This is a genomic window from Rhodococcus sp. IEGM 1305 (assembly GCF_030058635.1).
Lineage (GTDB): Bacteria > Actinomycetota > Actinomycetes > Mycobacteriales > Mycobacteriaceae > Rhodococcus_F > Rhodococcus_F opacus_D.
Map to the genome: position 1 here is coordinate 1 of NZ_JASHKX010000008.1, position 115,343 is coordinate 115,343.

Here is a 115,343-nt window from a genome sequence, read left to right on the forward strand (position 1 = left end):
TCGGGGATGAGGATGCGCCAGGAGACGCCGTCGGTGGCGAGGTGGTGGATGGTGAGGAGGAGGTGTCCGGGTTGGGTGCGGGGGTCGAGCCAGACGAGTTGGAGCATGATCCCGTTTTCGGGATCCAAACGTGCGGCGGCAGCAAGGGACTCGACCTCGGCCCGGCCCTTCAGGTCGGCCGGATCATCGAGTGCGACCCGGCGGATCAGCGACGCGACCCGTGGAGCCTGGTCGGCGGCCAGGACCTCCAACACCGTGTCTTCGTCCGTTGTTCCGCGCCGGAGTCGGGCTCGGAGCATGTCGTGGTGGTCGAGGACTGTCTGCACGGTGGCGGTGAGGGTGTCGGTGTCCAGGTCGGGTGGCGCGGTGAGCAGGACCGATTGGCAGTACGTGTCGAGGTTGCCGCCGCGCTCGAGCAACCACCGCGCTGCCGGTGGCAGCGGGAACGACCCGATCCCTCCGCCCGGAAGCTCGGAGAGGACCGCGCTCGGCTCCGGCCGTGTGGAGATCGCGCGCGCGAGCCGGGCGATCGTCCTGTACTCGAACACATCCCGCGGAGTGAGTGCCAGCCCGGCGGTCTTCGCGCGTGCCACCAACTGGATGGCCATGATGCTGTCGCCACCGAGCGCGAAGAACGAGTCGTCGACGCCTACGGACTCGAGGCCGAGCACGTCGCCGACGAGGGCGACCAACGACTCTTCGACAGCTGTTCCAGCCGAGCGGAATTCCGCGGCGCGGGTCGTGAAGTCGAGGGCTGGGAGTGCGTTCCGGTCTACCTTCCCGTGGGGCGTCAACGGCAGCGTGGACAGTGAGATCACCGCGGACGGAACCATGTGCGAGGGAAGAAGTGACCTCGTGTGGTCGAGCAGTTCCTCCTCTGCAACGTCGATGCCGGGGACGGGGACGACGTATCCGACGAGATGGTGTGCGCCGTTGCGATCGGCTCGCGGCACTACCACGGCCTGCGAGATCCCGGGGTGACGCAGGAGGGCGGATTCGACCTCGCCGGGCTCGACGCGGTAGCCGTGCAGCTGAACCTGGAAGTCGGTGCGGCCGTGGTAGTCCAGCTGTCCATCGGGGTTCCAGCGGGCAAGGTCTCCGGTTCGGTACATGCGGGAGCCGGGGACGCCGAACGGATTCGCGACGAACCGACCGGCCGTGATCCCGGGCCTGCCGAGATACCCCCGCGCCAACTGAGCTCCGCCGAGATACATTTCGCCGGTCACCCCGGGGACGACGGGGTGCAGCCGGCCGTCGACGACGTACACCTGTGTATTCCACACCGGCGACCCGATGGGCACAGCGGGGGCAGGTTGGTCGGCTGCGACGTCGTGGTACGTCGCTGTCACGGCCGCCTCCGCGGGACCATACATGTTGCCGAGGCGGACACCCTGCGCAAGCACGCTGCTCGCCGTCCGTGCACTGATCGCCTCACCCCCGGTCAGGACCCGGCGCAGGGACGTGGGGAAGGAGTGCCGATGATCGTTGACGAACACGTCGAGTAGGGAGGGCACGAACTCCACCACTGTGATCTGCGTGTCGTCGAGGAGGCCGGACAGATAGTCGAGGTCGAGCTGCCGATCCGGGCGCAGGAGGACCAGGATGCTTCCTGAACAGAGAGCCGCGAAACACTCCCAGAGGGCGACGTCGAAGGCGATCGGCGCCTTCTGCACGGTGCGGTCACGCTCGTGTAGCGGCAGATGAGCCTGCGACCAGGCCAGCTGGTTCGCGATTGCCGCGTGGGATACCGCCACCCCTTTGGGTGTGCCGGTCGAGCCGGATGTGTAGACCACGTAGGCCAGGTTGTCGGGGTGTAGTGGTGCGCCCCGGTCCGCGTCGGTCACCGGTGCGGCGTCTCGGGCCTCGCGGTCGATGTCGTCGAACCGCGCCACCGGAACCCCGGCCGGAGCGGGTAGGTCGGCGTCGGCGGTGGTGACGACGAGAGCCGCCGACGCGGTGTCGATCAGTGATTCGAGGCGGTCGGTGGGGTGGCCGGGATCGAGGGCGAGCACCGCAGCACCGGACTTGACCACCGCGTACATCGCGGCGAGCATCTCGAAGGATCGCGGGAGCATGAGGGCCACAATGGATTCGGCGCCGATCCCGCGGACGAGGAAGGAGCGCGCCAGGCGGGTCGACCAGGTGTCGAGTTCGGCGTAAGTGAGGATTCGATCCTCACAGCGAACGGCCGGTGCATCGGGTGCCGCCGCGACCCGTGCCTCGAACAGGTCCACTATCGTCGCGGCCGGAAGGTCGTGGGCCGTGGCGTTCCACCGGTCGAGGACGAGCCCGCGCTCGGCGTCGTCGAGGATGTCGATGTCACCTACCACCGCCTCGGGATCTGTCACTGCTGCGGTGATCACCCGAAGGAGCCGGCCGGAGAATGCACTGATCGTGCCGGCGTCGAACAGGTCGGTGGCATAGACGATCTGCCCGCTGATACCTGTCACCGAACCTTCCTCGGCCGGTTGTTCACGCAACACCACATTCAGGTCGAACGGCGACACTCGGGGGTCGAGGTCCGCGACATGCACTTCGAGGCCGGGCAGCGCGAGGCGTGGCGGCTCGATGTTCTGGAACGACAGCATTACCTGGAACAACGGATGACTGGCCGCCGAACGTGGTGGGTGAAGTTCGTCCACGAGGGTTTCGAACGGAATGTCGGCGTGCGCGAAAGCCGCCAGATCGGCATCGCGCACCGCCGCCACGACGGCACCGAACGGTGACGCCGGATCGACGGTCGTGCGCAGAACGAGAGTGCCGACGAACATACCGACCAGGGGATCGATCGCCTGTTCGCCGCGGCCGGCGGTCGGCGACCCGACGACGACGTCCGTGGTGGCGGCGAGCCGGGACAGCAACACGGCCAGGGCCGCGTGGATCACGACGAACGTCGTCGTGTGGTGGGAACCGGCGAAGTCGACGAGCCGGCGATACGTCGTCTCGGGCATCACGAACGGCACCGCTGCGGCCCGGTACGACGCGGTGGCGGGACGCGGCCGATCCAGCGGCAACTCCAACCGTTCGGGAAGATCCGCGAGCGCCGTGCGCCAGAAGTCGAGTTGCCGTGCCACCGGCGACGCCGGGTTGGTCACGGACCCGAGGACCTCCCGCTGCCACACCGAGAAGTCCGAGAACTGCACGGGCAACGGCTCCCACACGGGAGCGCGGCCGGCGCGGCGCGCGGTGTAGGCGGTGGAGAGGTCGCGCGCCAGGGGGACCAGCGATGCCCCGTCGGCGACGATGTGGTGCAGGACGACAGCCAGGACGTGGTCGCGGTCGTCGAGTTGCCACAGTCGGACGCGAACCGGCGGACGGACCGTGACGTCGAACCCCTCGGCGACAACTTCGTCGATGGGGCCGGATACCTGCGCTGCATCGGCCACGGGAATCGGCGCCAGATCGACCGACACGCTCTCGGCGGGGACGACGACCTGCACCGGTCCGGTGTCGGTCAAGGGATAGAGGGTCCGCAACGGTTCGTGCCGAACGAGGACGTCGAGGAGGGCAGCGCGCAGCGCGGCGACGTCGAGGCGACCCGTCAGCCGGACCACCATCGGAACGTTGTAGACGGCCGACGTCACGTCGAACTGGTTGACGAACCACATCCGCCGCTGCGCGAACGACACCGGTGCAGGTTCGGTATGGACCCGGGGGCCCAGAGCGGGTCGATCCGGGTGCACCTCGCTCGCGTCGAGCACGGCGGCGAGTCCGCGCACCGTGGGCGCCTCGAACAGGGAACGGATCCCGAGTCGGGTCCCGCACGCCGAGTCGATTCGGGCGACGACTCTTGCCGCGTCGAGGGACGTGCCACCCAGTTCGAAGAAGTTGTCGTCGACACCGACGCCACCGATGCCGAGAACCTGGGCGATCACCTTCGACACCGTCCTCTCGGTCGGGGTGGCCGGGGCGTGGTAGACGGGGGAGTGCCGGAGTTCCTCGGGAACGGGAAGGGCGTCGAGGTCGACGTCCCCGGTCTCGGTGACGGGCAGTCGGTCGAGGACGACGACCGTGCCCGGCACCCAGGGCGGGGGCAGGATCATCGCGGCGTGGGCGCGGATATCGGAGATGGCCGGCGCGGATCCGGGTGCCGGCACGACATACGTCACAAGGGCGGGTTGTCCGGCGCGCGGGGTGTGGTCGACGGTGACCGCGTTCGCGACCTGCGGATGCGCGGTGAGGACGGTGTCGATGTCACCGAGCGGGATTCGGTATCCGCGCAGTTCCGTCTGGAAATCGCGGCGCCACAGAATGTTCAGGCTTCCGTTCGGCGTGATGCGAGCGGCATCGCCGGTGCGGAACATGCGTTCGCCGGTCGGGCCGAAGGGGCTCGCCACGAAGTGGGTGCTCGTCGCACTGGCCCGGCAGTGGTAGCCCCGAGCCAGTGCGGGTCCACCGATGTACAACGCGCCGACGACGCCGGGCGGGACAGGCTGAAGGCGGTCGTCGAGAACCGCGAATCTCCGGCCCGGCCCGGGCAGGTACCCCATCCGGTCGGCACCGGATTCCGGTGCGAGATCCGTGGCTGCGGCGAACCACACGGTCTCGACGGACGCGTAGACGGCGACGACTTCGGGGGCAGCCACGACCGCGGCGCCGACGGGGTCACCGGTGAGCAGGACCGAGCGAAGCTCGTCTGCCCCGGGTGCGGATTCCCTTGCCCGGGACAGGTGCTCGTACGCGGCCGGGGTCTGGGCGAGCATGGTGACGCCGCGGCGGTGCACCAGGTCGGCCAGCGCGGACGGTGAGGAGGCAGTAGCGTCGTCGACCACCTCCAGCCGACCTCCGTGGAGGAATGCGCTCCACGGGGTCAGGACGGTGACGCCCGGTGCGAAGGTCGGGACCATTGCCCAGACCTCGCCGGCCGTGACGGCGGGACGTGCCAGTGCCGACAGTACTGCACGGTGAGTCACTGATACCGGTTTCGGTAGCGCGGTCGACCCGCGTGTGAGCAGGACGTAGGCGGCTGAGTCCGGGCAGGGACCGGCGCCGACGTCGACGGCGGCGAGGGGGTGCCCCGACCTGCGCGCGAGGTCGGCGACGGTGCCGGGCGCGTCGAGGACGAGGGTGGGAACGTGACCGTGGGGAACATGTTCTTCCACAGCGGATGTCGTCACAAGTATCGCGGCGTCGACGTCGGGGATCGTCCGGGAGAGTTGCGTGGGCGACGCCCATCCGGGATCGAGTGGTAGACACACGCCCCCTGCCGCGAGCACGCCCAGTGTGACGGCGACGTAGTCCATCGAATGGGGAATCGCCACGGCGACGAGGCGTTCCGGTTCCGCTCCGTGGTCGTGGAGCAGCCGGGCGATTCGGTTCACCCGGTCGGCGAGTTCGCCGTACGACAGTGTGTCACCCGCGAACGACAGCGCGACGGCGTCTGGTTGCCGTGCCGCCGTCCGGGCAAATTCCTCGGGCAGAGTCGTCGCGGGGCCCGATTCGTCCGGCGCGGTCCACGAACGGAGGGCGACGTCACGTTCCCGGTCGGTGAGCAGGTCGATGTTCCCGACCACGGTGTCCGGCTCCGTGGTCACGATCTTCAGGACGCGGACGAGTCGGTCGGCGAGCCCACGCACCGTCTCTTCGTCGAACAGGTCGGTGGCGTATACGATTCCGCCGTCGATTCCCTGCGGCGCCCCGCCGTCATCGCGGCGTTCACTGAGCCACACCTGCAGGTCGAACTTACAGATCTTCGGGTCGTAGCCGACGGCCGCGACGCGCAGCCCGGGCAGGTCGAGCTCCCGCGCCTCGTGTCCGGCCGGCAGGACGTTCTGGAACTCGAGGAGAACCTGGAACAACGGTGAACGACTGTCCGTGCGTTCGGGTTCGAGGGCGTCCACCAATTTCTCGAACGGATAGTCGGCGTGAGCGAACGCCCCCAGGTCCACATCCCGCACGGTGCGTATGGTGTCCGCGAAGCCCGCCTCGGGATCAATGTGGGTGCGCAGCACGAGCGTGTTGACGAACATGCCCACCACGTCGTCGAGTGCGGGCTCCCCACGTCCCGCGACCGGGGTGCCGATGCTCACATCGTAGGTGCCGGCGAGCCGGGCGAGCACGACTGCCAGCGCTGCGTGACACGTCATGAAGAGTGTGGACGTGCAGGTTCGGGACAGTGCCCGCATGCCGGCATGCAGCTCCGGAGGCAGGTGGAAGTCCACTCGGTCGCCGTGCAGGGACCGCCGCTGTGGGCGGGGATGGTCGGTCGGCAGCGCGAGAGGGGGCGGCGATCCCCGGAGCGACTCACTCCAATAGTCGAGTTGCCGCGACGCGAGGCTGTCGGGATCGGTGGGCCGACCCAACACTGCGTGTTGCCACAAGGCGTAGTCCACGTACTGGACTGCCGGCGGTTCCCAGGCGGGGGCGCGTCCGTCGACCCGGGCACGATAGGCGGCGGAGAGGTCACGAGCGAGCGGACCAGCCGACGCACCGTCGGCCGCGATGTGATGGATCACCAGGGCCAGCACGTGGTCGGTGCCACCGATCGTGAACAGAGACGCTCGGAGCGGCGCATCGACGGTGACGTCGAACGGCGCGGCCGCGGCCCGGGCGACGTGTGCGTCGAGGTCGGTCGGATTGTCGACCCGCACGGTCTCGACCCGGGGCTGCGCCCGTTCGGCGGGCAGGATCACCTGATGTGGTCCGTCGTCCGAGGCCGGGTACACCGTGCGGAGCGACTCGTGCCGTTCCACGATATCTGCGATCGCTGCGACGAGGGCACCGACGTCGAGGTGCCCGGTGAGCCGGACGACCAGCGGAATGTCGTAGGCCGGGGAGTGCGGGTCGTACTGGTTGACGAACCACATCCGTTCCTGGGCCGGGGAGAGCGGAATCCTGGCGGGACGGGGGAACCGGCGGAGGGGAGGCCGCTCGGAGCCATCGCCGCGCCGGCTCTCGACGACATCGGCGAGTGCGGCGACCGTCGGGTGTTCGAAGAGGTCGCGGACATCCAGCGACGTTTCCAGCGCAGAACTCAGCCGTGCTACCACCCGGGTCGCCGCCAGGGAACCTCCGCCGAGATCGACGTAGTCGTCGTCTGCACCGACACCCGCGACACCGAGCACGGTCTCGAACACCGACGCGATCGTGTCTTCCGTCGGCGTGCGTGGCCGGCGGTGGCCGGCGCCGCTCCGCGGGGCGAACGTCGGCACCGGGAGTGCGGCACGGTCCAGCTTGCCGCTCGGGGTGCGCGGAATGACGTCGAGGGGGACGACCGCGGCAGGGAGCATGTGCGCGGGCAGTGTGCGCGCGAGCCGACGGTGCACCTCCCCGACATCGACGCGCCGCCCTTCGGTCGGGTGAACGTAGGCGATCACCGCGGCATCTCGCGTGCGCGGGTCGGTCGCGGCAGTTGCGACGGCGAACCCCACGCTCGGGTCGGCCCGCAGGACTGCCTCGATCTCACCGAGTTCGATGCGAAAACCGCGGACCTTCACCTGGAAGTCGCTGCGCCCGACGTAGGTGAGGTCGGGGGCGGTGGATGGATCCTCCTCGTCCCGGACGCACCATCGCACGAGATCGCCGGTCCGGTACATCCGCGTCCCCGGCGACCCGAAGGGCGCGGCCACGAAACGGGCGGCATCGAGTCCGGCACGGTTTCGGTAGCCGCGCGCGAGGCCGGGGCCCGCGAGGTACAGCTCGCCGACGGTTCCCGGCGGCACCGGGCGCAACCGGTCGTCGAGCACGACGACCTCGAACCCGCGCACCGGTGGTCCGAGGGTGACCGGCTCATCCGGCACCAAAGGTGCGCTGAGGGTCGCCATGATCGTCCCCTCGGTGGGCCCGTAGGCGTTGACGACGCGGCGACCCGCCGTCCATGTCGACGCGACTTCAGGCGGGCAGGCTTCGCCGGCGACGGTGAGATGCGACAGGGTTGGCACGCCAAGGGGATCGAGCGTGGCGAGGGTGGTCGGCGTGAGTACGGCGTGGGTGACCCGATGCTCGGTGAGTATGCGCTCCAGTTCCGCGCCCCCGACCACTTCGGGCGGGACGATCACCACGCGCGCACCGGATCCGACAGCCGCGAGCAGCTCGAACAGTGAGGCGTCGAAGCTCGGCGACGCGAACTGGGCCACCCGCCCGGTCGGCGGCACGTCGAGCCCTTCAATCTGTGCGGCAATCAGATTCGCGATCCCGCGGTGGGTCACGACCACCCCTTTGGGGACGCCGGTCGATCCCGACGTGTATATGAGATAGGCCGGATGGTCCGACCGCAGCGGTCGGGGGCGGTCGGCGTCGCCGACCGGTGTGTCGGTGCGCTCGGAGAGGGTGTCCTCGACGTGACGGTCGTGTAGTTCGATCCACTCGATGACACCGGGTAGGTCGTCCCGGTGACGACCGACCGTGACCCCGAGCGTCGCACCGGAATCGGTGAGCATGTGCGTGATGCGGGCTTCGGGGTATCCGGGATCGACGGGCAGGAAGGCGGCCCCCGACTTCGCGACCGCCCACACGGCGCGGACGAGATCAGCGGATCTCGGGAGCGCGAGGGCGACTACTGTTTCAGGGCCGGCACCCCGGGCGAGGAGAAGGCGAGCGAGCCGGGTGGAGTCGTCGTCCAGCTGGCGGTACGTGACGCCGATGCCGCCACCTGCAGCGTCGACGACGGCGATCGCGTCGGGGTCGCGGTGCGCCGCATCTACCAGGAGGTCGGGCAGCGTGCGCGGCGGAACTCCCGGATCGCCGCGCGCGGGCACGAGCCGGCGCCGTTCGGCGGAACTCAACAGGTCGAGATCCCTGACCGGGATGTCGGGGTGTGCCGTGACCTGGTCGAGCACGCGGACCAGACGGTCGGCGAATCCGCGGATCGTCGACGGCTCGAAGAACTCCCGCGCGAAGGTCAGTCGGAGGTCGAGCCCGGCCCGACCGGGGCGTTCGACGATGTGGATCCAGAGGTCGGCGGCTTCGTCGGACCGGCTATCGGGTTCGTGCGGGTGATTGCCGGCCTGCACGTCGAACGCGACGTGGAACGGCTGCCGGCCCGTGGAGGGTGCTGGAAACGTGAGCGCGGCGGCGACCTCGTCGAAGGTGACGTCGGCGTGCGTGAACGCACCGAGTTCGGTGGTGCGTGTGCGCTCGAGGAGTTCGATGAACGATTCCGTGCCGTCGACCCTCGTGCGCAGAAGGAGGGGCCATCCGCGTGCGCCCGCCGGTGTCCCGAGGACGACGTCGCGGACTCCGCCGAGACGAGCGAGCAGTGTCGTGAGGGACGCATGCGAAACGGTGTAGGCGGCGAACGGGCAGTCCCGTCCGAGGTTCTCGATCCGGTGATGCAGGTCCGCGGTCACGTGCGCCTCGACGTGCTCGCGGAGCCTGTCGACGGTACCTGCGCGGCGCGTGTAGTCGCGGGGAAGAGGCGTGTCGTGGGGCAGGTCGGCGAGCATCGTCCGCCAGTAGTCCAGATCTGCTGTGCGCCTGCGACTCCGCACACCTTCGTGTGCGGTCTCCGCGTGCACCCCTGCCACGGGATCGCCGGGATCTGCCGCGAGGAACTCCTCGAGGAGGCCCACGAACGACCGAAGGTGACGAGCCAATTCGTCCCGGGAGTAGCGGTGGGGGTTCCCGCGGAACTCGACGACCATCCGCCCGGCAGCGGCGGTGCGGTACACATTGACCAGCAGATCCGCCACCGGTCCTGAGGTGACCACGTGAAAGTCTCCGGTGAGCGGTCCGAACCGGATCCGGGGGCGGAAGAGCATGACGTTGACCATCGGCCCGGACAGCGAGTCCGTCGCGTCCGTCTCGCGCCGGATGTCCTCCAGCGTGAAGCGCTGATGACGAAGAGCACCCAGAATTTCGTGGTGTACCCGGCGGGTGAGAGTGGCCACCGTGTCGTCGGGTGCGGTGGAGACCTGCAATGGAGCGAGTCCGACGAGCATCCCGCCCGATCGCTGCAGCAGCACGGTCGTGCGGCCCGACACCGGGAGGTCGACGAGCACGTCGTCCCGTCCGGTCATCCGGGCCAGATACGTGCCGAAGGTGGCGATCACGACGGTCGCCGGCGGCACACCGAGCCGTTCGCCGGAACTGTCCAGTCGCTCCGTCGCGGACGCAGACAAGGTGGCCGTCTCGAGGCTGCTTTCCGCGACGGCGGGTGCCACCGTCGGGGACAGGCTCGAGTTGGTACGGCGGCCGGCGAGGTGCTCCCGCCAGTAGGCGCGATCGGACTCGTAGCGCGTCGACGGCCGGTACGCCTCGTCGAGGCGGTGAAGGGTGCGCAGATCTGCGGCACCGGCAGGTTCCGGCGTCCGGTCCTCCACGCGGGCGGTGTACAGCGCGGCGATCCGGTTCATGAGCGTCATCGCTCCGTACCCGTCCAGCGCGATATGGTGAATTCTGCTGTACCACAAGTAGTGATCGTTACCGACTCGTAACACCGTCGACGTCGCCAGCCGGTCCCGGGTGGGATCGAGCGGCGCCGTGTAATCCCGCGTCATCCACGCGTGAGCGGCTGCGATGGGATCGTCCGCACCACCGAGGTCGACAAATCCGGTCGACAGGTCAAGGGTCGGGTCGACGGTCTGGAACGGCTCCCCGTCGATCTCGAACACCCGGAGGAACGCCGACTGGAACTCGCGGCCCGCGGTCACCGAGGCTTCGTCGAGGACGGCGAGGTCCAGGGCGCCGCGCACCTCGACGTACTGTGCGATGCACCTCGGGACGTCAGGGGCAAGGCGCTGGGCCAGCCAGATTCCGCGCTGCGCGGGAGTCAGCGGGAAGACATTGGGACGACTGCGAGCGGTCGCGTCGCTCCTGTTCCTGGTATCCACTTACTAGAACCTCCCGACGGCAACCAACGGCGATTGCCTCTGGGGTCGGACGTTTTCGGCTTAGCTGATCTATATCGCGGGCACGACCAGGTCCGTTACTACCAGTATGTCCTGTACCTGCGGAAATGCCCCCGCCCGCCGTGGTTCGTGCCGCCCTCAGTCCCTGCCGAGGGTGCCCGCCCGATCAGTCGGTCGACGCGTGCGTCTGGCGAGGTCACGAAATGGTGACGCGGCGGGGTTGGGCCGTGAGGGGGTAGCGTGGTGGTTGTCGAGGGTTATTCGAATATGCGCGGTCATGCCATGTCGTCCTCGGCGCCCACACCGGCCTGCAGTCGAAAGGCCGAGAACTGGAGCGCCGCCATGGCGTCGAACCCGACTGATGTGTCCAATTTCCTCGTGTCCGAGTCTCCGAACTCCGCGCTGGTGGTGGAATCGGAGGCGTCGTGCACGGCATGCCCACACAGCGCGGATTCCCACGACGAGCTCGGGATTCGGTTCTGTGCCGTGACCTCGGCGCGAAGCCTCGAACGTAAGTGCATCTGCGCCGGTGACCAGGTGAGTGGACAGCACTACTCCCGGTACTGAAGCGGACGCTCACCACGGGCGCTCCGCTCGATTCGCCGACGACCTTGCATGACGGCACTATCCTGATGCCACGTCGTACGTTCGAGTCGAGAGGACGCCCATGGCTGGTGTGCCGTTCCGGTCCCCGTCGACGGGACGCAATGTTCGCGCCGTGTTGTTCGATACCTTTGGCACCGTTGTCGATTGGCGCACCGGTATCGCCACCGCTGTCGCGGACTACGCGGCGCGCCATCAGCTCGGGGTGGACGCAGTGGCATTCGCCGACCGGTGGCGCGCCCGCTACCAGCCGTCGATGGACCCGATCCTTTCCGGCACCCGCGAGTTCGTGACTCTCGATATCTTGCACCGCGAGAACCTCGACTTCGTGCTCCGCGAATCGGGCATCGACCCCACGAATCACGATGCCGGAGAGCTCGACGAGCTCGCGCGCGCCTGGCATGTGCTCACCCCCTGGCCCGACAGCGTGCCAGGTCTCACGGCACTCAAGGCGGAGTACATCATCGGCCCGCTCTCGAACGGCAACACCTCACTTCTGCTCGACATGGCCAAGAACGCCGGAATCCCGTGGGACGTGATCATCGGCTCCGACATCAACCGGAAATACAAGCCCGATCCCCAGGCTTACTTGCAGACAGCACAGTTCCTCGGTCTTGACCCGGGTGAAGTCATGCTCGCCGCCGCCCACAACGACGACCTCGAAGCCGCTCACGCCACAGGACTGGCTACAGCGTTCATTCTCCGGCCCGTCGAACACGGACCGCACCAGACCGATGACCTCGCGCCAACAGGCAGCTGGGATATTTCAGCCACCGACATCCCTCATCTCGCAGCGCTGCTCCGTGCGGGATCGACAGGGTTCAGGTGAGGCGGCGAACCTTCTCGACGGCCCGAGTGAACACTGTGTCGAACTCGGCCTCGAATTGCTTGCCCTCTGCGGGTCGTGTCGTCCACTCCCCGGCCGCTGCTCGGCGCGTCGGGTTTTATGCTGAGGACCATCTGTTCTTCGTCGTCGAGTCGATCGATCCGAGCACCCGGTGGCACGTCGGCTTGCTCCGCGTGCGCCACCCCGTGTCAGGTAATTCTTGACGCCACGTCCACTGCCTGTCAGGCTATACCTGACAGAAATGGGAGGTAGTCATGGAACTTGTCGAACGCGCCGTCAGTGCGGATATCGACGCCGCTGCTCGCGCGGTGATAACGGCTGCGGCCGCCGAAGCAAGCCGTCACGCCGACGAAATCATCGGCACCGGGCCGCTTCCCGGCACGGCGGATTGGGACGCCGAGCAAGGCACGGACATTCCCCACCAGCGAACCCTGGCCTGGCACCTACTGAGTCTTCGTATACAGCTCGCTGCCGGCCTGGACGGCATCGAAACCGTTCTCGGTCTGCGCTTTCAGGGGGCGACGTGGGCGACCATCGGCAAGGCCGCCGGGATGACCCGTCAATCCGCGCACGAGCGATGGGGTTCGCGCACCACCGCCCTGCTCGACCCGATGGGGACCGGCCTGCCCAAGACCGTTGCCGACGACGATCCGAGCTGAACCGGACGTGGTGGACCGCCGTCTGAGGGGTCGGTCAGTCCCGGTACTCCGGCGCCGGCGGTCCGGGTGCCGGGCCGAGCGACGACAGCCACCGGTCGTAGAGGGCCGTCCAGGTTCCGTCTGTGCGCAGTCGTTCCAGTGTGCCGTTGACGAACCGGACGAGGTCGTCGTTTCCGGGAGCGAGGCCGATGGCGTATCGGGCGGAATCTGTTTCGGGACCAACGATTTCGAGATTCGGATCCTGGGCGACGAGGCCGGCGAGGAAGGCGGCGCCTGCGACCGCGTCGACCTGCCGCTGCTGGACGGCCATGAGACAGTCGTCCCAGTCGGGGACCGCAAGGATCGTCGCTTTGGGGGCGATGCGCGTCAGCGCCGACACCGACGCCGGGTCGTGGTGCGTGCAGACCCGTCGCCGGGCAAGGTCGGCCGGACCGGCGATACCCGACCCGTCCCGCACCACGAGCCGGCGGGAGGCCTCGAGATACACCGTGGAGAACGTCAAGTCCTGGGGACCTTCACAGGAGAGGGCCACCGGACGCACGACCATGTCCGCGTCACGGTGGGCGAGCATCTCGGCACCGTCATCGGTTCCGAGCGGACGGAACTCGACCTTGGTGGGATCGCCGAGCAGATCACGTGCGACCTCCCGAGCGAGGTCGACGCCGAATCCGGTGAGGGTGCCGGTGGTCGGGTCGCGGAAGCTGAACAGGTTGGTGTTCTGATCGACCGCGACGACCACGGTGCCGCGGGCACGAATATCGCCGAGCGCGCCGCCGAGGCTCGGAGTCCCCGGGCGGAGACTGGCCGGGGCTGCGCATGCCGACGTCTCTGTGTCCTGCGGCGGCGTGTCGGACGGTGCGATGAGCTGGGCGCCGGCCGACAGGGGAAACTCCGTGAAGTCTCCGGAAAACCTCGGGGTGGGTGCATCGGGGGCGCCGCAGCCGGCAATCAGGACAGCTCCGAGCACGAGGCTCCCGAGCAGCCGGGTGAAGCGCGGTCGCCGTTCCGGGTGTGGTCGCACCATCAGTGGTACTCACTCACTCGGGGCTCGATCCCCGCGACGACGGCGAGCGCTGCGGCAACAGCGAGCACGATGCCGCCCACGGCGAGCGCGGCCATCGTTCGGTACGACTCCCGCATCGCGTCGAGTTCCTCGGTGCGCAGAGCGGTGATGGCGTCTTCGAGCGATTCGTCGAGGGCCCGGAACCGGGCGGTCGATGCCGTCGATCCCGGACCGACCGCGACGTCCGCCGCGCCCTGGTAGTCGCCGTCTGCGAGCTTCTGCTGCAGATCCCGGTGCGCGCTCCGCCATCCGTCGAACGCGGCGGACGCATCGGCGATCGTCGGTGCGACAACGGTGTTCCGCGACGCGTCCGAGTTCAGAATCGCGGAGAGCGCGTCCGTGTGCCGGGCGTAATCGCTCCCCGCCGGATCGAAACCCGGCCGGAGAAGTCCGAGGGTTTCGTCGGCGCGGGCCTGCTGGGCGAGGATCCTCGCCTTCGTGACCGCCGCGAGGGGTTCGGCGCCGTTGATCCGGGCGCGTTCGCTCGCCGACGTCGACAACAGCCCGGCGACCACGATCCACACGACGAGTGCAGCCAGCAGGACCGTCGCGCACGCCAGTCCGGGATTGATTCGGCGACGGCTTCGATGCGCCACGTACGCGTGCGCGACGGCGAGGACGACGACCCCGGCCGACGCGACCACGATGGCGGTGGCGGGCAGCCGGGCGGTGTGGGATTGCGTGTCGGCGACAGCTCGGGCCTGGTCGTTGTAGAGGCGTTCGGCCAAGGGCAGGATGGTGTCCTGCATGAGAGCCGAAGCGGTTCCGAGATACGCCACCCCGACCGGGTTTCCCGCGGCGTCGTTGGAGCGGGCGGTCGCCACCAGGTCCGTGTACACGGCGACGTGCCGCGACATCTCGGTGAGCAGTCTCAGCGATTCGACGTCGCCGGAGGTGACGCCGTACGACGCGGTGACGAGCGCGTTCGACGCGTCCCCGATCGCCTGGTTGTACCGATCGCGCACCGCCAGCGGCTCGATGGCACCCGCGATGAACGACGACGTCGCTGCCGCGTCGGCGATCGACAACGAGCTGAACAAGTTCTGCGCGGCGTCCGCCAGCGGTTCGGTGTGGGCGCGAAGGGTTTCCATGCGCTGCTGCCGTGCGGCGACCACGGCGGACGTCACCAGACCGGCCGTCAGCGCCACCGCGACGAGGACGACGGCGAGGAGGGACAGGCGTCCGGGAGTCGACGCGAGGAATTCGCGCCAGGGGCGCCGGCGGACCTCGGGTTCGACGAGAAGGGATTCGTTCAGGAGATGCTCGTCGGCAGGCGAAGTGTCACGATCTCCCTTGGATACGGTGCCGCTGTCCTGGTGGAACACCTTCTCCTCCTCATCCCTGCACTCAGTGTGCGCCGATCACGGTCGGAAAACACCGAAAGCATCGACGCGCGCGAGTAGCCTGCCTCGCCCGCGGGTACCTCCAGACTGGGCACGATCACGCTGGAGGTCACGGCTCGTGAAGACAAGCTCATGAAGCGAAGGGTGCGCGCGTTCTCCGTCGCGGCCGCGGTCGCAGCGGTGGCGCTCGGGTCCTGCGCGGCCCCTGCGCCGCAGGGCGACGAGGCACCGGAGAAGGTTTTCTTTCTCTTGCCGAACACGACGACCACCCGATTCGTGGAGCGAGACGAACCCCTGTTCACCGACTTCCTGGAGTTGTTCGCGCCGGAGGCGGCGGTCACGGTTCGCAACGCCGAGGGCGATCCCGCCCGTCAGCAGAGCCAGGTCGAGTCGGCGATCGCGGAGGGCGCTTCCGTGCTCGTGCTGATCTCCACGGACGCGAGGTTCTCGGGTGGAGCCTTGACCGCCGCCGGCGAGGCGAACGTTCCGGTGGTGCTCTACGACCATGACGCGGTCGGTGGACCGGCAGACGTTCAGGTGATCTTCGATCCACTCGAGGTCGGCCGACGGCAGGGGAGCCGCGCCGCGGATCTGATCGCCGCGATGCCCGGCGACGGGGTGAAGATCGCCCGGGTGGAGGGAAACTTCGGTGAATACGGAACCCGTCAATTTCGGCTCGGTCAGGACGAGTATCTGCAGCCGCTCGCCGACAGCGGCAAGATCCGCGTGGTCTGCGAGACCGCGATCGACGACTGGGACCCGGCCGGAGGTCAGGCATTCGCCGAGGAATGCCTGGCCCGTGAGAACAACGACATCGCGCTGTTCGTCACCATGAACGACGACCTGGCAGGCGGAATCGTCGCGGCACTGGCAGGCCGCGGGCTCGCCGGGCGGATCCCGGTCACCGGCGGACAGGACGCCAATCTCGCTGCGCTGCAACTGATCGCACAGGGAACCCTCGACAACACGATCTTCAAGAACCTGTCCGATCAGGCGAAGGTCGCGGCGCAGCTGACCACGTCGATCCTGCACGGTGACGGCATTTCGGAGGAGATGGTCAACGGCACGATCGACAACCAGTACATGGCCGTGCCAACGGTGTTCCTGCCCGTGCAGAACATCACGAAGGACAACCTCGACGTCGTGGTCAACTCCGGCTTCTACACCTGGCAGCAGATCTGCGCACCGGACCCGGCATCCGCGGTGTGCGGGGACCACAGCTGAGCCGTCGACGGGGTTCAGCTCAGGGGCGCGATGACACCGCGGTCGCCGATCTCGGCGCGGACGTCGATCACCCGCCCGGCCAGCAACCAGCCCGACGGTCCGCGTCGCCATTCGTCGCGGTACTCGCCGAGGCATTCGTACGTCGCGTCGGCGCGTTCGCCGAGGCCGACGTGAAACGCCCGGAAATAGGATCGAGTGCGCGCCCCGTCACCGTCGACGTCGACGCGGATGTTGCCGAGCAGGTGCTGGGTGGCGCCGCAGACGTCGAGGTGGGAGCGGACGCGCGCGACCACGTCCACCGGCCCCGCCCGCCCATAGGCCACGACATCGTCGGTGAGCGTCGCCGCGAGCCCCGGCCAGTCCTTCGTGTCGAGCAGGTCGGCCACGACGTGCAGGCGGTCGGTGATCTCGACGCGGTCGGGAACGGACTCGGGCATGGCTCGATCTTCCTCGGAGTACCGGCCGCGTCGGCCCCGGCATCCCGCTGATCGAGACTGTCGCGTCGGCGCAACACCCTTGGGCTGCGGGTGGGTGCCGAGGTGGTGTCGCATACGGTTGCAGTGGCTCGCCGAGCGGGCCGGATCGAGGAGGAATCGGTAATGAGTGCACGCACCCCCGAGGAGCGCATCCCCAGCCAGTGGGAGGAGATCACAGCAGCCGACCCGGGGCATTCGATGTGGTACGTCGAGCGGTTCCGTGCCATGGAGGCGCAGGGCAAGGACATCGTGGGGGAGGCGCGGCTGGTCGATGCGATGCTCGGCCGCGGCGGTCGGGTACTCGACGCGGGGTGCGGACTGGGCCGTCTCGGCGGCTACTTGCACGATGCCGGTCATGTCGTGGTGGGTGTCGATGTGGATCCGGTGCTCATCTCCGTGGCGGAGGAGGATCACCCCGGTCCGACGTGGCTGGTCGGTGATCTCGCGGAGTTGGATCTGCCGGCCCGTGGGGTGACCGCCGATTTCGAGGTCATCGTCTGTGCGGGCAACGTGATGACCTTCCTGGCGCCGTCGACCCGGGAGGCGGTGCTGACGGGATTCGCCGCTCATCTCGCCCCGACCGGCCGAGTGGTTGTGGGGTTCGGCGCCGACCGGGGCTACGAGTTCTCCCAATTCCTCGCGGATTCGCAGGCGAGCGGTCTCACGGCGGATCTGCTGTTCTCGACGTGGGATCTGCGCCCGTTCAGCGAGGATTCCGACTTTCTGGTGGCGGTGTTGTCGCGCGCGCACTGACCACCCCATCTCGGAGTGCGAGGAGCACGGTGAGGGCAGCGGTTGCGTCGAGCAAGGCTCGGGAGCGGGCCGTGGTGGCCTGGTCGCGGGCAGCGAGCGCGGCGCCGATGGCACCCGATCCGGGTGTGTGCCCGAGTTGTGACATGACCGCGTGGAGAGGTGTGATGCGGTAACCGGCCTTGCGTAGCTGATGCACGACGCGAGCGTCGCGGACCTGCGAAGGGGAGTATCGGCGCGCTCCTGTGGGTGTGTCCCGGTCCGGGACGACGAGTCCCTCTGCGTCCCAGTGCCGCAACGTGGAGGGGCGGAGACCGAGGGCGACGGCGAGTTCACTCACGCTCATCCAGTCGGATGTCTGCACGTCGTCGACAGGCTCGGTCGAGATCAGCTCGGCGGCCTGCTTCGCCAGCGCGAGTTCGGTTCGTTCCGTGTGGAGTCGGGCGTGTGCGGCATCGAGGAGGGCGACCGTTGTCGCGGCCGGGCACGTGTGCACGCTGCGCACGATCCGTTTGGCTTCCACCGGGCCGGCGCCGATGGCGAGTTCCCGATAGGCGAGCGCGGACTGCACATGCACGTCGGTGTAGATCCGGTATCCGGTGGCTGTGCGGGTTGCGGGAGGCAGCACCCCGTCGCGTTCGAGGTTGCGCACGTGCTGCACGGAGCACCCGGCGCGCCGGGCGACATCCACGGTCCGCAGATGACGCGATTGGAGACTTGGCACCGTATTCTCCTACGTTTGCTGGTCGAGGTCTCCACAATCGCTTTAATGAAACGCTGGAAGCTATGACCATGGACGACATCATCGACTTCGTCGAAGGCCTCGGCGACGTTCTGACGCTCAGGCCTGCCCCCGGCGACGGTTCGCCGGAGATCAGCTGGGGTGACGCCTTCTTCTACTACTCACCGGATCGGATCGTTCCCGACAGGACCCAGCCCTTCGCCACCATCGTCACCAAGAACTACCCCGGCGACGAAAGTTCGGGTCTGGACCGCGCGGGTGCGTTCCGGGTGAACATCCGTGCCGGGAAGGAGGCGTTCATCGAGGCAACCGGCCACACGCCGCGAGAGCAGGGCGTCGCCGACGTCGACGCCGGTGCGCCCGACACCGTCATCGCGCATCCCGTCTATGGCTCACTGGCCTGGCTGGCAGTCATCGACCCCGGCTCGCGCACAGGCGAAGTCACGCGGGCGTTGCTGTGCCGTGCGCACGCCCTGGCTCGCTCGCGCTACGAGCGACGATCGGAATCCACTCCACGCTGATGGGGGAAGGCATGCGGAACCGAGGACGACGAATCCTGGTGCCGTCCTCGGTCAAGCGTCATCACATCTGGTAGATCTGGCTGCTGTTCCATCCGACGAGGAGTTCGTCGAGCGTCATGCTCTGGTCTCGGCGTTCTTGCCGTTGGTCGCGTTGTCGGTCGTGGCGGGGGCCGTCACCGTGGTCACCACGATCGCCGGGGATGGTGGGTGCGGCGACTGTCGTCACGGGGTGTTCGGCCGCTGTCGCGATGGTGGTGGCGGCTCCGAGGGGGATGACGGCGATCGCGGCGGCGACGGCGGCCGTGGCGAACCGGTTTCGCAGGGGGATTCGAGGGAGACGGTTCACTGCGCCCGACGGATTCGCCGCGTGCGAAGTCTCGGAGTGGGGAAGTGAGATGTGCATTTCGTAGTGTCCTGTTCGAATGCGTGGGCCCAACGTCCACAGCTACTCGAATGGTGTCTGCGAGGGCCCGGAACGTTACACCCGACAGTCCAGGAATTTTGGTTCCACAGTGAAACCGTCCCGGGGTGGAGATGTTCTCCATGGATGGATTCCCGAGTCCGTACTACCGTCGCAGTGACCGCAGGCGGGCACCACGGCGCGTCAGCCGGGAACTGTTGGGGGATAGGAGAAGCAGTGCCTTCCATCGAATCTGGCGGGGCGCGGATCGACTACACCGTGCACGGTGACGCCGCTCCTCGTCGAGCGTGATGTTGCTGGCGGGTTTCAGAGCCCCCGCCACGTCGTGGCGGTATCAGATCCCGTCGCTGATCGAGGCCGGCCACCGCGTCATCGCTGTGGATCTGCCGGGTCACGGGACGACTCCGGCCACGCCGCACGGAACGACGATGCAGACACGCGCCGGATTCGTGCACGCGCTCATCGAGGAACTCGACCTGCAGCGAGTGGCAATAATCGGAGGCTCGATGGGCGCAAACACGATCTGGTCGTACGTCGACTCGTACGGCACGGGGCGGCTTCGCGCCGCGGTTGTGGTCGATCAGACCCCGCGAATGCTCAATACGCCGGAGTGGGAGTACGGGTTCTACGGCTACGACCAGGAGGAGGTCGACACGTTCTTTGTGGACGGGATTCCGGTGCTCTTCGTCGCCGGTTCCGACAGCGAGTACTGGCCGTCAGCACACGCCGTAGCGGCTGCGGCACTCGCACCGAACGGAGCGTCGATCGTCGTTCCGCGCGCGGGCCACGCGACGAACATGGAACGACCACATCCGTTCAGCAAGGCTGTCGCCGTATTTTTCGATTCCGCGTCCTGAGCCCCTAACCGACGCGAGCCCTGAACCGACGCGAGTGCTGCCGAAGTCGCCTCCGGTCAGTCGACGGACTGCACGACGACCGTGTTGCCGCTCTCCGCGGCCTCCCGCGCCGCCGCCAGCACCGCGATGGTGCCGAGCGCGGTGCGGGCAGGCACCGGTTGTGTGCCGCTGCCGGCAACGGCGGCCGCGAATTCCGTGTAGTAGTCCTGATACGCACCCCGCTGCGACGGAACCGTTTCCGCGCCATCCGCTGTGTGGAGGACGCCCCACCGTTCCCGTCGTTCGTAACCCCATCCGGTGGGATCGTCAACGGGCCGCGCCCCCGCGAAGAGAGCCTGTGCCTGCACGTCCGTACCGTCCGCCACATAGGCGCCCACGCTGCCGAACGCGCGCAGCCGCCGCCCCTCGAGATGGTTGACCTTGCTCGACGAGACGCTCGAATAGACCCCGCTGCAGTGAGCGATGTTGACGACGAAGCCGGCGTCGGTGCGCCCCTCCGGCCGATCGACGTAATCGAGGTGGGCGTCGACCCGCTCCGCCGGCCCGAACAACCACAGCATCTGGTCGACGACGTGTGCGCCGATGTCGCGCAGCAACCCACCGGTCGGGCCTGCTTCGAGTGTGTCGGCACCGTCCAGGTCGAAATGGGACTCGACACGCCAGATGTCGCCGAGTCGCGGCAACACCGACTTCAGGGTACGGATGTCGGCGTCGTATCGACGGTTGTGATAGACGCTGAGCAGCACGCCGGCGTCCTCTGCGGCTGCTACCAGCTCGCGGGCCGTCTCGACATCCGGCGCGAACGGCTTGTCCGCGATCACGTGCACACCACGCCCGATTGCCTCGAGCACGAGTTCGCGCCGCGTCTGCGGTGGCGTGGTGATCGTGACGGCATCGACGCCGGAGTCGATGAGTTCGCCGAGGCTCGAGAACACCGGTACTCCGGGGAAGTCGGCGGCAGCCTGGGCGACCCGTGCGGCGGAGCGGGTCACGATGCCGCCCAGTGCGATTCTCTCTGCCGCTTCGACGAACGGCGCATGGAAGTAGCGGCCGCCCAGCCCGTACCCGACGATTCCGATAGTTGTGCTCATATCTGGATTGTATGTTAAGACATTCGAACAATCTAACCGTGTCGGTGAGGCAAGCAGTCGCGGTGTCGAGGGTCGAGAACCGCGCAGTGCCGTGCCAAGATTAGGTGGCACGATCCGTTTCAGGGAGGCGTCGAAGTGTCGGAGCGATCAGGTCCCCTCGCCGACGATCCGTTCATCGGTCGGCAGCCAACCAGCCACGAACGCATGACAGGACGGCCCTGGGATGCGTCGTACCACGAGGGCCCTGCGCCGTGGGATGTCGGCCGGCCGCAGCCGGCGGTCGTGCGGGTGGCATCCGAAGGCGGATTCGCCGGAGCGGTGCTCGATGCGGGATGCGGCACCGGCGAGAACGCTCTTCACGTCGCCTCCCTGGGATTCCAGGTTCTGGGCGTCGACGTGGCCGAGACGGCACTGGCGATCGCCAGGGAGAAGGCCCACGACCGTCGGATCGAGGTCGAGTTCGCGCTGGCCGACGCGTTCCAGTTGGACAGAATGGGGCGCCGGTTCGACACCGTGCTGGACTGCGGACTGTTCCACACGTTCGACGCCGCCGAGCGACCACGCTACGTGGCGAGTGTGGCGTCGGTGACCGAACCCGGCGGAACCGTGTATGTGTTGTGCTTCAGCGACGCTGGTCCCGATACCGGCCCGCACCCCGTCAGCCGGGAGGAGCTGAGAGCGGCGTTCGACCCCGGCGATGGATGGAAGGTCGCCGCCATCGAACCGGATCGGATCGAGACGAGATTCCACGACAACGGCGCACCGGCCTGGTTCGCGACCATCGAGCGGATCCAGCCGACGGGCGGGTCGGCCCGGTGAGACGTCGGCAGCACGTCCGGGGGCCCGACGCCCGGCGCCCGGCGCCACCGGAGGAATTCGAGCTGTAGCCTGCCGTCCTTGACATGAAGTGGACTTTAGGTTTCACGATGGTCGCAGATGTCACAGGAGGCAAGGAGTCTGCGATGAACGGCACCAGGACGGCGCTGATCACAGGAGGATCGGCAGGGCTGGGACGGGCGAGCGCGCTCGCGCTCGCGGAGCGCGGCTGGGAGGTGATCGTCACCGGGAGGCGGGTCGAACCGCTCGATCGGGTTGCCGCGCGGGCACACACCGTCACCGCGCTCCCCGGTGACGTGACCGATCCGGGGCACCGCGAGCGCATCGCCGTCGAGATCGCGGCGCGGGGGCGACTGGACCTGTTGCTCAACAACGCCAGCGCGCTCGGGCCCAGCCCGATGCCCTCCCTCGCCGAGTACCCGGAGGACGCATTGGCGCAGGTCTTCGCGACCGATGTGCTCGCCCCGCTCGCATTGATCGCCGCGCTGATCGAACATGTGCGGGACGCGGGCGGGACCGTGATCAACATTTCGTCGGATGCCGCGGTCGAGGCGTATGCGGGCTGGGGCGGTTACGGGGCGGCGAAGGCGGCGCTCGACCACGCGTCCGCGGTGCTGGCGGTGGAGGAACCCGGCCTGGCGGTCTATGCATTCGATCCCGGCGACATGCGCACGGAGATGCATCAGGCGGCGTTCCCCGGCGAGGACATCTCGGATCGGCCCGATCCGGAGACCGTGGTTCCTGCGCTGCTGAGTTTGCTCGACACGAGCCCACCCAGCGGCCGGTACCGTGCGGCGGACCTCGCGGTCGCAGCGAACCCGGGGGTGTCGTCGTGACGCGTGCACGGGCCACCTCCGCGGCCGAGTTCCGGTTCGTGCTGCCACAGCGATTGGAGGCGAGTGGTCCACCGGAGAGCCGGGGGTTGCTGCGCGACTCGGTGCGACTGCTGGTCTCCGACCGGGGCAGGTTGGAACACAGCAGATTCCACGACCTGCCACGCTTCCTCCGCCCGGGTGACGTGGTGGTGGTGAACGCGTCGTCGACATTGGCCGCGGCGGTGGACGGGACCGTCGACGCGGTCGGACCTGTGGTCGTGCACTTCTCCACCGCTCTCGAGGACGGGGACTGGGCGGTCGAGGTGCGAGCGCCGGGACCGGTCTCCGGCGCCCTCGACACGGTCGCGGCGGGAGCGCGGATCGTTCTGCCGCGCGGCGTCGTTGCGACGCTCGTGGAACCCTGGCCCCTCGGGTCGACCAGGTTGTGGCGGGCCTCGATCGACGGCATCGCGGACGTAGCCGCGGAACTGCTCGCCACCTCGGGTCGTCCGATCACCTACGCGTACGTCCACGAACGCTGGCCCCTGTCCTCGTACCAGACGATCTTCGGCCACACCGGTGGAAGCGCCGAGATGGCCAGCGCCGCCCGGCCGTTCACCCATCCGATGGTTACCGACCTGGTGACCTCGGGGGTGGTGGTGGCACCGATCCTGCTGCACACGGGGGTCTCCTCGCCGGAGCGAGGGGAACCGCCGATCCCGGAGCGGTTCGAGGTGCCGGAGCAGACGGCGCGGCTGGTCAACGACCGGCGTGCCGCCGGAGGCCGCGTCATCGCGGTCGGAACCACCGTGACCAGGGCGCTCGAGACCGAGGCCACTTCGGGCGGCATGGCGGTGGCGGGCGCCGGCTGGACGGGCCTGGTTCTGAGTGCGGAGAGGCCGACCCGGGTCGTGGACGGCCTGATCACGGGCTGGCACGCACCGGGGGCGTCGCATCTCATGCTGCTCGAATCGGTGGTGGGAGAGAAGGCCGTCCGTCGCGCCTACGACGAGGCGCTCGCACGTGGCTACCTGTGGCACGAGTTCGGAGACAGTGCGTTGTTGCTGCGACGGTGACGATGCAATCGCGGTTCTCGACAGCGGCGCTGTGTGCGAGTTGACTGAAGTTGGTGATCTCGGAGAACAGAAGCGATCGCGGAGGACAGGACGTCGTCATGAACATGGGAAAGAAGATCCGGCACAAGGTCGAAACCGCCGAAGGCGCCGCCAAGAAGGCTGTCGGCAGGGCTACGGGGAATGCCCACCTCGAGGCGGAGGGGAGCAAGGAACAGGCCAAGGGCAACACCAAGCAGATGGGAGACAAGTTCAAGGACGCGGGCAAGAAGATCAAGAACGCTTTCAAACATTGATCGAACCTCGGTGAGTCCGGACTATTCGTTCGACAGCAGCGGCCCCAGCGGTCCGAGATCGATGTTCAGATCCTCGGGCATGAGATCGAAATGCTCACGCAACTCTGCCATTCGCTCCTCGAGCAGCATGAGTGTCGTGCCGATGCGTTCGATCTGCTCGTCGCTGAGATCGCCGTGCTCGACTCGGCGTATCGCCTGCCGTTCCATCAATTGGCGCAGTAGTTCGACGATCGTCAGGACCAGGGTGACCAGGCCCTTCTCGACGGATTCGGGGTCGGCGTCGATTCGCTGCGGCAGAACCCGGCGACCGATGTCGGTCGGTGCATCCGAATCGACGGGGTCGGGTTCAGTCATCGGCGGGCTCCGGCCCGACCGGGTCGGGGACGAGTGCGCTGACCGATGCGATGAGTGTGCGCAGCGAGATCCGGACCATGTCGACGTCGGCGAGCGACAGGGTGATCTCACCGGTGATGACGACACCACCGCCGAGCACCCGATCGAGCAGATCGACGAGCGCGATGCGGCGAGTGTCGTCCCCGGGGACCATCTCGCTCATGTGCTCACCCGTCGATCCCGGCGAAGGAGTACGGCGGCCACGGTCCGGTCAGATCCAGTGTGATGCCCGGGCGTTCGGTGTCGAGTGCCGACACGAGCGCAGCGAAGTCGTCGACCCGTGCGTTGTCCACGAGGTAGGTGCCGTTGAAGATCATCCAGGCCCGTTTCCCGGTCAGCACCGGATCGGTGACTTGCCGTCGAACCCCGTCGACGGCATGGCCCCGGAGCGCGGAGTGAATCTCGTCCGCGTGGCCGGCCGCCCGGCGTTCGACGTCTTGCTGTGCGCTCAACTCCGCACGACGACGCAGGAGATACGCGGTCCCCTTGCCCGCAGTACCCGTCGCGGAAGGCTCCTCTTTCACGTTCTGCGCCAAAGCCTTCGCGTCTCCGTACGCTTTGACACCCCACTCGCTTCGTCCGGTCACCCGACGCAGCGTTGCGCCGAACTGCTCCTGTCGTTCGTCGAGGAGGAGGCGAACGCGATCGTCGTCGAGGTAGAGGGTCGCCAACCGCAATGGAACGGTGGGACCGTGGCGTAGCACGGCAGCCACCACCGCGTCGTGTGCTCTCGCGGTTGCCGCAAGCCAGTCGAGGTCCTCGAGGTTGCGCTGCAGCGGGTCCTGCCCGAATTCGCTCAGGCTCACTGTCCCCACCACCGCGACGAGACCCGCCGATGCCACCGCGCGGACCGGCTCGCCGGCCACGCCGGTGACCCCGGCGAGTTGTGCGTCGCCGATGCTGTCGGTGGTGATGCTGTAGAGCCAGACACCGTCATCCGCGGTCATCGTCTTGCTCCTGACGTTTCGCCTCCACCTCGACCGTTTCGGCGGCCTCGACGGCAGGGCGAACAGACCTGCCGGACTCGAGTTCGGCGATCCGCTCCCGCAGCTTCCGGTTCTCGAGTTCGACGTCGCTGTTCCTGCCGGTCAGCCAGGGGTCGTGCTCCCACCAATCGATGCCCACCTCCTTCGCGGTTTCCAGCGAGGCGATCACCAGTCGCACCTTGATGGTCAGCAGTTCGATGTCGAGCAGGTTGACCTGGATGTCTCCAGCGATCACGAGCCCCTTGTCGAGTACCCGCTCGAGGATCTCGCCGAGGTTCGTCGACTGGTGCCCACCGCCCATTCCGCCGCCCGAACTCTGCGGAAGGTTGCTCGCGCCGCCGCCGGCGATCGTCATGACTGCGCGCTCCCGCTGTCACCGACACCGCGGATGTAGCGGCGGGTTCTACGGTAGGACAACAGCTCTCCGTCCAGATCCAACACCACCTCGTACATCGCGAGCATGTCCGTCGACGACGGTATTCGCCGGTCCTCGACTACCTCCACCTCCACCGTCCAGCCGTCGTCGGTCGGCATGACCGATGTCGCACCCAGTGGTTTCTTGCCGGTCAACTGCGCAATGTCACGCGTCGCGATCTCGGCGATCTCGGGTGCCGGCAACGGTGGTGGCTCCTCTTCTGCCATCGCCCGTCACTCCTTTTCCGGACCGGTGGGATGTGCTGTTCCGGTCATTCGATCGAGGATGGCCTGCTGTGCCTGCTCTTCCTCCTCGGCGGAGATCTCGCCTGCCGCACGGGCGTCCTCCAGCTCCTCGAGAGCGCGGCGCGCACTCGCGGGATTGTGGACTTCCTCCTCGACCTGTCGCTGTATCAACTCGGCCAGCGAGATCACCCCGCGAACGGGGGCGAGTGGCAGGGTGGCGATGAACGACAGCAGACCCATCGGTCAGCCCTCCGGTTTCTGCGTCACCACGAAGTCGTAGGCGGCGAGCGGTCCGAGCAGGCGCATGTCGACTCGGCCGTCCCACTGCTCGGCCAGTTCTCCCACTGCCTTCTCGAGTTCTTCCTGCCGCGCGACTTCGACGAGGACGGCTACTTGCGCAGCCTCCTCCTCATGAGTCGGTTCCCGGACGTTGACCGAGTCGGACAGCGAGTCGAGTGCCTCGACCACCTTCCGGGTGTCTTCGTCGCGTTTGGCCTCGATGGCGTTGCCCACGATCTCGCCGAGGGCCATCCGGGCGTCGCGGGTGGTCTCCTCGGGCTGATCTCGGATCGTGCCGAGCAGCTTGCTCGCCTGTTCGTTCTCTTCGATTATTTCCCGGAGGATCGCCTCCTCGACGTATCGTCCCTTCACGACGTATTGTGCCCGGCCTTCGAGTTCCTCCAGCGCGGCGGCGAACTCCTCGGCGTGTGCCGCGAGTAACTCCTCCGCGACGGCGTCCTCATCGGTCATGACCGCCCCGAAACGAAGCGGGAGCACCGGTGCCACCCGAGACGTGCCGTCCAGCACGTGCGCATGGGTTCGGAGGTCCTCGGGCTTGCCGAGCGGTCTGTCCACTGAAATTTCGCTCACGAGCGCCGCGATGTCGCCGTGCTTGACGGTGCTGACCGGTCCGTCACACACGCCGACCGCGTCTTCTTCGGCTTCCACATCGGCAGGCACGATTCCGTACACGTAGACACCGCTGGTGCGCGGCTCGTCGGGTGCGTCGGTGCTCTGGTTTGACGTAGACATCACTTGTCCCCTCGAGTGGACTTGCGCGAAACCCGTTCGCGCTCAGGTTCTTCCTGCCCGCCGCCGAGGATGTCGCCGAGTTTCTCACCCGCGGACTCGAGTGCGCCCTTGGTCTTCGACTTGGCACCACCCTCGGTGACGTCCCCGACGAGATCCGTCAGGCCCTTCGGCTCGCCACTGCCGATTTCGAGCCGGTTCACGGCCTCCGCGAACCGCAGGTAGGTGTCGACACTGGCGACCACGACGCGTGCGTCGATCGTCAGCAGTTCGATGCCGACCAGCGAGACACGCACGTAGGCGTCGATGACGAGACCCTTGTCGAGGATGGTGTCGATGACGTCGGCGAGGCTACTCGAGCTGGGACCGCCGCTGACTCCGCCGCCACCTCCCCCCGCCGGTTGTATCGCCGTCATCGCCGTGCTCCTTGTCGCGAGCCCGCCGTCTTCGCGGCAGTCTTGCGCGGGCGACCTCGCCGTTTCGGGGCCTGATCCTCAGCGGCAGCCGCGGTCTTGCGCGGGCGACCTCGGCGTTTCGGCGGCGGGGGTGCTTCTGCTTCTTCCTCCTCGTCTGCTTCCTCGCCGGCGTCCTCATCCGTTTCCTCGGTCTCGCCTTCGTCGGTTTCCTCGGCCTCTTCGTCCTCGGCTTCTTCGTCCTCAGGCTCCTCGCCCTCGCCCTCGGCCTCGTCGCTTTCCTCGAGCTCTTCCGACTCCTCCGGCTGCGCCTCGTCCTCTTCGGGCTCGACTACCTCGCCGTCCCGGATCTCTCCACGCCAGCCCTCGACTTCGTCAGGATGGAGAATGGACTGTGTCATGACATGGCGTGCAAAGTGTTTCAATTCCAGCCGTGCTCGTCGTCCCTGTGCACGCCACAGGTTTCCCGTCTTCTCGAACAATCCCTTCGGGTGATACTCGAGGATCAGAACGATGCGCGTGAGATCGGGAGTCACCTCGTGGAACGTCACCGCCCCGTCGATGAAACCCTTGGCACCCTTCGAACGCCACACGATCCGCTCATCCGGGACCTGCTCGATGATCGACGCTTCCCAGGTCCGGTGCGACAAGAAGATCTGAGCCTTCCACTCGAGCTTCTCGTCCGCCTCCTGCTCCACCCGCTCGACCTTCTTCATGAAGGAGGGAAAGTCGGCGAATTGGGTCCACTGGTTATACGCCAGTTGGACCGGGACACCGACATCGATCGTTTCGACGATATTGGTCAACTTGAGCTTCTTGCCCTTACCGCTACCGCCACCGCCACCACCAGTGACCGCGTCCTTCACATCCGACGCCGTCTCCTTCACCTTGTCCGTCAACCCGGAGAACAGTGACTTGCCATCGCCCTTCTCGTCCCCGTCACCGTCACCGTCACCGTTGCCGTTGCCGTTGCCGTTGCCGGTGACCGCGGACAGCAGGCTTCCGCCGCCACCCTCGGCGTAGTCGGTGAGCCGTCCGGACGCACCCTGCACCTTGTCGGAGACCGACGAGAGCGCTTTTTCGGCCACCGTGCCGACCAGCTTCTGCATTGCTTCCTGGAGCACGCTGGACGATCCGTTGCCGTCACCCGGCGCAGTTTCTCGCAGTTTCTTCGCGGCGTTCGTCATCGTGCTCACCGTCCGCCGCGCCGGACGGGCGCAGAATTAGTCGTGGCTTTCGCCCGTGTCTTGCGGCCCCTGGTAGGGGCCTCTTCGTCATCCTCGTCGGACTTCGCGCTCCGCGATCTGCTGGTCGGCCGGGAGCTACCGTTGCTGGAAGTCCGTCGACGCGCGGCGGGCCGCTTGCGTGGGGCGGGTTCCTCGTCGGCGGTATCTTCGTCGGCAGCGTCTTCCTCGTCGGGCTCTTCGTACTCGTCTTCCTCATCGGCGTACTGTTCGTCCGGCTCTTCCTCGACTTCGGACTCGTCGTACTCCTCGTCCTCGGACCGGCCGCGTCGCTTGCGACCGAGTTTTCCGAGCCTGCTGAGCTTGCCTACGGAATTGCCGACACCACTCGCGGTGTCGTCCACGGTGTCGCCCACGTCGCCGACGACTTCTCCGCCGCTTGACAGGAGGCGGGTGTTGAGCGAATTGATGCGTTGGCTTGCGGCGGTGACCGCTGCGGCCTTCGCCGCGCTGACCAGCTCTTCGCGCACCGAGTCGCTGATCTTGGCGAACTCGGGGGAGCTCGCGAGCATCTTCGTACCGCGTTCCAGTAAATCGCGTGGCCCGCCGGGGAAGCGTCCGGTCGCACCCGCGGCCGCGAGCATCAGTGCCATCTTCATTCGGTGTGTACGGCCCAGCATGTATCCTGCGCCGACGGCCAATGCCACCTGACCTTTGGTTTTCATCGTCGAACCCCTTTACCGAGTAGTCGCCGGCGCACCGCTCGCCCACTTCGGCAATGTGTGGCAGAACCGTCCTCGGCAATGTCTCGCAAAACCCTGCGCGGTATGGGGCGCCGCTTGTCGACTACCCCAGCTGCGGGACACTCAACCACCACCAGAAAATCCGGTTCGGGCAGCTTTCCGCGGCCACGCATCCACGTCGACTGTCTCGAGATTGCGGATTGGCACCGAAAATCGAATGTGCCTCAGCAGCAACCCTGTTCACGGAGAAGGTTAGGGGAATTCACTCGGCGGCGGCGCGCACCGCCGCCACCAGCGCCGCGACAACGAGCACCAGCAGGAGGACCACGAGCAGTACCGGCGCGAGCAGGGCCCCGAGGACCAGGACGAGAACCAGGGCGACCTTGGCCTTGCCGCTCAACCCGGACACGAGCGCTTTGATCGCGGCCCACACAGGATTCTTGCCGGTCAGGGCGGCCCGAATGCCTGCAATTACGGCGTTGATCCCCGCGTCGCTCTGTGCGATCGTATCGACGAGCGTGTCCATCCATTCCCTGAACTTCTGCCGAATATTCTGCGTCACCGTGTCGCCGCGTTCTCGAATCGCGTCCATGAGCCGGTGAACGTGGTCTTTAAGCCATGCGATGACCGCCTCGACCGACCGCGACAACAGTCCGCGTTCGGTCTCCTGCGAGATCGGGTCAGGCCTGCGCTGACGAGTCGGCGTGGTGGACCGAGGGCGCGCCGTTACGTGGGACCCGGTGTCTCGGGGACGCTTCCGGGCCGTCGGCTTCGTGGCGTCGGGGCGGTCCGTTCGGGGTGCCGGTTTCCTTCTCCCGGGGGCGCTGTGGCGTGACGTGGAGGGTGATTTTTCGGCTGCCGGTCGCCTAGGGGGCAACGGTCGTCTTCGTGGCAGCCGCCCCGAGGCTGCGCCGGCGGGCGGCGTCGACTTCTTCGAAGTCTGATGTGATCGACCTGTCGCCGCCGTGGCGGTGGCCATCGGCTTGTCGTTGTCCGTGGTCTTGCTGTGAGAGGAAGTGCCTCCACGGTCAGGCCTGGCCGGTGTGCTCCGGCCGCTTGTCCTCACTCGTGCGCCCATACACCGCAATTACCCTCGCGACCATTCTTGAAACGGGAGCGGATTTAGTGGGCGCTGCAGGTGCGGCGGATCTCCGGCGCCGCGTTCGTCTGTGCGGGTTGTTGCGGGTGATGATGAGCGGTGTCTGAGGAGGTGAACCGGTGATCGGCTGTCAGTGCGGTGCCCGCATCCTGTCTCCTCGGGGCCCATCGTGAAGGTGGAGAAGTATGTTTCTTCCGCGGGAGATTGTTCCGGTGAAGTCGAAGGAGCGGGCGGGCATCGGGGTTAGGATGCACAAGGAGATCTGCCCAGCTGGTACCGCTCATCGGCGCGGTATCGGACTCTGCCGCAGAGGCGGTGATGCCGACGATGAGGAATTTTCCGGTGGGGAACGTGGCGAGCCGGACGGTCGGAGGGCGCCGGTGCCGCACACTGAATACCACCCGCGCCGCTGCGCTCGCGGTGGGCGTTGCCGTCGCGATCGCGGGCTGCTCGACCACTTCCGATCCGACGACCTCGCAGACGTCGAACGGTGCAGTGCCCGCCTCGACGACCGCCGCCGCACCAACGGGGTCGGCGCTGAAACCCATCGACCCGGCCGCATTCCAGGACGCTGTGAACGCGGCGGCCGAGGAGCTGCTCGTACCCGGCGCGGTGGTGCAGCTCCGCACCCCCCAGGGGAACGTCGACGCCGTGGTCGGTACGACCGAACTGGGCGCGCAGACGCCGCCCGACGAACACACCCATTTCCGGATCGCGTCGAACACCAAGACCATGACTGCGGCGCTGACCGTGCTCCTCGCCCAGGACGGGAAGCTCGAGTTCAGCGACCCGGTGTCCACCTACGTTTCGGATGTGCCCAACGGCGAGAACATCACCGTCGCAGAGCTGTTGACGATGCGCAGTGGGCTGTACAACTACACGAACTCGCCCGAGTTCGCGGCCACTCTGGATACCGACCCGGCGAAGGCCTGGACGCCGCAAGAGGTCTTGGATATCGCGTTCCGGCACCCGCCGGAATTCCCGCCGGGCACTTCCTACGAGTACAGCAATACGAATTACGCGTTGCTGGGTCTGATCGCCGAGAAGGCCGGCGCGCGCCCCTTGGCCGCGCAATTCCGGGATCGATTGTTCGGTCCCCTCGGGTTGCAGCAAACCTCGCTTCCCGCCGCCGACGATGCCGCGACCATCCCGGATCGCTATTCGCACGGCTACATGTACGGCGAATCGTCCTACGCGATGGTCGACGAGGAGTATCCCGCCGACATGCAGGCCGCCGCACGCGCGGGAACGCTCCAACCCCTCGATTACACCAACCAGAATTCCTCCTACGCCACCGCTGCCGGTGGCGCCATCTCCACGGCAGACGACCTGGCCACGTGGATCCGGGCCCTGGTGTCGGGCAATGTCCTGAATCCCGAGTACCAGCAGCAGTGGCTCCACAGCCTGCAACCCGAGGATCCGAGCGCACCCGACGGGCAGCAATACGGGTACGGCATCAGCTATCAGCGTTTCGGGCCGAACGCGTCGATGTATTACCACGGCGGTGAGCTGCCGGGTTTCAACTCGTTCATCGGTTACGACCCGGACAACGACGTCACGCTGGTGATCTGGACGAATCTGACCCTGTCACCCGAGGGCAAGACCACGGCGAACGCTATGCTCCCCACCGTTCTCGACGAGGTCTACGCCGGGATGTCGCTGGCGCCCACACCGGCTCCGACCACCACCAGGTGATGCGGTGCGCTGTGCCACGGTCCGATGCTCGAGATCGACCGCGGGGGCCCGTCTACCGCGGGCAGGTCTCGTCGGTCGCCGGTGCGGCCGCCGGCGGTCGGGCAGAATCGTCCCTTGTGACCGACATGTCCGCACGAACACCCGGCGCGGCAGACGCCGAGGATGCCGACCTGGCCAGGGCGCGCGACGGAGACGATGCCGCGTTCACCCGCCTCGTCGGACCGTTGCGCCGCGAACTGCACGCCCACTGCTACCGCATGCTCGGCTCCAGTCACGACGCCGACGACGCTCTGCAGGATGCCCTGCTGCGGGCGTGGCGGGGTTTTGCGCGGTTCGAAGGTCGGAGCACGCTGCGCTCCTGGCTGTATACCGTCGCGACGCGCACATGCCTGGACGCTGTCGAATCGCGCGGTAGGCGGGCGCTACCCGTCGACCTGGGTCCGTCCAGTGATCGTGCTGTCATCGGGGACGTCCCGCTCACGGACGTGGCGTGGCTGGGGCCCTACGCCGACGCGGGTCTGACCGCCGGTTCGGCGGGGCCGGCCGCACGCTACGAGCAACGCGAGGCTGTCGAATTGGCATTCGTTGCGGCACTGCAACATCTGCCGGGCAATCAGCGGGCGGCCCTGCTGCTCTTCGAAGTCTTGGGCTTCTCCGCCGCCGAGATCGCCGACACCATGGACACGTCGAGGGCGTCGGTCAACAGCGCGCTGCAGCGGGCACGGGCGATCATCGCCGAGAAGATTCCGCCGGTGACGCAGGCGCAAACTTTGCGAGAGATCGACGACACGCGTCTGCGTGCCATTGTCGCCGGGTACTCCACCGCATTGGAACGCGGTGACGCCGACGCCCTCGTTGCCCTGCTGACGGAGGATGTCACGTGGTCGATGCCGCCGATGGCGCACTGGTACCGCGGTCTCGACACGGTCACCGATTTCGCGGTCCGGGTCCCGCTCACGGGGTGCGGTTCGTGGCGTCACCTCCCGGTCTGTGCGAACGGTCAGCCCGCCGTCGCCTTCTACCTGTGGGACGAAGACGCCGGCACCCACCTGCGCTGGTCGATCACCGTGCTGACCCTGCGCGGCACCAAGATCGCGGACCTGACCTCGTTCCTCGGGCCGGAGCATTTCGACCCCTTCGGTTTGCCCGAATCGCTGCCCTGATTGGGGGCCGGATGCCATCGTGCGCCGTTCGTCGGCGCCCCTGCGGGCGGGCGATCGCCGAGGTAGTCTTCCGATGCCGCGGTTTCGCCACCGATGATGCAGCCGCAGGTTACAGTCGGAACCGGTTTTTCCTTCTTCAGCAGGGTGGGATCGCGATGAACTTGATCAAGAAATCGGCAGCGTCGGTCCTCGTCGCAGCGACGGTGACACTCGGGGCGGGTACGGCCCACGCCGACCCAGTCCTACCGAACACGGGAACGCCTGCACTGGCGATCCCCGGCAGGCACGAGGTCGACAAGCAGAAGGCGCTCGAGAACATGCTCAACGAGCTCGGCGTCGGCTGGGCCAACGGGGGAGCGGCCGGGACGGCGATCGGCGCGCTCATGGGTCTCGGCGTCGGATGTATCTCGATGTTCCCCGGCAGTCTCGCCGGTTGCATCATCGGCACACCGATCGGGGCGATCACCGGCGCGATCGTCGGTATCGGACAGGGCAACCCCCGGGCGCAGCAGGCCATCCAGGAATACATCAACACACCGTGAGTCGTTGTCCGTCAACTCTGTTCGCGGAGTTGACGGATCACGGGCGCCAACAGCTCCAGATACGGTTCGTGGACGGTGATGTACGAGAAACCGTAGCGCTCCCGATGGCGTCGGAGTTGCTCGGCCATCTCCTCCACGGTTCCCACGAGGACATACGGGGTGTCGAGGACGTCGTCGACCGTCATCGTCCCACCGAGCTGGTCCGCGATCTCATTGGCCGCGGCCCGGCGGTCGTCCGTCTCGACGACCATCTGGACCAGTAGATGCCACTCGATGTCTTCGGCTCTCGCTCCGGCGTGTGTCCGTACGAAGCGAATTCGTTCGGCGGTCTCGTCCGCGGTGGCGAGGCGGAAGGTGCCCGGCGGTCGGCCCGGGATCTGAAATGCCCCCGCGACGCCGACGATGTCTGCGTGGGCCGCTGCGATCCGCAGCACCCGGTCGCCGGTGCCGCCGATGATCAGCGGCGGGCCCGAGCCGCCGAATCCGCGCCGCTGCAACGGTCGTGGCAGGGCGCGGCCCTCGGGTAGTTCGTCGAGATCCCCGGTGAAGAAGGTGCGTAGGTCATCGACCATCTCGGACAACTGTGCGACCCGTCCGACGAGGGCTTTCCATTCGATACCCGCAGCGTCGAACTCCCACTTCATGTGTCCGGCACCGAGTCCGATGTCGAGCCTTCCGTCGGTGAGGACGTCCGTCGTCGCGATCTCGCGGGCGAGTAGGGCGGCATTCCAGAACGGTGCGTTGAGCACCAGCGTTCCGACACGTAAGCAGGTGGCGTCGGCGACGGCCACCATCAGCGGAAAGGGGGCCGGGGCGCCGAGATGGTCCGCGGCGAACACCGTGTCGTAGCCGGCGCTCTCGCCGAGTCGACATCGGTCGAGAAGGGCGTCGCGGGATTCGAAGCCGAAGATGTTGAACGAGAATCGGAAATCACGCATGGACTTCACGATGCACCCGAACTGGCTCGGCCGGTGACCGAATGCGGTGAGTGAATCCCGGGACCGCACGACGATGAATGTGATGCTCGCCACAATTAGGTCAGTTTTCCCACGTGACTGTGTCCCATACACGCGGTAGCGCAGAGATTAGGGCAGGCATGCCTTATCTTCTGCGATGTGACAACTAAGAGCATTTCACGCCTTCACGGCCCCAGCGTCGACTACGCCATCGCGGCTTTTCGTGTGGTTATCGGCTTCCTGTTCTTCTGCCACGGCACGTCGACCTTGTTCGCGTGGCCGACTGCACCTCATGGAGGGCACACCGCAGCGGTAGGCGCCTGGCCGAGTTGGTGGGGCGCAGTCATCCAACTCGTCTGTGGCGCCGCGTTGTTCCTCGGCCTGGGGACGCGCTTCGCCGCGTTCATTGCCTCGGGTTCGATGGCGTACGCCTACTTCTGGAGTCATCAGCCGGACGGCGTCCTCCCCATCCAGAACAACGGTGAGCTCTCCGCCATCTTCTGCTGGGCCCTGTTCCTGATGATCTTCCTCGGCGCCGGCGCTCTCTCGCTCGATCGCCTCATTGCTCGCGGTGGGCGCACGGCGCAGTCGGACAACGGCGACGACGGCACCGCCGGCGAACAAGGACCGACCACCGAATTGCGTGAGGTGAACGCCTGAACTGCTTCTCATGGGCCGGGGCGGTGACCGTCATCCCCGGAGGTGAGGTAGGCATCGACCGCGTGCTGGAGGCGGTCGAGGGGGGCACCGAACGCACTGAAGTCGCCCCGTCGCTGGGCGTCGCGGAGCTGTTCGAGTGCCGCCTTCAGCTCGACAGCCGCGGTCGCATCCGCCGTCGGCGGGTCCGGTGTGGTGATGCCGCCGACATCGGGTGGGGGCGCTTGCGGTGACGCGGCCGGATCCGGCGCACCCGGATTGCGCTGGACAGGCGAACAGTGCCCAGCGTCACGACGACTGCTGGGCACTGCTCTCGTGCTCGGTATCGACCGAGGTGAGAATGGGTGGGGCTACCGAGTTCGGTACGTCGACGAGAAGGGTGGCCTCGCCAGCCGGAGCAATTCCAGGGCCAGCAGCGAGCCGCGGGGGCCCAGCTCGTCCTGATAGCGGCGGATCACGTCCGTATCGCCGCCGAGCGCGACCATCGGCGCTCCGGACTCGACCCGGGTTCGGGCCGCGAGCTGCGCGAGAGCGAGACGGCGATTGACCGCGTCCAGAATCTCCGCGTCGAGGCGAGCGATCTCGGCGTGAACCCGATTCAGATCTGTGGCGGCAGGTAATGCGCCCGCAGCGTTTTCGGTGACCGCCCCGAAATCCGTATCCGTCATCGTTGCTCCTCGACTGGGTGATCGTGTATCACCATCGTCTGACCCGAGTGGCCGTGACGACAGACACCCTGGGGTGCAGATCGTCGACCCCTTGCCTTCCGCGAGGCATTTGCGGACTATCGCAGTGCGATGAACCGCTGCAGTTTTCCGCTCGTGAGATGACGCTGCAGATGGTCGACCACTTCGATCCGGACCTGCGGATCGGCCACACCTTGCCGGCGCAATGCCGCCGTGACAGCCGACGTCAGGGCGGCGACGTCGGGTTCGCCGACCGCGAAGATCTCCGCTCCGTCGACGGTCTGTCGGACCTGGTACTCGGAAATCCGCGGATCTGCACCGAGGACGTAGCGAAAAGTGCTTGCGGGCACGATCGTGGTTCCGTACCGTAAATCGTCGTCGCGCCGCCCACCGATGTCGGCGACGCGCGCGAACGCGCTTCCGCACGCGCACCTACCGGGCAGCAATGTGACCTGGTCTCCGAGGTCGTACCGGATGAAGGGAAACGTGCGGTTGGCCAGACCCGTCGCGAGGGTTCGCGCCGCAGGCACATCGGCTGCGACCGGAGCACCACTGTCATCGACACGCTCGAGCACAACCTCGTCCTCGCACACGTGCAGGCCCTCGCCGTATCCGCAACCCACGGCTTGAACGCCGATCTCGGTCGACCCCCAGAGGTTGTGGATCGGCACCGACCAGGCGTCGCGGATGGCTTGCCGGTCCTCCTCCAGCAGGGGTTCGGAGTTTGTGCTCACGCGCACAGGACTGATCTCCAGATCACCCGCCACCGCGGCTCGGGCAAGTCGCCCGATGACCGTCGCGTAGCCCACCAGATGCGTGGGCCGGGCAGCGGCCACCGCGGCGACGATCTCGTCGAACGGTGCGCCCGCCGGGATCACGACGGTCTCCATTCCCGGTGCGGTCGGCACATCGAACAGTGGTGTGCTCGCATGCGGGGGGACACCGGCCGCCAGCACCGCCAGCCGCGCGGGAGACCGCACCGACGACGCCCGCCGTTCCTCGCGCGCCTGTACCCGCCAGGCGAGGCACGCCGCCGAAACGTAGAACTGCCAATCCCAGACGTAGACGCCCCGGACACCACTGGACCCACCCGAGCTGAAGATCTGCTCGTCGCCCGACGTGTACGAAAACCATTGCTGCTCGGCCAGAATCCGTTCGGCACGTTCGCGATCGAGGTCGCGCACCGTGACGATCGCATCCCACTCGTCCTGAGCGTCCCGCTTCGTCATCATCGGCAGCGTTGCCAGGTCGGTGAGCGAGGCCGAGGACGGATCGAGATCACGAAGTCTCCGGGCGTGAAATGGTGACCGCTCGCGTGCGTGCGCGAGGAGGGCCCGCAGCCGGTCGGTTCGGTAGCGCTCGATCTGATCTCTCGACCAGTCCAGGCGTCCCAGGTGATCCTCGAGGGCGGCCTGGACCGCACTCACCTGGCCGGCGCGCACACGCGCGTATGCCGCGTGCTCCGCGTCGTCCGAAGCACCTCCGGGAACCGATCGGGACATGACGCCCTCCGCATCACAATGGTCCGGCGCAGCACGTTCGTACGTACCCCTCCGAGTTTTGCACAGCGCCGCACCGGCCGTCATGCACGTGCGCGAACCCAGCTCGGTCGCGTCCATCGGCGCCCGCGGCCCGGGGCAGGTCTCGTCGTATCGAGCGAGCGTCCTTCAGAGTTCAGCGGACGGTGCGCGTTCGGCGGTGCGAACCTTTCGCAGGAGCCGCTTCAGTGTTCGGGAGTCCCTCCACCCGAACGATGTGCGGTCTGTGGCGCGGCGGTGGATTATGTCGAAGATTCGTGCGGGGACGACCACCTGGTGTCTCGCCGCACTTGCCACGACCTCGATGACCGCGCGGTGGGGCCGGTCGTCCTCGAGCGCGAAGCCCGCATCGTCCAGCGCCGCGGGAGGCAGTGCCGGCCGCAATGCCGAGATCACCTCGTATGCAAAGGCGTTGAAATCTTCCCTGCCGAAGGCGTTCGTGAGGGTGACCGTGGCGACGGAACCGAGCAGTTCGCTCTCGCGGGCAAACCGGGGGAGTTGCCGTTCCCAGCCGGGCGTCGAGGTGATGCCCGCCCCGGCGACCACGCCGACCGCGCCGAGGGCTCGAACGTGGTCGATCCACCCGTGCGGGGGCTCGACCACGCCCTCGAAGAGGACGTCTGTGTCGTCCTCGATCAACAGGGTGCGCCCGTCGACCGAACGCAACGACAGCACCGCCGAGGTCACGCCGTCGACGCCGTCGAAGACGGGGCTGGGATCCCGCCATCCGCGCCCCGCCAACCTTCGCAGCAGGGGTTGTCGCATGCCGGGTTCGACGCTGTAGTCGAGCGCCACCATCGGTGTGACCCGGTGGCCCGCTGCGTGGTAGATGGCGATCGCGTCGACTCCTGGTTCCCCCATGGATCGTTACGATGCCACATAAAAATCCGACTGGAAGGTTTTGTTCTCCGTTTTCGCGCCCACGCGCTTCCTGCGAGACAGTCAATTCGAGTTTCGAAGTTCGAATTTGAGGACCTTCCCGGTCGGGGTGCGGGGGAGTTCGAGGGGAAAGACGATCTCATCGGGCACCTTGAACTTCGCGATACGCCCACGGGTGTGCTCGACGAGTTCCTCAGCCGTGACCGTGGCCCCCTTCCTCACAACGACGAATGCCTTGGGTCGCTCGCCCCACTTGGGATGTGGGACACCGATGACCGCGACGTCGAGTACGGCGGGATGCGTTATCAATGCCTGCTCCACCTCGATGGTCGAGATGTTCTCGCCGCCGGAGATGACGATGTCCTTCGCGCGGTCCTTGAGCTGGATGTAGCCGTCCGGGTGCAAGACGCCGAGATCGCCCGTGTGGAACCAGCCGCCCGCAAAGGCTTCCGCCGTGGCCTCCGGGTTGCGGTAGTAGCCGAGCATGACGTTGTTGCCGCGCAGCACGATCTCGCCCATGGTCTCGCCGTCGGCGGGGACGTCGTTCATCTGCGCGTCGACGACGCGGGCGTTCTCTGCCTGCACCATGCCCACGCCCTGCCGGGACAGCAGGGACGCGCGTTCCTCGGCGGTGCGCTCGCTCCACGACTCCTGGTACTCGCAAATCGTGTACGGCCCGTAGACCTCGGTCAGCCCGTACACATGGACGACCGTGACGCCGATCGCCTCCAACTGGGCGATCACCGTCGGTGACGGCGGCGCCGCGGCGGTGGTGATCCGCAGGGCGTCAACCGGATGTGCCTGGGGCGCTTCGGCAATTGTGGAGCACACGGCGGGAGCGCCGCACAGGTGAGTGACCCCGAGGGTGTCGATGGCGTCCCAGATCGCGTCGGCACGCACCGCGCGCATGCAGATGTGCGTGCCGGCGGCCTGCGTGACCGCCCACGGGGTGCACCAGCCGTTGCAGTGGAACATCGGCAGCGTCCACAGGTATTTGGTGGATCCGGTGAAGCCGTTGTGGAACGTTTCGCCGAGGGAATTGAGATAGGCGCCGCGGTGCGTGTACATCACGCCCTTCGGTTTCCCGGTGGTTCCGGACGTGTAATTGATCGCGATCACCTGCTGTTCGTCATCGACACCCCAGTGCAGCGGGATGTCGTCCACGGCGTGTGCGTCCGCGAGGAAGTCGGCGTACATCCCGGTCGCGATCCCCTCCGGGACTACCGGCCGCGCGATCGTTGAGTCGGGAATCTCGATTACCTCGCGCAGGCTCGGGACGGTGTCGCGGGCGGTCGCGACGGATCCCACGAGTTCGGAGTCAACGAACAGCAGGCTCGTCCCGGAGTGCTCGAGGATGTACTCCAGTTCACGGCCCGCCAGCCGCCAGTTCAGCGCGATGAAGATGCCACCTGCGAGGGGCACCGCGAAGTGGGCGAACAGCATCTCGGGGGTGTTCGGGCACAGGAACGCAACGCGGTCGCCGGGCTCGATCCGGCTCCGCAGGGCCCGGGCGAGTCTCTCGACCTCGTCGCCGAACTCGCGATAGCTGTAGCGGCGGTCGCCGTGAATGACGGCGACCCGATCCGGGAACACCGTCGCCGAGCGCTCCAGGAAGCGCAGCGGACTGAGCGGTGTGTGGTTCGCGGGCGAGAGGGTCGGTCCGGACACTGGGAACCTCCGAGATGTGGTGAAGGTGCTCTGACGGGCGATACCCGCCCAAGACGACGTTATGGAACATCACTCCGGCACCGCTACCCTCCGAGGTGGGTACGCCGAATATGAGAGTGCCGGTGAACGACACGTCGAGACCCCGCGATTCGCCGACCGGCTGTCGCCGAGCGTCGAGCCCGTCAAGTCGTACATGCGCAATCCCGTGGGCAAGTAGGAGGTGCGCAGAAGGTAGGAAGCTGTCGTGGACGTCCTGCGACAGGGTGTGCTTCCCTGATCTGTCGCCGTCTCGGTTGGTGATTCCGAGATGCCTTGCATGCGAGGGCTGTTCATCTCGTCGGGATGGGCCGTCCGGACAGGGTGCTGCCACGACTACGGGCCGCGGCGGGCTCGTCGCACCGGGCCGTGTCGAAATCGGGACCACGCCGCAGAGCGGGAACGGGTGAGCCGCTGGGGCATTCGGCTCCCCGTCAGACGTATTACGGACTTGTCACGACATGACGTCGAAACGGTAACGAAACCTCAGAACAGCACAATTTTCACTCGCGTTTCTCAATAGTCGAACATCCGTACCTTGTTCATGCCGTGTGAATTTCGGGAGGAGGCCACGTTCGGGGGCCCGCCGCTGCAGATCTGCCGACGCGGGTTCGTAATCCCGACACCTTCGAGGCGCGGGACGAGGCACCGAAAGGGACGGCCGACAACCGAGGCGTTGTCGCCGGCGCGCCGCGTCCGCACGCGCGGAGAGGATTGAGCCAGCATGACCACTCGCAACATGGAGAAACACACCCTCGGCTGGATCGCCCTGATCGGCGCGGTCGTCACCGTTCTGCTCGGGCTGGGCGCCGGAACCGCCGGAGGCGCCCCGCACGACTGGGAAGAAGTCGCCGAGTGCGAAAGCGGCGGTGACTGGACCACCGACACCGGAAACGGGTTCTACGGCGGACTGCAGTTCACACCGGAAACCTGGAAAGCCAACGGTGGAACGGGAGTGGCCTCGGAAGCCAGCCAGGCCGAGCAGATCCGGGTCGCCGAGAACGTCCTGAAGACCCAGGGCCCCGGCGCATGGCCCGTGTGCGGACAGTATCTGAAAAAGGGCGGCACAGCGCCCGTCGAGGTACCCCACACCACGCCTGCACCTGCACCTGCCATTGAAACTCCTGACCCTGTCGAAACTCCTGACCCTGTCGAGACTCCTGACCTCGCCGAGACGCCGGATGTTGTCGAGACTCCTGACCTCGCCGAGACGCCGGATGTTGTCGGGACCCCGGATGTTGTCGAAGCGCCTGCGACCGTCGACGATTCCGCCGCGGTGAAGGCGGCGGTGAAGGCGGCGGCCCAGGAAGCGCTGAACAGCGCGCGTGAACTTGCCGAGCAGAGCGGGTCGGGTCAGGTGTTCGAGGAGCGGGCGTCGGCTCCCCGGTAACGTCCGACGGTTCTTGTGCGAACTAATCACACAGAACTGTCGTGTCGTCGCCTACGAAGGAGATCTCGTGCAGAAGAAGTCCGCTCGGCGTTCCGCAGCATTGGTCGGGATATTGTCCGCACCCCTCGTCCTCGGAGCCACCGTCGGTGCCGGAACCGCGAGTGCGGAACCCTGGCACGTCGGCCCCGTCTACCGGGCCGAGACGTCCGGTGAAGGCGCGGAGTACTTCTGCGGGAAGGCCGCGGCTCTCGAACAGACGTCGGGAGTCGTGATCGTGCCGTGCACGTTCGATGAACCGACCAACGTCTGGTACCGCGTCGTCTTCAACCCGGCCTCCTGGGGCTTCGACTTCTGAGGCGGACTGCCGGGATGTGAGGCGCACCTGACGAAGCGGTGACCGGACACCGTCTGCGCACTCCGCTTCGTCGAGTGCGTCGCCTACCGGCCGCGCGCAGACTTCTCGGTATGGCCGAGGGAAGAACAGAATGAGTGTCGAGACAGCCCAGCGCAGTGAGGTCGGCGTCGCAATGGCGCGGAGTTGGCTTCTGGTTCCTGCAGTCGGGAGCGAGGTCCTCGCGGCGGCGGCTGCGTCCGGCGCCGACTCGCTGATCATCGACCTCGAGGACGGTTTGCCATTCGCTGCGAAAGACGAGGGGCGGGCCTGCACCGCCGAGTGGCTCGCACGGAATGCAGGTTGGGTGCGGATCAACGACGCGACCACCCCGCACTGGCAGCGCGACCTCGACGCGATCCGCGATCTGCCCGGACTGCGCGGGCTGATGCTGTCGAAAACCGAATCGCCCGAACAGGTACGGGACACCGCTGAAGAGATTCCCGGTGTTCCGGTGGTCGCCCTCGTCGAGTCCGCGGCCGCGATCGTGGCAGCCGAGGACATCGCTCGCACCGCTCCCGTCTCTCGGCTCGCGTTCGGGATCGGCGACTACTGCCGCGACACCGGTGCCGGGCGAACCCCGATGGCGTTGGCGTACGCCCGATCCCGGATCGTCAATGCGAGCAGGGCGGCCCGGATCGGAGCCCCGATCGACGGACCGACACTGTCGCTCGACGCCGAGGCCGTCCGGGACGACACGCGTCTGGGCCGTGAGATGGGGATGACCGGAAAACTGACCCTCGCTACTGAGCAGGTGCCGGTGATCAACACCGCGTTGGCACCCGACTCGAACGATATCTCCTGGGCCGAAACGACGATCGCGCGTCTGGGTGCGGACGGCAGTCGTGTTACCCACGGCGGACATCCGCCGCAACTCGCCCGCGCCCACGACATTCTGCGTCGCGCAGCTCACTTCGCGTCGCGGACGTAGGGCGGTCCGGCGTCCTCGCGCTCGGCTTGCCGGGTCGCGCGGTACGCGGTGAACACGCCGGCCGCCGTGATGACGCCGAGGCCGAGGAAGAGCAGTCGTGCGGAGGCCAGGGCCGAGGGCGCACCGAGATTGACCAGCACACCGGCGACCGCTGACCCCACGGCCATAGCGATCAACTCGACCGTGTTGAGCCCGGCCGCGGCCTTCGCTCCCTCCTGCTCGTCGTCGGTAGTCCGCATGGCGGCGACCATCAGGTGCGGGAAGGCGAGGCCGATTCCGGCACCTGCGGCGGCCAGGGCGCCCGCCCACAGAATCACCGTGACCGGTCCGGCGTCGTCACGCCAGAGGGCCGCCGTGAGGAGCAGGCCGGCGGCGAGGACCGCGGGTCCGGCGATCTTCGCCGCCGTCTGCGCCCGCGGGCGGGAGATGTCGGAGCTGAAGATCATGGTCGCCGACCATCCCACCGACATCATGGCGCCGAGGAATCCCGCGGCGAACGGCACCAGTCCGGCGAGCCGTTGACCGAACAGCGGTGTGAAGGCCTCCGACACGGTGCCGGACGCGAGCACCGCGATGGTGAGGTAGATCCACTTCAGGGACGACGCCCGGGTGTACGTCGACTGCGGCAACACCCGGCGCGGTGACCGCAGCTCCCAGGCCAGGAAGAGAACGATGAATGCGGCCCCGACCGCGATCAGGGCCAGCATGTGGGTCCCGTTGCCGACGATGCTCGCCACGCTGATCGCGATCGTCGCGAGGGTGAGCAGGACGAGCGACGTGGCAGGCACGGGTTCTCCGCCACGCACACGCTCGGTGCGCGGCAACGCCCGGGGCGCGATCACGGCGATGGCGGCGGCGACCACTGCCAGGGCGACGAACGCGAGACGCCACTGGCCGAGTTGCGCGAACAGCCCACCGATCGCCGGTCCGGCCAGAGTCCCGACGCCCCACATCGCCGAGACCAGCGCGGTTGCACGGGCCCACAGATGCTCCGGTAGCGCCTCGCGCAGTACCGCGTAACTCAGCCCCGCGAGCAGGCCCCCACCGAGCCCCTGGACCGCTCGTCCGACGAGGAGCACCTCCATCGAAGGGCTCACGGCGCAGATCATCGTGCCGACGAAGAACGGAGCCAGCGCGAACAGGTACGCACCGAGCGCCCCGCGATGTGCGAGCAGCCGGCTGACGGTCATCGACGAGATCACGGACGCCACCATGAAGACGGTCGCGCTCCACGCGTACAGCGATTCGCGCCCGAGTTCGCCGATGGCGGTGGGCAGCAGGCTCGTCGTCAGAAAGATGTTGACGGCGTGCAGTCCGACGCCGCCGGCGAGGACGGCGGAGGTGGAGCGGTAGCGGGGTCCGAGCAGCTCGGACCAGCTGGCCGGTGACGGGGCGGTCGATGTCATGCACACCACGCTAAAATCTCGAGTGGACTCGAGGTCAAGGGGCGGATGTGATGTCATTGGATCCGAAGGATCTGCTGTCGGTGGGGGAGGTGTCGCGTCGGACCGGTGTGGCCGTCTCGGCGCTCCATTACTACGAGCAGCTCGGACTGATCGCGTCGACGCGGACATCCGGGAATCAACGCCGGTACGAACGGCACATGCTCCGACGGATCTCGCTGATCGTGGTGGCCAAACGGCTCGGGATTCCATTGGCCGACGTGGGAGCGGTGTTCGAGACGCTCCCGGCCGACCGGATGCCGTCGATCCGCGACTGGCAGCGCGTGTCGAAGCTGTGGCGGGTGCAGCTCGAGGATCAGCGCAAGCGTATCGAGCGTCTCGAACGCGAGCTCACCGGATGCATCGGGTGTGGTTGCCTGTCGATGAAGGCGTGCTATCTGCTCAATCCCGAAGACCAACTCGCCGTGGAAGGTTCGGGTCCGAACCGGCTCTGAAGAACGGATTCCGGCAGTCGGTAGGTCGCGATCGATCTCCGTGAGGGTGGGGTGATTCCACTCCCAGGGGTGCCGCGAAGCCCCCCGAGGGGTGGTTCAGTTCGGGCGTTGGAGTGGGCAGAGTTGTACCTGTCAACGAAGCACGATCCGACCATCCCTTGGAGATACTGAATGATCAACGCCCGCCGCACCATTGCCGCCATCGCTTTCGCTGCTCTTCCCGTCCTGAGTGCCTTCGGGGCGGCGTCCGTTGCGCATGCCGAGCCGATCGGCCCGAACGGGCCCACCGGTGGCCCCTGCCCGATCGTGAACACGGACTCGCAGGGCAACGAGACAGTGACGTACGGCAAGCCCGGAGACCGCAACGGCGCCCTGGTGTGCGGTGCGGACGGTGAATGGACGGTGGGTAAGGCCGGCGGTTTCAAGGGCGGCCCCGGACAGATTCAGACTCAGCCCGGACTCTCACGCGGGTGAGCAGGGCATGAACTCGCTCGGTTGAACGTTCCCGGCGAGTATTGACGGACGGGTCAGAGGTATTCGTGGCGGTGTCCGCATTCGAGACCGTCGGGCGCTGATCGTGGGCATCGATTCATGCAGTGGAAGACGCGATACCGCTTCCCCGGGGGCAGTGACGCGAAGCCGGCATGAGCGTCCTTGATCTCGTATCCGATCGGACCGCGGCAGAACGAACAGGTCTTGGTCTCGTCGGTTCCGGTCTCCATCCATCGATCGTAGGGCGGTTCACGGTGGGGAAGTCAGGAATCTCGCGTTCCGTCTGCCGCGGGCGACTTCAGGTCGTGGACGTCGCCAAGATGTGTTTGAGGACGGCGAGGTCGGTCGTCGCGCCGAGGTCGGCGATCGTCACACCCGATAGTGATGCGCGCCAAGCCTGTTCGGCACCGGCCATGACTTTCGCGATGCCGCATGCGGAGCGGCACTGCTCTGGAGGGGCGGCGAGCACTCCTTGCCTGCGGATCTCGGTGCACCGAAAGGCGGGCTCGGTTCCGTCGACGGCCTGGACGACGTCGAGGACGGTGATGGCCTCGGGTGCGCGGGTCAGGACGTATCCGCCATCGCGCCCCTCGGTGGGGTGGACGAGGCCGGCACGTGCGAGCGACTGTAGATGCTTGGCGAGGTATGTCTTCGACACACCGTGCAGTTCGGCCAGCCGGGCCGTGGGTACCGGGCTCTCGGCCTGGCTGAGAACCACGCAGCAGTGAAGTGCCCACTCCACGCCGCCGGAAAGCTTCATGGCCACGACTCTATCCACGCCCCTGTGTCGGTGTTGTGGGGTGGTACTGCGTCATCGTGTCAGGCGTGTTCGCGCAACCACTCGTCCAGCGTGGTCGGTGCGATCCAGGCATTGGCGCCGGGTGTCGGAGTGATCGCAGCGTCATCGAGCTCGGCGCCGAAATAGCCGGCGTCGGGGTCGGTGGTCACGGTCCGCTGGTCGCCGGTCGAGGCGAACAGCCGTCGAACGAGTGCATCGATGCCGAGCGGTTCCGGCCCGGCAATCTCGACCGTGCCGCCGAGCGGGGCGCCGACGGCGACCTCGGCTACCCGGGTGACGACGTCGTGCGAGGCGATCGGCTGAAGGTGTGCCGGGGTCGCGTGGACGGTGTCGCCGACAGTGCCTGCGTCGGCGATGCCGGCGATGAACTCGAAGAACTGCGTCGATCGCACGATCGAGTAGGGGATGGGGCCGGACTTGACCAGATCCTCCTGGGCGACTTTGGCGCGCATGTATCCGGAGTCGGGGAGCCGGTCGGCGCCGACGATGGACAGGACGACATGGTGCCGGACGCCTGCCGCCTCTTCGGCGGCGAGCAGGTGGTTCGTCGATTCGCGGAAGAAAGCCAGGACGTCGTCGTCTTTCCATGACGGTGAGTTGGTCAGGTCCACGACGACGTCGGCGCCCTCCACAGCCTCCGCGACGCCCTTGCCGGTGGTGGTGTCGATGCCGTCGCCGCGACCGAGTGCAGCGACGTCGTGACCGGTCTCGGTCAGCTTCGATGCGACCTGGCTCCCGATGAGTCCGGTTCCGAAAATGACGATCTTCATACCCGTCTCCTAACGTGGATTTATATTGTCCTAGTTTACTCGGATGGTAGGTGTCCGAGTCAAGGGTTGTGTACGTTCCGTGCGCCGGGCCGGGGTGGGCTTCCTCGTCCTTCGTGGCAGAGCTATGCATGCAGCGACGGCGAGAATCAAATCTGTTCTGGTGCAAGGACTATGTCGAACCGGCATCGAGACCAGGTCCGGTCGACGATGAGTCGCCCATCGGGGGTGGGTGTCTCTGGAGGTGGCTCTACGAAGTCCTCGATCAGCGAGTCCTTCACACCGAACACGCTGTCCCCGCATTCGAATTGCGGGTCACCCAACCGCCCCGCAGACGTCGCAAAGCTCTACGCCCCGCTGTGTCGGCACCGCGATATCGCAGCCGGCGCGGGCCATCGCACACCGGAGAAGATCGCCGCCGGTCTCGCAGGGCTCGTCGCAGCATTCCCGACGCGCAATAGAACCTCGATGACACGCTCATCGATGGGCAACCGTGCGGCGGTGACCTACGCACTGCCCGGTCACTTGAATGGCCGCCTGGGCCCGTACGAGCCGAAAGGGCAGAGTGTGCACCTGGCCGGAGTGCAGATGCTGGAAGTGAAAGGCAACCACATCGTTACCAGCACCGACTATGGGGACGGTGGTGCCCTTCATCGCCAGCTGAGCACGCCGTGAATCTTCAATGCGACTTCAGCCCTTCCTTTTTCGGATGATCACCGTCGACTCCTGGGCCTTCGCCCGCTTCTCCGCCCGGCGCTCCTTCAGTGCGCGTGCGGACTGTTTCGAACTCTTGACGGCGGATTTGTCAGCCATTGTCGCTCCATCTTCGAGAGTGGCAACCACGAACTGATCCCGACCATACCCAGGGAAGTAGATAAGTCCACTTCGGTATCCGACTCGAACGTGGTGCCGAGCTGGAAACATCCTTCCGTGAGATCCCAAGAACCGCAGGAACGCTCACGAACTTGCTTATTCGTGGGCGGTGGCTATGGTGCATGCAGGCATCAACGGCATCTACCGGAGGACTGAAATGTGAATGCAGCTACCGATCGTCAATGGGCGGTTCGTGACGCTGTTCTGCGTTGGCTTCTCGCGAAGACCACGGAAGGGTACCGAAGTCCGATTCTGGACGCGGATGCCATCGGTGAGACCGTTGGCTGGGCACCCGCGCCCCTGACTCGGGACGAAGTGGCCGATGCGTCGAATTACCTCTACCGGGAAGGGTATGCGACAGGGGTGCCGGTGACGGGTATCGGCATTCCGCGCCCGATGTTGACGGTGGCCGGGCGGCGCGTCGCCAAGACGGAAAGGCCGTTGCGCCGGGCGATGCGCGGTCACGACGTCGTGAGCTAGCGGCATCTCGCTCCGTCCGTCGACGCACCAGCTGTTGCGTCACCTGTGCAGACGAGAGCGAGGCGGTATGGGTGCACGAGACTGCCGTCGCCCGTAGCGTCTACATAGATCTCATACTTCCTACCACTGGCGTGGCTGGTGTTAGAGATGTATGTACTTCACGGCTACCCGTAACACGCTGCGGTGTTGCGGGTTTTACCGTGTCCCACACCGACGCTTGTGGCGCAGGAACAATCCTGGTCTGGTTCACCCCCACCCGGGGTGTCGCGGCGGGAGCACTACGACGGACACGGCGATGCCGCGGCCTGCTCGGAGTGGGACTCTTCTTGTCGCGGCATTGGCGCACCGGCGCATGCTCGATCACCCGGATCCGCGGATTCTCCCCGCGCTTGCGAACGGATTGTCCGCGTCCCAGCAATGCCCGCTTGGCCAGGTTCACGCCCGCGACATGGTCACGATGTCCGCCGACTTTGCACCGCGCACACCAGGCCCGATGGTAACCACCCGGCCGGATGAGAGGTTCGTTGCAGCCCGGACACAACGCCGAGGATCCTCGTGCTGGTACGGACACCACCGTCACACCGACACCGGCGGCGGTGTGGGTGAGAGCGTCGACGGCTTTGCGGCGGGCTGATTGCGCGGCCCGGTTATTGTTGACCCGCCCATGCCCGCGGGTTTCGAGAGTGGTGAGGTCTTCCACCGCGATCACGCTCGCGCCCGCTGCGGCAGCGAAGTCGGTAAGCTGGCGGCCGAAGTGAAACGCCAATTCCCGGTTGATCATCCCCCGCTTGGCACCCACTGCCTCGCGGTATCCATCGAGGACGGCGATCTTCGCCTCCAGCTGGGCGCGGACCTCGGGGGGTGCGGTCGCGGCGAGCCGGCGCAGGCGAGCCGCTTTGCGGTGCAGCAGCTGCCCTTCGGCCTGCAGTCGGGCCAGCTTGATCCCGAGGCCTCGGTCGTCGTACGTGAAACCCCGATAGTCCGAGACCAGACCATCCGGGGTTTCGGTGGCAACGGCGGCCACCCCGAGTGTGGACGGAGACCAGTCCACGCCCACCACGGTAGTTCCCGATGTCACATCAGCGGCTGGGACCGCTTCGGTGGCAGCGCACCGCAACAGCAGACCACGGTGGTCGACATCGAGGGTCGGTAAATGCCACTCGCGGATCGGCCGCCCGTGCAGGTGCCGTGGGATCGCGGCGGCCAGCCGGACTCGTCGCCACTGCGCGCGTCCTGTCGGGGCGACGGTGGTGGGTAGTGTGACCGTCAGCGTCATGGCGGCGTCGGTGACGGTGATGTGTGCGAGTTGTCGATCCGCTGCCGAAAGCCGAGCCATCGCCGAGGTTCGGGGTGGCGTCTGCACGTCGGTGATCCGCACCCGCGCGGACTGCGCTGCACCCGAGTCCGCGCCGTCGATCTGGCGGGTGCGGGCGAGCAATTGCCGACGGACTCCCCGCGCGAAACCCGACGGCACATACTCCGCAGCACCACTCGGTGCGCTCAGACGGCCGGTTTCCGAATCGAATCGGGCCGACAGCGACGCGATGGCGGTATCCCGGTAGGTCAGGGTCCGCAGCGTCGCCACAGCTTGCGCGGTGACCACGCGCGTGACTCGTGAGGGCGCGTAGACACCGTCCGGGTAGCGCGGGGTCCAGCCCAGACGCGCGGCCGCGACATGCCCGTGCTTCGGCAGTGCCCGGCCGTGGCTGTCACGACCGGTAGCGAGGACATCGAAGGTGGCCGGTTGCCACAGCCGTGAAATCAGCTCGGTTTCGGCACCGGAGATCAGGTCGAGCATCCACCCGACACGAATGTCGAGGTCGTCGAGTCCGATCGGCGCACCGGTCGCGTCATCGACAGCCAGGTAGGGGCGGGTGGTGAACGAGAACTGTCGCAGCGCAGTCAATCCGGTATCGGCCATCAGTTAGTCCATCTCCAACCGTGCTGCCGCGTCGCCCGGAAGAAGTCGACGTTGATTCTGCTTCGACCGCAATGGGTAGAAGCGGCCGGAAAACGAAGCGAGCACTGCCATGAAGTCATCCATCAGCTCCTCTACCAGCGACGTGTCCCCATGGTCACGCAGGACCTCGACCTTAACCCCGACCGCCGACAGGTACCGCTCGATCCACGCCACCGGAGAACCGCGCCAACCGATCCCGCCACACCACTCGCACCACCGTGAAGTGGCCCTTGGCTGCGTCCTCGAGCATCCGATTCAGTCCCGCTCGGGTCTCCCGCAGACCTGAACCACGATCCCTGTAGACCCTGTACACGGTGCCGGCGGCACTCTCACGCAGCATCCTTTCCTGATAGGCGAGCGAAGATTCCTGACCGGTCGAGCCGGACACCCGGCAGTACAACGCTTCCGCCCTGTCGGCTGGAACACTCTCCGGTGTAGGTCGACCCAGGTAGACGTCGAGATCCTCCCGATCGAAGACTCGCTGACCGGAACCTGTACGCCGAGAGGGTAACCGGCCCTCCGGCGCGGCCTTCCGGACCCCCACCACCGACATGTTCAGGTATGCCGCAGCTCGCCGATGCGCATGATCCGACTAGCAACAGGAAGGATTAGGAAGTATTAGGAAGTACGTCAACAGTTGAGAGCCTTCGGCGGCGGGGGAGTCGGGCCGTCACAGGTCGGCCGGCTCCCCGCGCCTCGCTCAGATGGCTCACGGCGCAGTCAACCCTTCGATGACGGCCGCGGTGGTGTCGGCGATCGCCTGGTTGTTTCCCTGCGCGTCCTGCTGATTGGTGAGGCTGTCGGTGAGGATGGCGAGGACGACGGGTGCGCCGTCCGGACTCCACGCGACACCGGCATCGTTGGCGGTGCCGAACCCGCCGCCACCGGTCTTGTCGGCGGCAGTCCACCCGGTCGGCAGACCGGCGCGCATTCGCTTGTCCGACGTCTTGCTCGCCCGCATCCACTCGAGAAGCTGATCGCGGCTCGCCGCGTCGAGGGCGTCTCCGAGGAGCAGCGCCCGGAAACCCTGCGCGAGGCCGTTGGGTGTCGTCGTGTCCCGGGGATCGTCGCGGAATGCGGTGTTGAGTTCGGTCTCCCACCGGTCCAGTCGTGTGCTCCCGTCGCCGACGTCCCGGGCGAGTGCGGTGATCGCCTGCGGCCCGCCGATCTCCCGGAGTAGGTAGTTCCCGGCGGTGTTGTCGCTCTGCGCCAGCGCTGCTTCGGCGATCTGCCCCAACGTCATCGGGGTTCCGACCGCTGCGGCGGTGACCGGCGAGTTCTCGACGAGGTCGCCGGGTTCGATCACGACCGTCTTGTCGAGTGACGTCGATCCGTCCTCGGTCTTGCGCAGAACCGCCGCGGATGCGTAGGCCTTGAAGGTCGAGCACATCGCGAACCGTTCGTCGCCCCGGTGGCTGTAGACCTCGCCGGTCGCGGGATTGACGGCCGTCACTCCGATCCGGGTGGAGTACTGCGCCTCCAGGGCGTCGATCGTCGCGTCGAGGGGCCGCCGATCCGGCGCCGCAGCCACCGACGTGGTGGGCTGGGCCTGTTCCGCGGTGGCCGTGCACGCCCCGAGCAGCAGGGGCAGCGCCAGCGCGAGAGCGACGGCACCTCGGCGACCGGTGCGCCTGGGCTTCGGATGATTTCGGTGTGTGGGCATGGATCCAATGTCGGATGCGGACACTCATAGCGCAAAGACGAAAGCGGCGTCGTCGCGAGTCGGGTGCGCTATCACCCCAGTTCAGGACGACGTTTTATGCCAGGGAAACGGTGGCGTCGCCCGACGTGGGCGGTCGGAACTGGTTCAATGGTCGCCATGGACCTGCTCCGCCACCTCAGTTTCTTTGTCGCCGTTGCGGAGGAGGGACATTTCGGCAACGCCGCATCCCGGCTCGGGATGACGCAGCCGCCGCTGTCACAGGGAGTGCGGCGGCTCGAACAGCGACTCGGCGCGGAGCTGGTCCAGCGCAGTGCCCGCGGAGTCGGACTCACCGACGCCGGACGCCAATTGCTCCCGCGTGCGCGACTTCTCGTCGCCGACGCCGCCCGATTCGAGGACGAAGCGCACCGCATCGCCGGCGGTCGCGACGCGGTGGTGCGATGGGGTGTCCCGCACTCGGTGGCCGACGGTGTGGTGGTGCGGTGTGTCCGTGCCCTTCGCGACGCGGACGAGACCCGGCCCACCCGGGTGGTGACGACCACGGCGCCCACCACCGAACTCGTGGACGCCGTCCGTATGGGCAGTCTCGACGTCGCCGTGGTCGAGCATCCCGCGCTGCTCACCGGTCTCGACAGCGGGCCGGTGCTGAAGCTTCGGCGGTGGGTGGTGGTGCCGGACGACCACCCGGCCGCGGTCGCGAAGAAGGCACAGGTCCGGATGCTGCGCGGGCTGGCGTTGGCCATCGGTCCACGCTCGGACAATCCACCTGCCCACGACCTGTTCGTCGACTTGTGGCGGGTCCGGGGGCTGGACCCGGACATCGTGATCGCACCGGGTCCGCGAGAGATTCTCACGCACGTGGCCGCGGGCGGTCATTTCGGGGTGACGGCGACGGCACCGACGGTGATGCCGGGTGTGGCCTGGGTCGATCTGCTGCGCGAAGACCTCGCGCTGCGTCTGCGCATCGTCTGGCGATCGGGGACCGACGTCGCACCGTCCGCTGCCGCCCTCGACCGGGTGCTGCTGAGGGCCGATCGATGACCCCGCCGGCGGCGAAGCGGATCCGTGACGTCTTCGCCGACGCCGGGTGCACCGGATGGCTGCACGCCCGCCGCGTCGGGACCCCGACCGGCGACGCGGGTGACATCGCGGTCGGCGCGGACGACCTCGTGGTTCTGGCGTCGGTCTACAAACTTCCGCTACTCGTAGCCCTGTGCCGTGCTTTCGAATCCGGGGAGTTGTCGCCGACCGCGACCGTCCGGGTCAATCCGGCCGACTGCACTCCGGGGCCGACGGGGGTGTCGACGTTCCGTGATCCCGTCGTGCTGAGCTGGCGGGATCTGGCGATGTCGATGATGACCGTGTCCGACAACGCCGCCGCCGACCTCGTCCTCGGGCAGGTGGGACTGGCGAGCGTCGAGCGCACACTGTCCGAGCTGGGCATGACGAGCACGCGCATCCTCGGCGGCACAGCGGATGCGCACCGCAGCCTGGTGATCGACGCCCATGCGCACACCACCGCGGAAGCATTCGCGGCGCTGGCCGACAACGACGAGGCGTGGACCGTGTCCGCCTACGACCCGTCGTATGCGAGCGCGACGACTCCGCGGGAGATGACCTCGCTTCTCGACGCGATCTGGACCGGAAGGGCGGTGCCCGAGCCGCAGGGCGAGTTCGTCCGGCACGTGATGTCCGCGCAGATCTGGCAGCACCGCATCCGGTCCGGGTTCCCGTATTCCGAGGTGGACGTTGCCGGGAAGACCGGGACCATCGGCGCCATCCGCAACGAGGTGGCCGTCGTGACGTTTCCCGGTGAGATTCCCGTCGCGGTCGCCGTCTTCACCCGTGCCGCCCGAACCGACCCTGTACTACCGGTGGTCGACGCCGCGATCGGGCACGCCGCCCGGATCGCGGTGACCGAACTCCGCTCCGGCCGCGTCGACTGAGGTACTCAGCCCGGATAACGCCGGGGCGTGAACACCCTGGTCCCGTGTTCGTTCTCGACGACGGTCGTCATGGAGGAGCCCACGATGAGCAGGCACCGCATGTCGATCTCGGCTGGGTCGAGGTCCGCGAGCCGCACGACCCGCACCGACTCCTGCGCGCCGGCCACGTCGCGGCCGATGATCACCGGGGTGTCGGGGGAGCGGTGCTCGAGAACCAGGTCGCGCATCGCGGCGACCTGCCAGGTGCGCGACTTCGACGCCGGGTTGTAGACGGCGAAGGCCATGTCGGCGCTCGCAACCGCGGAGATGCGCTGCGCCACCACGTCCCACGGCTTGAGCCGGTCCGACAGCGACAGGACGGCGTAGTCGTGCCCGAGGGGCGCGCCGACCCGGCTCGCGACGGCGTTCGCGGCGGTCATGCCGGGTAGGACGCGCACGGGGACGCCGCGCCACTGCTCCTCGGCCGCGACTTCCAGCACCGCGGCGGCCATCGCGAACACACCCGGGTCGCCGGACGACACGACGGCGACGCGGGCGCCGTTCTTCGCCAGGTCGAGTGCCATCGCGGCGCGTTCGGCCTCGACGCGGTTGTCGCTGGAGTGGCGGCGCTGGCCGGGACGTTCGGGGACCCGGTCGATATAGGGGCCGTAGCCGACGAGGTCGGTGGCGAGCGACAGTTCGTGCTGCACTTCCGGTGTCGTCCATGCCTGATCACCGGGACCGAGCCCGACGACGACGAGTTCGCCCTGCGGTGCCGCGTCGTCGCGGCGGGCGTTCGACGGGCTGGGCACGATGGCGATCGAGAAGTAGGGGACGTCGCTGTCCGAGACGTCGTCGGCGGCGTCGATCTTCTGCCTGGTCGTGCTGGCCCGTTCGACGTACCACGTCTCGTCGATGCGGCCGGAGTCCTTCAACGCCTGCCGGACGGCCGGGTAGGTGCGTCCGAGCTTCAGGATTGCGGCGGCGTCGGTCTCCCGCAGGCGCCGCGTCAGCTCGCCGGGCGGCAGCGTTCCGGGCAGGACGGTCAGGATTTCCTCGCCCTCGACCAGCGGCATCGCCAGTGCGGCGGATGCGGCGCTGATCGACGTGACCCCGGGAATGACTTCCGCCTCGAAGCGCTGCGCCAACCTCTTGTGCATGTGCATGTAGGAGCTGTAGAACAGCGGGTCGCCCGCCGCGAGGAGCGCGACCGAACGGCCGGCGTCGAGGTGGGAGGCGAGTCGCTGCGACGCCTCCTCGTAGAACTCGTCCATCGCCCCCTGGTAGCCGCCGGGATGGTCGACGGTCTCGGTGGTGACGGGGTAGACGAGGTGCTCCTCGATCTGTCCCTCACGCAGGTACGGCGCCGCGACCGCGCGGGAGATGCTCTTGCCGTGCCGGGCGCTGTGGAACGCCACCACATCGGCCTCGGCGATGACCCGCGCGGCCTTGACCGTCACCAGTTCCGGGTCACCCGGTCCGATGCCGACGCCCCACAGTTTGCCGGTCACGCGCTCTTCGGAGCTCATTCGACCTCGCTCGCAATCGCATTCAGTGCCGCAGCCGTGATGGCACTGCCACCCCGGCGGCCGCGGACCACCAGATAGTCGAGTCCGCCCGGGTGCTCGATCAACGCTTCCTTCGACTCCGCGGCACCGATGAAACCGACCGGACCGCCCACGATCGCGGCGGGCCGGGGTGCACCGGATTCGATCATGTCCAGCAGGTAGAACAAGGCGGTCGGGGCGTTGCCGATCGCGACGACGGCACCCTCGAGTTTGCTGCCCCACAATTCCAGCGCGGCCGCAGAGCGGGTGTTCCCGATCTGCTCCGCCAGCACCGGGACCCGGGGGTCGCGCAGGGTGCAGAGCACCTCGTTGTCTGCGGGGAGACGCTTCCGGGTGACGCCTGCCGCCACCATCTGCGCGTCGCACAGGATCGGGGCGCCGCCCGCCAGCGCCGCGCGGGCGGCCTTCACGACGCCGGGGGTGAACGCGACGTCGTCCACGAGGTCGACCTGACCGCTCGCGTGGATCATGCGGACCACGGCCTGTGAGACGTCCTCGGGAAAGGCACTGAGATCCGCCTCGGCGCGGATCGTGGCGAAGGACTGGCGGTAGATCTCCGCGCCGTCTCGGATGTACTCGATCATTCGCTCACGATAGAGGCACCGCGGTCACGGCTCCTCCACCCGGTAACCCGTCTCCGTGGCGACGACGTCGGCGACCTCCCCCTTGGGTCGCCCGCAGCACCGCTCGCAGCCCGACCAGTGCTGCCTGCCCTCCACCGGGAGTTCACCGCGCGCGACGGCATCCCGCGCGTCGGACCGCACGTCGGCGAGCGCCTTCTCGCATCCGGGCTGCCCGGTGCAGGCACTGACGTTCAGCCAGGGGGAGTTCTCGTCGAAGATCAGGCCCATCGGGGCGAGGACCCGGACGACCTGCTCGGCGGACCACTCGTCGAGATCGCACAGCAGCACCGATTTCCACGGCGTGACGACCACCGGCTTCTCGACGGCGGCGAGGAACTCCGCCAGCCGGGCGTCGAGGATCCCGAACGCGAGACCGCCGCCGAGGGTCACGTTGCCGTCCGGTTGGTCCAGCCATCCGATCGGTGCCCGATGCTCGTCGAACCCGCTCACCGGGTCGGCGGTCGGTGCGAGCGTCAATGCCGACAGGGTCCGTTCGACCCCGTCGGCGATCTCGGACAGCCGCCAGTGCTGATCACGCAATTCCAGGAAGACGCGGGCGGCGTCGAGGAGCACCGCCACCGATTCCGTCGTCGTGATCCGGGCGCCGCTGTCGCGACCGGCGAGAACCAGGGCGACCTCCGTCTCGCTGACCGCATGGACGCCGAAATCGCCGCCGAGCGCCGACACGTCGCCGCGCCCGTCGTCGAGAGTGAACAGGGTGCGGCCGGGGAGGTCCGCCAACGCGGAGTCCGCGCACAACGTCCGGTCGAGTTCGTCGACCAGATCCCGCAGATCCGCGAGACCACCGATCCGGCCGGTCAGCGGCGAGACGAGGATGTTGCGGACCCGCTCGTGCGTCTCCGACGGCAGGAGACCTGCGTCGGCGAGGCGCCGGGCGAACTCCCGCGGGTCGCGGACCGCCCGCAGTTGCGCGTTGCCGCGGGAGGTCAGTTCGATCTCGCCGTTCCCGAGGTCGCGGGCCGATTCCGCGAGGGTCTGCAGCTGGGTGGAGGTCAGCACACCTCCGGGAAGGCGCACGCGCGCGAGCGCGCCGTCCGCGGCCTGGTGGACCTGCAGCGCGCCGGGGCATGCATCGGGGCGGGAACGGGAGTCGACCATGGTCCCAGGTTACGTCCGGCCCCGGGTAGCATCTCCAGCACTTGCGACAGCAGGAGAGGAAGCCGGTGAAAATCCGGCGCGGTCGCGCCACTGTGAGCTCGCCGAAACCGGTGGGCGAGCCAGACCCTCACCTGCCGTCCTCCGACCTACGGTTCCGCACAGAACCACTGCCACGGGGCGCGACACCCCCAGGAAGGCTCCACACGTGATCCTGCTGCTCTCCACCTCCGACACCGACCTGCTCAGCGCACGCGCCAGCGGGGCGGACTACCGCTGGGCCAACCCGGCACGGCTGCTGGTCGAGGAGGATCTGCCGGGACTGCTCGACGGCGCCGACCTGGTCGTGGTGCGCATCCTCGGCGGCCGCCGGGCGTGGGAAGAGGGCCTCGACGCGGTCCTGGCCAGCGGACTGCCCGTGGTGGTCCTCGGCGGCGAGCACGCCCCGGACGCCGAGCTGATGGAGTGCTCGACGGTCACCGCCGGTGTGTCGGCGGAGGCGCACAACTATCTCGCCGAGGGCGGCGCCGACAACCTCGCCCAACTGCACCACTTCCTGTCGGACACCGTGCTGCTGACCGGTCACGGTTTCGAGGCGCCTATCCACCTGCCGAGCTGGGGCGTCGCGCCGTTCGCTCCCGCTGCGAACCCGGACAGCCCCACGATCGCCGTTCTCTACTACCGCGCCCAGCACCTGGCCGGGAACACCCGCTACATCGAGGCGCTGTGCGACGCCGTCGACGCGGCGGGCGGCACCCCGCTGCCGATCTTCTGCGCGTCGCTGCGCACCGCCGAACCGGAGTTGCTGAACACTTTGCGCCGGGCGGACGCGATGGTGGTCACCGTGCTCGCCGCCGGCGGCACCAAGCCGGCCGGGGTCTCGGCAGGGGGCGACGACGAGGCGTGGGACGTCGCCGCGCTGGCCGCGCTGGACGTGCCGATCCTGCAGGGTCTGTGCCTGACCAGCAGCCGTGAGTCGTGGGAGTCCAACGACGACGGATTGTCGCCGCTCGACGTCGCCACCCAGGTCGCGGTCCCCGAGTTCGACGGTCGGCTGATCACGGTGCCGTTCTCGTTCAAGGAGATCGACGCCGACGGTCTCTCCACCTACGTTCCGGACGCCGAGCGCGCCTCCCGGGTGGCGGGCATCGCCGTCCGGCACGCCCGACTCCGGCACATCCCCGCATCCGACCGCCGGATCGCTCTGATGCTGTCGGCGTACCCGACGAAGCACGCCCGCATCGGCAACGCCGTCGGTCTCGACACCCCGGCCAGTGCGATCCGGTTGCTCACCGAGATGCGGACCGCCGGATACGACCTCGGCCCGGCGGACGGGCCGGATTCCGTGCCGGGTCTCGCCGCCCAGGACGGCGACGCGCTGATCCATGCCCTCATCGCCGCCGGCGGACAGGACCCGGACTGGCTGACCGCGGAGCAGCTCGAGGGCAACCCGATCCGGATCTCCGCCGCCCGCTACCGCGAGTGGTTCTCGGCGCTGCCCGCGGAACTGCGCGAGGGCGTCGAGGAGCACTGGGGACCGGCGCCGGGCGAACTGTACGTCGACCGCTCGCAGGATCCTGCCGGTGAAATCGTGATCGCCGCAATGCAGTTCGGGAATCTCGTGCTGATGGTGCAGCCGCCGCGCGGGTTCGGGGAGAAGCCGGTCGCGATCTACCACGATCCGGACCTGCCACCGAGCCACCACTACCTCGCCGCCTACCGGTGGATCGCCGCGGACGCCGCCGCCGGCGGTTTCGGCGCCGACGCAGTCGTCCACCTCGGCAAGCACGGAAACCTCGAATGGCTGCCCGGCAAGACGCTCGGCATGTCCGCGTCGTGCGGCACCGACGCCGCGCTGGGCGACCTGCCGCTGATCTACCCGTTCCTGGTCAACGATCCGGGCGAGGGCACGCAGGCCAAGCGCCGCGCCCATGCGACGCTCGTCGATCACCTGATCCCGCCGATGGCCCGCGCCGAGAGCTACGGCGACATCTCACGACTCGAGCAGCTCCTCGACGAGCACTCGAACATCTCCGCGCTCGACCCGTCCAAGCTGCCTGCCATTCGCCAGCAGATCTGGACGCTGATGCGTGCCGCCAAGATGGATCACGACCTCGGACTCGAGGAGCGGCCCGACGAGGACGTGTTCGACGACATGCTGCTGCACGTCGACGGCTGGCTGTGCGAGATCAAGGACGTCCAGATCCGTGACGGCCTCCACATCCTCGGTGCGGCCCCCCGCGACGACGCCGAGGTCGAACTGGTGCTCGCGATGCTGCGCGCCCGGCAGATGTGGGGCGGCGAGCAGAACGTTCCCGGACTCCGGGAGGCGCTCGGCCTCAGCGAGGACGGCGACGAATCCCGCACCCGCGTAGACGACATCGAGCAGCAGGCGCACGCACTGGTGCAGGGGATGCACGACGCCGATTGGGAACCTGAGGCCGCCGACACCCTCACCGACGATGTCACCGTCGCGAAGATCCTGCGTTTCGCCGCCACCGAGGTGGTGCCCCGGCTTCGCGAGACCGACAACGAGATCGCCCAGGTGCTGCACGCGCTCGACGGCGGATTCATCGCCGCCGGGCCGAGCGGTTCGCCGCTGCGCGGGCTGATCAACGTGCTCCCGACAGGCCGCAACTTCTACTCCGTCGACCCGAAGGCCGTGCCGTCCCGGCTCGCCTGGGAAACCGGCCAGGCGATGGCCGAATCGTTGCTGGACCGCTACAAGTCCGATCACGGTGAGTGGCCGCGCTCGGTGGGCCTGTCCGTGTGGGGCACGTCCGCGATGCGCACCTCCGGCGACGACATCGCGGAGGTCTTCGCGCTCCTCGGTGTGCGCCCGGTGTGGGACGAGGCGAGCCGCCGCGTGGTGAACCTCGAGGTGATCGACCTCGAGGAACTCGGCCGGCCGCGCATCGACGTCACGGTCCGGATCAGTGGCTTCTTCCGGGACGCGTTCCCGCACGTCCTGGCGTTGCTGGACGACGCCGTCCGGCTCGTCGCCGCGTTGGACGAACCGGCGGAGAGCAACTTCGTCCGCGCCCACGCGCAAGCGGATCTCGCCGAGCACGGCGACGAACGGCGCGCGACCACCCGCATCTTCGGGTCGAAGCCGGGCACCTACGGGGCCGGGCTGCTGCAGCTGATCGACTCCAAGAGCTGGCGCGGCGACGCCGACCTCGCCGACGTGTACACCACGTGGGGTGGTTTCGCATACGGCCGCGGACTCGACGGTGCGCCCGCCGCCGACGACATGCGGACCGCGTACCGTCGAATCACCGTGGCGGCCAAGAACACCGACACCCGCGAACACGACATCGCCGATGCCGACGACTACTTCCAGTACCACGGCGGAATGGTCGCGACCGTGCGGGCGCTCACCGGAAAGTCACCCGAGGCGTACATCGGCGACAGCACCCGTCCGGAGTCTGTGCGCACCCGAACCCTGTCGGAGGAGACGTCCCGAGTGTTCCGCGCCCGCGTCGTGAACCCGCGGTGGCTCGAGGCGATGCGCCGCCACGGCTACAAGGGTGCGTTCGAGATGGCGGCCACCGTCGACTACCTGTTCGGATACGACGCCACCACCAACGTCGTCGCCGACTGGATGTACGAGAAACTCGCCGAGTCGTACGTGCTCGACGACCAGAACCGCAAGTTCATGGAACAGTCCAACCCGTGGGCCCTGCACGGCATCGCCGAACGCCTGCTCGAGGCGGCCGAGCGGGACATGTGGGAGCACCCCGACCAGCAGACCCTCGACGGCCTGCGGCAGGTGTATCTCGAGACCGAAGGCGAACTCGAAGGGGACTGACCCACCGTCCGGGCTTCGCGGTTCGGTCTAGCATGGGGCCGGTGACCACAGAATTCGACCGGGTGTCGTCCGCGAAGTATGTCCTGCTCACCACGTTTCGGAAAGACGGCACCCCGGTGGCGACGCCGCTCTGGGCCGCCGCCGACGGTGAGCGTCTGCTGATGTGGACGGTCACCGACTCCTACAAGGTCAAACGGATCCGCCGCAACCCGGAGGTGACGGTGGCTGCGTGCGATGCTCGCGGCAAGCCGAAGGGGCCCGAGGTTCCCGCCCGCGCCGTCATCCTCGACGCCACCGACACCGATCACACGCGGGACGTGATCGCCCGCAAGTACGGCATCCTCGGCTGGCTCACGATGAAAGGCAGCCTCCTGCGCCGAGGAAAGACCGGCACCATCGGGCTCGCCGTCACGGCCGACGACCGGTAGGCAGGGGCCGCCATCGAACCGAGAACGTGATCCGAACGCGGCGTCGTCGAACAGTCGGTTGCCGAAACCGTCCAGGCGGCGGGCAACAATAGGTCTCGTGATCGGCTGAACGAGCCAACGAGTTACGGTCACGAGTATGCCGAGAGAGACGCGCGACTCGGAGGAGCGTCCCTATGTCGTCGCTCATGTTGCGGTCGCCCTGGACGGGGCCACGACGGGCTTCGAGCCGGATGTGGGCCGGTTCTACGAACTCGCGGCGACCTGGAGAGAAGACGTGACCCTGGTGGGGGCGGACACGATGCTGGCGCAGGAGCAGGCGTTGGCTGCCGCTCCCCGCCCCGGCCCGCTCGAGGGCGGGCCGCTGCTGGCCGTTGTCGACAGCCGGGGACGCGTCGACGACTGGGTGTGGGAGGCGCTGCGGGACGTCGGACACTGGTCGGAGGTGCTCGCTTTGCACGCCGAGGCCACCCCGCCTCGCGGAGGTGGCCGACCGGTGCAGGAGTTGGTGACAGGTACCGAGCGTGTGGATCTGGCTGCTGCTCTGGAGATCCTCGGCGGGCGCGCCGGCGGCGAGGTCGTGCGGGTGGACAGCGGGGGTGCGCTGATCGGCGTCCTGCTCGGCGCTGGGTTGCTGGATGAGGTGAGCCTGCTCGTCCACCCCCGGCTGCCTGGTGTGCGGACACATCGTCTGTGGCACGGATCGGCACCGGCAGCGATCCGGTTCGACCTCATCGCGAGCCGTGCCTTCGAAGACGGCCTCGTCTGGCTCCGCTACCGGCCCGCGCCATGAGGGGGCGGGTCGCCTCTTCGCGGAACGGGTATGTGGCACCGCATCTTCGGTGACCGGTCAGGCGAGTGTGCGGAGATGGTCGGCGATCATGCGCTGAGCGGTGTCCGGGGTGTCGGTGTCGCCGAGCAGAACGTGCATCGCGGCGCCGTCGACAAGTGCGTGCAGGCGCATCGCCTCGGTGTCGACGTCGATGTCCGGCGCGATCAGGCCCCGTTGAGCGAGGCCGGTCAGGATCGCGGCGCAGGCACCGCGGAGCTGCCGTTGGGCGTCGAGGGCGATCTCCTTCAGCAGGGGATGGGCGGGGCTTTCCGCGACCAGGGCCAGGTTCACTTCCATTTCGCAGCGTCGGCGGTCGTCGAGGGGGAGGACTTCGTCCAGCACCGCGAGAGCGCGCTGCCACGGGTCGGTGATCGAGGCGTGGGTCTGTGCTCGTTCGCGGACACGCGTTGCGACGAGCCGCATCGAATAGGCGAGGAGTTCGGCCTTGCTGGCGAACACGTGTCGGAGCGATCCGCTCGAGATTCCGGCCTCCGCGGCAACATCCCGGACGGACACGGCGCCGATGCCCTCGCGTTGGATCACCCGCCACACGGCCTCGGCGATCTCCTGCTGCCTTCGGTCGTGGTCGATGAGCTTCGGCACTCTGCCATGTTAACACGACCGTGTTAGCATGAGCGCTTGCTAGCACGATCGTACTAACAAGTACTGGAGGGCTGAAGGCATGACGTCGCTGTCGAGTTCCCACCGCTATGCCGCGCTCGACGTCATGCGCGGTGCGGCCATCCTGGGCACTCTCGCCACCAACATCTGGATCTTCACCAACGTCGGGGGTCTGGTGGGGTATATCAACGGCACCGGACGAGCCACCGGCGGATGGGCCCCGGTGCAGGCGGTACTGCAGCAGTTCGCGCAGGGCAAGTTCCTCGGCCTGCTCACCATCATGTTCGGCATCGGACTGGTCATTCAGCAGCGCTCCGCGCAGCGACGGGGCCGGCGGTGGCCGGGCGGCTACCCGTGGCGTGCGGGGCTGCTGATGCTCGACGGAGCACTGCATTTTCTGCTGTTCACCGAGTTCGACGTCCTGATCGGATACGCCCTCACCGGATTGATCGTCGCCTTCATCCTGACCACAGGCATTCGCGCGCAACGCGTCTGGGTGGCGTGTGCCGTGACCGTCCACGCGGCGATGCTCGGCCTCGTCGTCGCGGCATTGTCCTCGGCGCCCGCGCGGGAGCCCCAGCCGCTGTCACCGAACCCCTATGCGGACGGCAGCTTCTGGGATCTCGTCGTCTTCCGCGCCGACCACGTGTTGCTGTTCCGACTCGAGGTGCTCTTCATCTTGCCGCTGTCGATCGCCCTGTTCCTCGTCGGCGCACACCTCTACGGTGCGCGCGTCCTCGACCCGGACCGCGGCGACTTGCGTCGGCGCCTGATGGTCGCGGGCCTGGCAATCGCACTTCCGCTGGACTTCGCGCTCGGATTGTTCGGCGGAGACGTAGGCCTGATCCTCGGCAGGTACGGGACCGCTCCGGTGGTGGCGTTGGGGCTACTCGCCGCGATCGCGCACCGCTACGCCGACGGACGCGAACCCGGCCCGGCCGGTCGGGCGCTCTCGGGAGTCGGCCGCACTGCGCTCAGTTGCTATGTGCTGCAGAACATCCTGTGCTCGATCGTCTGCTACGGCTGGGGATTCGGCCTCGCGGCCCGGTTGAACGGCGCCACCGTCGTTCCGGCGACCATCGTGTTGTTCGGTGCCGTCTCGGCGACGCTGATCGTCGTGTCACGCCTGTGGTTGCGGCGGTTCGATCGGGGGCCACTCGAATGGCTCACACACCGGGGCTACCAGCGTCTCACCCGGGCGGACAGGAACGGTGTCACCGCGCCAGTAGCGTCGTCCATTCCTTGAACTCGAGGGCGTACGACGGTGCGGGCGTCGTCACGGAGGGGCACGGCTGTCGCCGAGTCGCCAACTCCACCAACGACTTCGCTGCCCGCATCACGCTGACGTGGTGATGCCGGGAGACGTCGAGCAATTCCTCGAATGCCTCGGCGTCGCCGTAACCGCGGGTGGCGATGAGGATGCCTTTCGCGGTGGCGAGAACCTCGCGTCCGTCGGGGTGACGGTGCGGAATCGGATGTGCGGGCGGTGCGGCCTCGAGTACGTCGTTCGACACGGTGATCTCCTGGGTTGTGGTGCTTCGCTGATGTCTGGGCGCGGTCATACCGCTGCCACCATCAGTGCCGTGGCGAGGGCGACGATCAGTCCTCCTGTCGCGGCGGCGAGAACTGAACCGGTGATGATGCCGATTCCGGTGGCGCAGACGAGGCAGACGAACGTCGTCAGTGCCACGTCGGCGAGAGCGAACCGTCTCGTGACCTTGGTGTGGTCGTGGAGCAGTTCGCGGGTGGTGGTATCGGAGTGCATGAAACCTCCTGGTCAGACGGGCAAGGGACGTACTCGGCGCATGCGCCGGCCACGCGGCGCTACGGTGAGTTTCGGCCCCGTTCTCTGGAGACCTGAATATGACATGCGCGGCGAAACTGCTCTGGAGTGAGCAATCTCATATGCGCGATGTCTGCAGCATTTATAACGGAAACAGTACGGGCTGTCACCTAGACGAGCGTCCGCATAGGATCCGCGACTCAGAGCGCCTTGCTGACCGACGACATGTGGAAGTCCGGGACACGCAACGGCGGCATCGCGGTTCGGGTGAACCAGTCCTTCCATTCCCGGGGCAGCGTCCGCTCGGTGGCTCCGCCCTGGGTGACCCTCCGCAGCAGGTCGAGGGGGCTCTCGTTGAACCGGAAGTTGTTCACGGCGCCCGTGACCTTCCCGTTCTCGACGAGGTAGACACCGTCCCGCGTCAGTCCCGTGAGCAGCAGGGTGGCGGGGTCGACCTCCCGGATGTACCAGAGGGTGGTCAGCAGCAGCCCGCGTTCGGTCTCGGCCACCATCTGATCGAGTGACACCGAACCGCCGGCGTCGAGGATCAGGTTGTCGCCGGGCACGGTCACGTCGGCGCCGAATTCCTTCGCCGCCGCCCGCGGGTACGCGAGCGCATTGACGGTGCCGTCACGGATCCAGTCGACCCGGCCCGCGTCCATCCCGTTGTCGAAGACGGACACCGATTCGGACGACGACCCGGTGACGACGAACGGTGTGTATTCCACGCCGAGCGCGGCCGGATCGGAGTAGAGGGTGAGGGGCAGCGCACTCAGCTTCTCCCCGATGCGGGTGCCCCCGGGCGCCGACAGGGCGGAGTGCCCTTCTTCCGCGGCCCGGCCCTCCATGGTCCACATGAGGTAGATCATGAGGTCCGCGACCGCGGACGGCGGCAGGATCGTCTCGTAACGGCCGGCGGGCAACTCCACCCGGTTGCGGGCCCAGTCGAGGCGCGTCGACAGGTCCTGGAGCAACTTCACGCTGGCCACATCCGTGAAGTCCTTGGTGCTGGTGCCCACCCAGGCGCTGGCGTCGCCGCGTTTGCCGTTGATCTCGACCGACCCGGTCGGCTGGGCGAACCGGCGCCGGATCCCGGTCGACGTGCCCAGCCAGGTGGTGTGCAGCTGGTGGTGGGCGAAACCGTAGAGCTGGTCGCTGCCGTCGAAGCCCATGCTCAGATCCTGGGCGAGCTGTTCGAACGCGCCGATCTCGGTGCGCTCCGCCGAATCGTCCCACCGCTCGTCGGTGTCGGTGCCGGTGAGCAGCGGCATCGCGTCCGATGCGGGTGTGGCTGCGCGGGCGGCGATTTCGGCCGAGCGGACCACGCCGTCGATGTCGGCGGCGTCGACGGAGGCGGACGTGACGATGCCGACCCTCGCGTCCTCGCCGGCCCGGACGATCGAGATGACGGTCCAGCTGCGCGACGTGGACACCCCGTTGGTGGTCATCGAGTTGCCTGCCCACCGCAGGGACGCCTCGCTGGCATCGGTGACGATCACGATGGTCTCGTCCACGGTGGCCCGGGCGAGGACCTGCTCCACGAGTTGCTGCGGTGCGATCATCGGCCGCCTTCCGTCCGAGTGTTCAGTACGTTGACGCCGCGGAAGAGTGCCGACGGGCAGCCGTGGCTGACGGCCGCGACCTGGCCGGGTTGCGCCTTGCCGCAGTTGAAGGCGCCGCCGAGCTGCCAGGTGGAGCGGCCGCCGACGGCCTCCATCGAACCCCAGAAGTCCGTGGTCGTCGCCTGGTACGCGACGTCGCGGAGTTGCCCGTCGAGCTTCCCGCCGCGGATGCGGTAGAACCGCTGACCGGTGAACTGGAAGTTGTAGCGCTGCATGTCGATCGACCAGGACTTGTCGCCGACGACGTAGATTCCGTCCTCCACACCGGAGATCAGGTCGTCGGTGCTGCGGTCGGTGTCGGGATCGGGCTGCAACGACACGTTGGCCATCCGCTGAATGGGGACGTGATGCGGCGAGTCGGCGTACGAGCAGCCGTTGGAACGCGCCAGCCCGAGCCGGGGCGCGAACGCCCGGTCCAGCTGGTAGCCGACGAGAATCCCGTCGGCCACCAGGTCCCAGGACTGGGTTTCGACGCCTTCGTCGTCGTAGCCGATCGTGGCGAGACCGTGCCGCTCGGTGCGGTCCGCGGTCACGTGCATGATCGGCGTCCCGTAGCGCAGCGTGCCGAGCTTGTCGGGGGTGGCGAACGACGTGCCGGCGTACGCGGCCTCGTAGCCGATGGCGCGGTCGTACTCGGTGGCGTGCCCGACGGATTCGTGGATCGTCAGCCACAGGTTCGTCGGGTCGATCACCAGGTCGGTGGGGCCGGGTACCACGGTGGGGGCCTTCACCTTCTCGGCCAGCAGGTCCGGGATCCGGGTGAGTTCGTCGGTCCAGTTCCACACCCCGTCGCCGGCGACGTACTCCCATCCGCGGCCGACAGGGGGAGCGAGGGTGCGCATCGTCTCGAAGACGCCGGCCGACTGGTCGACGGTGGTGGCTTCGAGTTGCGGATGCAGCCGCACCCGCTGCTGCACGATGGACGATCCGGCGAGATCGGCGTAGAACGTCTGCTCCTTCACCTGCAGGCATCCGGCGGTGACGTGGTCGACGCCGTCGGATCCGAGTAGCCTGCGGGAGTATTCACCGAGCAGCGAGATCTTGTCCGAGGCGGGAACTTCGAACGGATCGACGTCGTAATCGGACACCCAGTGGACATCCGTGTGCACCGGTTCGGCGGCGAGTTCGACGTGCTCCCGGTTCAGTCCACGCAACGCCCGGGCGACCGCGACGGCCTGTTCCGCGGTCGCGGCGGCGGTCGCCGGCGTCAGCTCGGCATGCGAGGCGAAACCCCAGGTGCCGTCGACGACGACACGCACCGCGAAGCCGAGTTCGCTGGTGTCCACCGCCGACTGCACCTCACCGTCGCGCAGCCGCAGCGACTGGCTGGTCAGCCGATGCACGCGCAGGTCGGCGTGCGACGCACCCGCCGCGCGGGCAGCGGCGAGTGCCGCGTCCGCCAGCGAACGCAGGGGGAGGGCAAGGAATTCCGGATCAACCTGTCGTGGAGCCGTCACCTGGACCACCGTAGTCGGTCGCTCAGCCGAATTGCTGCCAACCCAACCGGATCACCATCGCGATCACCACGATCAGCAGGGTGATCCGGACGAATCCGGCGCCCTTGCTCAAGGCCATTCGCGAACCGATGACCGCGCCGATCACGTTGCAGACAGCCATACCCAGACCGAGTGCCCACAGCACGTGGCCGGTGGCGGCGAAGAACACCAGCGCACCGAGATTCGATCCCAGATTGATCACCTTCGCCATCGCCGCGCTGCGCACGAACTCCGTGCCGAGGAACGTGGCGAAGCTGATGATGAGGAATGTTCCGGTGCCCGGCCCGAACAGGCCGTCGTAGAAACCGAGGAGCCCGGCAGACAGCAGGACGACTGCGACGACCTTCCGCCGTGTCGGCGGATCCTTCGCCAGCGTGGTCCCGAGCTGCGGACGGATCGTCACGAAGACGACGACGCCGACGAGTACCGCCATGATGAGCGGGATGAAGACGTCCTTGTCGATGCGCGACACCGTTGCCGCGCCGAGCGCGGACGCCACCGCCGCGAGTAGGCCGGCGGGAACCAGCAGCCGCCAGTTCATGGGGATCCGGCGCGCGAACGTGACGACGGCGGCGGAGGTGCCGGTGAACGCGGTGAGCTTGTTGGTGGCCAGCGCCGCCTGCGGCGTCAGCTGCGGTGCGACGAGAAACAGTGCGGGAATGAGGATCAGTCCGCCGCCGCCGACGACAGCGTCCACCCACCCGGCGGCCGTCGCGGCGGTGAGAAGAAGCGCCCAGTCACCCACATTCATGGTGCAGACTCAACCACACCCACCCTGAGGTACTTACGCTGTGCACATGCGGAGGTTCAGTCTGTGGCTGCGAGGAAAGCCGACGGTTGCGGACTCGATGTTGGCGGCGATCCTGTTCACCCTCGAGGTGTTCGTGTTCACCGCGTCGGGAGACCGCTCGCCGTGGGTGCAGCTGGTCATGGGTTTCCTGCTGTGCCTGCCGATCGCGTGGCGTCGGAAGTACCCGCGGGCGGCGGCCGGTGCCGTTCTGGTGACGTCGATCACGATCACCTTCATCAGTTATTCGATCGGTGACCTCGACGCCGAACATCCCGGTCTGCTGGCCCTTGCCGTTGCCCTCTATACGCTCGTCGCCTACGTCGACCGCCGCACGGCCGCGGTGTACGCGGTGGGCCTCGCCGTCGATTCGGCCCTGTCGATCTGGTTGCTGGAACAGGAACTGGTGGCGGCCGGACTGTTTTCCGTCCTCGTCTTCGCGCTCTCCTGGATCACAGCGGAGTTCCTCGGCGCCCGCCGGGCCTACGACGAGGAGGTCGCCGCACGCCTCGTCGTCGCCGACTACGACCGGGATCGCCGCGCCGAGGACGCGGTGGCCGCCGAGCGGACCCGGATCGCCCGGGAACTGCACGACGTGGTCGCGCACGCCGTGAGCGTGATGATCGTGCAGGCCGACGGCGCGTCCTACGCCCTGAAGACCAACCCCGACATCGCGAAGCAGGCGCTCACCAACATCGCGAGCACCGGGCGGGAGGCCCTGGCGGAACTGCGGCGCACCGTCTCGCTGTTGCGCACCGAACCGGCGACCGACGACATGCCCCAGCATGGCACGGCCGGCCTCGCCCGAGTGGTCGACATGATGCGCAGCGCCGGCCTGCCCGTGGAACTCGAACTGACGGGGGAGCTGGACGACATCAGCCCCGCGGTCAGCCTCGGCGTCCACCGGCTGGTCCAGGAATCGCTGACGAATGTGCTGCGGCACGCCGGGGAACGTCCGCGCGCGAAAGTGCGGGTGCGGCGCCGCGAGACGGACGTGCTCGTCGAGATCACCGACAACGGCAACTCGTCCGGACAGTTCTCGCTCGGGTCGGGCAACGGGCTGCTCGGCATGCGAGAGCGGGTCGCCGTCCTGCACGGCACCCTCGAGGCGGGACGGCAGACCGACGGCAGTTGGCGGGTCACCGCGGAGTTGCCGCTCGAGCTGGAGGACTGAGCGGCCCCGGTCACTCCGTCTCCGGTGGCGCTGCTTCCTCCGGCTGGTCGAGGACGCTGACGGTGACGCCGTAGGGGAGGAACCGCACCGACCGGTGGGGATCCGTGTTGTGCTTGTGCGCGCGGAGCGCATCGAGTTCGGTGGCATACACCTGCTCGACACGTGCGACGCCCTCGTCGTCGAGCGTGTAGATCGCCCACACACCGTCACCGGTCTCGCCGGCCGTTTCCGGCTTCGACGCGCCGCGCGGCGAGCGGGCGAAGTCCGCGAACACGCCCGTCCACGGAATCTGAGAATCCGCCTGGTCCAGGAACCTGACGATCCGGTCCTTGACGCCCTGCAATTCCTCGCCGGCCTCACGGATCACGCGGTCGAGATCGTCGGGGTCGAACCCGAACGGCCTGTTGTCGCCCATCACTGTCTCCTGACTTCGGCGGGACATCTCCAGTGTGGCCGCGGATGCCGATCGGCGCCACGACGGTCCGCCGATCGGCATCCGCGGCCACCGAACAGGGCCTCCTCCCGCGGGACCTCACGCGTCCGGTGCGGTGTAGACGCGATCACCGCCCACATAGGTCAGGACCGCCCGGCTCCCGCCGATCTCGTCGGCAGTTCCCGTGAACGGGTCCCGGTCGAGGACTACCAGGTCGGCGAGCTTGCCCACCTCGATGCTCCCCGTGTCGTCGAGGTGGTTCACGTACGCGGACCCGGCGGTGTAAGCGGTCAGTGCGGCCGTGAGGTCGATTCGTTGCTCCGGGAGGAACACCGGGCGGCCTTGCCCGTCCCGGCCCGGCAGCACGCGATTGACCGCGACGTGGATGCCGTGGATCGGGTCGGCGCTGCTGACCGGCCAGTCGCTGCCGGCCGCCAGCGTTGCGCCCGAGCGCAGCAGGGAACCGAAGGGGTACTGCCGGCGGGAGCGTTCGTCCCCGAGGAAGGGGATGGTGAGTTCGTCCATCTGCGGTTCGTGGGCTGCCCACAGCGGTTGCATGTTGGCCGTGACGCCGAGCGCGCGGAAGCGCGGGATGTCGTCCGGGTCCACGACCTGAAGGTGGGCGAGGTGCGGCCGGGTGTCGCGGAATCCGTTCGCCGTCCGAGCGGCGTCGACCGCGTCGAGCGCGTCGCGCACGGCCCGGTCGCCGAGCGCGTGGAAGTGCACCTGAAAGCCGAGGGCGTCGAGCTCGGTGACGTACCCGCGCAGCGCGTCCGGGTCGACGAAGCTGGTGCCGGAATGGGCTGTCGCGCAGCCGCATCCATCCAGATACGGGGAGATCATGGCCGCGGTGCGGGATTCGGCGACACCGTCGAGCATGATCTTCACGGTGTCGGCCCGCATCCTCCCGACGCGGAGACGGGAACGTCGCCGGAGCAGGTCGGGGATCTGCTCGGCGCCCCGATCGCGATCCCACCACAAGGCGCCCGCCACCCGCGCAGTGAGGGACCCGTCGCCGGCCGCGGTCAGGTAGGCGTCCGAGACGTCCGAGATCCCGGAGGTGTCGCCGAGTAGCGCGTCCTGCCAGGCGGTGATGCCGAGCGCATGCAGGTGCTGCTGGGCATGGAGCAGGGCCTTCAGTCGGTCGTCGGGCGTGTGCTGCGGGGTGTGGCAGCCGACCAACTCCATCGCAGACTCCTGGAGCATGCCGGTCGGCACGCCGTCGGCGTCGCGTTCGATACGTCCGCCGACGGGGTCGGGGGTGTCTCGGGTGATGCCCGCGATGTCCAGGGCTCTCGTGTTGGCCCAAGCCCCGTGGTGGTCGCGGTTGGGCAGAAACACCGGCCGATCCCGCACGACGGTGTCGAGGAGTTGCGCGGTGGGTGTCCCCCCGTCGAACGCCTCCATCGACCACCCGCCGCCGACGATCCACGGCAACTCCGGGTGTGCGTCGGCGTAGCTGCGGATGACGGCGAGGGTGGCGGCGGCATCGCTGACGCCGGTGAGGTTGCACCGGGCGGACTCGAGTCCGGCCACCACGGGATGGATGTGCGCGTCCTGGAAGCCGGGGAGCAGCAGCCTGCCGGTGAGGTCGACGACCTCGGTGCGGGTGCCGATCAACTCCCGGACCTCGTCGTGGCCGACAGCCGATATCCGGCCACGGGTGACCGCGACCGTCGTGGCGCGGCTGCGGGCCGGGTCCAGGGTGGCAATCGATCCGCCGGTGAAGACCAGATCTGCGGGTTCTGCTGACATCGAAAATCTCCTGTCGGGAAGTGATTTCGTCGGTGGTCGGATCAGGTCGCGTCGCGCTGATCAGGAACGGGTGGTCACGGGAACCTCGGTGGGTGCACCGAGCAGGTCGGCGGCGTCGGCATCTGTTCCGCGTCCGGTGACGAAGTAGGGCGACCGCCGGACCCACTTCGCGTGCGCGGCCACCACCAGCCCCGAGATCAGGATGAGGACCGGGAACAGCAGCTGAAACCAACCGTTGGTCGCGCTGAACTCGAGATGATCTGCCGAGGTGTAGAAGATCCAGCCCAGGTAACCGCCCAACGCCAGCAACACCAGGGCGCTGACGGCGGGAAACACGACCGCGCGCAGTCCCTCCCACGGACGTTCGCGCAGGAGTCCGCGGAACCGGACGGCGGCGGCGAGCGCCGTCAGGCCGTACCACAGGGCGACCACCAGACCGATCGAACTGATGCCCGCACCGAGAAGGTCGCTGAGCTTGGGGATGACCGTGGCCAGCAGTGCGACCACGGCGGAGATGCCGCCGAGCAGCACGGTTCCGGCCGCCGGGGTTCCATAGCGGGAATGGATGCGGGTCCACACCGGGCCGAGCGTGCGGTCCCGGCCCATCGCGAACAGTCCACGCGCGCTGGGTATCACGGTGGCCTGGAGCGAGGCGACGACGGAGAACATCAGCGCCACCACGGGGAGCGCGGCCAGCGGCTGACGGGCGAGTGCCTCGCCGAGGAACGCGAGCCCGACGGTCCCGTTGTCCGCCAGTTCCGTGGGGGTGAGGACGCGCTGGAAGGCCACCGCACCGAGCAGGAACAAGCCGAGGACCAGGAAGACGGTGATCACGCCGGCGCGGGACGCATCGCGCGGATCGCGCACCTCCTCGCTCACACTGAACGCCGCTTCGAAACCCCAGTAGAAGAAGACCGCGATCACCATGCCCTCGGCGAGCACGGCGAACGACGGAATCGCGAAGGGATTGAACCAGGACAGGGAGAACGGCTGGCTCCCGGCAAACAGTCCATACGTGCAGAAGCCGATCAACACGACGTACTCGAAGACGAGGAGATACTTCTGCAGCCGTGCCGCGACCGCGACGCCGCGGACGGCGGTGAAGGTCACCGCACCGAGGATCGTCAGCCCCAAGATCGTCGACTGCAGCGTGGAGTCGGGATCGAGAGCGAGCCCGCCGATGCCGTGCAGGCCGGCCATGCCGGCGAGTTGCAGGATCGCCGACCCGGCGATCGCGGTGGTGTAGGCCATGAACACGACCACGGCGACGATGGCCATCCACCCGGTGAGGAAACCCAGCCACGGACTGAGACTGCGGCCCACCCAGACGTAGCTGTTGCCGCAATTGGGTTCGACCCGGTTGAGCCGGGCGTATCCGCTGGCAATTCCCAGAATCGGGACGAACGCCAGTAACAGCACCACCGGCATCTGGAGACCGACCACGGCGGCGATGACCCCCAAACCGACACCGATGCTGGTCGTCGCCGCGGTACTCGAGGCGGCGATCGCAACTCCGTCCATGACGCCGAGGGATTTGCGGAGGGACGTCGCCCTCGGCACGTCCGCCGCGCCGTTGTTCACTGCTGCCATGTGTGCGTCGCTTTCGCTGGAGGTGGAGAGGGACGAGAGGCCACGCGCCGGTCCGGTGTCTCGTGCCCGCGGCCTGGGGCTTCGCTCCCTGCCTGTGACATGCAACACCGTCGCCGTTTACACCGTCAACGGTGTTGGCATAAGCTGCGGCCGACGGAAGGATCCCGGAATGGCGAAGCAGGTGGTCTCGGACTCGGCCCGGAAGAGGCGCAGGCCGACGAAGCAGGGTGGAGTTCTCTCGGAGCAGCTGATCATGGAGACGGCACTGCGGTTGCTGCGGCACCACGGCAGCGCGGGCCTGTCCGTCCGCCGCCTCGGTGCTGCGCTCGGGGCAGACCCCAGCACCCTGTACCGGTACTTCCGCGGCATCGACGACCTCACGTTGGCGATCGCCGACGAGCTGATCGGCCGGTCATTCCGCGGGTGGGAACCCACCGGAGACTGGTGGCGCGACTTGCACTCCCTCGGAATACGTTCGCATGCAGCGTATCTGGACCACCCCCAGGCGGCAGTCCTGTCGGCCAGCCGTGTCAGCGGTCGCACCTCGGAGAAAGCGGCCGTCGACACGATCCTCGGGATACTGCGCGAGGCGGGGTTCCCCGACGGCGCAGCGGTGCGCCTCTACCGTGCGTTCGTCGATCAGATGCTGGCGTTCGCCGCCCTCGACGGAGCCGAACTCGCACTGCCCGAGGACGTCCGTGAGTCCGACCGGCAACTGTGGCGATCGTCCTACGCGCAACTGCCGGCCGAGACGCACCCGCACATCGCCGCGACGGCGGGCCTGCTCGTCGACCTCTCCGACCGCAGCGCCTATCCCGACGCACTCGAACTGCTCCTCGACGGCGCGCGCGCACTGCTTCACCGACTCGACGCGAAGCGAGGATCGGCAACCTCGTGACCTGGCAGGCGGGTCGTAGAATCCATGGAAGGAGAACCCGATGGACCCGCACCTTCGCAACGCACGGACCACCGATCTGCCGCCGCCGGCGCTGGACGGCGAGCTGCGGTTCGATCAAGCGACGCGAGAACAGGCCGCCGACGATTTCGGGCACCTCGTGCACACGGAACCGGAGTCCGTCCTGCTACCGGGATCCACCGACGACGTCGCTGCGACGATCCGCTGGGCCGCGAAGCGGGGCCGCACGTTCGCCGCGCAGGGGCAGCGCCACTCGGTGTGGGGACGATCCGGAGCCCGGAACGGCATCGTGGCCGCCATGTCGACGCGGCACTCCGTCGGCCGGGCGGTGAGCGACCGGATCGTCGTCGGCGCGGGCACGACGTGGCGCGAGGTGCTCGCCGCGACGCTGCCGCGGGGACAGACCCCGCCCGTGCTCACCGACTACCTCGACCTGTCGGTCGGCGGGACACTCGTCGTCGGGGGCGTGGGCGGCACGACCTCGCGGTACGGCGTCCAGAGCGACAACGTCATCTCGATGGACGTGGTGACCGGCACGGGGCAGACGATCACCTGTTCGGCACAGAGCCACTCGGACCTGTTCGACGCGGTGCGGGCAGGGCTCGGCCAGGTGGGCGTGATCACCGAGGCGACGCTCGAACTCGTCGCGGCACCCGAGCAGGTGCGCAGGTTCGTGCTGGTCTACCCGAACCTGGCGGGGATGCTGAAGGACGCGCGCCTCCTGTCCGCGGGCGCCGGCTTCGACGCGGTGCAGGGCGCGATCCTGGCAGCACCGACCGGTGAGCTCTCGTTCCAGCTGGACGTGGCGAAGTTCTTCACCGGGAGCCCGCCGGACGACGACGTACTGCTCGCCGGACTGTCCGACGACCCCGCCGGACGGATGCCCGGCACGATTGCGTACGTCGACTACCTCGAGCGGCTGGCCGGGCTGGAAGCGGCGTTGCGGGGCAACGGCCAGTGGTTCCACCCGCACCCCTGGATCACCACCTTCATCGGAGACTCGCACGTCGAGTCGCTGGTCGACGACGAGCTGGGCAGGCTTGATCCTGCGACCGACCTCGGCAAGTTCGGTCAGATCGTGCTGTCGCCGATCCGCACCGGAGCGATCACCAGTCCACTGCTGCGGACACCCTCGGAGGGCCTGTGTTTCGCGTTCAACTTCGTCCGGGTGCCGACGACCGCCGACCTCGGCGACGCCAACCGGCTCGTGGACTCCAACAGGGCCGTGTACGACCGCGTCCGCAATGCCGGCGGCGCGCTCTACCCGGTGAGCGCGGTCCCCATGTCCCCCGAAGACTGGCGCCGGCATTTCGGGTCGGCGTTCCACCGCCTCGACGAGGCCAAACGGAGGTTCGACCCGGATCACGTCCTCACCCCCGGCTACGACGTGTTCGAGGGCGTCAGCCGCCGGTGAGCGGCACCAGGATGAAGTGACCGGCTCCGCGGGCAGCGGAGAACACGTCCCAGGACATCGGACCGCCGGGACCACGGCCCTCCTCGTACCGGAGATCGAACGCGGGATTCACGGGTGCGAGCCGGTAGTCGAAGAAGGCGTAGTTGGCGCGCAGCAACGTTCGCGCCGGTTCCGTGGCCTCCGCGAGACGGGGCACCAACCGGTCCTCGACCACCAATCCGCGGTCGGAGAACTCGTCGACGATCACACACTCACAGAAGTAGGCGAGGGTCCCGATCTCACCGGGGGATCGCACCGGTGCCTCCCCGACGAGTGTCCCGACCGCCCGGCCGACCCGTTCGTAGTCCTGCGCGCTCGCCCAGTTACCGAAGATGGGGGGTGCCTCCCACGGGAGACCGCTCTCGACGTCGTAGTATACGGCGCCGACTCCCAGCACGGCGAGGAGGCCGGCCAGCGTGCCTGCGGCGGCGCGGTACGGGGTGTCGCGCGCGGCGCTCCAGTGGATGCCGGCGGCGAGGACGGCGAACATCGCCAGCGTGGTCGCCGGCGCCACGTAGTACCAGTGGTACGGCACGGTGTCGAGCACGACGTAGGCGACGTAGTAGAGGGCGCCGGACAAGCCGAGCGCGAGCAGCGGCACGGGGACGGGCACCGGTCGCTTCCAGGGTCTGGCGTACGAGGCGAGCGCGACGAGAATCAGCACGAGCGCGAGGACCGCGGGACCGAATGCCGCCACGGTCCGCCACGGGTTGGACTCGAAGTACATGATCGGGCCGGTGAGGTAGTTGTAGCCGCCCACGTCGGAGGCCTGGCCCTGCTTGATCAGGAAGGTGTCGGGCAGCGCCGAACCGAGGACGACCCAGCTGAACAGATACCACGGCCCTGCGATCGCGGCGAAGCCGGCGAGGGCGCGGCGCAGTTGCGTGCGAATCGCCGGTGACAGGGCGGCGATGACCACGACGAAAACGAGCAGGTCCAGACGTACCAGCGCCGCCATCCCCGCGGCCGCACCGAACCAGGCGGCCCGGCCCTCGAGCGCGAACCACACCATCACCGCGACGGCCGCCGGGATCAGCAGCACCTCGAGCCCGACCGCGGACAACACGAACGGGTTGAACACCACCAGCGCGCTGGCGAGTACCGCCCACCCGGTCCCGATGCCGAGCCGCCGGCACATCCGCGCCAGTACCCAGCCCAACAGGGCGGTGACCGCGACGTTGAGCATTCCGAGTGCCAACAGGGGGTCGCCCGGGCCCCACAACCGGGTCAGGAACGTCAGTGCCCCGAGCGCGAGCACGTTGAGCGGGGACGTCGACGTGTTCGCGGTCAGGCCGTGGACGATCGCCCACTCCCCGTGGACGGCGAGGTTCCTGGCGGCCGACAAACTGATGTAGGCATCGTCCGTCAGGCTGCCGGAGACGATCCAGAACAACACGGCGGCCAACACCGCGCCGGACGCGGCGAGGATCATCGGCGCCCGGAACGGTCTCGGTACCGGTGGCGGGGCAGACCGCTCGAGCGGTTCGTTCAGCAATCCTGTGGACACCGCGACATCCTAGAGAGGGGAGCCGCGACTGCTGCTGGCAGCCGCCGAATTCGACGGCCGCACGGTCCCGGTCGCCGGAAAGGTCGTACCGCGCGCACGCGCTGGTGCCCGCCGACTGTTTAGTCATTCGACAAGGCGGGAAATCGACGCCCCAGGGTCGGAAGCGTCACCGGTGGCACCACCGGCCCAGGTTCCGCGGGTTGAGCCCCCAGGTCGCGGGACCGCCCCGGGCTTTTTTATCGGCTGCGCCGCTCGTGAGCGGTGAGCAGCAGAGCGTCGAAACGGTCGCGAAACGAAGTGGGCGCGCGGATGTCGTCGCCGAACGCGAGAACGAGTTGCTCGGCGATCACGCGGATCTTCGTGTTCGTCTCCTGTGACCGCCACGTCAGGAGGTCGAAGGCGGCGTCGGCGGAGAGGGAGTAGACGAGCATCAGCGCACCCTTGGCCTGTTCGATGATCGCCCGCGAACGGACGACGTCGGCCTCGTCGAGCAAGCGCGGGTTGTTCCAGACGTCGTCGGTCCTGTCCTGCCACACGAGCACGACGAAGCGGGTGTCCGCGGACGTGAACGTGGAGGCGAACCCGTGCGCCCACAGCCAGTTCCCGTTCCTGTGCCGGATGCGGGCATACCCGGCGTGGGCGGTGCCGGTGTCGAGGACACCTCGGACCAGGCCGAACCACCGCGGCGCATCCGACGGGTGCATCAATCCCGCGAGGTCCACACGATCGAATTCGTCCAATCGGTATCCGACGAAGTCGGCGAGGGCGGGGTTCGTCAACACCAGTTGCCGTCGGTCGTCATAGACGCTGACCGGGCGCGGAAGAGAGACCACCAGCGAGGTGAACGCGTCCTGGCCGAGGCTGTCGGCCGGTGCGAGGGGGAACCCGGGCATGCGTACTTCCTTCGATGTTTCGCCCCGACGACGACTGGTACAGCGATCATCGCGGCGTGCGCAGAACGATCCGCTAGAGGTATTCGGAGCCGAGCCCCGTTCGGCTGGGTGTGACGTGCGTCCTACTCGCTGAATTCGCCCATCGCGGGCGTCCATCCGCGGATCTGCACGTTCTGCACCAGATTCTCCTGGGCGAACGGATCCTGCGTGAAGAGGCGTGCGACGGCGTCCTCGTCCTCGGCGTCGACGATGAACAGCGCACCGTGGCCGTCGGCGAGGGGGCCGGTCGAGCGCATGACCTTGCGGCGGACCAGTTCGGTGAGCCACCCACGATGCTGTGTCCGGTGGTCGTCGCGGAGGGACGACGTCTCGGGGCTGTACGTGTATTCCACGACGAACAGGGCCATGAGGTTCTCGTTCAGCCGTGGTCGATGTAGGACTCGAGCTGGTCGCGTTCGGTCTGCAACTCGCCGATCCGGCTCTTCACCACGTCGCCGATGCTGACGATGCCGACCAGCTGCCCGTCCACGATCACCGGCAGGTGCCGGATTCGGCGTTCGGTCATGGTTTCGGCGAGACTGTCCACGGTGTCGGTCGGGAGGCAGGCGAACACCGACGTCGTCATGATGTCCACGACCCGGGCATTCAGGATGTCTGGGCCGCGTTCGTGGATGCGGCGCACCACGTCGCGTTCGGTGACGATCCCGACGACGGCGTCGTTCTCCGTCACCACCAGGGCACCGACATTGTGCCTGGCGAGTTCGCCGATCAGCGTGCTGACCGGCATCTCCGGATCGACCGTCACCACGGCCGGACCCTTGTTCCGCAACACATCCGCGATTCGCATCTGGACACCCCGATCTGTGGGCACTCCGACTGGCCGCCGATTCGATCATAGGCAGACTTCGAGCGTATGCCAGCGCTTCTGCCGGTCTTGGTTTGGTTATCCAGTCGTGACCGCCGCGTACCGCGGGCCGGGCGCCTACCTGGACCGCGGTGTTAGGTTGGCGCTGTGCCGATCACCGTGCTACTCGTCGACGACCAGGAACTGATGCGGATGGGCCTCAACATGGTGCTCGACGCTCAGGACGACATCACTGTCGTCGGGGAGGCGAGCGACGGCGCGGCCGCCGTCGCCGCGGTCCGCAAACTCGAACCCGATGTGGTGCTGATGGATGTCCGCATGCCGGTGGTGGACGGGGTCAGCGCGACCGCCCAGATCCTGGAGTCGGGGGTCGCGAGCCGCGTGCTGGTGATGACCACCTTCGACCTCGACGAGCACGCCATGGGTGCGTTGCGGGCCGGGGCCAGCGGCTTCCTGCTCAAGGACACCCCGTCGGAAGACCTGGTGTCGGCCATCCGCAGTGTGGCCGCGGGGGACGCAGTGGTGTCGCCGAAGGTGACCCGCCGGCTGCTGGCGAGGTTCCTCGACGACGGTCCGGGTCCGCTTCGTGACCCGGAGGTCCTCGACGTGCTGACCGAGCGTGAACGGGAAGTGCTGCAGCTGGTCGCCACCGGGTTGTCGAACACGGAGATCGCCGGTCAGCTGTTCCTCTCGGAGTCGACCATCAAATCGCACGTGGGCCGGATTCTGACCAAGTTGAACGTCCGCGACCGGGTCCAGGCAGTGGTGCTGGCCTACGAGACGGGCCTGGTGCGACCCGGCTCGTAGGCCGGCGGGTGGGGAAGCGTACTACCGCTAGACGGTGAAGGTGCCGACGGTCGGGACCACGGTGCACGTGACGGAGTCGGCGTAGCCGACCGTGCCGAACATCGTCGCGAGGACGGTTCCCTTGCCGGTGTCGACGATCTTCGACAGCAGCGGGGTATTGATGATCGGCAGCTTGTCGTCGAGCGTGACGATCCCGCCCTGGAACGTCGTGAGGTTGATCCAGGCGACGCTGAGGTCGGACGTCTGCGGGATCGCGACGTACGCGGGGATGGCCTGGAATCGGAGTTGGTTGGCGGTGATCTGGGGGAACAGGTTCGGTCCGCCCTGAGCGCTCGCCAGCGTGACCGTCGCGGGCTTGTCGGCGACGCCGCACCCGAGCGTGGGGGACGGGTACATGAAGTCCTGCGGTGTGGTGAGTCCGACCTCGAGCACGTCCTTCGGGATGAACACGCTGGCGCCGAGAAGGGCGTCCACGGCCGCGGTCGCGGCGGGGGAGACCTCGGTGGCCAGCGCCTGCAGTTCGGCGGCACCCTTCGCGAAGTCGGCGACCGGTGCTGCCGATGCCGGTCCCGAAGACAGCATGCCGAAGGCGGCTGCGGACGCGAGAACGATTGCGGCTCGGCGGAAGACGGTGGAACGAGTCATATCGGCTCCTCGTTGTGCGCGGGGTCGGAAGACCCCCATCGCAGTGAACTGCATCATGCCCAGACTCTCAATGTCAACTTGAGGTTTAGCATTGTGAGCGCTTCGATATCTGCGGCCGGGAGAAAATCGGCGCCGTCGAACGTTGAACGATCAGACGGTTGACCCAGACCCTCGATGACCCGGCCGTCCGAAAGGGGGCGTCATGTACGCCGCACTGTTCCTGTTGTACGTAGTGGTGGAGATCGCCGCGCTCGTCCTGGTCGGTCACGCGATCGGCGTGCTGTGGACCGTGCTCCTCCTGCTCGGTGGAACGCTGATCGGACTGCTGCTGATGCGGTCGCAGTGGCGTCGTGTGATGGACGGCCTGCGCCGGGCGGCGAGCGGCGACGGCTCTCCTGGTTCGGCGGTCGCGGACGGCGCACTCGTCGCACTGGGCTCCGCGCTGATGTTCGTCCCCGGCCTGGTCACCTCGGTGCTCGGGCTGCTCTTCCTCGTTCCCCCCACCCGATGGGCACTTCGGCCCGTCGTGGTCCTGCTGGCAGGCAGGCGTGCGGCCACCGTCGCGGCCGGGGCGGAAGCATTCGCACGGGCACCCCGGCGGGGTGGCGGCGAAGTGATCGAAGGGGAGGTGGTCGACGAGGTCTTCGAGGGCGTAGTGATCGACGAGGAGCCCCGAACCCCGACCCGTGATCCCCGCGTTCTGCCCTAACAGGCAGACTGGTTGCCTGTGACTACACAACTGCTGGTCGGCGGCCGAATCTACAGTTCCTTTGCTCCAGACGCCACGTCGATGGCAGTGACCGACGGTGTCGTGTCGTGGGTCGGCGACGACCGCGCGGCCCGTGCGCTGCACCCCGGTGCCGGCGTGGTCGACCTCGGCGGCGCATTCGTCACCCCGGCTTTCGTCGACACCCACGTGCACGTCACGGCGCTCGGCCTGAACATCGTCGGGCTCGATCTGGTCGGTGTCGGGTCGCTTCGCGAATGCCTCGACCGGCTCGCCTCCTTTGCCCGCACCCACGGCGACGCGGTCATCTGGGGACACGGCTGGGACGAATCGGCGTGGCCGGAAGGCGCCGGTCCCACCACGGCGCAGCTCGACGAGGCCGCGCCCGGACGCACGGTGTATCTGTCCCGGATCGACGTCCATTCGGCGGTCTGCTCGACGGCCCTGCGCCGGTCGGTCCCGGATCTGAGTGACACCGCCGGCTTCTCGCCGGAGGGGCCGCTGACATTCGAGGCGCACCACGCCGCCCGCACCGTCGCGCGCTCGCTGCTGACGGCCGAGCAGCGGTCCGCCGCCCGCATCGCGGCCCTCGACGCCATCGCCTCCCGCGGCATCGTCGCGGTGCACGAGTGCGGGGGCCCCGACATCGCCGGACTCGACGATTTCCGTGAACTCCTCGCCACCGCGCACGGTGTCGAGGTCCGCGGCTACTGGGGTGAGGCGGTCGCCGACGCCGACGAGGCCAGGAAGCTGCTGAACGCCACCGGCGCCCACGCGCTGGGCGGCGACCTGTTCATCGACGGATCCCTCGGCTCCCACACGGCGTGGCTCAGCGAACCCTATGCCGATCTGGCCGGCGGCACCGGCAAGAGCTACCTGGGAGTCGACGAGATCGCCGCACACGTGCGGGCCTGCACGATCGCCGGAATCCAGGCCGGATTCCACGTCATCGGCGACGCCGCCGTCCGGGCCGCGGTCGACGCGTTCGCCGTCGTCGCCGACGAACTGGGCGGTCCCGCGGTCGCGAAGGCCGGGCACCGACTCGAACACGCCGAGATGATGACCGGGGACGACGCCGCGCGGCTCGCGCAGTGGGGTGTGATCGCCAGCGTCCAGCCCGCGTTCGACGCCCTGTGGGGTGGCACCGACGGCCTGTACGCGCAGCGCCTGGGAACCGAGCGAGCCGTCACCCTCAACCCGTTCGCCGCCGCCGCCTCCGCCGGGGTGTCGCTGGCGTTGAGTTCCGACGCGCCCGTCACCCCGGTCGACCCGTGGGCGATGCTGCGCGCGGCCGTCCATCACCGCACCCCCGGCAGCGGGATCTCCCCGCGCGCGGCGTTCTCCGCTGCCACCCGGGGTGCATGGCGGGCCGGCGGGGTCCGGGACGGTCTCGCCGGGACGCTCGACCCGGGAGCGCCGGCGTCGTACGCCGTGTGGGATGCCGGGGAACTCGTCGTCAGCGCGCCCAAGGACTCCGTGCAGCGGTGGTCGACCGATCCCCGGTCCCGGGTCCCGGCCCTGCCGCGGCTCGAGGACGACGCGCCCACACCCGTGCTGCTGCGTTCGGTGCACCGGGGGAGCGTCGTCCATGAGCGGTAGCACCACACCTCGCTGGATTACCGGAAAGCGCGGCGTGGCGGTGCGTTCCGTCCTGTCGGTGGCAGCGGGATTCCTCGTGTTCGCCGGGTTTCCGCCCCGGCCCCTGTGGTTCCTCGCGCCCATCGGCATCGCCCTGCTGACGCTGATCCTCACCGGAGCGGGGGGTGCGGCACCGAGACTGCGCGCGGGCTTCGGCTACGGCTACCTCGCGGGACTCGGTTTCCTCGTGCCGCTGCTCCCGTGGATCGGGGTGTTCGTCGGAGCCCTCCCGTGGCTAGCGCTCGCCGCGGTCGAGTCGCTGTACATCGGACTGTTCGGGGTGCTCGCCGTGCTCGTCTCCCGGCTGCGCTGGGCCCCGCTGTGGATCGCGGCGTGCTGGTCGCTCACGGAATGGCTGCGCGCGAGCGTGCCGTTCGGCGGCTTCCCCTGGGGGCGGTTGGCGTTCGGCCAGTCGGAGGGCTGGTTCCTGCCGCTCGCGAGCATCGGCGGTGCCCCGCTGCTCAGCTTCGCCGTCGCACTGACCGGTGCCGGGCTGGCATCCGTCGCCGTGACAGTGCGGGCCCGGGCGGGCGGCGCCACGAACTGGACGCGGCCGCTCGCAGGCGGTCTGGTCGCCGCCCTCGCCGCGACCGTCGTGTCGCTCGCGCTATGGCCGACACTGCCGGGCATGGACTCGGGAGACCGGACGATGACCGTCGCCGCGATCCAGGGCAGCGTCCCCAAACTCGGACTCGACTTCAACGACCAACGCAAGCGGGTCCTCGACAATCATGTGAACCGCACCCTCGAACTCGCCGACGACGTCGCGTCGGGCGCGGCGCCGCAACCCGACCTCGTCGTCTGGCCGGAGAACGCGTCCGACATCGATCCCCTGCGCAACGCCGACGCCGCCGCCGACATCTCCCGGGCGTCCGAGGCGATCGGTGCGCCCATTCTGGTGGGCGCGGTGCTCGTGAATTCCGACCGCACCACCACCAACTCGGTGATCGTGTGGGACGGCGATGCGGGACCGCAGGAGCAGCACGACAAGAAGATCATCCAGCCGTTCGGCGAGTACCTGCCGTACCGCGGGTTCTTCCGGCACTTCTCCGCGTATGCCGACCGGGCGGGCAACTTCGTTCCCGGCGACGGGGACGGCGTCGTCCACGCGGACGGAATCGCCGTCGGGGTCGCGACCTGCTACGAGGTGGCGTTCGACCGGGCGTTCGAGCAGTCGGTGCGCAGCGGCGCCGAACTGCTCGCCGTCCCCACCAACAACGCCACGTTCGGCGACACCGAGATGACCTACCAGCAGCTCGCCATGTCGCAGGTGCGGGCCGTGGAGCACGGCCGCGCCGTCGTCGTCGCCGCAACCAGCGGTGTGAGCGCGATCATCGGCCCCGACGGGTCCACGGCGGCGGAAACCTCACTTTTCGTACCCGCGGCCCTGGTGTCGCAGGTGCCGCTGCGCACCGGTACTACGCTGGCAAGTCGGCTCGGCCCGATTCCGGAGGTTCTTCTCTGTGTCGGCGCCGTCGCTGCCGTCGCGTTCGCCGTGGTGCAACGACGACGCACAGTTCGCACACTGATTCAACGCAGTACCGAGAAGGCGCCGGCAGTTGCCGGCAGGGAGGATCCTCATGGCATCGGAGACCGATTCCGGGCAGAGCGGGGCACCGAGCGCACGGACTCTGGTGATCATTCCGACGTATAACGAGCGGGAGAATCTCGGCCTGATCGTGGGTCGCCTGCATGCGGCGCTGCCGCGGACGCATGTTCTCGTCGTCGACGACGGCAGCCCGGACGGCACGGGCGACGTCGCGGACGCCCTCGCGTCGAACGACGACGCCGGCCGCATCCACGTGATGCACCGCACCGAGAAGAACGGTCTCGGCGCCGCGTACATCGCCGGTTTCCACTGGGGACTGGACCGCGACTACACCGTCCTCGTCGAAATGGACGCGGACGGCAGCCACGCGCCCGAGCAGTTGCATCGCCTCCTCGACCAGGTGGACGCCGGCGCCGACCTCGTGCTCGGTTCGCGGTACGTGCCGGGCGGCACGGTCGTCAACTGGCCGAAACACCGCGAGTGGCTCTCGCGCGGCGGAAACATCTACTCGCGGCTCGCGCTGGGCGTGAAGATCAAGGACATCACCGGCGGATACCGGGCGTACCGCCGTGAGGTACTGGAGAAGCTCGACCTCGCCGCGGTGGAGTCGCACGGCTACTGCTTCCAGGTCGATCTGGCATGGCGGGCCATTCAGGAGGGCTTCGACGTCCGCGAAGTTCCCATCACGTTCACGGAACGAGAGATCGGCGAGTCGAAGATGAGCGGCGGGATCGTTCGCGAGGCGCTCCTCAAGGTCACGCAGTGGGGGCTCCGGAACCGGATCGCCAAGATCAAGGGTGCGGCAGCCGGCTAGTTACCCGGCACCGACCGCTGCCCCATTCCTTCCGCGGAAGGAATGGGGCAGTGCCGTATCGACCGCACCGAAACGTGACGTACGTGGGCAAACCGACGCCATGTCCACATCGTGAGACACCCTGAAACGGTCTGAACCGTACGTCCGATAGGAACCTGAAGCGTACTCCCGGGTAAGGTTCGGTAAATTCCCAGGTTCGCAGGTCACTATGAGTTTCTTCGGTGGCCGGTGGGTTCGTCCCACCGCCGGAGCGGGAAAGAGGACGAACAAGGTGGTCGAAGCTGTGCCGAGTGGTGACGTGACCACCGAGGGTCGCATTCCGGACGGTGCATTCCCGCTCTCCGCCGCTCAGCAGGGCATGTGGTTCGCCCAGCAACTCGGTCCCGACGTACCCGTCACCATCGCGCAGTGCGTCGAACTGGTGGGTGCACTCGACGTACCGCTGCTGTCGGAGTCGATGATCACCGCGGGCCGCGAACTCGGCTCCGCATTCCTCCGCCTCGTCGAAGTCGACGGAGTTCCCTATCAGCTGGTCGATCCCACCCTGGAAGCATCGGTCCGGTTCGTCGACCTGCAGCACGAGCCCGATCCGCGGGCCGCGGCCACGGAGTGGATGCGGCAGGAGTACACCGCCCCGCTCGACGTGTGCCGCGATCGGCTCACGACCTCGGCGCTGCTGTGCATCGGGCCGGATCGCCACTACTGGTACAGCCGGGTCCACCACGTCGCGCTCGACGGCATGGGATCGGTGACACTCGTCGACCGGACCGCGGAGCTGTACACCGCGGCCGTCGAGGGGCGCACCGCCGGGCCGTCCAAGGCCGCCGCACTCACCGACGTCGCCCGGGTCGACGACGACTACCGGACGTCGTCGCGCTACCGCGCCGACCGGGAGTACTGGTCCGAGCGGGTATCCACCATCGGCGAACCGCACAGCCTCGTCGACCGGACCGCCCCCGCACGGGCACGGAGCCGCACGACGGGCGGCCAGATCCCCGACGCCCTCGCCGACCACCTCGAGGCCGCGACGGACCGCCACGACTCGTCGACCGCATTCGAAATCATCGCCGCCTTCGCCGCGTACCTCTCCCGGATGACCGGACGCGAGGAGGTCGCGGTCAGCCTGCCCGTCACCGCCCGCACCACCGCGCTGCTCCGCCGCTCCGGCGGCATGGTGTCCAACGTCGTCCCGCTGCGCTTGCACGTGCGCCCGGACATGACGAACACGGATCTGGTGTCGGCGGTCCGGCTGGAAGTCACCGCGGCGCTCCGGCACCAGCGGTACCCGCACATCGATATCCGACGCGACGCCGCCACCGATGATCAGGGCTTCTACGGCCCACTGATCAACGTCATGCTGTTCCACAACGAGATCACCCTCGGCAGCATCGTCGGCCGACTCGAACTGCTGTCGACCGGCCCCATCACCGACCTCGCCGTCAACGTCTATCACGGGGTCGCCGGCACCAGCCTCAACCTGGACCTCGAAGCCAACCCCGACCTGTACTCCGCAGACACCCTCGCCGCCCATCACGCTCGCTTCAGCCGGTTCCTCGGCGCATTCCTCACCTCCGACACCGACGGACCGCGACGGATCGGCGACCTCGAGATCCTCGACGACGACGAACGCCGCAGTCTGGTGCCCGCCACCGGGCGCGCCGGATTCGCACCCGTCACGCTGCCGGACCTGCTGGCCGGCGCCGTCCGCAGCAACCCGGACGGGGATGCCCTCGTCGCACCCGGGCACGGGACGTCCGCCGTCGCCCTGAGCTACCGCGCACTGGACGAGATGTCGAACCGGCTCGCGCGTCTCCTGATCGACCTCCAGGTCGGTCCCGAGGTTTCCGTCGCGTTGGCGCTGCCGCGGTCGGTCGAGTCCGTGTCCAGTGTCTGGGCGGTGGCGAAGGCGGGGGCGGCGTTCGTTCCGGTGGATCCGAGTTATCCGGCTGACCGGATCGCGTTCATGCTGGAGGATTGTGGTGCGCCGATCGGTGTGACGACGGCCGCGTTGCGGGATGGTCTGCCGGAGGGCACGCACTGGATCGTCCTCGACGACGACGAGTTTCGGGCGACCGCGGCGGCGTATCCGGCGGATGCGGTTACGGACGCCGATCGGACGCGGGCGTTGTCGGTGGATCATCCGGCGTATGTGATTTATACGTCGGGGTCGACGGGTCGGCCGAAGGGTGTGGCGGTCACGCATCGGGGTGTGGTGAATCTGGCGGCGGATGAGCGGGATCGGCTCGGCGTGTCCGTGGGGTCGCGGGTGTTGCATTTTGCGTCGCCGAGTTTCGATGCGTCGGTGTTCGAGTTGGTGATGGCGGTGTGTGCGGGGGCGACGCTGGTGGTGGCGCCGACCACGATTTTCGGTGGCTCGGAGTTGGCGGAGCTGATGGCCGAACATGGGGTGTCGCATGCGTTTTGCACGCCGGCGGCGTTGGCGTCGCTCGATCACCGTGGTCTGGACCGTCTGAAGACGGTGGTGGTGGCGGGTGATGTGTGTCCGCCGGAGTTGGTGTCGCGGTGGGCGCCGGGCCGGGTGATGGTCAATGCGTACGGTCCGAGTGAGACGACGATCATGTCGTCGGCGACCGGTCCGTTGGTGCCTGGGCGGTCGGTGAGTATCGGGTCGCCGTCGGTGGGTGTGGATCTGGTGGTGCTGGATCAGCGGTTGCGTCCGGTTCCGGTCGGGGTGCGGGGGGAGCTGTATGTCCTGGGTTCCAGTTTGGCGCGCGGGTATGTGCATCGGGCGGGGTTGACGGCGGGGCGGTTCGTGGCGTGTCCGTTCGGTGCGGGTGGGCGGATGTATCGCACGGGTGATGTGGTGCGGTGGGTGGCCGCCCCGGACGGCACCTGGGTTTTGGAGTTTTTGGGGCGTAGTGATTTTCAGGTGAAGATCCGGGGGTTCCGGATCGAGTTGGGTGAGATCGACGCCGCGCTGACCGCGCATCCGGTGGTGGAGTTCGCCCACACGGTCGGCCATGACGACGGGAGTGGCAGCAGCCGGCTGGTGTCGTACGTGCTTTCGGCGCCTGGAACTGACGTCGAAACCCGGGCGCTCGCCGAGTTCGTCGGGCAGCGGTTGCCGGGGTATATGGTGCCGTCGGCGATCATGGTGTTGGAGTCGTTGCCGCTGACCCCGGCGGGGAAACTGGACCGCAACGCCCTGCCCACACCGGTATTCGCGGCACACTCGGCCGAGATTGTGCAACCCAGAACGGTCACGGAGGAGATCCTCCTCGGGATCTTCCGCGACGTCCTCGGCCTGTCCGAACTGAGCGTCGACACCAGCTTCTTCGAACTCGGCGGCAACTCACTGATGGCCACCCAGGTCGTGTCCCGAATGAACACCGCCCTCGGTGCGCGGATCGGGGTCCGGGACCTCTTCCAATCGCCGTCGGTGTCGCAGCTGGCGGTCGCGGCGGCGAACACCGGCGCGCAGGCCGACTCGCGTCCGGTACTGGAGGCTCGGCAACGGCCCGACCGGGTGCCCCTCTCCGTTGCGCAGCAACGCATGTGGTTCCTCAACCAGTTCGACACGGCATCGCCCGCCTACAACCTGCCGATCGCGCTGAGACTCACCGGCGCACTCGACCGCGACGCCCTGCTCGGGGCGATCGACGACGTCCAGGAGCGTCACGAGGCGCTGCGCACCGTCTTCCCCGACAGCCCCGACGGACCCCACCAGCTGGTCGCGTCCGTCGTGAGCGTGCTGGCCGGCGACGATCCCATCGACGTCGACGCAAATTCGCTCACCGCCGCGATGACGACCCTCGGCGGCACCGGATTCGACCTCACCACCGACAGACCGCTGCGCGCCGGCCTGTTCCGGGAGGCACCCGACCGGCACATCCTCGTCCTCGTCGTCCACCACATCGCCGCCGACGGCTGGTCGATGACGCCGCTGGCTGCCGACGTGATGGTCGCGTACGCGGCGCGCGCCGCCGGTCACGCACCCACCTGGGCGCCGCTTCCGGTGCAGTACGCCGACTACAGCCTCTGGCAGCGGGATCTACTGGGTTCGGAAGACGACCCGAACAGCCTGTCCGCCAGGCAGATCGCCCACTGGCAGGCAGCGCTCGCCGGCGTGCCGCAGCTGATCGAGCTGCCCACCGACCGGATGCGGCCCGCCGAGATGTCCCACCGGGGCGGGCGTGTGCAGTTCACGATCCCGGCCGACGTGCACGGGCGTCTCGTCGATCTCGCCCAGAGCTCTGGCACCACGCCGTTCATGGTGACGCACGCCGCCCTGGCGGTTCTGCTCCGCCGTCTCGGCGCCGGATCGGACATCGTGATCGGCACCCCCGTCGCGGGACGCGGCGAGGAGGCGCTCGACCACCTGGTCGGCATGTTCGTCAACACACTCGTCCTCCGCACGACCGTCGACCCCGGCGACACGTTCGGTGACGTACTCGCCCGGACCCGCGACGCCGACCTCGCCGCGTTCCAGCACAGCGACGTCCCGTTCGAGCGCCTCGTGGAGGTGCTCAGCCCCGCCCGGTCGTCGGCACACCACCCGCTGTTCCAGGTGATGCTCACCTTCCAGAACACCGCGAACACCCGGGTGGAACTCGACGGACTCGAGGTCGAGGCAACCGAGATCGACGTCCACGTGGCGAAGTTCGACCTGCAGCTCACCGTCGTCGAGCAGTTCGACTCCACCGGCGCACCAGCCGGTCTGGCCGTGCAATTGTCCTACGCGACAGACCTGTTCGACGAGGACACCGCCGTGTCGATCGGCGAACGATTCGGCCGGCTCTTCGACGTGGTCGTCGACAACCCGCCGGTCGCCGTCGGCGACATCGACCTGCTCGACGCGGACGAGCGGTCCGCCTTCGCGGCGACCAACGCAACGAACCACCCCGTGCCCGCGGACACTCTGGTGTCGTTGTTCGCGGACCAGGCCACCGCCACACCCGACGCCGTGGCGCTGGTCTTCGAGGAACGATGGCTGACCTACGCCGAATTCGACGAGCACACCGACCGCCTCGCCCGTTACCTGATCGGAAGCGGAGTGGGACCGGAGTCCGTCGTCGCGGTCGGGATGCGCCGTTCGATCGATCTGCTCGTCGCGATCTACGCCGTCGTGAAGGCCGGCGGCGCCTACCTGCCGATCGATCCCGATCACCCCGCCGAGCGCACCGCATACGTGCTCGACACCGCGCAGCCGGTGTGCGTGCTGACACGCGCCGCCGACGACACCACGTTCGCCACCGCGGCACCGGTGCTGCACATCGACACGCTCGACCTCCCCGACGAGGACCCGGCACCGATCTCCACCACGCTTACCGTGGACAACCCGGCATATGTGATCTTCACGTCCGGGTCGACGGGCCGGCCCAAGGGTGTTGCGGTCACCCACGGCGCGATCGTGAACCGCCTGCTGTGGATGCAGCACGAGTACCCGCTGACTTCCGACGACGCGGTGATGCAGAAGACTCCGGTGACGTTCGACGTGTCGGTGTGGGAGCTGTTCTGGCCTCTGCAGGTCGGTGCCACGCTGGTGATCGCCGCACCGGACGGACACCGCGACCCCGACTACCTCGCCACTCTCATCCGTCGGCACCGCATCACCACGATGCACTTCGTGCCGTCGATGTTGTCGGTGTTCACCGCGGAATCTGCTGTGGCGGTGTGTGATTCGTTGCGGTTGGTGTTCTGTTCGGGGGAGGCGTTGACGCCGGAGCAGGTGTCGCGATTCCGGGCGGTCTGTGGTGCCGATCTGCACAATTTGTACGGTCCGACGGAGGCGGCGGTCGATGTCACGTACTGGGAGACCGGTGCGGCGGACACGGTGACGGTGCCGATCGGGCGTCCGGTGTGGAATACGCAGTTGCATGTGCTCGATGCCCGGTTGCATCCGGTGCCGAACGGGGTGGCGGGGGAGTTGTATCTGGCGGGGGTCCAGCTGGCGCGGGGGTATCTGAACCGGGCGGATCTGTCGGCGGATCGGTTCGTGGCGAATCCGTATGTGGCGGGTGGGCGGATGTATCGGACCGGGGATCTGGTGCGTCGCCGCGCGGATGGGGTGTTGGAGTATGTGGGGCGTACTGATTTCCAGGTGAAGTTGCGGGGGCAGCGGATCGAGTTGGGGGAGATCGAGACGGCGCTGGAGGCGCATTCGGATGTGTCGCAGGCGGTGGTGGTGGTGCACCGCGACGACCTCGGCGAAGAGGCCCTCGTCGCCTACACGGTCGGTGCCGTGAACGTCGCGGCGACCGATCTCCGCGACCACCTCGCCACGATTCTGCCGTCGTACATGATCCCGGCGCACGTCGTGCACCTGGACACCCTGCCGCTGTCGGTGAACGGCAAACTCGACCGCAAAGCGCTGCCGGCACCCGACCTCGACGCGGCAACCACCGACTACCTGGCGCCGCGGACGCCCACCGAGGAGATCGTCGCCGGTGTGTTCGCCGACATCCTGGGGGTCGAGCGGGCCGGTGTCCACGACCACTTCTTCGACCTCGGCGGCAACTCCCTCGTCGCCACCCGACTGGTGTCGCGACTGCGCACGGCGCTCGGCGTCCCGGTGGCGCTGCGCGACGTCTTCGATGCGCCGACCGTCGGCGGGCTCGCGCAACGATTCGACGAAGTCGACCGCGACGCCCACACCTCGACTCCCGCACTGGTTCCGCAGGTGCGGCCTACGCGGGTGCCGTTGTCGCCCACCCAGCAGCGGGTGTGGTTCCTCAACCAGTTCGATACCTCGAGCCCCGTCTACAACCTGCCTCTTGCCGTGCGGTTCTCGGGTGACCTCGACGTCACGGCACTCGGTCGCGCACTCCGCGACCTGCTGGACCGGCACGAATCGCTGCGCACCGTATTCCCCGGCTCCGACACCGGACCCTGGCAGCGCATCCTCGACGCCCCCGACATCGACCTCGGCCTCACCGTCGTCGAGGCCCGGGAGGCCGACCTCGACAACTCGATCCGGACGTTCGCCCTCACCGGCTTCGACGTCACAACCGAGATTCCCGTGCGCGCACAACTGGTGCGCGTACGGGACGACGAACACGTGCTGACGCTGGTGGTGCACCACATCGCCGCCGATGGATGGTCTTTCGCACCACTGTCCCGCGACCTGATGGTGGCGTACGCCGCGCACAGCGGCGGCCACGACCTCCAATGGACGCCGCTGCCGGTGCAGTATGCCGACTACACACTCTGGCAACGAGAACTCCTCGGCGAGGAGGACGACCCGAACTCCCGGGCCGCCCGCCAACTCTCCTACTGGGGAACCGCGCTGGCCGGGCTGCCGGACAGCATCGACCTGCCCGCCGACCGACCCCGACCCGCCGTCGCGTCGAAACACGGCGCGACGCTGTCCTGGGAGATCTCGGCGGAACTGCACCAACGCCTGCTGACCCTGGCCCGCACCCAGAACGTCACCCTGTTCATGGTCGCGCACTCCGCCCTGTCGGTGCTGATCAGCAGGCTCAGCGCGACCACCGACATCGCGATCGGCACGCCCGTCGCCGGCCGCGGCGACCGCGACCTCGACGACCTGGTCGGAATGTTCGTCAACACCCTCGTGCTCCGCGCACAGGTGGACCCGGCATCGTCGTTCACCGCACTGCTGCAGCAGGTCCGCGACGTGGACCTCACCGCGTTCACCCACACGGATGTGCCGTTCGAACGTCTCGTGGAGCACCTGAACCCCACCCGCACGGCGGCCCACCACCCGCTGTTCCAGGTCGCGCTGTTCTTCCAGAACCATGCACCCGCGCACCTCGAACTCCCCGGGCTGTCGGTGTCGAGCGAGCCGATCCTCCCCGACGTCGCCGCGTTCGACCTGCAACTCGTCCTCACCGACACTCACGGTGCCGATGGCAGGCCCGGCCCCATCGCCGCCGAGTTCAACTACGCCACCGAATTGTTCGACGAGAGCACGATTCGCTCGTTCGGCGCACAGTTCGTCCGGATCCTCGAAGCTGTGACTGCTGCACCGCAGACGCCGGTCGGCGACATCGCGGTCGCGGACCCCGCCGCGCGCCTCCGGGAACTGGCCGGGTGGAACGCCACGGACCACGACGTTCCCGTCGCCACCCTGCCGGATCTGTTCGACGCACAGGTGGCGCGGACGCCGGGTGCGACGGCGGTGGTGTTCGAGGGCGCTGCGCTGACGTATGCGGAGTTCGATGCTCGGGTGAACCGGTTGGCGCGGTATCTCGTGTCGTGCGGTGTGGGGCCCGAATCGCGGGTGGTGCTGGCGATGCGGCGCTCGCTGGACCTCGTGGTGGGAATGTACGCCGTCGTCAAGGCGGGTGGTGCCTACGTGCCCGTCGACCCCGATCACCCGGTCGACCGCATCGGGTACGTGCTGCAGTCCGCCGCGCCGGTCCGCGTCCTGACCACGACCGCGGATCAGCCCGCACTTCCGTCCGGCGTCGACGTGGTCACCATCGACGCGCTGGACCTGACCGACTTCTCCGGCGCGCGCGTCACCGACGCCGACCGGATCGCTCCGCTGCGCGCGGACAACACCGCCTACGTGATCTACACGTCTGGGTCGACGGGTAAGCCGAAGGGTGTGGCGGTGCCGCACGCGGGCATCGTGAACCAGTTGGTGTGGATGCAGTCGGAGTACGGGCTGACCGAGCGGGATGTGTTGTTGCAGAAGACGGCGACGACGTTCGACGTGTCGGTGTGGGGGTTCTTCTGGCCGTTGCAGGTCGGCGCCACCATGGTGCTGGCCACTCCGGACGGGCACCGGGATCCGGTGTATCTGGCGGAGGTGATCGACGAGTACGGGGTGACGGTGACCGATTTCGTGCCGTCGATGCTGGATGTGTTCGTTGCGTCGGTACCGGCCGGGTCGTGTTCGAGTTTGCGGCACGTGTTCGTGATCGGCGAGGCGCTTCCCCCGGAAACCGCGAGTCGGTTCCGTACCGTGTCGTCTGCGGGGTTGCACAATCTGTACGGGCCGACGGAGGCCGCGGTGTCGGTGACGTACTGGGAGACGTCGGACGCCGACGAGGTGACGGTGCCGATCGGTGTGCCGGAGTGGAACACCCAGGCGTACGTGCTGGATTCGCGGTTGCATCCGGTTCCGGTGGGGGTGCCGGGGGAGCTGTATCTCGGTGGCATCCAGTTGGCGCGGGGGTATTTGGGCCGGGCGGATTTGACGTCGGACCGGTTTGTGGCGAATCCGTTCGGTGGTGCCGGGTTGCGGATGTACCGGACGGGTGATCTGGTGCGGCGCCGGGGGGACGGGGTGCTCGAGTACATCGGGCGTACCGATTTCCAGGTGAAGTTCCGTGGTCAGCGGATCGAGTTGGGTGAGATCGAGGCGGTGTTGCGGTCGCATCCGGATGTGACCGGTGCTGCTGTTGTCGTCTATTCGGATGCCTCGACGGGTGATCATCTGGTGGCGTATGTGGTTCCCGCGTCCGGTCGCACTGTCGACGCCGCGGACCTGCGCCGGCACGCAGCGGGTGCGCTTCCGGCGTACATGCTGCCGTCGGCGACGGTGTTGCTCGACGAGTTCCCGCTGAACACGAGCGGGAAACTGGACCGCAAGGCCCTCCCCGCACCGGAGTTCTCCTCGGCTGCGGGTGAATACATCGCACCGTCCACGAGCGTCGAGCACTCCGTCGCCGCGGTGTTCGGCACGGTACTCGGACTCGACCGGGTGAGCGTCCACGACAGTTTCTTCGACCTCGGCGGCAACTCGCTGATCGCCACCCAGCTGGTGTCCCGGATCCGCAGCGAACTCGACGTGCCGCTCGCGGTGCGGGACCTGTTCGAGTCGCCGACCGTCGCGGAACTCGCGGCCCGACTGTCGCAGTCGCACGGTGCGGACACCCGACCGGCACTGACCCGGCGGGAACGGCCGGCGCAGATTCCGTTGTCGCCGGCCCAGCAGCGGATGTGGTTCCTCAACCAGTTCGACCCGTCGTCCCCGGCATACAACCTGCCGTTCGCGGTGCGGTTCACCGGGGCACTCGACCGGGCGGCACTCGAGGCGGCCATCGCAGACCTGATCGAACGCCACGAAACGCTGCGCACGGTGTTCCCGGATTCGGCGACCGGTCCGCACCAGGTCGTGCGCGACACCGCCGACGCACGCCCGACCCTGTCCGTCGCGGCCGTTGGTGAGGACGAACTGGAGACCGTCCTCGGACGATTCTTCACCACCGGTTTCGACGTCACGACCGACCTGCCCGTCCGCGTCACGCTGATCCGGCTGGGCGCCGACGACCACGTGCTGGCACTGGTGGTGCACCACATCTCCGGCGACGGCTGGTCGATGGCACCGATGGTGCGCGACGTGATGATCGCGTACGCGGCCCGCACACGGGGAGAGCGCCCCACCTGGACGGCGCTTCCCGTGCAGTACGCCGATTACGCCCTGTGGCAACGCGACCTGCTCGGCGAGGAATCCGACCCCGACTCTCTCGCGGCCCGGCAACTCGACTTCTGGACGAACACCCTGGCGGGTGTTCCCGAGGAGCTGGATCTCCCGACGGACCGGCCGCGACGCGCGGAACAGTCCTACCGCGGTCGGCACGTCGACTTCGCCGTCGACGCGTCGACGCACCGCGCGCTGGCCGCGCTCGCACAGTCCCGGCGGGCCACGCTGTTCATGGTCGTGCACACCGCGCTCGCCGTCCTGCTCGGGCGTCTCAGCGCCTCCCCGGACGTCACCATCGGCACTCCCGTCGCGGGCCGCGGCGAACGCGAACTCGACGATTTGATCGGCATGTTCGTCAACACCGTGACCCTGCGGACCCCCGTCGATCCGGGTTCGGCATTCACCGACCTGCTCGACCATGTCCGGGACGCGGATCTCGCGGCGTTCTCCCACGCCGACGTGCCGTTCGAACGGCTGGTGGAGGTGCTCAGCCCCACCCGGCACGCTTCCCGGCACCCGTTGTTCCAGGTGATGCTCACGTTCCAGAACCTCGCGCAGACCACACTCGAACTCGACGGACTCACACTGCGCGGACTCGACACCGACATCGACGTCGCGAAATTCGATCTCCACTTCACCCTCGTCGAGCGGTTCGACGCCGACGGCAACCCGGGCGGGATCACCGCACAGTTGACGTATGCGGCGGACCTGTTCGACGAGGACACGGCTGCCTTCATCGCCGCCCGATTCAGCGCGATCCTCGATGCCGTCACCACGGACGCGAGCACGCGTGTCGGCGACATCGAACTGCTCGACGCCGACGAGAACGCCGCACTGACGCAGTGGAACTCGACCGACCACGACGTTCCCGTCGCCACCCTGCCGGATCTGTTCGACGCACAGGTGGCGCGCGCTCCCGGCGCGACAGCCCTGGTCTTCGACAGCGCCTCCCTGACGTACGCCGAGCTCGACGAGCGGGCGAATCGACTCTCCCGGTATCTCGTGTCCTGCGGTGTGGGGCCCGAATCGCGGGTGGTGCTGGCGATACGGCGCTCGCTGGACCTCGTGGTGGGAATGTACGCCGTCGTCAAGGCGGGTGGCGCCTACGTGCCCGTCGACCCCGATCACCCGGTCGATCGCATCGGGTACGTGCTCGACTCGGCGCAGCCGGTGTGTGTGCTGAGCACGTCCGCCGATCGCGGCGCCCTTCCCGGCACGTTCCCGGTGATCGAGGTCGACGCGCTGGACCTGACCGACTTCTCCGGCGCGCGCGTCACCGATGCCGACCGGATCGCTCCGCTGCGCGCGGACAACACCGCCTACGTGATCTACACGTCGGGGTCGACGGGTAAGCCGAAGGGTGTGGCGGTGCCGCACGCGGGCATCGTGAACCAGTTGGTGTGGATGCAGTCGGAGTACGGGCTGACCGAGCGGGATGTGTTGTTGCAGAAGACGGCGACGACGTTCGACGTGTCGGTGTGGGGGTTCTTCTGGCCGTTGCAGGTCGGCGCCACCATGGTGCTGGCCACTCCGGACGGGCACCGGGATCCGGTGTATCTGGCGGAGGTGATCGACGAGTACGGGGTGACGGTGACCGATTTCGTGCCGTCGATGCTGGATGTGTTCGTTGCGTCGGTACCGGCCGGGTCGTGTTCGAGTTTGCGGCACGTGTTCGTGATCGGTGAGGCGTTGCCGCCGGAGACGGTGGTGCGGTTTGGGGAAATGTCGTCTGCGGGGTTGCACAATCTGTACGGGCCGACGGAGGCCGCGGTGTCGGTGACGTACTGGGAGACGTCGGACGCCGACGAGGTGACGGTGCCGATCGGTGTGCCGGAGTGGAACACCCAGGCGTACGTGCTGGATTCGCGGTTGCATCCGGTTCCGGTGGGGGTGCCGGGGGAGCTGTATCTCGGTGGCATCCAGTTGGCGCGGGGGTATTTGGGCCGGGCGGATTTGACGTCGGACCGGTTTGTGGCGAATCCGTTCGGTGGTGCCGGGGCGCGGATGTACCGGACGGGTGATCTGGTGCGGCGCCGGGGGGACGGGGTGCTCGAGTACATCGGGCGTACCGATTTCCAGGTGAAGTTCCGTGGTCAGCGGATCGAGTTGGGTGAGATCGAGGCGGTGTTGCGGTCGCATCCGGATGTGACCGGTGCTGCTGTTGTCGTCTATTCGGATGCCTCGACGGGTGATCATTTGGTGGCGTATGTGGTTCCCGCGGCGGGTCGCGCTGTCGATGCCGCGGACCTGCGCCGGCACGCAGCGGGTGCGCTTCCGGCGTACATGCTGCCGTCGGCGACGGTGTTGCTCGACGAGTTCCCGCTGAACACGAGCGGGAAACTGGACCGCAAGGCCCTCCCGGCACCCGAATTCGTTTCGAATACAACCGAATACGTGGCACCCCGCAACGACGTGGAGCAGAAGCTCGCGGACGTGTTCTCCGACGTGCTCGACGCCGGCCGGATCGGTGTGCACGACAGTTTCTTCGACCTCGGCGGCAACTCGCTGTCCGTCACCCGGGTGACCGCGCGCATCACCGAGGCGACCGGAACCCGGTTGTCGGTTCGCGACGTGTTCGATGCGCCCACCGTGGCCGCACTGGCGTTGCGCATCGACTCCACCACGAGTGCGGTGCGCCCGGCCCTGACCGCAGTGACCCGGCCCGCACGCATCCCGCTGTCGCTCGCGCAGCAGCGCATGTGGTTCCTCAACCAGTTCGACGCCGACTCCCCGGCCTACAACCTGCCGTTCGCGGTGCGGCTGTCCGGCGCGATCGACACCGCGGCGTTGGCGGCGGCGTTCGACGACGTCGTCGAACGTCACGAGTCGCTGCGCACGGTGTTCCCGGACGGCGCGGGTGGCCCCGAGCAGATCGTGCTGCCCGCTCCCGACGTCTCCGTGACACTGCGGCCGGTCGACGTCACCGAGACCGACCTCCCCGGCCGAATGGTGGCGTTCGCGTCCCGCGGATTCGACGTCACCGCGGAGACACCGGTACGGGCCACGCTGTTCCGCACGGCGCCCACCGAGCATGTCCTGGCGATCTCGTTGCACCACATCGCGGCCGACGGCTGGTCTTTCGGACCACTGGGCCGCGACGTCATGGTTGCCTACGCGGCCCGTGCGCAGGGGCACGCCCCCCAGTGGGCTCCGCTCGAGGTCCAGTACGCCGACTTCAGCGTGTGGCAGCGGGAGGTGCTCGGCAGCGAGGACGACGCCGAATCCGTCATGACCACCCAACTCGGATACTGGACGCGAACACTCGACGGCGCGCCCGACGAACTGCGCCTGCCGTTCGACCGGCCGCGTCCGGCTCAGCCGACGTTCGCCGGGCAATCGGTGGGCTTCAGCATCGATCCCGAAACCCACCGCGGCATTCAGCGTCTGGCCCGGGAACACGGGGCCACCACATTCATGGTGGCCCACGCCGCGTTCGCGCTGCTCCTGGGCCGTCTGTCGGCCACCGACGACGTCGCGATCGGCACCCCGATCGCCGGACGCGGCGAACGCGCTCTCGACGACCTGGTCGGCATGTTCGTCAACACCCTCGTCCTGCGCACAGCGGTGCGCAGCGGAAACAGCTTCGTCGAGTTGCTGCACACGGTGCGCGACACCGACCTCGCAGCGTTCGCCCACGCGGACGTCCCGTTCGAGCGGCTGGTCGACGTGCTCGCCCCGGCGCGCACCCCGGCCCATCACCCGATCTACCAGGTTGCGCTGTCGATGAACCCGGGACAGGCGGACGAGTACGAACTGCCGGGATTGCGGATCGGCGTCGAAGACGTGGACCCGGGGGTCGCCAAGATCGATCTGCAGCTGACGTTGGGCGAGAATCTGGACGACAGCGGTGCGCCGTCCGGGATCCGTGCCGAAATCACCTACGCCACCGACCTGTTCGACGAGTCCACCGTCCGCGACTTCGCGTGGCGGCTGCAGCGGATTCTCGAGGCCGTGGTCTCCGACCCGGGCACCGCCGTCGGTGATCTCGACCTGCTCGACGACACCGAACGGGCAGCTCTCGTCCCGGCAGCGGGCAGGCCCGGATTCGCACCCGTCACCGTGCCGGATCTGCTGGCCGGCGCGGTGCGCAGCAACCCGGACGGTGACGCGCTCGTCGCCCCGACAGTGCTCGGTGCGTCCGCGGGCGCCACCCGCACGCTCACGTACCGGGAGTTGGACGCAGAATCGAACCGCCTGGCGCGACTGCTCGCCGACATGCAGGTCGGCCCGGAGGTTTCCGTGGCGTTGGCCTTGCCGCGGTCGGTCGAGTCCGTGTCGAGTGTGTGGGCGGTGGCGAAGGCGGGGGCGGCGTTCGTTCCGGTGGATCCGAGTTATCCGGCTGACCGGATCGCGTTCATGCTGGAGGATTGTGGTGCGCCGATCGGTGTGACGACGGCCGCGTTGCGGGATGGTCTGCCGGAGGGCACGCACTGGATCGTCCTCGACGACGACGCAGTGGTCGAGGGTCTGGCCTCGTACTCCTCGGAGCCCCTGGATGATTCGGACCGCACGGGTGTGTTGTCGGTGGATCATCCGGCGTATGTGATTTATACGTCGGGGTCGACGGGTCGGCCGAAGGGTGTGGCGGTCACGCATCGGGGTGTGGTGAATCTGGCGGCGGATGAGCGGGCTCGCCTCGGCGTGTCCGTGGGGTCGCGGGTGTTGCATTTCGCGTCGCCGAGTTTCGATGCGTCGGTGTTCGAGTTGGTGATGGCGGTGTGTGCGGGGGCGACGCTGGTGGTGGCGCCGACCACGATTTTCGGTGGCTCGGAGTTGGCGGAGTTCCTTGCCGAACACGGGGTGTCGCATGCGTTCTGTACGCCGGCGTCGTTGGCGTCGCTCGATCACCGTGGTCTGGACGGTCTGCGGACGGTGGTGGTGGCGGGTGATGTGTGTCCGCCGGAGTTGGTGGCGCGGTGGGCGCCGGGCCGGGTGATGGTCAATGCGTATGGTCCGAGTGAGACGACGATCATGTCGTCGGCGACCGGTCCGTTGGTGCCTGGGCAGCCGGTGAGTATCGGGTCGCCGACGGTGGGTGTCGACCTCGTCGTCCTCGACCACCGGTTGCGTCCGGTCCCGGCCGGGGTGCGCGGCGAACTCTACGTTCTCGGGTCCAGTTTGGCGCGCGGGTATGTGCATCGGGCGGGGTTGACGGCGGGGCGGTTCGTGGCGTGTCCGTTCGGTGCGGGTGGGCGGATGTATCGCACGGGTGATGTGGTGCGGTGGGTGGCCGCCCCGGACGGCACCTGGGTTTTGGAGTTTTTGGGGCGTAGTGATTTTCAGGTGAAGATTCGGGGGTTCCGGATCGAGTTGGGTGAGATCGATGCGGTGTTGGCGGCGCATCCGGTGGTGGAGTTCGCGCACACGGTCGGGTTCGACGACGGGGGTGGGAGTAGTCGGCTGGTGTCGTATGTGCTTTCGGCGCCTGGAACTGACGTCGAAACCCGGGCGCTCGCGGAGTTCGTGGGGGAGCGGTTGCCGGGGTATATGGTGCCGTCGGCGATCATGGTGTTGGAGTCGTTGCCGCTGACCCCGGCGGGGAAACTGGACCGCAACGCCCTCCCCACCCCCGTCTTCGCGCGCCGCAATGAGTTCACGGCGCCGCAGACCCCGGCCGAGCAGGCGATCGCCGCCGTCTTCGCCGACGTGGTGGGGGAGCCGTCGATCGGGCTGGACGACAACTTCTTCGACCTCGGCGGCAACTCGCTGTCCGCCACCCAGGTCGTCTCCCGGGTCGGTGCGGCGCTGGGAACACGCATCTCCGTCCGCACCCTGTTCGATAACCCCACCGTCCGCGAACTCGCGATCGCCGCGCTGTCCGAGACGACGATCGAGCGGCCGGCCCTCGTCGCCGGTGAGCGGCCCGCGACGATCCCGCTGTCGCCGGCACAGCAACGCATGTGGTTCCTCAACCAGTTCGACACCTCCTCGGCCGCGTACAACATCCCGCTCGCGCTGCGCATGTCCGGCAGGATCGATGTCGCGACCCTGCGTGCGGCGCTCGGCGACGTCCTCGAGCGGCACGAGGCGCTGCGCACCGTCTACCCGGCGACCGAGACCGGGGCGCATCAGGTGATCGTCCCGGTGGAGTCGATCTCCCTCGATCTGACGCCGTCACGCCTGTCCGGTGAAGACCTCAGCGGTGCGATCCTGCGGCACGCGTCCGCCGGGTTCGACGTCACCACCGACATCCCGCTGCGGGTTCACCTGTTCCGCGAGAGCCGCTCGGAGCACATCCTGCTGTTCGTCGTCCACCACATCTCGGCGGACGGCTGGTCGTTCATCCCCCTCGCCTCCGATGTCATGACGTCCTACGCGGCCCGGACCGCCGGTGACGCCCCGGCCTGGAACGCCTTGCCGGTGCAGTACGCGGACTACGCCGTGTGGCAGCGTCAACTGCTGGGCGACGAGCACGATCCGCAGTCGCTGGCCGCCGGCCAGATCGCCTACTGGAAGCGAACACTCGCGGGTCTGCCGGATCAGGTGGAACTACCCACCGACCGCCCCCGACCGCCCGCTCCGTCGAACCTCGGCGGCACGGTACGACTGGCCCTGGGCGGCGACAGCCACCTGCGACTGCTGGACGTGGCGCGCACCCACCACGCCAGCCTGTTCATGGTCGTCCACACCGCGCTCGCGGCGCTCCTGTCGCGGATCGGGGCCGGCCCGGACGTCGCCATCGGAACATCCGTCGCGGGTCGCGGGGAGCAGTCCCTCGACGGACTCGTCGGCATGTTCGTCAACACCCTGGTGCTGCGCACCGACGTGCAACCGGAATCGACGGGCGCCGAACTGCTCGAGCAGGTCCGGCGCGTCGACCTCGAGGCGTTCTCCCACGTCGACGTGCCGTTCGAGCAGCTGGTCGACGCGATCAACCCGACCCGTTCCACCGCGTTCCACCCGCTGTTCCAGGTGGCGCTCGCACTGCAGAACCTGCAGACCCCGACACTCGAACTGCCGGGACTGGAGGTGTCCGCACTCGAGATCGAATCGCCGATCGCCAAGTTCGATCTCAACTTCGTGCTCGGCGAACGCCACGACGAGGAAGGGAACCCGACCGGTCTCGATCTCGAACTCGGCTACGCCAAGGACCTCTTCGACGAGGACACCGCACTGCGGATCGGCGAGTCCTTCCTCCGGGTCCTCACCGGACTGACCCGCGATCCCCGAACCACGGTCGGCGACCTCGACCTGCTCGGCGACGAAGCCCGGCTGGGTCTGCTCGCCCTGTCACACGGCGCGACCCGGGACACGGCGCAGCGCACCCTCGTCGGTCTCCTCGACGACCAGGCACGGACCACACCGGACGCCCCCGCGGTGCTCTGGCGCGACACGGCACTGACCTACGCCGAGTTCGATGCTCGGGCGAACCGCCTCGCGCGCAGGCTCATCGGCGACGGCGTGGGACCCGACGTCGTCGTGGCGGTGGATATCCCGCGGTCGCTCGACCTGCTCGTCGCCGTCCACGCCGTGGTGAGGGCAGGCGGCACCTACACCCCACTCGAGCCCGGTCAACCGGCGCAGCGCAACAGCGACATCGTCGAACAGTCCGGCGCGTCCGCGGTGCTCACGAGCAGCGCGTTGCTCACACAAACCGGGACGACACGGTACGGGGTGCGGGCGATCGTCCCCGCAGACCCGGACCCGGCAGAGTTCGGTGGGGAGCCGATCCGCGACGACGAACGCGTCGCACCGCTGCGCCCGGACAACACGGCGTACGTCCTCTTCACGTCCGGTTCCACGGGACGACCCAAGGGGGTCGCCGTCTCCCATGCGGCGATCGCGGCGCAACTCGAGTGGCTGCGTGCGCAGTACGCGCTGAGCACCGCCGACACCATGCTGTTCAAGACCCCGGTGACGTTCGACGTGTCGGTGTGGGAGTGCTTCGCGCCGCTCGTCTCCGGCGCGCGGCTCGTCGTCGCCGAACCCGACGGGCACCGCGACCCCGAATACCTCTCGGGCGTCCTCCGCGCACACGGCGTCACCGTCGTGCACTTCGTGCCGGCGATGCTGGCGGCCGTGACGTCCGGCCCCGGGCTCGACGACCTGCCGGCGCTGCGGCACGTGCTGGTCGGTGGCGAAGCAGTGTCGCCGGAGACGATCGACGACTTCCGGGCGTCCCATCCCGCGGAAATCGACAACACGTACGGACCCACCGAGGCGGCGGTGACCACCACCTTCTTCGCGGCGCGGTCCGACAACTCCGACACCGTCCCGATCGGTCTGCCCGTCTGGAACACCAGCACCCTCGTCCTCGACGGCCGCCTGCGTCCGGTTCCGGTCGGTGTCGCGGGAGAGCTGTACCTCGGTGGAGTCCAGCTCGCCCGCGGATACCTGGGCCGCCCCGACCTCACCGCCGAACGGTTCGTCGCCGACCCCTTCTCCACGTCGGGCGCGCGCCTGTACCGCACCGGCGACCTCGTCCGCTGGAACGCGGACGGCCGGCTCGAGTACCTCGGGCGCACCGACTTCCAGGTGAAGGTCCGCGGATTCCGTATCGAACTCGGCGAAATCGTGTCGGCACTGCTTCGGCACGAAGACGTGGACCAGGCGATCGTCGTCCCGCATTCGGACCCGCACACCGGCGATCACCTCGTCGGGTACGTGGTGCCGCGGCGCGGAAGCACACTGGACCGGGACGCCGTCCTCGCCGAGGCGGCGGGCAGCCTGCCCTCCTACATGATTCCGTCGCTGCTGATCACGCTGGCGGAACTACCGCTGACACCGAACGGGAAGGTCGACCAGAACGCGTTGCCCGCGCCGGTGTTCACCGTGAAGGCGGAGTACACGGCGCCACGCACCGAGTCGGAACGCATCGTCGCCGGAATCTTCGCCGAACTCCTCGGCGTCCCCCGGGTCGGTGTCGACGACAACTTCTTCGAACTCGGCGGCAACTCCCTGTCCGCCACCAAGCTCAGCACCCGCATCGGGGTCGCGACGGAGACACGCGTCGCCATCCGCGACGTGTTCGACGCCCCCACCGTCGCGGCCCTGGCCCGGCGACTCGACGGGCACGGTCCGACCACGCCGATCGCACCCCTGACGGCGGCGGTCCGCCCCGACCGGATCCCCCTCTCACTCGCGCAGCAGCGGATGTGGTTTCTCAACCAGTTCGAAACGTCCTCGCCCGCATACAACCTCCCCGCCGCGGTCCGGCTCACCGGACCGCTGGACACGGCGGCGCTGGCCGCGGCGATCGACGATCTGATCACCCGGCACGAATCGCTGCGGACCGTCTTCCCCGATTCCCGGGGCGGACCGCACCAGGTGATCCTCGAACCCGGAGAGTTCACCCCCGACGCCGCACCGGTCCGCGTGGACGAGGCCGGGCTACGCGCGGATCTCGAGCAGTTCCTGCTGACCGGCTTCGACGTCTCCCAAGCCGTGCCACTGCGGGTGAAGGTGTACTCGCTCGGCGACACCGAGCACGTGCTCGCTCTCGTCGTCCATCACATCTCCGCCGACGGCGTGTCCATGGAACCGCTGATCCGGGACGTGATGATCGCCTACTCGAGCCGCGCGGCAGGCCGTGCGCCCACCTGGGCACCGCTGCCGGTGCAGTACGCCGACTACGCGCTGTGGCAGCGGGAGGTGCTCGGCGCCGAATCCGACCCGGGCAGCCTCGCCGCCGCCCAGCTCGAGTATTGGACCCGGACACTCGCCGGTGTCCCGGACCAGCTGTACCTGCCGGGCGACCGGGGCAGGCCGGCCGTTCCGTCGCATCGGGGTGCGGCAACGCGTTTCACCCTGGACGCCGACACACACCGGGCCCTGGCCGAGCTGGCACGCGCGAACGGCGCCAGCATCTTCATGGTCGCCCACGCCGCGCTCAGCGTCCTGCTGGGCCGGCTCAGCACCAGCTCCGACATCACCGTCGGCACGGCGATCGCCGGTCGCGGCCGGGTGGAACTCGACGACATCATCGGCATGTTCGTCAACACCCTCGTGTTGCGCACGACGCTGGACCCGGGGGCGTCGTTCGTGTCGCTGCTCGAACAGGCCCGGGATGTCGACCTCGAGGCGTTCGCCCACGCGGACCTGCCGTTCGAGCGGCTGGTGGAGGTACTCAGCCCGGTCCGCTCCACCTCGCACCACCCGCTGTTCCAGGTGGCGCTCGGCGTGCAGGCGGTCTCCGCCGACCGACTCGAACTGGACGGGCTGTCGGTGGAGCCGCTCACCCTCGACGCGAGCATCGCGAAGTTCGACCTGCACTTCACGCTCACCGAGCGCCTCGGCGACGCGTCCGAGGCCGCCGGCATCGACGCCGAACTGGTCTACGCGACAGACATTTTCGACGAGAGCACCGCCGCCGAGTACGCGACCCGGCTGCGGCGGATCTTCGAGGCGGTCGTCGCCGACCCGCAGCGGCCGATCGGTGACATTCCGGTCCTCGGCGACGAGGAATACGCGGCGCTCACCCCGGTGCGCGGCGCCGACCCGCGACCGGTGCAGATGCTGCCCGAGATCCTCGCCGACGCCGTCGCCGCGGCACCGGACGGACCCGCCGTCGTCTTCGACGAAGAGAGCCTCACGTACCGGGACCTCGACGAACGGTCGAATCAGCTTGCCCGGTTGCTCGTGGACAGGGGAGTGGGACCCGAAACCCGGGTCGCGCTGGCGCTGCCGCGGTCCGTCGAATCCGTGGTGGCCGTGTGGGCGGTGGCCAAGACCGGTGCCGCGTTCGTGCCCGTCGACCCCGGCTATCCCGCGGACCGCATTCTGCACATGGTGCAGGACTCCGGGGCGATGGTCGGGATCACCGTGTCCGCGAAACAGGATCTGCTCCCGGACTCGATCCGGTGGATGCTCCTCGACGACCCGGCGGTCGAGGTGCGCTGCACCCACGAATCCCGGTTGCCGCTCACCAACCGCGACCGCATGCGCCCGATCCTGTCCGACCAGGTGGCGTACGTCATCTACACGTCGGGGTCCACCGGCCGGCCCAAGGGAGTCGCGGTCACGCATCGCGGTTTGATGAATCTGGTGACCGACGAGCGTGAGCTCCTCGGGGTCACCTCCCGTTCGCGGACACTGCATTTCGCGTCCCCGAGTTTCGACGCCTCGGTGTTCGAGATGCTGATGGCACTCGGCGCGGGAGCCACGATGGTCATCGCCCCGCCCACGATCTACGGCGGATCGGAACTCGCGGAACTGCTCGCCGCGGAACACGTCACCCATGCGTTCTCCACTCCGGCGGCGCTGGCGTCGGTGGACCATCACGGGCTCGACGACCTCGCCGTGGTCGTGGTCGCCGGTGACGTGTGCCCACCGGAACTGGTCGCCCGCTGGGCGCCCGGGCGTCGCATGGTCAACGCGTACGGCCCCAGCGAGGCGACGATCATGTCGTCCATCACCGAACCCCTCCGCGCCGGCGAACCGGTCACCATCGGCGGCCCGAGCCGCGGAGTGCGGGCACTCGTGCTGGACGGCCGGCTGCGCCCCGTGCCGGTGGGTGTGCCGGGCGAACTGTACGTCGGAGGCCCGAGCCTCGCCCGCGGCTACCTCGGACGGCCGGGACTGACCGCCGAACGCTTCGTCGCCGACCCGTACGGCGAGCCCGGCGACCTGATGTACCGCACCGGCGACCTCGTCCGGTGGCGGGAGAACCGCGTCCTCGATTTCGTCGGCCGCACCGACCACCAGGTGAAGATCCGCGGATTCCGGATCGAACTCGGCGAGATCGATGCCGCGCTCACCGCACACCCGCAGATCGAGTACGCCACCACGATCGGGTACGAGCACCCGAACGGGGAGACCTCCCTCGTCGCGTACGTGCTGCCGTTCACCGGTGAAGACGTGGACCGGGTCGAGGTCGCGAACTTCGTCGGACGCACCCTGCCCGCCTACATGGTTCCCGCCTCCGTCACCCTCCTCGACGCCCTGCCGCTCACCCCGGCGGGCAAGCTCGACCGGGCCGCGCTGCCCGAGCCGATCTTCGCCGCCGCGGCCACGACATTCGAGGCACCGCGGAACCCGATGGAGGTGATCGTCGCCGGTATCTTCGCGGACATCCTCGCATTGCCGGAGATCGGCATCCACGACAGCTTCTTCGACCTCGGCGGCAACTCGCTGCTCGCCACCCAGGTGGTGTCGCGGATCAACGCGGCACTCGACGTCCACGTCGGGGTCCGTGAAGTGTTCGAGTCGCCGACCGTGGCCGCGCTCGCGGCACGTATCACCGAGACCACCGCCCACAGTGTGCGGCGCCCCGCGCTGACGGCGAAGCCCCGGCCCGAACACATTCCGCTGTCGCTCGCCCAGCAGCGGATGTGGTTCATCAACCAGTTCGACACCGCATCGCCCGCCTACAACCTGCCGGTCGCGCTCCGGCTGTCGGGCGAGGTGGACCTGCGTGCCATGCAGATCGCGATCGCCGATCTCGTCGGGCGGCACGAGGCGCTGCGCACCGTCTATCCCGACTCCGCCGACGGTCCGCACCAGGTGATCGTGCCCGCCGGGGACGCGGTGCCCGACCTGACACCGGTGACGGCGCACCCCGACGACGTCCTCGAGCGGGTGCTCGCACTCGTCACGACGGGCTTCGACGTGACCGCGGACGTGCCCCTGCGGGCCCGGATGTACCGCGTCGGCGCCGACGACTACGTGCTCGTGATGGTCGCCCACCACATCTCGGGTGACGGCTGGTCGCTCGCCCCGCTGGCCCGCGACGTCATGCTCGCCTACACCGCCCGCGCCGAGGGACACGTTCCCCGCTGGACGCCGCTGCCGGTGCAGTACGCCGACTACAGCCTGTGGCAGCGGGAACTCCTCGGCGACGAGGCCGATCCCGAATCTGTCGCCGCCGCTCAGATCGCCTACTGGACCCGCACACTGGAGGGTCTGCCGGACCGGCTGTCCCTGCCGACCGACCGTCCCCGTCCCGCGGTCGCGTCGCACCGGGGCGCGCACGTGCCGTTCACCATCGGCGCCGGCACCCACCGCGCCCTGCTGGCGCTCGCCCGCGGCCGGAACACGTCCCTGTTCATGGTGATGCACACCGCGCTCGCGGTGCTTCTCGCGCGACTGAGCAACGAATCCGACATCGCCGTCGGCGCACCCATCGCCGGCCGCGGTGAGGAATCCCTCGACGAACTCGTCGGGATGTTCGTGAACACCCTGGTGCTGCGCACCCCCGTGGACCTCGCGAGTTCGTTCGCCGACAGCCTCGCCGACGCGCGGTCTGTCGATCTGAATGCGTTCGCGCACTCCGACATTCCGTTCGAGCGCCTCGTCGACGTGCTGAACCCGGCCCGGTCCCGCGCGCACCACCCGCTGTTCCAGGTCGCGTTCTCGTTCCAGAACCTCGCCACCACCACGCTCGAGCTTCCCGGACTGCACGTCGAGGGACTCGACGTACCGAACACGATCTCCAACTTCGATCTGCACCTGACACTGTCGGAGAAGCACGACGCCGACGGATCCCCGGACGTGATCGAGGCCCAGTTCACCTACGCCACCGACCTCTTCGACGAATCCACCGTGCGGGCGTTCGCGGAACGCTTCACCCGCGTCCTCGAGTCGGTCGTACAGGATCCGGACGTGGCCGTCGGGGCCATCGACCTCCTCGACGGCCCCGAACGGCAGTCGGTCCTCGCCGACTTCAACGACAGCGGCGTCGATCTGCCGCCGACGACGCTCGCCGAACTGTTCTCCGCCCAGGTGTCGCGCACCCCCGACAAGGCCGCGGTGTTCTTCGAGGGCACCGAACTGACGTACGCAGAGTTCGACCGCCGTGTCGACGCCCTCGCCCACCGGCTGATCGCTCGCGGGGTGGGACCGGAATCCGTGGTGGGACTGGCGATGAACCGGTCGATCGAACTGCTGGTCGGGATGTACGCGGTGCTGCGAGCCGGCGGCGCGTACCTGCCGATCGATCTCACCCATCCGGCCGACCGACTCGCCTACGTGCTCGCGACCGCACGCCCGGCGTGCATCCTCACCACGTCCTCGGACGGGTTCGCCTCCGTGAACGTCCCGGTCATCGAGATCGACAGCATCGACCTCGCCGGCTCGCCCCGCGAACCGGTGACCGATGCGCATCGCCTCGCCCCGCTGCGGCCGGAGAACACGGCGTACCTGATCTTCACGTCCGGGTCCACCGGCCGCCCCAAGGGGGTCGCCGTGACTCACGCCGCCATCGCGAACCAACTCCGCTGGAAGCAGCATGAATACCCGCTCGACACCACCGACGCCGTCGTGCAGAAGACACCCGTCACGTTCGACCTGTCGGTGTGGGAACTGTTCTGGCCGCTGACCACGGGCGCCCGACTGGTCATCGCCCGCCCGGACGGTCACCGCGACCCGGCCTACTTGGCGGACCTGATGCGTCAGCAGTGCGTCACGACAGCACATTTCGTGCCGTCCCTGTTGGAGGCCTTCCTGGCGGATGCCGGGGAGCAGCCGGCCCTGCGGCGGGTGCTGTGCATCGGCGAGGCGCTGCCCGTCGACACCGCCGCCCGCTTCCGCCGCCGGTTCGGGACCGTCGCGCTGCACAACCTGTACGGGCCCACCGAGGCCGCCGTGTCCGTGACCGCCTGGACACACACCGCCGGCGACATCGACACCGTTCCCATCGGCGGACCCGAGTGGAACACGCAGGTGTTCGTGCTGGATGCCCGGCTGAACCCGGTCCCCGTCGGGGTGGCGGGTGAGCTGTACCTGGCCGGTGAGCAACTGGCCCGCGGCTACGTCGCTCGCGCGGATCTGACGGCCGAACGCTTCGTGGCCAACCCCTTCGGCGCATCCGGTTCGCGGCTCTACCGCACCGGCGACGTGGTCCGCTGGCGCGTCCGGGACAGCAGGGGTGTCCTCGAGTACCTCGAGCGCTCCGACTTCCAGGTGAAGGTTCGCGGGTTCCGCATCGAACTCGGCGAGATCGAGTCCGCCCTGGTGTCGAGCGCGGCGGTGGGGCAGGCCGTCGTCGTCGCCCACCAGCACCCGCACACCGGGACCGCCCTGATCGCGTACGTCGTCCCCGAGGACGGCGCCGCCGTCGACTCCGCCGCGGTTCTCGCCGCTGTCGGCGCGGCGGTGCCGAGCTACATGGTGCCCGCCGCCCTCGTCGTGCTCGCGCAACTACCCCTGACCTCGAACGGCAAACTCGACCGCAAGGCCCTTCCTGCGCCCGACTTCGCCTCGGCGACAGACGAGTATCGCGCTCCCGCGACGCCCACGGAGGAAGCGGTTGCCGCCGTGTTCGCCGACGTGCTCGGCGTCGACCAGGTCGGTGCCGCCGCGAACTTCTTCGACCTCGGTGGCAACTCCCTCGTCGCCACCCGGGTGGTCGCCCGGCTGTCCGAGCGGCTCGGGCGCCGCGTGGAGATTCGAACCCTGTTCGAGGCGCCCACCGTCGCCGCCCTGGCGGCACTACTGGATTCGATCGAGGCGACCGCACCCGCCCGCCCGGCGCTGACACCGGCGGTGCGCCCCGAACGGATTCCGCTGTCGTCGGCGCAACGCCGGATGTGGTTCCTCAACAGGTTCGACCCGAACTCCGCGGTGCACAACATTCCCGCGGCGGTTCGCCTGTCGGGCGCGCTGGACGTCGACGCACTGCAGCATGCGGTCGCCGACGTCGTCCGCAGGCACGAGTCGCTGCGGACGGTGTACCCGGACTCCGCGGACGGCCCGCACCAGGTGATCCTGCCCGTCGACCGGGTAGGGGGCGAGCTGTCCGTCGTCGCGACGGACGAGGCTGCGCTGCCCGCTCAGATCGCCGGCCTGGTGACCACCGGATTCGACGTCACCACGGAGGTTCCGGTGCGGGTGCGGATCTTCCGCATCTCTCCGACGGAACACGTTCTCGCCCTGGTGGTCCATCACATCTCCGGCGACGGCTGGTCGATGGCACCGATGGTGCGGGACGTGATGACGGCGTACGCGGCGCGGTCGGCGGACACCACGCCCGACTGGGCGCCGTTGCCGGTGCAGTACGCCGACTACGCGCTGTGGCAGCGGGCGCTTCTCGGCGACGAGGCCGATCCCGAATCGGTGTCGGCACGGCAACTCGCGTTCTGGACGCAGACCCTCGCGGGCGCACCGGATCAGCTGGACCTGCCCACCGACCGCCCGCGTCCCGCGGTCGCGTCGTACCGGGGCGGCACCGTCGACTTCGCCGTGCCGGCCGAACTGCACGGCACGCTCCTGGGTACGGCGCGGGACGCGAACGCGTCCCTGTTCATGCTCGTGCACTCGGCGCTCGCGGTGCTGCTGAGCCGACTCTCCGGCACCGGGGACATCGCCATCGGCACCCCCGTCGCGGGCCGAGGCGAACGCGAACTCGACGACCTGATCGGGATGTTCGTCAACACGCTGGTCCTGCGCCAGCAGGTCGACGGAGGCCGGACCTTCGCCGAACTGGTCGCCGACGTGCGCGAGACCGATCTCGCCGCCTTCTCCCACGCGGACGTCCCGTTCGAGCGCCTCGTGGAGGTCGTCAATCCGTCGCGGTCCACCGGGCGGCATCCCCTGTTCCAGGTGATGCTCACGTTCCAGAACCTCGACCAGGCGACACTTCAACTGGGTGACCTGTCGATGAGCGGCGTCGACTTCGACGTCGACATCGCCAAGTTCGACCTGCAGCTCACCCTGATGGAGCAGTTCGACTCGGCGGGAAGTCCGGACGGGATCGCGGCCCGCCTCACGTACGCCTCCGACCTGTTCGACGAGCCGTCCATGCACGTGTTCGGACAGCGGTTCCTGCAGATTCTGCGGGCGGCCGCCGACAGTCCGGACACCGCGGTCGGCGACATCGATGTCCTCGGCAGCGGCGAACGGAAGCAGATCGCCGGCACCAACGCGACATCACACGAGGTGCCCGCCGGGACCCTGGCGTCGCTGTTCGACACGAGGGTCGCGGCGGACCCCGACCGGATCGCGGTGATCTTCGACCGGGACGAGTTGACGTACGCCGACTTCGACGCCCGCGTGAACAGGCTGGCGCGCGGACTGATCGAGCAGGGCGTCGGCCCCGAGTCGGTGGTGGCGGTCGCGATGCGCCGGTCGATCGATCTGCTCGTCGCGATCTACGCCGTCGTGAAGGCCGGTGGCGCCTACCTGCCGGTGGATCCGGACCATCCGGCCGAGCGCACCGCGTATGTACTCGACACCGCACGGCCGGCATGTGTCCTGGTCAGCGGTGCCGGACTCCCCGGCGGCGGATCGGTCCCCGTCATCGACGTCGCGTCCGAGGATTTCTCCGGCTTCGACGACTCGCCCGTCACCGATGCGGACCGGCTGTGGCCGCTGTCCCCGGCGAACACGGCGTACGTGATCTTCACGTCCGGGTCGACGGGCCGGCCGAAGGGCGTCGCGGTCACCCACGGTGCGATCGTGAACCGCCTGCTGTGGATGCAGCACGAATACGCCCTGACCAGTGCGGACGTCGTTCTGCAGAAGACTCCGGTGACGTTCGACGTATCGGTGTGGGAGCTGTTCTGGCCGCTGCAGGTGGGAGCCTCCCTGGTGATCGCCGCGCCGGACGGACACCGCGATCCGCGGTATCTGACAGGGCTGATGCAGGAACGTCACGTGACGACCACCCATTTCGTGCCGTCGATGCTGTCGATGTTCACTGCCGAACCTGTTGCGGCGCAGCGTGATTCGTTGCGGTTGGTGTTCTGTTCGGGGGAGGCGTTGACGCCGGAGCAGGTGTCGCGGTTCCGGGCGGTCAGTGGTGCCGATCTGCACAACTTGTACGGGCCGACGGAGGCGGCGGTCGATGTCACGTACTGGGAGACCGGTGCGGCGGACACGGTGACGGTGCCGATCGGGCGTCCGGTGTGGAATACGCAGGTGCATGTGCTCGATGCCCGGTTGCATCCGGTGCCGAACGGGGTGGCGGGGGAGTTGTATCTGGCGGGGGTCCAGCTGGCGCGGGGGTATCTGAACCGGGCGGATCTGTCGGCGGATCGGTTCGTGGCGAATCCGTATGTGGCGGGTGGGCGGATGTATCGGACCGGGGATCTGGTGCGTCGCCGCACCGATGGTGCGCTGGAGTATCTGGGTCGGACGGATTTTCAGGTGAAGTTGCGCGGGCAGCGGATCGAGTTGGGGGAGATCGAAACCGCGCTCGAGACCCATCCGGACGTGTCGCAGGCGGTCGTGGTGGTGCACCGCGACGACCGCGGCGAGGAAGCGCTGGTGGCGTACTTGGTGGGCCGGCGCGCGGCCGATTGGTCCGACGTGCGTGCATACCTGTCGGCCCGCGTCCCGTCGTACATGATCCCGGCGCGCGTCGTGCACCTCGACACCCTGCCGCTGTCGGTGAACGGCAAACTCGACCGCAAGGCCCTGCCCGCACCGGCCGTCCGGTCGGCGGCCGACGAGTACCAGGCGCCGCGAACGGCGGCCGAGCGTGCTGTCGCGACGGTGTTCGCCGACGTGCTCGGCATCGACCGCGTGGGAGTGACGGACAGCTTCTTCGACCTCGGGGGCAACTCGCTGATCGCCACCCGGGTCGCATCCGCGCTCGGGTCCGAGCTGGGAATCGACTTCCCGCTGCAATGGATGTTCAGCGACCCCACCCCGCAGTCGCTGGGACAACGCATCCAGAAGTGGACGAACGACGGGGTGGACGGTGCCGGTGCGTCACTCGACGTGCTGCTCCCGATCCGCACGAGAGGGACGGCGGAGCCGCTGTTCTGTGTCCATCCGTTCATCGGGCTCGCCTGGAGCTATGCGGGGCTCGGCCGCGAGCTGACCCAGGACCGGCCGATCTACGGGCTGCAGTCGCCCGCGCTGACCGAGGACGAGCCGCACCTGGAGACGATCACCGACTTCGCGGCCCGCTACGTCCGGGAGATCCGTTCGGTCCAGCCGCACGGCCCGTACCACCTGGTGGGGTGGTCGCTGGGCGGGGTCATCGCTCACGAGATGGCCGTGCAGTTGCAGGACGCCGGTGAAGAGGTGCGTCTGCTGGGGCTCCTCGACAGCTATGTCGGGATCGACCGCAGCGTGGAGAATTCCGCGACCACCGCGGATCTTCTCGGCGGTGTCGGCCTGGACCTCCCGGACGACAGCGTGCTCGACGAACTCGCGCCGGACGGACAGTTCGACGCCGAGCGGGCGGCGGCACTGCTGCGGGTCGTCGGAGGGCCGCTGGCGGCGCTGACCGCTTCGGAACTCGAACGGATCTACGGCAATGCGCTGCGAGCCCCCGCACTGATCGACGCACACCGGCCGAGGGTGTTCGACGGCGATCTGGTGTTCTTCATCGCCGCCCTGGACGACGGTTTC

General features: G+C 68.1%; 87 protein-coding genes, 1 pseudogene and 1 riboswitch (1 of these 89 running past the window's edge). Of the genes and pseudogenes, 37 read left to right on the forward strand and 51 right to left on the reverse strand.

Annotation, left to right across the window (positions count from 1 at the left end):
• On the reverse strand, window positions 1-10,769 hold a 10,769-nt coding region (locus QM693_RS15010; RefSeq protein ID WP_283352750.1), incomplete at its 3' end, for a non-ribosomal peptide synthetase.
• A gap of 396 nt (window positions 10,770-11,165) precedes the next feature.
• Between QM693_RS15010 and QM693_RS15015 the strand changes: the two genes are divergently transcribed.
• From QM693_RS15015 to QM693_RS15025, 3 genes are all read left to right on the forward strand, one after another.
• A complete protein-coding gene (locus QM693_RS15015) occupies window positions 11,166-11,354 on the forward strand; it encodes an RGCVC family protein (protein WP_283352751.1) in 189 nt (62 codons plus the stop codon).
• A 100-nt stretch (window positions 11,355-11,454) separates the two neighbouring features.
• A complete protein-coding gene (locus tag QM693_RS15020) occupies window positions 11,455-12,219 on the forward strand; it encodes a haloacid dehalogenase type II (protein ID WP_283352752.1) in 765 nt (254 codons plus the stop codon).
• Window positions 12,220-12,491: 272 nt separating this feature from the next.
• Complete coding sequence (locus QM693_RS15025; protein ID WP_280784502.1) at window positions 12,492-12,896, forward strand: hypothetical protein; 405 nt, start codon at window positions 12,492-12,494, stop codon at window positions 12,894-12,896.
• Between the two features lie 34 nt (window positions 12,897-12,930).
• Here QM693_RS15025 and QM693_RS15030 read toward each other — a convergent pair whose 3' ends face one another.
• Together QM693_RS15030 and QM693_RS15035 are read right to left on the reverse strand one after the other, a co-directional pair.
• Complete coding sequence (locus QM693_RS15030) at window positions 12,931-13,920, reverse strand: glutamate ABC transporter substrate-binding protein (protein ID WP_283352753.1); 990 nt, start codon at window positions 13,918-13,920, stop codon at window positions 12,931-12,933.
• The gene (locus QM693_RS15035; RefSeq protein ID WP_283352754.1) at window positions 13,920-15,284 is read right to left on the reverse strand and encodes a GlnX family signal transduction membrane protein; all 1,365 of its coding nucleotides are present in this window, start codon (window positions 15,282-15,284) and stop codon (window positions 13,920-13,922) included. The genes QM693_RS15030 and QM693_RS15035 overlap by 1 nt, the downstream gene beginning before the upstream one ends.
• A 150-nt stretch (window positions 15,285-15,434) precedes the next feature.
• Between QM693_RS15035 and QM693_RS15040 the strand changes: the two genes are divergently transcribed.
• The gene (locus QM693_RS15040) at window positions 15,435-16,526 is read left to right on the forward strand and encodes a substrate-binding domain-containing protein (protein WP_283352755.1); all 1,092 of its coding nucleotides are present in this window, start codon (window positions 15,435-15,437) and stop codon (window positions 16,524-16,526) included.
• 14 nt (window positions 16,527-16,540) lie between these two features.
• On the opposite strand, the gene QM693_RS15045 is transcribed toward QM693_RS15040, so the two are convergent.
• Complete coding sequence (locus tag QM693_RS15045; RefSeq protein WP_283352756.1) at window positions 16,541-16,963, reverse strand: nuclear transport factor 2 family protein; 423 nt, start codon at window positions 16,961-16,963, stop codon at window positions 16,541-16,543.
• Window positions 16,964-17,125: 162 nt separating this feature from the next.
• On the opposite strand from QM693_RS15045, the gene QM693_RS15050 reads away from it, so the two are divergent.
• Window positions 17,126-17,755, forward strand: coding sequence for a class I SAM-dependent methyltransferase (locus tag QM693_RS15050; RefSeq protein WP_283352757.1), 630 nt, complete (start codon window positions 17,126-17,128; stop codon window positions 17,753-17,755).
• Here QM693_RS15050 and QM693_RS15055 read toward each other — a convergent pair.
• Window positions 17,706-18,476, reverse strand: a complete 771-nt coding sequence (locus QM693_RS15055; protein ID WP_283352758.1) for a MerR family transcriptional regulator — start codon at window positions 18,474-18,476, stop codon at window positions 17,706-17,708. The genes QM693_RS15050 and QM693_RS15055 overlap by 50 nt on opposite strands.
• 62 nt (window positions 18,477-18,538) lie before the next feature.
• On the opposite strand from QM693_RS15055, the gene QM693_RS15060 reads away from it, so the two are divergent.
• Window positions 18,539-19,015: a DUF6194 family protein gene (locus QM693_RS15060; protein ID WP_283352759.1), complete on the forward strand. Its 477-nt coding sequence runs from the start codon at window positions 18,539-18,541 to the stop codon at window positions 19,013-19,015.
• Between the two features lie 61 nt (window positions 19,016-19,076).
• Here QM693_RS15060 and QM693_RS15065 read toward each other — a convergent pair whose 3' ends face one another.
• Window positions 19,077-19,361: a hypothetical protein gene (locus tag QM693_RS15065; RefSeq protein WP_283332529.1), complete on the reverse strand. Its 285-nt coding sequence runs from the start codon at window positions 19,359-19,361 to the stop codon at window positions 19,077-19,079.
• A 365-nt stretch (window positions 19,362-19,726) separates the two neighbouring features.
• On the opposite strand from QM693_RS15065, the gene QM693_RS15070 reads away from it, so the two are divergent.
• Window positions 19,727-20,293 (forward strand): alpha/beta fold hydrolase, encoded by a 567-nt coding sequence (locus QM693_RS15070; RefSeq protein WP_283352824.1) that lies wholly within the window; start codon window positions 19,727-19,729, stop codon window positions 20,291-20,293.
• A 56-nt stretch (window positions 20,294-20,349) separates the two neighbouring features.
• Here QM693_RS15070 and QM693_RS15075 read toward each other — a convergent pair whose 3' ends face one another.
• On the reverse strand, window positions 20,350-21,384 hold the full coding sequence (locus tag QM693_RS15075; protein ID WP_283352760.1) for a Gfo/Idh/MocA family oxidoreductase: 1,035 nt from the start codon (window positions 21,382-21,384) through the stop codon (window positions 20,350-20,352).
• A gap of 204 nt (window positions 21,385-21,588) precedes the next feature.
• Between QM693_RS15075 and QM693_RS15080 the strand changes: the two genes are divergently transcribed.
• From QM693_RS15080 to QM693_RS15095, 4 genes are all read left to right on the forward strand, one after another.
• Entirely contained in the window at window positions 21,589-22,203 is a 615-nt protein-coding gene (locus tag QM693_RS15080) for a class I SAM-dependent methyltransferase (protein ID WP_283332526.1), read from the forward strand.
• 143 nt (window positions 22,204-22,346) lie between these two features.
• A complete protein-coding gene (locus QM693_RS15085) occupies window positions 22,347-23,057 on the forward strand; it encodes an SDR family NAD(P)-dependent oxidoreductase (protein WP_280784490.1) in 711 nt (236 codons plus the stop codon).
• Window positions 23,054-24,112 (forward strand): S-adenosylmethionine:tRNA ribosyltransferase-isomerase, encoded by a 1,059-nt coding sequence (locus QM693_RS15090; protein ID WP_283332524.1) that lies wholly within the window; start codon window positions 23,054-23,056, stop codon window positions 24,110-24,112. The genes QM693_RS15085 and QM693_RS15090 overlap by 4 nt, the downstream gene beginning before the upstream one ends.
• Window positions 24,113-24,210: 98 nt before the next feature.
• Window positions 24,211-24,405 (forward strand): CsbD family protein, encoded by a 195-nt coding sequence (locus QM693_RS15095; RefSeq protein ID WP_280784488.1) that lies wholly within the window; start codon window positions 24,211-24,213, stop codon window positions 24,403-24,405.
• 21 nt (window positions 24,406-24,426) lie between these two features.
• On the opposite strand, the gene QM693_RS15100 is transcribed toward QM693_RS15095, so the two are convergent.
• The 11 genes from QM693_RS15100 to QM693_RS15150 form a co-directional block, all read right to left on the reverse strand.
• Window positions 24,427-24,759 carry a gas vesicle protein K gene (locus QM693_RS15100; protein ID WP_280784487.1) on the reverse strand — a complete coding sequence of 111 codons (333 nt, stop codon included), beginning with the start codon at window positions 24,757-24,759 and terminating at the stop codon, window positions 24,427-24,429.
• Window positions 24,752-24,961, reverse strand: a complete 210-nt coding sequence (locus QM693_RS15105; protein WP_283332522.1) for a gas vesicle protein — start codon at window positions 24,959-24,961, stop codon at window positions 24,752-24,754. Before QM693_RS15105 ends, QM693_RS15100 begins: the two co-directional genes overlap by 8 nt.
• Window positions 24,962-24,965: 4 nt before the next feature.
• Window positions 24,966-25,745: a GvpL/GvpF family gas vesicle protein gene (locus QM693_RS15110; protein ID WP_283352761.1), complete on the reverse strand. Its 780-nt coding sequence runs from the start codon at window positions 25,743-25,745 to the stop codon at window positions 24,966-24,968.
• Window positions 25,732-26,139: a gas vesicle protein gene (locus QM693_RS15115; RefSeq protein ID WP_283332520.1), complete on the reverse strand. Its 408-nt coding sequence runs from the start codon at window positions 26,137-26,139 to the stop codon at window positions 25,732-25,734. The genes QM693_RS15110 and QM693_RS15115 overlap by 14 nt, the downstream gene beginning before the upstream one ends.
• On the reverse strand, window positions 26,136-26,426 hold the full coding sequence (locus tag QM693_RS15120; protein WP_280784484.1) for a gas vesicle protein GvpO: 291 nt from the start codon (window positions 26,424-26,426) through the stop codon (window positions 26,136-26,138). The genes QM693_RS15115 and QM693_RS15120 overlap by 4 nt, the downstream gene beginning before the upstream one ends.
• A gap of 6 nt (window positions 26,427-26,432) precedes the next feature.
• Entirely contained in the window at window positions 26,433-26,684 is a 252-nt protein-coding gene (locus QM693_RS15125) for a gas vesicle protein GvpG (RefSeq protein WP_280784483.1), read from the reverse strand.
• Between the two features lie 3 nt (window positions 26,685-26,687).
• Entirely contained in the window at window positions 26,688-27,476 is a 789-nt protein-coding gene (locus QM693_RS15130) for a GvpL/GvpF family gas vesicle protein (RefSeq protein WP_280784482.1), read from the reverse strand.
• Window positions 27,476-27,889 carry a gas vesicle protein GvpJ gene (gene gvpJ, locus QM693_RS15135; protein WP_005246459.1) on the reverse strand — a complete coding sequence of 138 codons (414 nt, stop codon included), beginning with the start codon at window positions 27,887-27,889 and terminating at the stop codon, window positions 27,476-27,478. Before gvpJ ends, QM693_RS15130 begins: the two co-directional genes overlap by 1 nt.
• Entirely contained in the window at window positions 27,886-29,073 is a 1,188-nt protein-coding gene (locus QM693_RS15140) for an SRPBCC family protein (RefSeq protein WP_283352762.1), read from the reverse strand. Before QM693_RS15140 ends, gvpJ begins: the two co-directional genes overlap by 4 nt.
• A gap of 5 nt (window positions 29,074-29,078) precedes the next feature.
• The gene (locus QM693_RS15145) at window positions 29,079-29,795 is read right to left on the reverse strand and encodes a hypothetical protein (RefSeq protein ID WP_283352763.1); all 717 of its coding nucleotides are present in this window, start codon (window positions 29,793-29,795) and stop codon (window positions 29,079-29,081) included.
• 280 nt (window positions 29,796-30,075) lie between these two features.
• On the reverse strand, window positions 30,076-30,375 hold the full coding sequence (locus tag QM693_RS15150; RefSeq protein ID WP_283352764.1) for a hypothetical protein: 300 nt from the start codon (window positions 30,373-30,375) through the stop codon (window positions 30,076-30,078).
• Window positions 30,376-31,407: 1,032 nt separating this feature from the next.
• Between QM693_RS15150 and QM693_RS15155 the strand changes: the two genes are divergently transcribed.
• The 3 genes from QM693_RS15155 (at window position 31,408) to QM693_RS15165 (ending at window position 34,312) form a co-directional block, all read left to right on the forward strand.
• Window positions 31,408-32,607, forward strand: a complete 1,200-nt coding sequence (locus QM693_RS15155; RefSeq protein WP_283352825.1) for a serine hydrolase domain-containing protein — start codon at window positions 31,408-31,410, stop codon at window positions 32,605-32,607.
• A gap of 116 nt (window positions 32,608-32,723) precedes the next feature.
• Window positions 32,724-33,770, forward strand: a complete 1,047-nt coding sequence (locus QM693_RS15160) for a sigma-70 family RNA polymerase sigma factor (RefSeq protein WP_349307501.1) — start codon at window positions 32,724-32,726, stop codon at window positions 33,768-33,770.
• A gap of 155 nt (window positions 33,771-33,925) precedes the next feature.
• On the forward strand, window positions 33,926-34,312 hold the full coding sequence (locus QM693_RS15165) for a hypothetical protein (protein WP_105421643.1): 387 nt from the start codon (window positions 33,926-33,928) through the stop codon (window positions 34,310-34,312).
• Window positions 34,313-34,323: 11 nt separating this feature from the next.
• Here the strand turns inward: QM693_RS15165 and QM693_RS15170 are convergent, their stop codons facing one another.
• Window positions 34,324-35,250 carry an LLM class F420-dependent oxidoreductase gene (locus QM693_RS15170; RefSeq protein WP_283352766.1) on the reverse strand — a complete coding sequence of 309 codons (927 nt, stop codon included), beginning with the start codon at window positions 35,248-35,250 and terminating at the stop codon, window positions 34,324-34,326.
• Window positions 35,251-35,427: 177 nt separating this feature from the next.
• Between QM693_RS15170 and QM693_RS15175 the strand changes: the two genes are divergently transcribed.
• Window positions 35,428-35,928: a DoxX family protein gene (locus QM693_RS15175; protein ID WP_283332514.1), complete on the forward strand. Its 501-nt coding sequence runs from the start codon at window positions 35,428-35,430 to the stop codon at window positions 35,926-35,928.
• 8 nt (window positions 35,929-35,936) lie between these two features.
• Here QM693_RS15175 and QM693_RS15180 read toward each other — a convergent pair whose 3' ends face one another.
• The 5 genes from QM693_RS15180 to QM693_RS15200 all read right to left on the reverse strand — a co-directional run bounded on the left by QM693_RS15180 (window position 35,937) and on the right by QM693_RS15200 (window position 40,696).
• Window positions 35,937-36,233 carry a hypothetical protein gene (locus QM693_RS15180; protein WP_283332513.1) on the reverse strand — a complete coding sequence of 99 codons (297 nt, stop codon included), beginning with the start codon at window positions 36,231-36,233 and terminating at the stop codon, window positions 35,937-35,939.
• A gap of 42 nt (window positions 36,234-36,275) precedes the next feature.
• Window positions 36,276-36,593 carry a chorismate mutase gene (locus QM693_RS15185; protein WP_283352767.1) on the reverse strand — a complete coding sequence of 106 codons (318 nt, stop codon included), beginning with the start codon at window positions 36,591-36,593 and terminating at the stop codon, window positions 36,276-36,278.
• Between the two features lie 116 nt (window positions 36,594-36,709).
• The gene (locus tag QM693_RS15190; protein ID WP_283352768.1) at window positions 36,710-38,113 is read right to left on the reverse strand and encodes a phenylacetate--CoA ligase family protein; all 1,404 of its coding nucleotides are present in this window, start codon (window positions 38,111-38,113) and stop codon (window positions 36,710-36,712) included.
• A gap of 165 nt (window positions 38,114-38,278) precedes the next feature.
• Entirely contained in the window at window positions 38,279-39,010 is a 732-nt protein-coding gene (locus tag QM693_RS15195) for a hypothetical protein (RefSeq protein WP_283352769.1), read from the reverse strand.
• A gap of 81 nt (window positions 39,011-39,091) precedes the next feature.
• Window positions 39,092-40,696, reverse strand: coding sequence for an AMP-binding protein (locus QM693_RS15200; protein ID WP_283352770.1), 1,605 nt, complete (start codon window positions 40,694-40,696; stop codon window positions 39,092-39,094).
• A 760-nt stretch (window positions 40,697-41,456) separates the two neighbouring features.
• Between QM693_RS15200 and QM693_RS15205 the strand changes: the two genes are divergently transcribed.
• The 3 genes from QM693_RS15205 (at window position 41,457) to QM693_RS15215 (ending at window position 43,444) form a co-directional block, all read left to right on the forward strand.
• Window positions 41,457-42,122, forward strand: a complete 666-nt coding sequence (locus QM693_RS15205; RefSeq protein WP_283352771.1) for a transglycosylase family protein — start codon at window positions 41,457-41,459, stop codon at window positions 42,120-42,122.
• A 67-nt stretch (window positions 42,123-42,189) separates the two neighbouring features.
• Entirely contained in the window at window positions 42,190-42,477 is a 288-nt protein-coding gene (locus QM693_RS15210; protein ID WP_280784471.1) for a hypothetical protein, read from the forward strand.
• Window positions 42,478-42,607: 130 nt separating this feature from the next.
• Window positions 42,608-43,444 carry an HpcH/HpaI aldolase/citrate lyase family protein gene (locus tag QM693_RS15215; protein ID WP_283352772.1) on the forward strand — a complete coding sequence of 279 codons (837 nt, stop codon included), beginning with the start codon at window positions 42,608-42,610 and terminating at the stop codon, window positions 43,442-43,444.
• Here QM693_RS15215 and QM693_RS15220 read toward each other — a convergent pair.
• A complete protein-coding gene (locus QM693_RS15220; protein ID WP_283352773.1) occupies window positions 43,423-44,850 on the reverse strand; it encodes an MFS transporter in 1,428 nt (475 codons plus the stop codon). The genes QM693_RS15215 and QM693_RS15220 overlap by 22 nt on opposite strands.
• A 50-nt stretch (window positions 44,851-44,900) precedes the next feature.
• Here QM693_RS15220 and soxR point away from each other — a divergent pair, with 50 nt between their 5' ends.
• Both soxR and QM693_RS15230 read left to right on the forward strand, forming a co-directional pair.
• A complete protein-coding gene (gene soxR / locus QM693_RS15225) occupies window positions 44,901-45,341 on the forward strand; it encodes a redox-sensitive transcriptional activator SoxR (RefSeq protein WP_280784468.1) in 441 nt (146 codons plus the stop codon).
• A gap of 171 nt (window positions 45,342-45,512) precedes the next feature.
• The gene (locus QM693_RS15230) at window positions 45,513-45,815 is read left to right on the forward strand and encodes a hypothetical protein (RefSeq protein WP_105421629.1); all 303 of its coding nucleotides are present in this window, start codon (window positions 45,513-45,515) and stop codon (window positions 45,813-45,815) included.
• Window positions 45,816-45,868: 53 nt separating this feature from the next.
• Here QM693_RS15230 and QM693_RS15235 read toward each other — a convergent pair whose 3' ends face one another.
• The 4 genes and pseudogenes from QM693_RS15235 to QM693_RS15250 all read right to left on the reverse strand — a co-directional run.
• Window positions 45,869-46,063: a hypothetical protein gene (locus QM693_RS15235; RefSeq protein WP_005246414.1), complete on the reverse strand. Its 195-nt coding sequence runs from the start codon at window positions 46,061-46,063 to the stop codon at window positions 45,869-45,871.
• 68 nt (window positions 46,064-46,131) lie between these two features.
• Window positions 46,132-46,593: an RrF2 family transcriptional regulator gene (locus QM693_RS15240; protein ID WP_105421627.1), complete on the reverse strand. Its 462-nt coding sequence runs from the start codon at window positions 46,591-46,593 to the stop codon at window positions 46,132-46,134.
• A 59-nt stretch (window positions 46,594-46,652) separates the two neighbouring features.
• The gene (locus QM693_RS15245) at window positions 46,653-47,402 is read right to left on the reverse strand and encodes an SDR family oxidoreductase (protein ID WP_283352774.1); all 750 of its coding nucleotides are present in this window, start codon (window positions 47,400-47,402) and stop codon (window positions 46,653-46,655) included.
• 146 nt (window positions 47,403-47,548) lie between these two features.
• Window positions 47,549-47,719 (reverse strand): annotated as a pseudogene (locus tag QM693_RS15250) (hydroxyquinol 1,2-dioxygenase); the annotation flags it as partial.
• On the opposite strand from QM693_RS15250, the gene QM693_RS15255 reads away from it, so the two are divergent.
• Entirely contained in the window at window positions 47,691-48,074 is a 384-nt protein-coding gene (locus QM693_RS15255) for an ester cyclase (RefSeq protein ID WP_283352826.1), read from the forward strand. The pseudogene QM693_RS15250 and the gene QM693_RS15255 overlap by 29 nt on opposite strands.
• A 15-nt stretch (window positions 48,075-48,089) precedes the next feature.
• Here the strand turns inward: QM693_RS15255 and QM693_RS15260 are convergent, their stop codons facing one another.
• The gene (locus QM693_RS15260) at window positions 48,090-48,212 is read right to left on the reverse strand and encodes a hypothetical protein (RefSeq protein WP_283352775.1); all 123 of its coding nucleotides are present in this window, start codon (window positions 48,210-48,212) and stop codon (window positions 48,090-48,092) included.
• 219 nt (window positions 48,213-48,431) lie between these two features.
• Between QM693_RS15260 and QM693_RS15265 the strand changes: the two genes are divergently transcribed.
• On the forward strand, window positions 48,432-48,752 hold the full coding sequence (locus tag QM693_RS15265) for a serine recombinase (RefSeq protein WP_283332503.1): 321 nt from the start codon (window positions 48,432-48,434) through the stop codon (window positions 48,750-48,752).
• Window positions 48,753-48,852: 100 nt separating this feature from the next.
• Here QM693_RS15265 and QM693_RS15270 read toward each other — a convergent pair whose 3' ends face one another.
• The 4 genes from QM693_RS15270 to bla all read right to left on the reverse strand — a co-directional run bounded on the left by QM693_RS15270 (window position 48,853) and on the right by bla (window position 52,375).
• Window positions 48,853-50,673, reverse strand: a complete 1,821-nt coding sequence (locus tag QM693_RS15270) for a zinc ribbon domain-containing protein (RefSeq protein WP_283332502.1) — start codon at window positions 50,671-50,673, stop codon at window positions 48,853-48,855.
• A gap of 3 nt (window positions 50,674-50,676) precedes the next feature.
• Window positions 50,677-50,886: a recombinase family protein gene (locus tag QM693_RS15275; protein ID WP_283332501.1), complete on the reverse strand. Its 210-nt coding sequence runs from the start codon at window positions 50,884-50,886 to the stop codon at window positions 50,677-50,679.
• The gene (locus QM693_RS15280) at window positions 50,846-51,265 is read right to left on the reverse strand and encodes a recombinase family protein (RefSeq protein WP_283332500.1); all 420 of its coding nucleotides are present in this window, start codon (window positions 51,263-51,265) and stop codon (window positions 50,846-50,848) included. The genes QM693_RS15275 and QM693_RS15280 overlap by 41 nt, the downstream gene beginning before the upstream one ends.
• A 156-nt stretch (window positions 51,266-51,421) precedes the next feature.
• A complete protein-coding gene (gene bla / locus QM693_RS15285) occupies window positions 51,422-52,375 on the reverse strand; it encodes a class A beta-lactamase (RefSeq protein WP_283352776.1) in 954 nt (317 codons plus the stop codon).
• Between the two features lie 147 nt (window positions 52,376-52,522).
• Here bla and QM693_RS15290 point away from each other — a divergent pair, with 147 nt between their 5' ends.
• Entirely contained in the window at window positions 52,523-53,416 is an 894-nt protein-coding gene (locus tag QM693_RS15290) for a LysR family transcriptional regulator (RefSeq protein ID WP_283352777.1), read from the forward strand.
• The gene (locus QM693_RS15295) at window positions 53,413-54,321 is read left to right on the forward strand and encodes a serine hydrolase (RefSeq protein WP_283332497.1); all 909 of its coding nucleotides are present in this window, start codon (window positions 53,413-53,415) and stop codon (window positions 54,319-54,321) included. The genes QM693_RS15290 and QM693_RS15295 overlap by 4 nt, the downstream gene beginning before the upstream one ends.
• A gap of 5 nt (window positions 54,322-54,326) precedes the next feature.
• Here QM693_RS15295 and QM693_RS15300 read toward each other — a convergent pair whose 3' ends face one another.
• From QM693_RS15300 to cobG, 3 genes are read right to left on the reverse strand one after another with little or no spacing between them, the layout of a single operon-like run.
• Window positions 54,327-55,829 carry a precorrin-2 C(20)-methyltransferase gene (locus QM693_RS15300; RefSeq protein ID WP_283332496.1) on the reverse strand — a complete coding sequence of 501 codons (1,503 nt, stop codon included), beginning with the start codon at window positions 55,827-55,829 and terminating at the stop codon, window positions 54,327-54,329.
• Window positions 55,826-56,452: a precorrin-8X methylmutase gene (locus QM693_RS15305; protein ID WP_283332495.1), complete on the reverse strand. Its 627-nt coding sequence runs from the start codon at window positions 56,450-56,452 to the stop codon at window positions 55,826-55,828. The genes QM693_RS15300 and QM693_RS15305 overlap by 4 nt, the downstream gene beginning before the upstream one ends.
• 24 nt (window positions 56,453-56,476) lie before the next feature.
• Window positions 56,477-57,610, reverse strand: a complete 1,134-nt coding sequence (cobG, locus tag QM693_RS15310; protein ID WP_283332494.1) for a precorrin-3B synthase — start codon at window positions 57,608-57,610, stop codon at window positions 56,477-56,479.
• 6 nt (window positions 57,611-57,616) lie between these two features.
• Window positions 57,617-57,759: riboswitch (cobalamin riboswitch) on the forward strand.
• A 56-nt stretch (window positions 57,760-57,815) separates the two neighbouring features.
• Between cobG and cobN the strand changes: the two genes are divergently transcribed.
• The 3 genes from cobN to QM693_RS15325 all read left to right on the forward strand — a co-directional run bounded on the left by cobN (window position 57,816) and on the right by QM693_RS15325 (window position 62,636).
• Complete coding sequence (gene cobN, locus QM693_RS15315; RefSeq protein ID WP_283352778.1) at window positions 57,816-61,418, forward strand: cobaltochelatase subunit CobN; 3,603 nt, start codon at window positions 57,816-57,818, stop codon at window positions 61,416-61,418.
• A gap of 32 nt (window positions 61,419-61,450) precedes the next feature.
• Window positions 61,451-61,846, forward strand: a complete 396-nt coding sequence (locus tag QM693_RS15320) for a PPOX class F420-dependent oxidoreductase (RefSeq protein ID WP_283332492.1) — start codon at window positions 61,451-61,453, stop codon at window positions 61,844-61,846.
• A 136-nt stretch (window positions 61,847-61,982) separates the two neighbouring features.
• Window positions 61,983-62,636 (forward strand): dihydrofolate reductase family protein, encoded by a 654-nt coding sequence (locus QM693_RS15325; protein ID WP_283352779.1) that lies wholly within the window; start codon window positions 61,983-61,985, stop codon window positions 62,634-62,636.
• A gap of 57 nt (window positions 62,637-62,693) precedes the next feature.
• On the opposite strand, the gene QM693_RS15330 is transcribed toward QM693_RS15325, so the two are convergent.
• Entirely contained in the window at window positions 62,694-63,278 is a 585-nt protein-coding gene (locus tag QM693_RS15330) for a TetR/AcrR family transcriptional regulator (RefSeq protein WP_283352780.1), read from the reverse strand.
• 79 nt (window positions 63,279-63,357) lie between these two features.
• Here QM693_RS15330 and QM693_RS15335 point away from each other — a divergent pair, with 79 nt between their 5' ends.
• Entirely contained in the window at window positions 63,358-64,542 is a 1,185-nt protein-coding gene (locus QM693_RS15335) for a DUF418 domain-containing protein (protein ID WP_283352781.1), read from the forward strand.
• Here the strand turns inward: QM693_RS15335 and QM693_RS15340 are convergent.
• From QM693_RS15340 to QM693_RS15360, 5 genes are all read right to left on the reverse strand, one after another.
• Window positions 64,511-64,858, reverse strand: coding sequence for an ANTAR domain-containing protein (locus tag QM693_RS15340; RefSeq protein ID WP_280784451.1), 348 nt, complete (start codon window positions 64,856-64,858; stop codon window positions 64,511-64,513). The genes QM693_RS15335 and QM693_RS15340 overlap by 32 nt on opposite strands.
• Window positions 64,855-65,061 carry a hypothetical protein gene (locus QM693_RS15345; RefSeq protein ID WP_280784450.1) on the reverse strand — a complete coding sequence of 69 codons (207 nt, stop codon included), beginning with the start codon at window positions 65,059-65,061 and terminating at the stop codon, window positions 64,855-64,857. The genes QM693_RS15340 and QM693_RS15345 overlap by 4 nt, the downstream gene beginning before the upstream one ends.
• A gap of 218 nt (window positions 65,062-65,279) precedes the next feature.
• Window positions 65,280-66,641 (reverse strand): metallopeptidase TldD-related protein, encoded by a 1,362-nt coding sequence (locus QM693_RS15350; protein WP_280784449.1) that lies wholly within the window; start codon window positions 66,639-66,641, stop codon window positions 65,280-65,282.
• Window positions 66,638-68,158, reverse strand: coding sequence for a TldD/PmbA family protein (locus tag QM693_RS15355; RefSeq protein WP_283352782.1), 1,521 nt, complete (start codon window positions 68,156-68,158; stop codon window positions 66,638-66,640). The genes QM693_RS15350 and QM693_RS15355 overlap by 4 nt, the downstream gene beginning before the upstream one ends.
• Before the next feature lie 22 nt (window positions 68,159-68,180).
• On the reverse strand, window positions 68,181-68,948 hold the full coding sequence (locus tag QM693_RS15360) for a TSUP family transporter (RefSeq protein WP_283352783.1): 768 nt from the start codon (window positions 68,946-68,948) through the stop codon (window positions 68,181-68,183).
• A 46-nt stretch (window positions 68,949-68,994) separates the two neighbouring features.
• Here QM693_RS15360 and QM693_RS15365 point away from each other — a divergent pair, with 46 nt between their 5' ends.
• Window positions 68,995-70,158 carry a sensor histidine kinase gene (locus QM693_RS15365; RefSeq protein ID WP_280784447.1) on the forward strand — a complete coding sequence of 388 codons (1,164 nt, stop codon included), beginning with the start codon at window positions 68,995-68,997 and terminating at the stop codon, window positions 70,156-70,158.
• A 10-nt stretch (window positions 70,159-70,168) separates the two neighbouring features.
• Here the strand turns inward: QM693_RS15365 and QM693_RS15370 are convergent, their stop codons facing one another.
• The 3 genes from QM693_RS15370 to QM693_RS15380 all read right to left on the reverse strand — a co-directional run bounded on the left by QM693_RS15370 (window position 70,169) and on the right by QM693_RS15380 (window position 73,936).
• Entirely contained in the window at window positions 70,169-70,573 is a 405-nt protein-coding gene (locus QM693_RS15370) for an Rv0313 family protein (protein WP_005246369.1), read from the reverse strand.
• A 117-nt stretch (window positions 70,574-70,690) separates the two neighbouring features.
• A complete protein-coding gene (locus tag QM693_RS15375; protein WP_283352784.1) occupies window positions 70,691-72,346 on the reverse strand; it encodes an amidohydrolase in 1,656 nt (551 codons plus the stop codon).
• A 60-nt stretch (window positions 72,347-72,406) separates the two neighbouring features.
• Entirely contained in the window at window positions 72,407-73,936 is a 1,530-nt protein-coding gene (locus QM693_RS15380; protein ID WP_283352785.1) for an APC family permease, read from the reverse strand.
• Window positions 73,937-74,105: 169 nt separating this feature from the next.
• On the opposite strand from QM693_RS15380, the gene QM693_RS15385 reads away from it, so the two are divergent.
• Window positions 74,106-74,834, forward strand: coding sequence for a TetR/AcrR family transcriptional regulator (locus QM693_RS15385; RefSeq protein ID WP_283332487.1), 729 nt, complete (start codon window positions 74,106-74,108; stop codon window positions 74,832-74,834).
• A 40-nt stretch (window positions 74,835-74,874) separates the two neighbouring features.
• Window positions 74,875-76,266 (forward strand): FAD-binding protein, encoded by a 1,392-nt coding sequence (locus QM693_RS15390; RefSeq protein ID WP_283352786.1) that lies wholly within the window; start codon window positions 74,875-74,877, stop codon window positions 76,264-76,266.
• On the opposite strand, the gene QM693_RS15395 is transcribed toward QM693_RS15390, so the two are convergent.
• From QM693_RS15395 to QM693_RS15410, 4 genes are all read right to left on the reverse strand, one after another.
• Window positions 76,253-77,812, reverse strand: a complete 1,560-nt coding sequence (locus tag QM693_RS15395; RefSeq protein ID WP_283352787.1) for a glycosyltransferase family protein — start codon at window positions 77,810-77,812, stop codon at window positions 76,253-76,255. The two genes, QM693_RS15390 and QM693_RS15395, sit on opposite strands and share 14 nt — an antisense overlap.
• 236 nt (window positions 77,813-78,048) lie before the next feature.
• A complete protein-coding gene (locus QM693_RS15400) occupies window positions 78,049-78,705 on the reverse strand; it encodes a PAS and ANTAR domain-containing protein (RefSeq protein WP_283332484.1) in 657 nt (218 codons plus the stop codon).
• Between the two features lie 122 nt (window positions 78,706-78,827).
• Window positions 78,828-79,112: a YciI family protein gene (locus tag QM693_RS15405; protein ID WP_105417547.1), complete on the reverse strand. Its 285-nt coding sequence runs from the start codon at window positions 79,110-79,112 to the stop codon at window positions 78,828-78,830.
• Window positions 79,113-79,123: 11 nt separating this feature from the next.
• A complete protein-coding gene (locus tag QM693_RS15410) occupies window positions 79,124-79,552 on the reverse strand; it encodes a CBS domain-containing protein (protein ID WP_009472696.1) in 429 nt (142 codons plus the stop codon).
• A gap of 165 nt (window positions 79,553-79,717) precedes the next feature.
• Here QM693_RS15410 and QM693_RS15415 point away from each other — a divergent pair, with 165 nt between their 5' ends.
• A complete protein-coding gene (locus tag QM693_RS15415; protein WP_005260679.1) occupies window positions 79,718-80,377 on the forward strand; it encodes a response regulator in 660 nt (219 codons plus the stop codon).
• Between the two features lie 27 nt (window positions 80,378-80,404).
• Here QM693_RS15415 and QM693_RS15420 read toward each other — a convergent pair whose 3' ends face one another.
• A complete protein-coding gene (locus tag QM693_RS15420; RefSeq protein WP_280784440.1) occupies window positions 80,405-81,022 on the reverse strand; it encodes a hypothetical protein in 618 nt (205 codons plus the stop codon).
• A 202-nt stretch (window positions 81,023-81,224) separates the two neighbouring features.
• Here QM693_RS15420 and QM693_RS15425 point away from each other — a divergent pair, with 202 nt between their 5' ends.
• From QM693_RS15425 to QM693_RS15445, 5 genes are all read left to right on the forward strand, one after another.
• A complete protein-coding gene (locus tag QM693_RS15425; RefSeq protein WP_283332483.1) occupies window positions 81,225-81,731 on the forward strand; it encodes an FxsA family protein in 507 nt (168 codons plus the stop codon).
• 12 nt (window positions 81,732-81,743) lie between these two features.
• Complete coding sequence (locus tag QM693_RS15430) at window positions 81,744-83,348, forward strand: amidohydrolase (RefSeq protein WP_283352788.1); 1,605 nt, start codon at window positions 81,744-81,746, stop codon at window positions 83,346-83,348.
• On the forward strand, window positions 83,338-85,041 hold the full coding sequence (gene lnt, locus QM693_RS15435) for an apolipoprotein N-acyltransferase (RefSeq protein WP_283352789.1): 1,704 nt from the start codon (window positions 83,338-83,340) through the stop codon (window positions 85,039-85,041). Before QM693_RS15430 ends, lnt begins: the two co-directional genes overlap by 11 nt.
• Window positions 84,968-85,750 (forward strand): polyprenol monophosphomannose synthase, encoded by a 783-nt coding sequence (locus QM693_RS15440; protein ID WP_280784436.1) that lies wholly within the window; start codon window positions 84,968-84,970, stop codon window positions 85,748-85,750. Before lnt ends, QM693_RS15440 begins: the two co-directional genes overlap by 74 nt.
• 271 nt (window positions 85,751-86,021) lie before the next feature.
• Window positions 86,022-115,343, forward strand: partial view of a non-ribosomal peptide synthase/polyketide synthase gene (locus QM693_RS15445; RefSeq protein ID WP_283352790.1) — the 5' portion only. The gene runs 219 nt beyond the window's last position; the window shows 29,322 of its 29,541 coding nt (coding positions 1-29,322); the start codon lies at window positions 86,022-86,024; its stop codon lies off the right edge, out of view.

Bases quoted from the DNA above. Each gene is read 5' to 3' on its own strand.
- QM693_RS15190 (WP_283352768.1), bottom strand. From the start codon at position 38,113: ATGTCCCGATCGGTTCCCGGAGGTGCTTCGGACGACGCGGAGCACGCG.
- gvpJ (WP_005246459.1), bottom strand. From the start codon at position 27,889: ATGACGGCGATACAACCGGCGGGGGGAGGTGGCGGCGGAGTCAGCGGC.
- QM693_RS15040 (WP_283352755.1), top strand. From the start codon at position 15,435: ATGAAGCGAAGGGTGCGCGCGTTCTCCGTCGCGGCCGCGGTCGCAGCG.
- QM693_RS15025 (WP_280784502.1), top strand. From the start codon at position 12,492: ATGGAACTTGTCGAACGCGCCGTCAGTGCGGATATCGACGCCGCTGCT.
- bla (WP_283352776.1), bottom strand. From the start codon at position 52,375: ATGCCCACACACCGAAATCATCCGAAGCCCAGGCGCACCGGTCGCCGA.
- QM693_RS15205 (WP_283352771.1), top strand. From the start codon at position 41,457: ATGACCACTCGCAACATGGAGAAACACACCCTCGGCTGGATCGCCCTG.
- QM693_RS15095 (WP_280784488.1), top strand. From the start codon at position 24,211: ATGAACATGGGAAAGAAGATCCGGCACAAGGTCGAAACCGCCGAAGGC.
- QM693_RS15320 (WP_283332492.1), top strand. From the start codon at position 61,451: ATGGGGCCGGTGACCACAGAATTCGACCGGGTGTCGTCCGCGAAGTAT.
- QM693_RS15305 (WP_283332495.1), bottom strand. From the start codon at position 56,452: ATGATCGAGTACATCCGAGACGGCGCGGAGATCTACCGCCAGTCCTTC.
- QM693_RS15120 (WP_280784484.1), bottom strand. From the start codon at position 26,426: ATGGCAGAAGAGGAGCCACCACCGTTGCCGGCACCCGAGATCGCCGAG.
- QM693_RS15245 (WP_283352774.1), bottom strand. From the start codon at position 47,402: ATGAAGATCGTCATTTTCGGAACCGGACTCATCGGGAGCCAGGTCGCA.
- QM693_RS15365 (WP_280784447.1), top strand. From the start codon at position 68,995: ATGCGGAGGTTCAGTCTGTGGCTGCGAGGAAAGCCGACGGTTGCGGAC.
- QM693_RS15140 (WP_283352762.1), bottom strand. From the start codon at position 29,073: ATGACGAACGCCGCGAAGAAACTGCGAGAAACTGCGCCGGGTGACGGC.
- QM693_RS15425 (WP_283332483.1), top strand. From the start codon at position 81,225: ATGTACGCCGCACTGTTCCTGTTGTACGTAGTGGTGGAGATCGCCGCG.
- QM693_RS15360 (WP_283352783.1), bottom strand. From the start codon at position 68,948: ATGAATGTGGGTGACTGGGCGCTTCTTCTCACCGCCGCGACGGCCGCC.
- QM693_RS15370 (WP_005246369.1), bottom strand. From the start codon at position 70,573: ATGGGCGACAACAGGCCGTTCGGGTTCGACCCCGACGATCTCGACCGC.
- QM693_RS15075 (WP_283352760.1), bottom strand. From the start codon at position 21,384: ATGAGCACAACTATCGGAATCGTCGGGTACGGGCTGGGCGGCCGCTAC.
- QM693_RS15185 (WP_283352767.1), bottom strand. From the start codon at position 36,593: ATGACGGATACGGATTTCGGGGCGGTCACCGAAAACGCTGCGGGCGCA.
- QM693_RS15230 (WP_105421629.1), top strand. From the start codon at position 45,513: ATGATCAACGCCCGCCGCACCATTGCCGCCATCGCTTTCGCTGCTCTT.
- QM693_RS15300 (WP_283332496.1), bottom strand. From the start codon at position 55,829: ATGAGCTCCGAAGAGCGCGTGACCGGCAAACTGTGGGGCGTCGGCATC.
- QM693_RS15280 (WP_283332500.1), bottom strand. From the start codon at position 51,265: ATGTCGGTGGTGGGGGTCCGGAAGGCCGCGCCGGAGGGCCGGTTACCC.
- QM693_RS15130 (WP_280784482.1), bottom strand. From the start codon at position 27,476: ATGTCTACGTCAAACCAGAGCACCGACGCACCCGACGAGCCGCGCACC.
- QM693_RS15410 (WP_009472696.1), bottom strand. From the start codon at position 79,552: ATGCGAATCGCGGATGTGTTGCGGAACAAGGGTCCGGCCGTGGTGACG.
- QM693_RS15030 (WP_283352753.1), bottom strand. From the start codon at position 13,920: ATGGTGCGACCACACCCGGAACGGCGACCGCGCTTCACCCGGCTGCTC.
- cobG (WP_283332494.1), bottom strand. From the start codon at position 57,610: ATGGTCGACTCCCGTTCCCGCCCCGATGCATGCCCCGGCGCGCTGCAG.
- QM693_RS15145 (WP_283352763.1), bottom strand. From the start codon at position 29,795: ATGAAAACCAAAGGTCAGGTGGCATTGGCCGTCGGCGCAGGATACATG.
- QM693_RS15235 (WP_005246414.1), bottom strand. From the start codon at position 46,063: ATGGAGACCGGAACCGACGAGACCAAGACCTGTTCGTTCTGCCGCGGT.
- QM693_RS15125 (WP_280784483.1), bottom strand. From the start codon at position 26,684: ATGGGTCTGCTGTCGTTCATCGCCACCCTGCCACTCGCCCCCGTTCGC.
- QM693_RS15085 (WP_280784490.1), top strand. From the start codon at position 22,347: ATGAACGGCACCAGGACGGCGCTGATCACAGGAGGATCGGCAGGGCTG.
- QM693_RS15325 (WP_283352779.1), top strand. From the start codon at position 61,983: ATGCCGAGAGAGACGCGCGACTCGGAGGAGCGTCCCTATGTCGTCGCT.
- QM693_RS15335 (WP_283352781.1), top strand. From the start codon at position 63,358: ATGACGTCGCTGTCGAGTTCCCACCGCTATGCCGCGCTCGACGTCATG.
- QM693_RS15050 (WP_283352757.1), top strand. From the start codon at position 17,126: ATGAGTGCACGCACCCCCGAGGAGCGCATCCCCAGCCAGTGGGAGGAG.
- QM693_RS15080 (WP_283332526.1), top strand. From the start codon at position 21,589: ATGACAGGACGGCCCTGGGATGCGTCGTACCACGAGGGCCCTGCGCCG.
- QM693_RS15270 (WP_283332502.1), bottom strand. From the start codon at position 50,673: ATGGCCGATACCGGATTGACTGCGCTGCGACAGTTCTCGTTCACCACC.
- QM693_RS15240 (WP_105421627.1), bottom strand. From the start codon at position 46,593: ATGAAGCTTTCCGGCGGCGTGGAGTGGGCACTTCACTGCTGCGTGGTT.
- QM693_RS15045 (WP_283352756.1), bottom strand. From the start codon at position 16,963: ATGCCCGAGTCCGTTCCCGACCGCGTCGAGATCACCGACCGCCTGCAC.
- QM693_RS15380 (WP_283352785.1), bottom strand. From the start codon at position 73,936: ATGGCAGCAGTGAACAACGGCGCGGCGGACGTGCCGAGGGCGACGTCC.
- QM693_RS15405 (WP_105417547.1), bottom strand. From the start codon at position 79,112: ATGGCCCTGTTCGTCGTGGAATACACGTACAGCCCCGAGACGTCGTCC.
- QM693_RS15060 (WP_283352759.1), top strand. From the start codon at position 18,539: ATGACCATGGACGACATCATCGACTTCGTCGAAGGCCTCGGCGACGTT.
- QM693_RS15165 (WP_105421643.1), top strand. From the start codon at position 33,926: ATGAACTTGATCAAGAAATCGGCAGCGTCGGTCCTCGTCGCAGCGACG.
- lnt (WP_283352789.1), top strand. From the start codon at position 83,338: ATGAGCGGTAGCACCACACCTCGCTGGATTACCGGAAAGCGCGGCGTG.
- QM693_RS15020 (WP_283352752.1), top strand. From the start codon at position 11,455: ATGGCTGGTGTGCCGTTCCGGTCCCCGTCGACGGGACGCAATGTTCGC.
- QM693_RS15385 (WP_283332487.1), top strand. From the start codon at position 74,106: ATGGCGAAGCAGGTGGTCTCGGACTCGGCCCGGAAGAGGCGCAGGCCG.
- QM693_RS15295 (WP_283332497.1), top strand. From the start codon at position 53,413: ATGACCCCGCCGGCGGCGAAGCGGATCCGTGACGTCTTCGCCGACGCC.
- QM693_RS15420 (WP_280784440.1), bottom strand. From the start codon at position 81,022: ATGACTCGTTCCACCGTCTTCCGCCGAGCCGCAATCGTTCTCGCGTCC.
- QM693_RS15100 (WP_280784487.1), bottom strand. From the start codon at position 24,759: ATGACTGAACCCGACCCCGTCGATTCGGATGCACCGACCGACATCGGT.
- QM693_RS15215 (WP_283352772.1), top strand. From the start codon at position 42,608: ATGAGTGTCGAGACAGCCCAGCGCAGTGAGGTCGGCGTCGCAATGGCG.
- QM693_RS15170 (WP_283352766.1), bottom strand. From the start codon at position 35,250: ATGCGTGATTTCCGATTCTCGTTCAACATCTTCGGCTTCGAATCCCGC.
- QM693_RS15220 (WP_283352773.1), bottom strand. From the start codon at position 44,850: ATGACATCGACCGCCCCGTCACCGGCCAGCTGGTCCGAGCTGCTCGGA.
- QM693_RS15390 (WP_283352786.1), top strand. From the start codon at position 74,875: ATGGACCCGCACCTTCGCAACGCACGGACCACCGATCTGCCGCCGCCG.
- QM693_RS15195 (WP_283352769.1), bottom strand. From the start codon at position 39,010: ATGGGGGAACCAGGAGTCGACGCGATCGCCATCTACCACGCAGCGGGC.
- QM693_RS15290 (WP_283352777.1), top strand. From the start codon at position 52,523: ATGGTCGCCATGGACCTGCTCCGCCACCTCAGTTTCTTTGTCGCCGTT.
- QM693_RS15105 (WP_283332522.1), bottom strand. From the start codon at position 24,961: ATGAGCGAGATGGTCCCCGGGGACGACACTCGCCGCATCGCGCTCGTC.
- QM693_RS15115 (WP_283332520.1), bottom strand. From the start codon at position 26,139: ATGACGATCGCCGGCGGCGGCGCGAGCAACCTTCCGCAGAGTTCGGGC.
- QM693_RS15350 (WP_280784449.1), bottom strand. From the start codon at position 66,641: ATGATCGCACCGCAGCAACTCGTGGAGCAGGTCCTCGCCCGGGCCACC.
- QM693_RS15440 (WP_280784436.1), top strand. From the start codon at position 84,968: ATGGCATCGGAGACCGATTCCGGGCAGAGCGGGGCACCGAGCGCACGG.
- QM693_RS15345 (WP_280784450.1), bottom strand. From the start codon at position 65,061: ATGCACTCCGATACCACCACCCGCGAACTGCTCCACGACCACACCAAG.
- QM693_RS15070 (WP_283352824.1), top strand. From the start codon at position 19,727: ATGTTGCTGGCGGGTTTCAGAGCCCCCGCCACGTCGTGGCGGTATCAG.
- QM693_RS15375 (WP_283352784.1), bottom strand. From the start codon at position 72,346: ATGTCAGCAGAACCCGCAGATCTGGTCTTCACCGGCGGATCGATTGCC.
- QM693_RS15260 (WP_283352775.1), bottom strand. From the start codon at position 48,212: ATGGCTGACAAATCCGCCGTCAAGAGTTCGAAACAGTCCGCACGCGCA.
- soxR (WP_280784468.1), top strand. From the start codon at position 44,901: ATGTCATTGGATCCGAAGGATCTGCTGTCGGTGGGGGAGGTGTCGCGT.
- QM693_RS15400 (WP_283332484.1), bottom strand. From the start codon at position 78,705: ATGCCCGGGTTCCCCCTCGCACCGGCCGACAGCCTCGGCCAGGACGCG.
- QM693_RS15340 (WP_280784451.1), bottom strand. From the start codon at position 64,858: ATGACCGCGCCCAGACATCAGCGAAGCACCACAACCCAGGAGATCACC.
- QM693_RS15110 (WP_283352761.1), bottom strand. From the start codon at position 25,745: ATGACCGCGGATGACGGTGTCTGGCTCTACAGCATCACCACCGACAGC.